A 115343-nucleotide genomic window follows, 5' to 3' on the forward strand; every position below is an offset into this window, starting at 1 on the left:
GATACGGCTCGTCGCAAGCTCCTCGCCTACTCAACCAGCGTGGTGGATCACGCAGCCGAGGTGACGCGGTAGACGTCGTAGACGCCCTCCACGTTGCGGACCACGTTCAGCACGTGGCCGAGGTGCTTGGGGTCGCCCATCTCGAAGGTGAACTTGGAGATGGCAACTCGGTCGCGGCTGGTGGTGACCGACGCCGACAGGATGTTCACGCGTTCGTCGGCGAGAACCTTGGTGACGTCGGACAGCAGGCGGTGACGGTCGAGCGCCTCGACCTGGATCGCCACCAGGAACACCGATTCCGGCGACGGCGCCCACGACACGTCGAGGATGCGTTCGGACTGCTGCTGCAGCGAGGTCGCGTTGGTGCAGTCGGTGCGGTGCACGCTGATGCCGCCGCCGCGGGTGACGAAGCCCATGATGTCGTCACCCGGTACGGGCGTACAGCATTTGGCGAGTTTGATCACCACGTTGTCGACGCCGTCGACGACCACGCCGGCGTCGCCGCCCTGACGTGTGCGGGTCGGCATCGTCGACGGGGTGGACCGCTCGGCGAGCGCCTCCTCGGCGTCCTCGATGCCGCCGAGGGATGCGACGAGGCGGTTGACGACATGCCGTGCGGAAACGTGGTTCTCGCCCACCGCGGTGTACAGCGCGGTGACGTCGTTGTACCGCAGCTCTTTGGCGATCGCCGCCATCGACTCCGCGGACAGCAAGCGCTGCAACGGGAGTCCGCCGCGACGGACCTCCTTGGCGATCGCGTCCTTGCCGGCCTCGAGGGCCTCCTCGCGCCGCTCCTTGGCGAACCATTGCCGGATCTTGGCCTTGGCCCGCGGCGACACCACGAACGTCTGCCAGTCCTTCGACGGCCCGGCGGTCGGCGCCTTGGAGGTGAACACCTCCACCACCTCGCCGTTCTCGAGCTTGCGTTCGAGCGCGACCAGCCGGCCGTTGACGCGGGCACCGATGCAGCGGTGACCGACCTCGGTGTGGACGGCGTAGGCGAAGTCGACCGGCGTCGACCCGGCGGGAAGCGTGACCACGTCGCCCTTCGGCGTGAAGACGAAGATCTCGCGGACGGCGAGGTCGTAGCGCAGCGACTCCAGGAACTCGCCGGGGTCGGCGGCCTCACGCTGCCAGTCGAGCAGCTGCCGCATCCACGCCATGTCGTCGATCTCGGCGGTGTCGGACTTCTTGCCCGACTTGCGGTAGCCACTCTCCTTGTATCGCCAGTGCGCGGCGATGCCGAACTCGGCGGTGCGGTGCATCTCGTGCGTGCGGATCTGGACCTCGAGCGGCTTGCCCTCGGGCCCGATCACGGTGGTGTGCAACGACTGGTAGACACCGAACCGCGGCTGCGCGATGTAGTCCTTGAAGCGTCCGGCCATCGGCTGCCACAGCGAGTGGACGACGCCGACGGCCGCGTAGCAGTCGCGGTCCTCCTCGCAGAGGATGCGCATGCCCACGAGGTCGTGGATGTCGTCGAAGTCGCGTCCCTTGACGATCATCTTCTGATAGATCGACCAGTAGTGCTTGGGCCGGCCCTCGACGGTTGCCGAGATCCGCGCCGCGGACAGCGCGTTGTTGATGTCGGCCCGGACCCGCGCCAGGTAGGTGTCGCGCGACGGGGCGCGGTCGGCGACCAGGCGCACGATCTCCTCGTACCGCTTGGGGTGCAGGATCGCGAAGGAGAGGTCCTCGAGTTCCCACTTGACCGTCGCCATACCGAGTCGATGAGCAAGCGGCGCAATGACTTCCAGCGTCTCGCGGGCCTTGCGCGCCTGCTTCTCCGGCGGGAGGAAACGCATCGTCCGCATGTTGTGCAGCCGGTCGGCGACCTTGATCACGAGCACCCGCGGGTCACGGGCCATCGCGATGATCATCTTGCGGATCGTCTCGGCCTCGGCGGCGCTGCCCAGCGCGACCTTGTCGAGTTTGGTGACGCCGTCGACGAGGTGCGCCACCTCCTGACCGAAGTCGCGTTCCAGCGCCTGCAGTGAGTAACCGGTGTCCTCGACCGTGTCGTGCAGCAGCGCGGCGATCAGGGTCGTGGTGTCCATGCCGAGGTCGGCGAGGATCGTCGCGACCGCCAGCGGATGGGTGATGTAGGGGTCACCGGACTTGCGCTTCTGCCCGCTGTGACGCTCCTCGGCGACGTCGTAGGCCCGCTGCAGCAGGGCGACGTCGGCCTTCGGGTAGATCTCGCGGTGCAGGGTGACCAGCGGCTCGAGGACGGGGCGGACCTGGCTGCGCGTGGCGGTCATCCGCCGGGCGAGGCGGGCCCGCACGCGCCGTGAGGCGGACGGGGACGTCGACGTCGCGGCGGGTGCACCCTGGACGACGCCGTCGCCGGAGGCGTCGGCAGGGGTCACGGAGTGCTGAGCCGTGCCGGATTCATCGGGCATTGCCGGTCCTCCTCCGCGTGTCGTGGTCTTTTCGAGTCTAGATCCCCGACGGTCAGTCGAGCGCCACCGAGTGGACGGGTACGTCCGGACCGAGTCCACGGGCGATCGTGTCCCGGCCGCCGAGGCCGACGAGCTCCATGATGACCGCGACCCCGGCCACGCGCGCACCGGTCCGGTTGAGCAGATCCGCCGCGGCGACCGCGGTACCGCCGGTGGCCAGGACGTCGTCGACGAGCAGCACACGCTGCCCCGTCAGGTCGAGGCCGTCGGCGGGGATCTCCAGCGTCGCCGAACCGTACTCGAGGCTGTAGGTGACCGCGTGCACCGGCGGCGGCAGCTTGCCGCCCTTGCGCACCGCGAGGACCCCGACCTCGAGCTCACGGGCGACCGCACCGCCGAGGAGAAAGCCGCGGGCGTCGATGCCGGCGACGAGGTCGATCTCGGTACAGCCGTGCGTCAGCGCGGTGACGATCGCCGACAACCCCTCGGCATCGGCGAGCACCGGGGTCAGGTCCTTGAAGGCGATCCCGGGGCTCGGGAAGTCGTCGACGAGTCGGGTGTGCCGGGCGATCGCCGCCTGGGCACGTGTTACCGCCTCCGCGGTCCGTTCCGGTACCACGCCGCCCATCAGAACTCCCCTGCCACTCGTCTGCACCGTCACTTGCTGGTCGTCCATCGATCCATGTTCCATCCGGTGCCTGCGCGACTGAGTCCCGCGACGACACCACCCACCTGATCCTTCCACTGCCGGATGCGCGGCGAGGCGAACAGGGGTATCGACGGCATCGACGACCAGCTCGCGTTCTCGATCGACCGGGCCAGCCGCAGCCGGTCGGATTCGGACACGGTGATCGCGAACTGGTCGATGCCGCGACTCACCTGCGGGTCCCGCGTCCCGGAGAGGTTCAGCGGGTCGCCGCCGCGCAACGAGTAGGCGTCCCGGCTGGGGTCGGCGGCGCCGGCTGCGGCGAAGGAGTCGCCGCTGGCCATGATCACCGCGTCGACGTCCTTGCCCAGCGAGCCGGGCTGGACGTCAGGTGTGGCGACATCCTCGACGACGAAGCCCGCCTCCCGGCACGACTCCGCGATCGCCGCGACCATCTGCTGCCAGCGCAGGGTCGGCGCCACGTAACCGATGCGGACGCGCCGCGGCTGCAGACCCGCGGTGGTCGTGGTCCCGTCCCCTGCACCCTGACCGGTCGCGGCGCGCAGCAGGTTCCGCGCCCGCTCGAGGTCGGGAGTCTGGTAGGCGCGGCCGAACTCGGGGTTCATCGGGCCGGCGAGGTTGTCGGCGGGTGCGAGGACGCGCAGATTCCAGACGGCGGCGCCACCGGAGAAGTCGCGGGCGAGGTCGGCGCGCGGCACGCACGAGGCGAACGCCTGGCGCATCCGAACGTCCCCGAAGACGCCCTTGCCGGCGAGCACGATCTGTTCCACACCGATCGCCCGGGCCGGTGACGGCGGCCCGTCGGGTCCGGACGTCCCGGCGAGGTCGCCCTCGACGATGCCCGCGGTGACGTCGACGATGTCGAACTTGCCGTCGGGCAGGCGGCGCGTCGAATCGGTTCCCCGACCCCAGATCACGATGCGTGAGGTCTCGGGCTTGTCCCCCCACCACGATTCGTTGGCGACCAGGACCAGTCCGCCCGACCGCGAATAACGGTCGATGCGGTACGGCCCGGACGCCGGGAACCGGGCGTGATCGACCGGTCCGAACGTCAGGTCGAAACCCGTGTTCCAGGCCGTCGCGATACGGGCAAGCGCGCCGCGGTCCTTCGCACGGATGGGGTCGACGACGTTGGCGAGCCCGGCTTCGCGGGCCACGATGTGCGCCGGGAGCAGGGTGCCCGCGCCGAACAACGACAGCCAGTTGCGGTACTCACGTCCCGGCGCGAACGTGACCGTCGCCGACTTCTCGCCGGGCGAGCACTCCACGTTCTCGATGTCGCGGTACCCGGCGGTCGTCGCCGGCGTGAACCCCGGGAAACGTCCACTCATCGCCGCCCACGCCAGCATCAGGTCGTCGCAGTCGAGCGCGACCTCGTCGGTGAAGGCCGCCTCGGGCGTGAACTCGTACCGCAACGCCGGTGCGCGTCCCGGGATCCGGGTCACGGTCCCGACGTCGCGGTCCGGGATGACCTGCCCCTGAGGTCCGAGCAGGCTGAAACCCGGCAGCAGACGGCTGGTGGCCATCAGCACGCCGTCGGCGTTCCCGTCGACGGTGTTCGCGTTGTAGCTGGTCACGTGGGCGTCGACCACGTAGTCGATGGTCGGTGGCCCGTCGTCGCCGCAGGCCGTCAGGACGCCGGCGCCCGTGACGATCCCGACGAGCAGGCTCAGGACCCTGATGAACTCCCGGTGCCTGACGATCACGTGGGTGAGACTAACGGTTGCGACGGCGTTTGCCGGTCGGTACCCGTTCGGCGTCGTCCGTGTCGGTCGCGCCACGACGGCGGCGCACCGGCCGGGCGTCGGCGCTCGGCGCCACGCCCGACTCGATCCCGGCGCGACGGTTCAGCACCTTGGCGGTGTGCCGGGCGACGTCCTCGCGGCGTTCCTTCAGCGTCACCAGCAGCGGCGCGGCCAAGAAGATGGAGGAGTACGTGCCGACCACGACGCCGACGAGCTGGATCAGACCCAGGTCCTTCAGCGTGCCGACGCCGAGCAGCCAGACGGCCACGACCATCAGCGCGATGATCGGCAGGACCGAGATGATGGTCGTGTTGATCGACCGCATCAGCGTCTGGTTGACCGCGAGGTTGGCCTGCTCGCCATAGGTCCGGCGCGAGGTCTGCAGCACCGAGCGGGTGTTCTCCTGCACCTTGTCGAACACGACGACCGTGTCGTAGAGCGAGAAGCCGAGGATGGTCAGCAGACCGATGACGGTGGCCGGGGTGACCTCCCAGCCGACCAGCGAGTAGACGCCCGCGGTGGCGACGATGTCGAAGAACAGCGACGCCATGGCTGCGATCGACATCTCCCGGTCGAATCGGACCGCGATGTAGACGAACACGATGACGAGGAACACTGCGAGCGCGATGACCATCTTCTCGGTGATCTCGCGCCCCCAGGTGGAGCTCACGTCGGAGATGCTGACCTCGGAGGCCGTCAATTCCGGACCGAATTCCTCGGTGAGCGCACGGGTCACGGCCTCGGCCTGGGCCAGGTCGAGGGTCTCGGTGCGCACCTGCACGGTGGCGCTGTTGCCCGCGCCGGCGGTCTGGACCGATTCGGGCTCCTCGCCGAGCGCCTCGGTGACGACCTTCTCGACGGAGTCGGCGGTGATCTCCGATGAGGCGACCGGCACCGACATCTGGGTGCCGCCTTCGAAGTCGATGCCGAAGGTGAAGCCCCGGATCGCGATCGACGCCAGGCAGATCAGCATGATGGCGGCGGTGACGATGTACCAGGTCTTCCGCTTGCCGACGATCTCGAAGGCACCGGTACCGGTGTAGAGACGGGCGAAGAAGCCGCGTTTGGTGTCGGAGACGAAGTCTGCGTCGGTGCCGGTCGACGGTGACGGCGGCTCGATGACCGCGGTGTCGCCGGGCTCCCGCGAGTCCTTGTTCGGGTTGTCCGGACGGGTCATCGCACAGTCCCCTTCTCGCTGGTGGACGCGTCGGCACGGGCTGCTTCGGCGGCCTCGGCCTGGCGGCGGGCCGCGACCTTGCGCTCGCGGGCCACCTCGCTGACCGCGCCGAGGCCGTTGACGCTCGGCTTGGACAGGAACGACGACCGGCTCGCGTAGACCACCAGCGGGTGGGTCACCAGGAACACGACCATGACGTCGAGGATGGTGGTGAGTCCGAGGGTGAACGCGAAGCCGCGCACCTCACCGATCGCCAGGATATAGATGACCGCAGCGGCGATGAAACTCACCGCGTTACCCGACCAGATGGTGCGACGGGCACTCGCCCAACCGCGTGGCACGGCCGAGCGGAAGCTCCGACCCTCACGCATCTCGTCCTTTATGCGTTCGAAGTAGACGACGAACGAGTCCGCGGTCATGCCGATACCGATGATCAGACCGGCGATGCCCGCGAGGTCGAGGGTGAACCCGATCCAGCGGCCGAGCAGGACGATGATGCCGTAGACCATCGCGCCGGCGAGGACCAGCGACAGCGTCGTCAGGATGCCGAGCATCCGGTAGTAGGCCAGTGCGTAGATCAGCACCGCGACGAGGCCGATCGCGCCGGCGAGGAGACCCGCCTTGAGCGACGAGAGACCCAGTGTGGCCGAGACGGTTTCGGCGTCGGAGGCGTTGAACGACAGCGGCAGCGAGCCGTACTTCAGCACGTTGGCGAGCTCGTTGGACGACTTCTCGGTGAACGGGTCGGCGCTGCTGCCGCTGATGCGGGTCTGGCCGCCCGGGATCGGCTCGTTGATGGCCGGCGCGGAGACGACGGCCGAGTCGAGGGTGAACGCGGTCTGCGTGCGGTTGGGCGCTTCCTGGGCGGTGTACTTGGGCCAGAAGTCCGCGGCCTTGCCCTTGAACTCGAGGGTGACGACCCATTCGCCGGTCTGCGGATCCGTGCCGGCCGACGCGTCCTTGATGTCGCGGCCGTCGATGATCTGCGGACCGAGGAGGTAGACCTCCTTGCCGTCGGTGGAACACGCCACCAGGTACTGATCGGGCAGATCGTTGCCGCGCAGTGGGTCGTTGGCGGTCGGCGAGCAGTCCATCTTCGCCATCTGCTCCTGCAGCGGGACCAGCTGCTCCTGTTTGGCGTCGCCCGGAGCCTGACGGATCTTGCGCTGTTCGGCGATCGCCGCCGCGGCCACCTCGGTGGGCATCCCGTCGGCCTGGTCCTCGTCCTGGTCCTCCGGCTTCGGCGGCTGCGGGGTCGCTGCCGTGGCGCCGACGACCGGCCGCACGTACAGACGCGCGGTCTGGCTCAGCGACTTGGCCTGTGCGCCGTCCTCACCGGGCACCGTGATCACGAGGTTGTTGCCGGTGACGACGACCTCGGATCCGGAGACACCGAGACCGTTCACACGCTGCTCGATGATCTGCTTGGCCTGATCGAGCTGTTGGCGGGTCGGTTCCTTGCCGTCCTCGGTGCGCGCGGTCAGCGTCACCCGGGTTCCGCCCTGCAGGTCGATGCCCAGTTTGGGCTCGAGCGTCTTGGGACCGGTGAAGTAGATCAACCCGTACACGACGGCGAGCAGAGCGAGGAAGGCCACGAGCGGACGCCACGGCGGGATCTCTCGACTCGGTCGCGACCGCTTGCCGGCGGACTTGGCCGCCTTCGCGGTCGAACGAGGACTTGTCACAGCTGTTCAGGTCTCCTTTGGGAACGTCAACCGGCCGAGGGCGCTCGGACCGCATGACCCACCGACTCCGAAAGGTCTGCGCGCACGCGCTGTTCAGCACAGCGGGGGCACGCAGACCTCGGCAAGACAGGATGCGCGGGAGGTGGGCAGGAGGCGCCACGCCGGTCGACGGCGCGGCGCTGCTCCGGGATTACTTGTCGGTGTCGCGCGCGTCGTCGGACGACGGCTTGTCGAGGCTGACCGAGTCCGAGTCATCGGCGTAGTCGGTGTAGTCGGCCTCCGGCGCGGTGTGGCCCGGGTAGGTCGCGGCGGCCTCGTCGGTGGGGATGACGCGCATGATCGCGAGACGGTTCCAGCGGGTGACCACACCGGTGGCGATCTCCACGTCGACGTAGTCGGACGACGCCGCGTCGATGACGGTGCCGAACAGGCCCGAAGTCAGCTGGATGCGGGTACCCGTCGACACCGAGGCCTGCATGTCCTGCATCTCGGCCGCGCGCTTCTTCTGCTTCCGCATCGACAAGAACATGAAGCCGGCGAGGAGAGCCAGCAAGAGGGGGAAGAGCAGAGCGTCCATGGGTGAGAGTCAGTCCTTTTGTTTCGGGTTGTACCGCGTGCACCACCACCCCGCGCCGATCGGCGAGAGGCGTCATGTGGCCACGCTGTGCTCCACACAGTGTGCCACGTCCACCTGTGTAGGCATCCCCGCAGGTGGTGCGCCGCGTCACACGGGGGTTCGCGGCACGGATCGGGTCAGAGTTCGTCGAACAGGGACTCGCCCCCGATGTCGCGGGGGCGGGCGCCGAAGGACGCGTTCATCGCGCCGGCGGGCGGTGTCAGCCCGAGGTGATGCCACGCGGCCGCGGTGGCGACGCGTCCACGTGGGGTGCGGGCGATCATCCCGGCCCGGACCAGGAACGGCTCGCAGACCTCTTCGACGGTTGCGGGCTCCTCGCCCACCGCCACCGCGAGCGTCGACACCCCGACCGGTCCCCCGCCGAACGCGCGGATCAGGGCGTCGAGGACGGCGCGGTCGAGTCGGTCGAAGCCGAGTTCGTCCACGTCGTAGACCTTGAGGGCGGCACGTGCGACGTCGACGGTGATCGAGCCGTCACCGCGGACCTCGGCGTAATCGCGGACCCGGCGGAGCAGACGGTTGGCGATTCGGGGCGTCCCACGCGACCGCCGTGCGATCTCCTCGGAGGCGTCGAGCCGCAGTTCCATGCCGAGGATGCCCGCGGAACGGTTGAGCACCCGGACGAGTTCGGCCGGATCGTAGAACTCCATGTGCGCGGTGAACCCGAAGCGGTCGCGCAGCGGGCCGGTCAGCGATCCCGAACGGGTGGTGGCGCCGACCAGGGTGAACGGGGCGACGTCGAGTGGGATGGACGTGGCGCCCGGGCCTTTGCCGACCACGACATCGACACGGAAATCCTCCATCGCGAGGTACAGCATCTCCTCGGCGGGCCGGGCGATGCGGTGGATCTCGTCGATGAACAGGACGTCGCCCTCGACGAGATTCGACAGCATGGCGGCGAGGTCCCCGGCGCGTTCGAGTGCCGGACCCGATGTCACCCTGATCGCCGCGCCCATCTCCGAGGCGATGATCATGGCCAGCGAGGTCTTGCCGAGTCCCGGCGGGCCGGACAGCAGTATGTGATCAGGGGTTCCGCCGCGGCCCTTGGCCCCGTGGAGGACGAGTTCGAGCTGTTCGCAGACACGCGGCTGGCCGATGAAGTCGGCCAACGAGCGCGGGCGCAGGCCGGCGTCGAGATCGCCGTCGGACCGGACCGGCGTGGCGCTGACCTCGCGATCCTCGAGGTCATCGGGATCGCCGGTCATCACGAGGCCTTGCCCAGCATCGCCAGTGACCGGCGGAGCACGGTCGAGGCGTCGGCGTCGGGGTTCTCGGCGAGGACCGCGGTGACCGCCTTCTCGGCGGGGGCGGCGGTGAAGCCGAGTCCGACGAGTGCCTCGGCGACCTGCTCGCGGATTCCGCCGGCGGGGACGCTGCCGGTGGCCGTGTCGGCCGTAGGGCGGTCCACCTTGTCGCGGAGTTCCACGCAGAGCCGTTCGGCGACGCGTTTGCCGATGCCGGGCACCGACGTCAGCGCCTTGGTGTCGGAGTCGGCCAGTGCACGACGCAGCGCGTCGGGTTCGAGGACCGCGAGGGTCGCCATCGCCAGCCGCGGGCCGACGCCGGTGACCGTCTGCAGCAGCGCGAACAGCGCGCGGGCGTCGGGTTCGGTGAACCCGTACAGCGTCATCGAATCCTCGCGGACGATCATCGACGTCAACAGCGTCGCCTCGTCGCCGCGACGCAGCCGGGACAGCGTGACCGGGGTCGCCAGAACCCGGTAACCGACTCCCGCACAGTCGATCACGGCGTGATCGAGGGCGATCTCGAGAACCGGACCGCGGACTGACGCGATCATGCGCGACTCCCCTCTCGTGCCTGGGCCAGCCGCTTACGATGCTTCGCGGCGGCCGCGTCGGCCTGTTTCTGCGCGGCCGCCATGCGCTCCATCATGGGCCCGCGCCAGCAGTGACAGATGGCGATCGCCAGCGCGTCGGCGGCGTCGGCGGGCTTGGGCTTGGTCTGCATGCCGAGGATGCGGGTGACCATCGCGGTGACCTGTGCCTTGTCGGCCCGGCCGCTGCCGGTGACGGCGGCTTTGACCTCCGAGGGCGTGTGAAAACGCACCGGGACGTCGCGCTGGCTGGCGGCGAGCGCGATCACGCCACCGGCCTGCGCGGTGCCCATCGCGGTCGACACCTGGTTCTGCGCGAAGACCCGCTCGATCGCGACCGCATCGGGCTGGTGGACGTCGAGCCAGTGACACGCCGAGGTGTAGACGGCCAGCAGACGCTCGGCCAGGTCCATGTCGCTCGGCGTGCGCACGACGTCCACGTCGAGTGCGGTCACCGACCTGCCGCGGCCCGACTCCACCAGCGCGATACCGCACCGGGTGAGACCCGGATCGACGCCCATGACGCGCACTCGTACCCTCCCAGGCATCCGAACAATCTTACGAACAGTTGTTCGAGATCCTATCCGGGTGGGCGGACAACTCCGATGATCAACACGCCCTCGCGAGGGCGGTGACGTCAGTCGTTCTCGAGCTCGGCGAGGACCTCGTCGCTGATGTCGACGTTGCTGTAGACGTTCTGCACGTCGTCGGAGTCCTCGAGTGCGTCGATCAGCTTGAACACCTTGCGCGCACCCTCGGCGTCGACGGCGACCTCCACCGATGCGCGGAAGCTGGCCTCGGCGGAGTCGTAGTCGATACCGGCCTCCTGCAGGGCGGTGCGCACTGCGACCAGGTCCGTCGGCTCGCTGATGATCTCGAAGGTGTCGCCGAGGTCGGTGACCTCTTCGGCACCGGCGTCGAGCACGGCCATCAGGATGTCGTCCTCGGACTGGCCGTTCTTCTCGAGGGTGACGACGCCCTTGCGGGTGAACAGGTACGAGACCGAGCCCGGATCGGCCATGTTGCCGCCGTTACGGGTCATCGCGGTGCGGACCTCGCCGGCCGCACGGTTGCGGTTGTCGGTGAGGCACTCGATCAGGATCGCCACGCCGTTGGGGCCGTAGCCCTCGTACATGATGGTCTGCCAGTCGGCGCCGCCCGCCTCTTCACCACCGCCGCGCTTGCGGGCGCGTTCGATGTTGTCGTTGGGCACCGACGACTTCTTCGCCTTCTGGATGGCGTCGAAGAGGGTCGGGTTGCCGGCCGGGTCACCACCGCCGGTTCGTGCGGCCACCTCGATGTTCTTGATCAGCTTGGCGAACATCTTGCCGCGCTTGGCGTCGATGACCGCCTTCTTGTGCTTGGTGGTGGCCCATTTGGAATGGCCGCTCATGTCGTCGCATCCTTTCCCGGTGCCGGTGCGCGGCGGGTGGATGCCCGCGGCACGCATGCCGGGCCCGTGGCCCCGCATCCGGCGATCCTCAAGCCTGCCGACTGCTGCCGCAGGCGCTTGCACTGTCGCTGGTTCGGCACGATCTTACCGACGCACCATCTCCACGAAGTATTCATGTACGCGTCGGTCGCCGGTGACCTCCGGATGGAACGACGTCGCGAGCACATTTCCCTGGCGGACCGCGACGATCCGCCCCTCGGCCGGCCCCTCCGGGACCCGGGCGAGAACCTCGACATCCGGTGAGATCGATTCCACCCAGGGTGCCCGGATGAAGACCGCCCGCATCGGCTGTGAACCGGCCCGATCGGTGATGCCGGCGAAGTCGAGATCGGTCTCGAAACTCTCCACCTGACGGCCGAAGGCGTTGCGCCGCACCGTGATGTCGAGTGCGTCGAGGTGGCGGGCGTCGGGGCGGGTGTCGAGGATCGTGGAGGCGAGCATGATCATGCCCGCGCAGGACCCGTAGGCGGGCAGCCCGTCGGAGAGCCGCTCGACGAGCGGGTCGAACAGGTCGAAGATGCCGAGCAGCTTGCTCATCGTCGTCGACTCCCCGCCGGGGATGACGATGCCGTCGATCTCGTCGAGCTCGGACTGCCTGCGGATGGGCAGCGCGTCGGCACCACTGGCCTCGAGGGCGTGGATGTGTTCGCGCACGTCACCCTGAAGTGCGAGAACCCCGATCCGCGGTCGCGATCCGGCGCTCACCGATCGGTCCGGGCGTGCTGGTCCTCGGGCATCTGGCGTCCGGTGCGGGCGAGTCCCTCCTGCGTGACCGCCGCTACCATGCGTCCCTGCCGGTCGAAGATGCGGCCTTGAGTCAGGGCACGACCCCCGTCCGCGGACGGCGACGTCTGGTCGTAGAGCAGCCAGTCGTCGGCGCGGAACGGGCGCATGAACCACATCGCATGGTCGAGCGAGGCGACCTGGGGATTGGACTCGGGGTGCGGCACGCGCGACGACCCGAGCAGCGTCATGTCGCTCATGTAGGCGAGCGTCCCCACGTGGAACACCGTGTCGTCGGGCAACGGGTGCCGGTACCGGAACCAGACCCGTTGCTGCGCAGCGAGATACGGGGAGGTGACCATCTTCTCCGGCGGCACGATGCGGAGGTCGAAGTTACGCCATTCCTTGAACACCGCGCGCTCTTCCTCGCCGAGCTCGTCGAGGCGATCGGTGAGTTCCTCGGGTTCGGGCACCGGCGGCATGCGGTCCTGGTGCTCATAGCCCTGGTCGGTCCGGACGTGGAACGACGCCGACATCGTGAAGATCGCCTCGCCGTGCTGGATGCCGGTGACCCGCCGGGTGACGAACGACCGCCCGTCGCGGATCCGGTCGACGAGGAACACCGCCGGGATGTCGGGATCGCCGGGTCGCAGGAAGTATCCGTGCAGCGAGTGGACGTAATGGTCCGCGTCGACCGTCCGCGTCGCCGACATCAGCGCCTGGCCGGCGACCTGTCCGCCGAAGGTGCGCTGGAGGTGGCTGGGGAAAGCACCACCCCGGTAGATGTCGGTCTCGATCTGCTCGACCTGGAGTATGTCCTCGATGGCTGCCACGCGGTCCAGTATCCCGCACGTGGCAACCGTTCCGAACGTCAGCCTCTACAGCTCGTCGAGCGTCATGATCCCGTCCTGGATGGCGCGGGCCACCAGCGAGGCCTTGGTGGGAGCCGGGCGACCGATCTCGGCGTACTTGGCGCGGATGCGGGTCAGGTGCGTGTTGACCGTACCGAGGGAGATGTAGAGCTCCTGGGCGACGGCGGGCTTGGAGTCGACGAGCATCCAGGTACGCAGCACCTCGACCTCGCGGGAGGTGAGATTCGGCTTCGCGCGACCCGTGGACACCTCGGCGGTCACCGTGGTCTCCGGCGCCGGCATGGGCGAATTGGCGCGGTGCAGGTGCGGGTGCCCGGCGCGGTGGCCGAGGCCGGGCTGGTTCTGCCGGGAGACCTGTCCGGGGAGCGGCATCCGGCGGGCCGCGAGACGGGCCAGTGCCTCCTGGCGGCGGGCCTGCGCCTCGGCATCGCGTCGAGCGTTGATCTGGCGCAGGTGCTGGGGGGCCTGGTGGGCGATCGCAGTCATGTGTGCTTCCTCTTCACTCATCGAACCGGGTGGTCGGTGCCGGGTCTCTCCGGCGATGAGTTGAAGATTATGGGCGTTCCCCGCCCCGGTCGATGGGGAGAACTCCCCACCGTATGGGGAGAACTACCCATGCCGTAACCGCAGGTCAGAGGATCGGTCAGCTCGCCGCGTTCCGCGCGGCCTCCGCGTCGATCAGCGGCAGGTCCTCGCGGGTCACGATGCGTGAGGACACCGCGTACTCGACGAGCTTGGTCCGGCGGTTGCTGGCGAGCTTGCCGCCGCCGGCGCGCATCCCGCTGACCCCGAGCTGGTCGAGCTTGTCACAGACGTTGTCGAGCTTGCGGTTGAACTTGGTCAGCGGCCAGCCCAGACGCCGCGCAGCCTGGGCCGAGGACGGGATCGCCGACGCACCGGTCCCCTCGCGGCGCAGGATCTCCTCAGCCAGTACGACGATCAGCAGCTTCTGACTCTCGGTCAGGGTCGGCACGCCCTGGGTCGTGTGGCCGCCGCTGAACTCGGGGCGGGTCACCGACTTCACCTGCGGCGCACGGGCGAACACACTGAGCTCGTAGGTGGTGGGACCGGCGGTGAACACGATGGTGGTCTCACCGAACACCAGCGGCATGCGTGCGCCCGGGCCGAGGGTGGCCGAGAAGCCGACGTCGCCGGCCGACACGCTCGCGGACAGGTGGGTGCCGAGGTTGGTCAGCCACCACAGGCCGTTCTCGTTGTGCACCACCAGGAATCGGCGGTGGAGATAAGGGTTGTCGTCGATCGACAGATCGGCCTCGCGACCGATGAAGAAGCGCCGGCCGGCGTCGAGAGCGGTGCGTTCGCCGCAGTATTCGACATACGTTGCTGCGTCGTCGAGTCCGGTGTCGGCGGCGCCGGCGGGGTCGTGGACCGAGGGATCGTGACCTGTGTTCATCAGATCACCTCGATCAGTTGGGGTCGGAGACCGTCGCCTCGTCGGTGGACTCCCCCTCGGCGGCGCCGTCGAGAGCAGGCATCGTCAGGGTCGGAACCGACTCGTGCACGGTCACCACGATGACGGTGACGTTGTCGTGGGCGCCGAGTGCGAGCGCCGCGTCGACGAGACGTTCGGCCGCCTCTTCGGAGCTCGACGCGTTGGCGAGGATGTCGCCGATCTCCTCGTCAGGCAGCTCACCGGTGAGCCCGTCGGTACAGAGGAGCAGGACATCGCCCGGGAAGGCCGGGGTGTTGAAGAAGTCCGGGACGGGATCGACCATCCCGGCACCGAGTGCACGGGTGATGACGTTGCGCCGCGGGTCGGTTCGCGCCTGTTCGGGCGTCAGGAAGCCCGCGTCGATGAATTCCTGGACTTGCGAGTGATCGGTGGTCAGCTGCTGCAGCGAACCGTTCTGGTATCGGTAGGTGCGCGAGTCGCCGATGTTGAGGACCAGCCAGTGCGGGCTCTGCTCGTGGGTGACCAGCACGGCGCCGGTGGCGGTGGTTCCCGCCCGACGGTCGGTCTCGGTATCGATCTGGCCGATGCGGCGCTGCGCCGCGACCAGCAGGTCGTCGAGCTGCACCTTGGTGGCGTTCAGTTCGCCGGCGCTCGTCGCCTCGGAGAGGGTGAGCAGTGCGGCCTCGCTGGCGAGTTCGCCGCTGTCGTGCCCGCCCATGCCGTCGGCGATGAGGTACATGCCGGGCAGTGCAAGTGCGGCATCCTCGTTGGTCTCGCGGACCCGGCCGACGTTGCACGCCGCCGACCACTCGAGCCGCAATTCACCCACGATGTGTGTGCCCGAGACCGAGGCATCCCGAACGATGGTCGCCGCATCCATGATCAGCAGATCCTACCGCCGGAACACCCCCGGCTCGCTACGCATGTCGACTGTTCGGTCTCGGCGTGTTGAACGGAGGGCGTTCCGGCGGTCGGGGTCACCAGCCGCGCTCGGCCAGGCGGTGCGGCTGCGGGATGTCGTCGACGTTGATGCCGACCATCGCCTCGCCCAGTCCGCGCGAGACCTTGGCCAGCACGTCGGGGTCGTCGTGGAAGGTGGTGGCCTGCACGATGGCGGCCGCACGCTGAGCCGGGTTGCCGGACTTGAAGATCCCCGAACCCACGAACACACCCTCGGCGCCGAGCTGCATCATCATCGCGGCGTCGGCCGGGGTGGCGATGCCGCCGGCGGTGAACAGGGTGACCGGCAGCTTGCCGGCCTCGGCGACCTCGACCACCAGGTCGTAGGGAGCCTGCAGTTCTTTTGCCGCCACGTACAACTCGTCCTTGGGCAGCGAGGTGAGGCGACGGATCTCATCGCGGATCTTGCGCATGTGGGTGGTGGCGTTGGACACGTCACCGGTGCCGGCCTCGCCCTTGGAGCGGATCATCGCCGCACCCTCGGTGATCCGGCGCAGCGCCTCACCCAGGTTGGTCGCACCGCACACGAACGGCACGGTGAACGCCCACTTGTCGATGTGGTTGGAGTAGTCGGCCGGGGTCAGCACCTCGGACTCGTCGACGTAGTCCACGCCCAGGCTCTGCAGGATCTGCGCCTCGACGAAGTGACCGATACGCGCCTTGGCCATGACCGGGATCGAGACGGCGGAGATGATGCCGTCGATCATGTCCGGATCGCTCATCCGCGAGACGCCGCCCTGGGCGCGGATGTCGGCGGGCACGCGCTCGAGAGCCATCACGGCCACCGCGCCGGCGTCCTCGGCGATCTTCGCCTGCTCGGGGGTGACCACATCCATGATCACGCCGCCCTTGAGCATTTCGGCCATTCCCCGCTTGACCCGGGCAGTGCCCTGTCCGACCTCGGGAACGGTCGCGCCGTTGTGACTCACTGATTTCTCCTCATGTCGCTGTCTCGGCGTGCCGCAGCCGATCCCCCTTCGGCGGACCCCGCGGCAGCGTGGGACCAGTCTAGGTCAGCCCGTGAAACGCCCTGGTACCAGGATCACTCGCCCTGGCCCGGTGTGACACGCTCGATGATCTCGAAGTACGTCGGCGGCGACGCGTGGCCGCCCAGTCGCAACCACCGGACCAGTCGCCGCTCGGCGAGGGCGCGGGTATCGCGCACCGCGTCGTTGTAGAAGCGTCGGGCCATCATCACCCGCGTCTCGGCGTCGGCGAGCTCGATGACCAGCGCCGGAGACCGGCCGGAGGCGTCGGTGCGGGCCAATGCCGACGACAGTGCGTTCTCGGCGTCCTCGCGTGCCTCGGGCGCTGCTCGTTCGGCGCGGTCGGCCAGTGCGGTCAGCTCAGAACCCGGCAGTTCCGCGGCGATGGCCCGCACGACGACGGCGCGCCGGTCGAGACCTGCGTAGAGGGACTGCCGGGCGAGGTCGACGCGCACGTTGAGGCGGTCGAGGCGATTGGCGGTGTGGTAGGCCCAGCCGACGGCCAGCAGGACCGCGACGATCCCGAGGACGATCCAGGTCGCCATCAGTCCGACACCACCACCGGGCCGGCACCGACGGTCACGGTGTCGTAGACACGGAGGATCTGATCGGCCACGCGGGACCAGTCGTACTTGTCGGCGCGCACACGTCCCCGGGCGACGAGCTGCTCGCGCGCCTCGTCGTCGGAGAGCAGCGAGATGATGCCCGACGCGAGCTGATCCGGCGAACCGGTGTCGACGAGCTTGCCCGCCCGGCCGTCGTCGAGGACGCGCCGGAAGGCGTTCAGCGAGCTGGCGATCACCGCGGCCCCGGCGGCCATCGCCTCGACGAGGACGATGCCGAAGCTCTCGCCGCCGAGGTTGGGGGCGCAGTAGACGTCGGCGGAGGCCAGTGCGCGCGCCTTGGTGGCGTCGTCGACCTGCCCCAGGAAGACGAGGTGATCGGCGAGGGTTCCCGCGCGCCGGCGCAGGGCGGCCTGGTTGCCGCCGCCGACGACGAGGACGCGCACATCCGGGAACTTCTCCACCACGGACGGCAGCGCGCGCATCAGGATGTCGATGCCCTTGCGTGGTTCGTCGAAGCGGCCGAGGAACAGGATCGTGCCGCCAGGGTGCGGGTAGCCGTCGAGCGGCTTGGCGTTGGCGAAGCCGGCGACGTTGATGCCGTTGGGGATCTCCACGGCATCGGAGCCCAGCGACTCCATCTGCCAGCGCCGCGCGAGTTCGGAAACGGCGATCTTGCCGGCGATCCGTTCGTGGTACGGGCGCAGGATGCCTTGAAAAGCACTGAGCCACAGCGACTTCGACGTCGCGGTGTGGAAGGTCGTGACGATCGGGCCGGAGGCCACCATCAGCGAGAGCATCGAGATCGACGGCGAGTTGGGTTCGTGGACGTGCAGCACGTCGAAACCGTTCTCGGCGATCCAACGACGCAGTCGCAGATAGCCTTTCGGGCTGAAGTTCACCCGCGACACCGAACCGTTGTACGGGATGGCCAGCGAGGGCCCGGCACGCACGACGTACTCGGGCAGTTCGGTGCGGCGCGACGCCGGGGCGAGGACGCTGACCTCGTGGCCGCGGTCGATGAAGACGTGCGCGAGTTCGGTGACGTGCGCCTGCACACCGCCGGGGACGTCGAACGAATATGGGCAGATCATCCCGATTCTCATGCAGCTCCCCCGGTCCCGTTCATCCGTGCCTTCTGCCGATCGGTCCAGTCGGCTTCCCAGAGTGGTTGCAGCATGTGCCAGTCGGCGGGGTGTGCGGCGATGTTCGCGGCGAACGCGTCGGCGAGCGCCTGGGTGGCCGCCTGCACACCGCCGGACACATCGATCTCCTCGCCGACGCTCATCGACGAGTACGGCGCCTCCTCGAACCAGTGGTGGGCCGGGAACAGGGCTGCCCCGGTCTCGATCGCCAGCCGCGCCGATCCGGCCGGCATCCGGGTCCGTTCACCGAAGAAGGTGACCGGGACGCCATGGCGGGCGAGATCCCGCTCCCCCAGCAGGCAGACGATGCCGCCGGCCCGCAGACGGTCGGCGAGCACTCCGAACGGCGGCTGTTCACCACCGCTGAGCGGGAAGATCTCGAAACCCAGCGACTCGCGGTACTCGACGAACCGGTTGAACAGCGACTCCGGCTTGAGCCGTTCGGCGACCGTCGCGAACTTCCCGTAGTGCTGGACCAGCCAAACGCCGGCCATGTCCCAGTTACCGGTGTGCGGCAGGGCCAGCACCACACCCTTGCCGCGCGACACCGCGGCGTCGAGTCGGGCGTGGTCGGCCTCGGGCAGGTTCCCGGTCGACGCCACCGTCGCACGGTCCTGGGCGGGCAGCCGGAAGGCCTCGCACCAGTACCGCGCATAGGAACGCACCGCATCCGCGACCAGTTCGTCGGGCACGTCGGCGGGGTCGGCGACCCCGATCACGCGGGCCAGGTTGCGGCGCAACTGTTCCGGACCGCCGTTGCGGCGTCCGGCGAGCCCCGCGGCGCGGTCGAACACGGTGCGGGCGGCACGCTCGGGCGCGTACCGCACCGCCGCCCAGCCGGCCTGGTACCCCAGGTCGGCGGCGAGTGCGGCGATGTCGGTCATCGCGACTCGGCGGGCGGGGTCGGGCCGTCGGGGTCGGCAGGATCGGAATCGGTGGACTCGGGTTCTGCCTTCAGCGGGATCAGGTCGCGCGCACCCGGCGAGTTCGAGATCGACCACATGCGCTGGCCGACGGTGATCACGCTGCCGACGGCGAGCAGCCACATGGCCACGTGGACCGCCCACGGCAGGCCGAGACCGGTCAGACCGGTACCGACGAGCACGATGATGAGCCGGTCGGGGCGTTCGATGAGTCCGCCGTCGCCGTAGAGGCCGCTGGCCTCGGCGCGGGCCTTCGCGTAGGAGATCACCTGCGAGGTGACCAGGCAGATCAGGGTCGCGATCAGGAGCAGGCGGTGGGGTTCGGTGACGGTGCACCACCACACGAGGCCGGCGAAGATCGCGCCGTCGGCGATGCGGTCACAGGTGGCGTCGAGCACCGCACCGAAGCGGGTCCCCCCGCCCCGGGCGCGGGCCATCGCACCGTCGAGCATGTCGAACATGACGAACAGCCAGATGACCAGGGTGCCCGCGAACAGGTAGCCCATCGGGAACAAGGTGAGCGCGGCCGCCACGCTCGCCACGGTCCCGATCACAGTCATGCTGTCCGGCGTGAGGCCGGTGCGCAGCAGCGCCCGCCCCATCGGCAACGTCACCTTGGAGACCGACGCCCGACCCAGAATGCTCAGCATCCGCGAGCTCCCCCCTCAGTCATCGAGACGCTGCCACGCTTCGGCGAGCAGTCCCCGGGTGTCGCGCAGCAGCTGCGGCATCACCTTGGTCTCGCCGACGATCGTGATGAAGTTCGCGTCGCCCATCCAGCGGGGCACGATGTGCTGGTGCAGGTGCTCGGACAGCGAGCCACCCGCGGCATAACCCAGGTTGAGTCCCACGTTGAAGGCGTTCGGGTTGGAGACCGCCTTGATCGTGCGGATCATCCGCTGCGTGAACGCCATCAGCTCGGACGACTCGGCAGGCGTCAGATCCTCGAGGTCGGCGACCTGGCGATACGGGACCACCATCGTGTGCCCGGGGTTGTACGGGTACAGGTTGAGCACCGCGTACACCGACTCCCCGCGCGCGACGATCAGTCCGTCCTCGTCCGACATCGTCGGGATGTCGAGGAAGGGGTGACCGGTCTTGGCCGCCGGTTGCGGGTCGGCTATGTAGGTCATCCGGTGAGGACTCCACAGCCGCTCCAGACGGTCACCGACCCCGACACCCTCGTCGCGGATCTCGCCGTGTGTCTCAGCCATCGACGGCCCCCACGGTGCCGAGCTTCGCCTCCAGGAGCTCCTTGGTCGGCGACTCGTTGCGCCGGGCGCCCACCCAGTCGGTGATCGCCGCGATCGCGGCACCCACCGGGACACCGTTGATCTGCGACCCGTCGCGGAACCGGAAGCTCACCGCGTGCGCCTCGACGTCGCGTTCGCCGGCGAGCAGCATGAACGGCACCTTGCCGGTGGTGTGGTTGCGGATCTTCTTCTGCATGCGGTCGTCGGAATGGTCGACCTCGGCGCGGACACCGGCGGCACGCAGCGCGTCGACGACACCCTGCAGGTGATCGGCGAATGCGTCGGCGACCGGGATGCCCATCACCTGGACCGGCGACAGCCAGGCCGGGAAGGCGCCCGCATAGTGCTCGGTGAGCACGCCGAAGAACCGCTCGATGGACCCGAACAGGGCGCGGTGGATCATCACCGGACGCTGCTTGGTGCCGTCGGGGCCGGTGTACTCGAGTTCGAAACGCTCGGGCAGGTTGAAGTCGAGCTGGATCGTCGACATCTGCCAGGTGCGGCCGAGCGCGTCCCTGGCCTGCACCGAGATCTTCGGGCCGTAGAACGCGGCGCCGCCCGGATCGGGCACGAGGTCGAGGCCCGAGGCCTCGGCGACCTCGGCGAGCGTGTTGGTCGCCTCTTCCCACACCTCGTCGGAGCCGACGAACTTCTTCGGGTCCTTGGTCGAGAGTTCGAGGTAGAAGTCGTCGAGGCCGTAGTCCTTGAGCAGGCCGAGGACGAAGTTGAGGATCGACGTCAGCTCGTCGCGCATCTGCTCGCGGGTGCAGTAGATGTGCGCGTCGTCCTGTGTCATGCCGCGCACCCGGGTGAGGCCGTGGATCACGCCGGACTTCTCGTAGCGGTAGACCGATCCGAACTCGAACATCCGCAGCGGCAGTTCACGATACGAACGCCCGCGGCCACGGAAGATCAGGTTGTGCATCGGGCAGTTCATCGGCTTCAGGTAGTAATCCTGGCCGGGCTTGCGCACCTCGCCGTTCTCGTCGATGTCGGCGTCGACGTGCATGGGCGGGAACATCCCGTCGCGGTACCAGTCGAGGTGACCGGAGACCTCGTAGAGGTGCCCCTTGGTGATGTGCGGCGTGTTGACGAACTCATACCCCGCGGCGACGTGGCGTGCCCGTGAGTAGTCCTCCATCTCCTTGCGGATGATGCCGCCCTTGGGATGGAAGACCGGCAGGCCCGAGCCGAGTTCGTCGGGGAAGCTGAACAGGTCGAGTTCTGCCCCCAGCTTGCGGTGGTCGCGCTTCTCCGCCTCGGCGAGCAGCTCGAGATGGGTGTCGAGCGCTTCGGCGGACTCCCACGCGGTGCCGTACACACGCTGGAGGTCGGCGTTGTCCTGGTCGCCGCGCCAGTAGGCGGCCGAGGAGCGGGTCAGCTTGAACGCGGCGATGTACTTGGTGGTCGGCACGTGCGGACCGCGGCACAGATCGCACCAGATGCGTTCGCCGGTACGCGGGTTGAGATTGTCGTAGACGGACAGCTCGCCGCCGCCGACCTCCATGACCTCGGCGTCGTCGGCGGCACCCTTGTCGTCGATCAGCTCGAGCTTGAACGGCTCGTTCGCCAGCTCGGCGCGCGCCTCGTCCTTCGACTCGTAGACGCGGCGAGAAAAGCGCTGACCAGACTTGATGATCTGCTTCATCTTCTTCTCGAGGGCCTTGAGGTCCTCGGGCGTGAAGGGTTCGGCGACATCGAAGTCGTAGTAGAAGCCGTCCTTGATGGGCGGGCCGATGCCCAGCTTGGCGTCGGGGAACAGGTCCTGGACCGCCTGCGCGAGCACATGCGCGCACGAGTGCCGGATGACGCTGCGTCCGGTCTCGGTGTTGGCCGCCACGGGTTCGACCTCGGCGTCCTCGGCGGGCGCCCAGGAGAGGTCGCGCAGGTCGCCGGCGGCGTCGCGGACCACGACGATCGCCTCGGGACCCTTGTTGGGCAGGTCGTGGTCACGGAGTGCGGTGCCCGCGGTAGTTCCAGCCGGCACACGGATCGTGGCTGGGCTGGTCACCTGGACGTCGTCGGGCACGGGACGCTCCTCGAATAGTTTCGGACACGCGAAGTACGCGTCCGGGCGGACGTTTGCGACTCCGATGGTATCCGCGTGTCATCCCGACCGGCCGTACCCCTCCTCTCCCGGCGCGCGGCGCGGCCCGGGAAAGACGATCAGGAGAAGATGGGGCTGGCGAGCCACTGATAGTCGAGGTTCACCCAGCCGGCCGCCGTGTGCAGTGCCCCGAGTAGCCACAGGGTTCCCACGACGATGACGAAGGTGCCGATCCAGAACACCGATTGCACCGACCAGTGCTGCCGGCCGATCCACTCCATCCAGGCGTCGTACTTCGCGCGCGCGAACTTCAGCAGTCGGTGCGCCCACTCGAATTCCGACGCCAGAATTCCCAGTCCGAGAAAGACGATGAGCCAGCCGGGGCCCGGGTACGGGATGGCGACGACGCCGCAGAGCAGCACAATCGTGCCGACGACGGCGACCCCGATGCGATAGATGCGGCGCCACCGCGGGTTGGAACGCACCACGTACCGGCGATGACGCGCTCGGATCCGCAGGCGCTTCCACCACGACTCCGCCATGTTCCCCCTACATCGGACCCGTCAATGTCAAAAGTCGGGTCCAGGCTACCGAAGTCAGGCGTGTACACCCGGGCACGCGTTCCTACGGGCGGTACCGCAGTCCGTCGAGCAGCAGCGCGACCAGCCGGGTCGCGGTGTCGTTGTCGCTGCCGGGAAACGGGACGCAGAGGTTCGCGATCGCCCCGAGCAGGTCCAGCGGGGCGACAGCGACGTCGGCACGGATCTCACCGCTGTTCGCGGCTTCCTCCAGCAGCGCACCGAGCGCGGGCGCCGCGTGGGAATGGAAGTACTCCGGGAGGGACGAGTACGCGGGATCGCCCGAGTGCAGCGCGCTCGCGAGACCGCGTTTGGTCTGCAGGAACTCGCGGTACCTCTGCACCCACCTCTCGAGGGCCTCCCCCGGCGCGTACTGCTCCGCGAGCGGACCCGCGGCGGCCACACACTCATCCAGTTCGTGACGGAAGACAGCGGCGACGAGGTCGGAGCGCAGCGGGAAGTGCCGGTACAGCGTCGCGGTTCCGACGCCGGCGCGTGCGGCGATCGACCGCACGCTGACATCCACTCCGTGAGCGGCGAACTCCTCTTTCGCCGCAGCCAGCAGGGCATCGACGTTGCGCTGGGCATCAGCACGGGGCATGGGCCTGTTTCCTCGCTGTCAGATCTCCGGGTTGATAAGTGGGACACTGTCCCATATCGTTAATCGGGACAACGTTCCACTTCTATCGTCGCACAGCATCCCACCGGGTGCGGACAAGGAGAGCGACATGCAGCACCGCACGTTGGGTCGAACCGGAATCCAGGTCAGCCCGTATGCATTGGGCGCGATGATGTTCGGCCAGGTCGGCAACCCCGACCACGACGACTCGATCCGCATCATCCACAAGGCGCTCGACGCCGGGATCAACGTCATCGACACGGCCGACATGTATTCCGGTGGCGAGTCGGAGGAAATCGTCGGCAAGGCCATCAAGGGACGCCGCGACGACGTGGTCATCGCCACCAAGTTCGGTCTGCCGATGGGCGACGACCCGAACCGGCGAGGCGGTTCCCGTCGATGGATCACGACCGCCGTCGAGGACTCCCTACGACGCCTGGGCACCGACCACATCGACCTCTATCAGATGCACCGCCCCGATCCGTCGACCGAGATCGGTGAGACCCTCTCCGTCCTGACCGATCTCGTCCGGGCCGGCAAGATCCGGGCTTTCGGCACCTCCGCCTTCCCCGCCTCCGACATGGTCGAAGCACAGTGGCAGTCGCGCGAACGCGGCCTGGAGTCGCCGAGTACCGAGCAGCCAAACTACTCGATCCTCGACCGCGGGATCGAACGCGAGATCCTGCCCGTTGCACAACGACACGGCATGGGTGTGCTGGTGTGGAGTCCCCTCGCACAGGGATTGCTCACCGGACGCGTCCGCAAGGGGCAGCCCATCGACCTGCGACGGGCAGAGCGGTTCACCCACCTCAGCGACGAACGCCGCATCGATGTCGTCGAACAGCTCATCTCGCTCGCCGAGGAGTCCGGCATCAAACTCACCCACCTGGCCATCGCCTTCACCATCGCCCATCCCGGCGTGACCGCGGCCATCCTCGGACCACGCACGATGGCCCACCTCGACGACTATCTCGCGGGGGCCGGCCTGGCGCTCGGCGACGACATCCTCGACGAGATCGACCGGATCGTCGAACCGGGCACCGATGTGGGACGACTCGACATGGCCTACGACCCGTCGGCACTCCACGATCCGGCACTTCGCCGACGCGCCGGCGGCAATCGCGCCGCGTCCCCCGCGACAGCGGCCTGACGGACCGCCGGCCCCTCAGGCGACCGCGACGACGTCCTCCGGGCCGAGCGACTCGTCAACGGGAGGTCGGCGATCCCGTCTCCGACGCCCCGCCAAGAGGGTCACCACGACGGTCACGGCAAGCAACAACGGGTAGCAGCCGGCGTAGAGAAGGACCAGTGCGTGGTCGACCGGGCCCGGGTCGACTGCTCTCGGCATCATGAACAACCCCAGCGACATCGCATGATCCGAGGTCAGATATGGCCCGCTGTCCCACCAGTGCCGCCACCAGGTGAAGGTCAGCGCGACGACGCCGGCAGGCGCGAGCCAGTACCACCAGGACCGCCGCGAGCCGCCATGGCGCAGGGCGAGATCGAAGGTCACCAGCAGCAACGGCACACACCACACCCAGTGGTGCCCCCACGCGAACGGCGACACCGCGCACATCGTCAATCCCACGATCGTCGCGGCCAGGAGCGGTTGCGACATCCGCCGGGCGACGACCGCGGCCCACAGTCCGAGTACTGCGACCACCAGCGCCGCGGGGACCCACAACCACGACGGCGCCTCGAAGACCGGTCCGCCCGGGCCGGGATGGGTGAACCGCCGGACATCGAGGTGCGCCAGGATTTGCGAACCGAAGCCGCGGACCGACTGGTTGGCGGGCGAATCGGCACGGCCGATGCGGTCGGAATCGAACAGGTGACCAGCCCAGTACGCCCGGGCATCCGAACCGATGACGAGAAACCCGATTGCAACCGTGCCACCGAAGGTGGCGATCGCGGTGGCCGCCGCGCGCCACTGCCGGGTGACGAGCAGGTAGATGACGGCGAACAGCGGCATCAGCTTGAGTCCGGCGGCGATCCCGATTGCGATCCCCCGCCACCGCGAGTCGGCGCGCAGGAACACCAGGTCGGTCAGGATCAGCGCCATGATCACGAGATTGACCTGACCGAGCCAGATGGTGGTCCGCACGGGCTCGAGTGCGGTCACCCCGACAGAGAAGAGGACGGCGAAGCCGACGAGGCGAGCATCGAGTCGGTAACCCAGACTGCGGGTCCCCAACGTCGCCACGGCGACGAGTGCCACGAAACAGACTGCCCACCAGACGATATGGGCGACCCCGGCACTCAGGACGGCCAGCGGGACGAAAGCGATCGCCGCGAACGGCGGGTACGTGAAATGCAGGCGCCACAACACCGGCGCCTCGTAGAGGGGACGTGAGTCGAGCACGGCATCGGCACCCGCACGGTAGACACGGACGTCGGTCGCGTTCTCGAACAGCCCGTAGAACGGATTGGTGTACGGAAAAGCGGTGATGTGCCAGACGATCACGCCGAGCGCCGCGATCCCGGCCAGCACGATCACCCACGTCGGGATGGGACGCGAGTGGACAGTCGGTGCCGGCACGCGGGCGAGATTACGCCCGAGCTGTGATCCAGGTCACGAGAAACGCCGACAGGTTCACGAGTCGTTGCCGATTCGCGTCGAACAACCCTAGATATGCGAAGAGCCCCGCCGAAGTTCTCGGCGGGGCTCTCCTCGGTGGTCCCGGCTGGGATCGAACCAGCGACCTTCCCGGTGTGAACGGGACGCTCTTCCACTGAGCCACGGGACCGTGTCGGGCGCCTGAAGTCTGTGACAGGGGCGCCTGCGCACGAGCCAGAAGATTACACGGCTTGCGCAGAGTTCCCAAATCGCCGACGTGCCCCACGTCACAGACGTTCGATTCGGCGGCCTCCGGTAATCACACGCTGGGAATTCGTCATTCCACAAGCCCCTGACCTGCCGATTTGTAAAGTTCGGAATCGATCGCGTAAGTTTCTCTTCGCACCGCGAGCAGCAAGATCCACAAGATCGCTCGTGGGCATGCGGATGTAGCGCAGCTGGTAGCGCATCACCTTGCCAAGGTGAGGGTCGCGGGTTCGAATCCCGTCATCCGCTCGGCGCGAGTCGACCTCGCATCTGGTGGTGTGGCCGAGTGGTGAGGCAACGGCCTGCAAAGCCGTGTACACGGGTTCGATTCCCGTCGCCACCTCCACGCATCACAACTCAACACAGTCCCGCGCGATTAGCTCAGTGGGAGAGCGCTTCCCTGACACGGAAGAGGTCACAAGTTCAATCCTTGTATCGCGCACCACGAGAGAAGTCAGCCCCGGTCCCCGACCGGGGCTTTCTCTTGGCCACGCGGGCAGCATCATCGCTCGCGGACATGCGGATGTAGCGCAGCTGGTAGCGCATCACCTTGCCAAGGTGAGGGTCGCGGGTTCGAATCCCGTCATCCGCTCGCAGAACGGAAAGCCCCGGTCCCCCAGACCGGGGCTTTTCTGTGCCTTCCCCGAGCCTGCCGACGGCAAATCCGTGCCATGTGACCCAGATCTCAAATTCGGACATTTGACCCGCCCCTAGCGTCCGGAACCGGGTCGGGCTGGAAGGAACAGGTGAGGTAATGATCAAACGGGCAATGGTGACCGGGCTGGCGTCAGTCGCCGCCGCGGGACTCGCATTCTCCATCGCACCCGGTGTCGCGCAGGCTGCCGACAACGGTCAGCGAACGGGTCCCGTCCAGTTCTGGGCGGAGAACCTCGGCAACTGCAAGGTGAAGTTCACCCTGACGAACGAAACCAACATCACGTCCTACACGCTCGACTGGCGCATCGACGACGAGCCTCTGCGCGACGTCGACTACGCCGACTTCCAGGTCGGCCGGACCGGCGGGATGCACACGACCGTCGAGGACTACCCGAGGTGGCCGGATGACGAAGGCTCCATGGGCGCGAACGCCCCGGGCAACATCTGGATGGTGAAAGACCGTCCCGTGTCGACCGTCAGTTACATCAAAGATCTGAAGAACCTCAACGACTCCCCCTACAACCCACCGCTCCCGAATCCGGAAGCCGCGACGCACGACGTCGCCTACCGAATGGTCCTCGGCCCGCCCGGAAATCTCGGTGACGGCGGCCCCGAGTGGCTCGGAGACCGCAACTGGCATCACGTGACCGTGACCGGTTGCGCCGGCGGTGGCGGCGGTGGCGGCGGCTCGCTCGACGGCCTGTTCGGTTCCAGCTGAGTCCATCGCAAGGTTCGCGGGGCCGAAATCAGGTGACTTTCGGCCCCGCGATCGGGGCTCTCGACGGTTCTAGTCTGGGAACGTGCCCGCGATCGAGATCCGTGAGCTGGTCAAGTCGTTCGGCCATGTCAGGGCCCTCGACGGGTTCGACCTGACCGTCGCCGAGGGCGAGGTCCACGGCTTCCTGGGACCCAACGGCGCGGGCAAGACAACCACCATCCGGGTTCTGCTCGGGTTGCTGCGAGGGGACTCCGGCGTCGTCCGAGTTCTGGGTCGAGATCCCTGGCGCGACAACGTGAATCTGCACGGGCGGATCGCGTATGTGCCCGGCGAGGTGAATCTCTGGCCGGGTGTCACCGGCGGCGAGGTCATCGATCTCCTGTGCAACCTCCGCGGAGACCGCGACCGACGTCGTCGTGACGAGTTGATCGATCGTTTCGAACTCGACCCACGCAAGAAGTCGCGCACGTACTCCAAGGGCAATCGGCAGAAGGTCGCGCTGATCGCGGCCCTGGCCTCCGATGCCGAACTCCTTCTTCTCGACGAGCCGACCTCCGGCCTCGATCCGCTGAAAGAGGCCGAGTTCCAGCGGTGCATCGAGGAGGAACGCCGCAGCGGGCGCACCGTTCTCCTGTCGAGTCACATCCTGGCCCAGGTCGAGGCGCTCTGCGACCGGGTGACCCTGATCCGGGCCGGCCGGACGGTGGACAGCGGGTCACTGTCCGAGCTGCGTCACCTCGGTCGTCTCGAGATCAGTGCCGAAACCGCCCACGATCCCGCCGCCCTCGACGGCGTCCCGGGCGTGCACGACCTGACCCGCGACGGACACCGCATCCGCTGCACCGTCGACGCCGCCGCTCTCGACACGGTGGTCCGTGAGCTCGCCACCCTCGGCGTCCGCGATCTGGCCAGCGCCCCACCGACTCTGGAGGACATCTTCCTCCGGCACTACGGCGACTGAGGTCTGCGGAGAGTTCCGATGGCGGACATCGAGACGGTGCAGATCGCGGAGCCGACCTCGGCGAGAAGTGCCGGCCGGAGTGCCGACGCCACGGGTCTGCGCACACTCCTGAGGTTCTACCTCCGGCGCGAACGGGTCGCCCTCATCGCGTGGATCGGCGGAACCGCCGCTCTGGTGGGATTCCAGGCCGTCGCCAGCCAGAACCTCTACGACACCCCGGCGAAACTCGCGGCGCTGCGCGAGACCATCGGCGGGAGTCCGGCGGTCATCGCACTCAGCGGACCCGAAGAACTGCTCGCCACCATCGGCGGCGAAGCGGTGTTCGAGATATTCGGCTATGCCGCAATCGTTCTCGGGCTCATGTCGATGTTCCTCGTGGGTCGTCACACCCGCACCGACGAGGAGAACGGACGCGCCGAGCTACTCCGGTCGACGCGTGTCGGCCGCGATGCCCCGGTCGCCACAGCCCTCGCCCTCGCGGCCGTCGCGAACCTCGCTGCCGGCGTCGCCGTCGCGGTCACCGCCACCGCCGCCGGTCTTCCGCTCGGCGGCTCGATCCTCTTCGGTGCGGCGCTGGCCGGGGTGGGTCTCACGTTCGCGACGCTCACCGCGCTCGCCGCCCAGATCTTCGAGAACCCGCGCAGCGTCTACGGATCCATCACCGCCATGCTCGGGTTGGCGTACGTCCTCCGCGCAGTGGGCGATGTGGGCAACGGGTTCGCGTCGTGGCTCTCCCCCATCGGCTGGGGCCAGCGCACATTCCCGTACGTCGATGACACCTGGTGGCCGCTTCTGATACCGCTCGTGGCGTCTCTGCTCACCGTCGCAGTGGCGGTGGCCGTCTCCGAACACCGCGACTTCGGGGCCGGGATCTTCGGAAACCGCGCCGGGCGCGCGGAGGCGTCATGGCTCCTGACCTCGACGACGGGACTCGCCTGGCGGCTGCACCGCGGGTCGACAGCCGCCTGGGCCACCGGGGTCTTCGTGCTGTCGGCGGCATACGGATCGTTCGGCGACGCGATCACCGACTTCATCGAAGACAATCCGCAGATCGCAGAGTTCCTGCCCGGCGGCGCCGAAGACGCCGTGGACGCGTACCTCGCGCTGACCCTCACGATCGCCGCTCTTCTGTCAGCCGGGTACGGCGTCAACAGCGCGCTGCGGGCCCGACGCGAGGAGACCGCCGAACTGGCGGAGTCGGTCGTGGCAGCGAACACCAACCGGCTGTCCTGGTTCGGCGGCCACGTCGCGATGGCACTCGGCGGGACCGCGATCGTCCTGGCCGCGGGTGCGCTCGGCGAGGGTCTCACCTACGGAGTGACCGTCGACGACCCCGGTCAGATCCCACGTCTGCTCGCCGCGGCGGCGGTGTACGTCCCCGCGGTGTGGTTGATCGTCTCGGTCGCAGTGGCCTGCGTAGGTTCACTACCCAGGGCCGCCGCGGCCATCGCCTGGACGTACTTCGCGTACTGCCTCGTCGCCGAGATCCTCGCCGAGTCGTTCGACCTGCCGAAGTGGACACGCGCGGCGTCACCGTTCCGGCATCTACCGCAGGCCCCGCTCGATGCTGTGACGGCGAGTGGCATCGTCGCCGTCACGGGTCTCGCCGCTGTCGCGCTGGCCGTCGGCTTCGTCGGACTGGCCCGTCGCGACCTGGGGTAGACGCCGATCCGGACTCCTACTTGCGCAGGTCCTTGCGCAGGATCTTGCCCGACGCCGACTTCGGGATCGCCTCGATGAACTCCACCGCACGAACCTTCTTGTGCGGGGCCACCTTCGACGCCACGAACTCCATCACCTCATCCTCGGTCAGCTCGGCCTCGGGCTGCTTGACGACGAACGCCTTGGGGATCTCCTCTCCCGACTCCGCATCGATCACACCGATGACGGCCGAGTCGGCGATCTTGTCGTGGGTCAGCAGCAGCGCCTCCAGCTCGGCCGGCGGCACCTGATAACCCTTGTACTTGATGAGCTCCTTGAGCCGATCGACGATGTAGACACACCCCGTCGGATCGACCTGCGCCATGTCGCCGGTGTGCAGGAAGCCGTCGGCGTCGATGGTGTCGGCGGTCGCCTGCTCGTTGTTGAGGTAGCCGAGCATCACGTTCGGCCCCTTCACCCACAGCTCACCCGGCTCGGACAGGCCCTCGGTAGGTATCGAGACCTCGTTCCCGGTGGCCGGGTCGACGATCTTGTTCTCCGAGTTCGGCACCGGCCAGCCCGTCGACGACAGCGGCGGGTCTTCGAGTCCGAGAAGGGCTTTCGCGTCGAACGGGATGATGTGGGACACCGGGGACAGCTCACTCATGCCGTAGCCCTGCAGCATGTGCAGATCCAGACGCTTGGCCACGGCCTGACCCAGCTCGTCGTCGAGCGGGGCCGCACCCGACATCATCGTGTGCAGCGAGGACAGGTCGTAGTTGTCCACGATCGGATGCTTCGCGAGCGCCACCGCGACCGGCGGCGCGATGTAGGCCATCGTCACCTTGTGGTTCTGGATGTTCTCCAGGAACTCCACCAGGTCGAACCGCGGCATCACGACCAGTGAGGACCGGTTGAACAGCGCTGCGTTCAACAACACGGTCATGCCGTAGATGTGGAAGAACGGCAACACCGCGATCACCACGTCGTCGGCCGTCATGCCCTGCAACGGCTTCAGTTGTGCGACGTTGGCGACCAGGTTCCGGTGCGAGAGTGCGACACCCTTCGGATTGCCGGTGGTCCCGGAACTGTAGGGCAACACCGCCACATGAGTGGCCGGATCGAAGGACACCTGGGGCGCCGACAGTCCGGCGCCGAGGACCTCGGCGGCATTCGGATGGCCCGATGCCTCCTGCCCCTCACCGTCGAGGACTACGAGGCTCGTGTCGTCCAGCCCGACCTCGGCGACGGCGGCCTTCGCCTGCGTTGCCATCGGCGAGATCGTCACCAGCATCGTGGCGCCCGAATCCCGCAGCTGCTTGGCGATCTCGGGTGCGGTGAACAATGCGTTGATCGTCGTCGCCGTCGCACCCGCGCGCAGGATGCCGTGGAACACCGATGCGAACGCCGGGATGTTGGGCGAGAGGATACCGACGACGTCACCCACTCCGATCCCCCGCGACGCCAGCCAGCCCGCGACCGCGTCGATCTGGGCGATCAGCTCCCGATACGACGTCACCGCACCGGATTTCGGGTCCACCAGAGCGGTACGCCCGAGCTCGTCGTCGGCGATCGAGCCGAACAGGAACTGGTGGACGCTGACCTCGGGGATCTCGACGTCGGGGAACGGGCTGGTGAAACTCACGACACCTCCACAGGTGAATCGGTCGACCATTGATCGAGGATCTGCATCAGGTCCGCGCTCGAGGAGCCTGACGGCGTGGGCAAGGCGGTCCGGGAGAACCGCGGGGCGGGAGCGGGCTGCACGGTGTCGTCGACGGTGACATAGCTGCCGCGTTGCTGCGCAACGGGATCGGCGGCCGCCTCGTCGAAGTCGAGCACCGGGGTGAGGCATGCGTCGACGCCGGCGAACGCCTCGGACCACTCGTCGCGGGTACGGGTGGCGAACCGCGCGGCGAGCGCAGCGGAGATCACCGGCCAGTGCGCACGGTCCCATCGGTTAGGTAGGTCGGCGAGGCCGAGCGTACCGATCAGGTTGCGCCAGAACTTCTCCTCGAGGGCACCGACGGCGACGAACCGGCCGTCCGCACACTCGTAGGTGGCGTAGAAGGGTGCGGAACCGTCGAGCAGGTTGCCCTCCGATCGAGACACCCAGCGTCCCGCCGCTTTCCACGACCACTGCAGCTGGGCGAGCAGACCGGCGCCGTCGACCATCGCGGCGTCGACGACCTGCCCGTGTCCGGTCCGCGACCGGTCGTGTAGGGCGGCCAGCACGCCGACCACGAGCAGCATCGATCCCCCGCCGAAATCGCCGGCCAGGGACAGCGGCGGAACCGGTGGCGCTCCGGCCGGGCCCATCGCCTCGAGCACACCGGTCACGGCCAGATAGTTGATGTCGTGGCCGGCGAGCATCGCACGGTCGCCGTCCTGACCCCACCCGGTCATCCGGGCATACACGAGTTGCGGTGCATCGGCACAGATCTCGGGTCCGAGTCCGAGACGTTCCATCACGCCCGGCCGGAAACCCTCGATGAGGGTGTCGGCACGCAGGATCATCTCGCGGATGCGGTTCAGGTCGGCGGGGTCCTTGAGGTCGGCCTCGACGCTGCGTCGGGACCGGTAGAGACCGGCGTCCGCCTCGGCGATGCCGTCGGGGCCCGGGGCCTCGGGGCCGGGGCGTCGGATCCGGACGACGTCGGCGCCGAGGTCGGCGAGCATCATCGCGGCGTGCGGTGTCGGACCCAGGCCCGGCATCTCGACCACGCGCACGCCGGCGAGCGGACCGGTCACGAATCCGCCTGGTGGTGCAGCACGCCGCGGATCGTGAAATCGACGTAGTCGCTGACCAACTGGTCGACATCGTGCTCGTCGCGCAGCCACCAGCTGATGCCGTTCATCAGGTCGAGCACGGCGATGGCGGACCGGTGGGCGTCGCGGGCCTCGAAGACACCCATCCGGGCGCCCGCCTCGATGACGTCACGGATGCGCCGCTGGTAGTACTTGCGGTAATCGGTGACCACCCGACGGTGTTCCGGCGTCAGCGCCGACAGTTCCCGCAGCGCGACGAGGTGTTCCACCCGGTACCGCGCGAGCCGGCGGATGTGCGCCTCGACCAGGCCGGTGAGGCGCTGGACGGGGCCGCCCTCGCCGTCGAGCACCAGCAGGTCCTGCTGCGGGTCCTCGGTCATCCGCAACGCGATGGCGTAGAGGATCTCCTCTTTGGAGTGGAAGTGGTTGTAGAGACTCGCGCCTCGCATGCCGACGGCCTCGGCGATGTCGCGCATTCCCGCGTTCGCGTAACCGTGTTCGGCGAAATACCGAGCGGCGGCCTCCACGATCTCGTCGCGACGGCTGCGCGGACGCTCCTCCGCCACCATCGGTTTCGCGGCGGTGTCGGCGGCGTCGTCAGCCCTGAGGGGTTCCATACGTCCTCCTCAACTCGCGCTTGAGCAGCTTGCCCTGGGCGTCGGTCGGCAGTTCGTCGACGACGTGCACCGACTTGGGGACCTTGTATGACGCCAGATCGGCGCGGCAGTACTCACGAATGTCCTCCGCGGACACCGAGCTACCCGCACGCAGCACGACGAAGCCGGTGACGGCCTCGGACCAGTACGGATCGGGCAGGCCGACGACCGCGGCCCGCTCGACGTCGGGATGCGCCTGCAGCACACGCTCGACCTCCTGGGAGGCGACGTTGTATCCGCCGGTCTTGATCATGTCCTTGCGCCGGTCGCGGAAGAACATGTTGCCCTCGTCGTCGATGCGCACGATGTCGCCGGTGTGCACCCAGCCCCCCTCGAGGACCTGGGCGGTCTTCTCCGGGTCCTTGAAGTAACCGAGCATGACCGACGGTGTGCGACAGAGGAGTTCGCCTTCCTCGGCCTCGTTGCCGTCGGCGTCGACGACCCGGACCTCGAGGTGGCCGACCGGCTTGCCGATCCACGTCGGGTCCTGGTTGGGCACGTCCTCGAGTCGCTTGAACCATCCGACCGAGCCGAGCTGGGTGAGCTCGGACTGGCCCCAGTAGGTGCCCCACACCGACTCCGGTGTGGCGGTGGCCCAGGCGTCGACTGCGTGCGGGGACACCTGGCCGCCGTAGGTGAGGCAGCGGCGTACGGTGCCGACGGTGTCGGGCCCGAAGTTGGGGTGATTGGCCAGGGCGATGAAGAAGGTCGGGGTCTGGGCGAGCACCGAGATCTTCTCGTCGCGGATCATCCGCAGCGAGGTCGCCGGGTCGACCGCGGCCGGCAGCACGAGCGTGGCGCCGAGCAGGGTCAGCGAGGTCAGTGATCCGATACCCGCGATCGTGTGGAACGGCATGACGTACAGCCAGACGTCGTCGTTCAGACAGCGCAGACCCCAGGTGTACGCGGGCGCGGTGGAGATCAGGTAGTTGCGGTGCGCGATCTCGACGCCCTTGGGGGTCGACTCGGTGCCGCTGGTGTAGACGATCATCGCCAGGTCGTGTTCGTCGACGTCGCAGTCGGGTTCGGCGTCGTCGGCCCGTCCGACCAGTTCGTCGAAGGAGTTCCACGAGTCCGATGCGGGCTCCCCGACGACGAGGACCGAGATGCCGAGACTGTCGGCGATCGGGCCGGCCACGGGGGCCAGGTCGCGTTCGACGACGAGGACGGCGGGCTCGAGGTGACCCAGCTGCTGGGCGATCTCCTTCTCTCGGAACAGCGGGCTGACACCGGAGTACGCCGCGCCGACCTTCAGCGCACCGTAGTACGACGCCACGGTCTCGACGCGATTGCGGCTCATCACCGCGACCCGGTCGCCGCGGCGGACGCCGAGGTCGACGAGGACGTGCGCGACCCGGTTGGCCATGCGATTGAGGTCGCCGTAGCTGGTCGACGTGCGGCCGCCGGCGGCGTCGTAGGCGATGATCGCGGGCTTGTTGCCCTGCGACCGTGAGAGCCTGCGCAGCTGGTCACCGATCGTCGCGCGACCCAGCGGCGAGGTCTGGTTCTCCGTGAGCCTGCGGTCGGTGAGCTGTCCTTCTGGGGTCATGGCGGGCGCGCTCACGCGAACATCCGGTTGTCGAAGCGGTCGAGGAAGGCGATCTCCTCGACGGGGCTGCGGGTGAGCTTGCGCGGGAAGCCGTTCTGCGGGTAGCCGACCGCGATGTGGGCCGCGGTGATGAATCCGTCCGGGATGCCGAGCAGGTCCTTGACCTCGTTCTCCGCTGCGCACAGCAGAGTCGTGAGTGCGGTGGCGACACCCTGCTGACGCAGGGCGAGGGTCAGGTTCTGCACGCTCGGGTAGATCGACGCGCCGCCGACGACACTGAGCCGGCCGAGTTCGTGATCGGTGGGATGCAGTCCTTCCGCCTCGGCGCACACCACCACGAGCGCGGGCACCTCGGCGAGGTGATGAGCGAAGTAGTTGGCGCTCTCGATGGTTTTCGGGACGGCACCCACCTTCTTGGAACCCTCGAGGATCGAGTTGTAGTAGGGCTCCCAGAAGGGCAGGTAGAGGTCGGCGAGCGCCTTCTTGGTGACGTCGTCACGGACGACCACCCAGCGGACCGGCTGCCGGTTCCCGCCCTGCGGACCGAAGCGCGCGTCGTCGAACGCCCGGTAGAACACCTCGTCCTCGACGGGCTTGTCGCTGAAGTAGCGGCACGTGCCAGTAGTGCGCATTGCCTCGCTGAGTTCCATGTCAACCTCCGTGATCACTAACCGTTGTTAGTATGACTGGGGACACAGTTCCACACGAGACCACGGCCGTCAAGCATCGATAATCGGCACTTTTCTCATGTTGACGAACTGGGACTAACAGTGGTTAGTTGCAACCATGACTTCAGTTTCCCTTCGCCCGGAGACGCGTCCGGCCCCCTCGGAGATCCGGACCGCGGTCGACGCGGGCAACATCCCGACGCTGCTCGCCGTGCTGGTGGAGATGACCGGGGATCGCCGCTGGCTGGCCGATCGCTACCGCCCGACCCGCAGCCGTGGCATGGACGACAATTCGACCGGCGGCCTGCCCGAGGACGTACAGGCCGAGATCCGCGACGCCGTCGTCGACGCCCTCGAGGACTGGTACGAGCAAGGCTCACCGGCCCGCGTCCCGGCCGACGAGGAACTCGTCGCCACACTGATGTCGTTCACCGCCGGCGAACCGGTGGCACCGGAGTTCGCGCCGATGATGAGCGAGATCGTGCGGGGCGACCTGCGCGGCTCCCATCTGCCGGAACTACCCGAAGACCTCGGTTCGACGATGAACGCCCTGGTCATCGGCGCCGGCGTGGCCGGGATGCTGATCTCCACGCAGCTCGCCGAGGCCGGCATCGAGCACACCGTTCTGGAGAAGAACGACGAGGTCGGCGGCTCCTGGTACGAGAACCAGTACCCGGGCGCCGGCGTCGACACCCCGAGCTACCTGTACTCGATCTCCTCCTTCGACCACGACTGGTCCACCCACTTCGGCAAACGCGACGAGGTCCAGGGCTACCTGCAGGCCTTCGCCGACCGTCACGCGGTGCGCGACCGCGTCCGGTTCGGCACCGAGGTCCTCTCCGCCGCCTACGATTCCGACACCCAGCAGTGGGTGGTGCGGGTCCGCGACCGGGACGGGAGCGAGAGCACCCTCACCTCGCGCATCCTCATCAGCGCGGTCGGCATCCTCAACCGGCCCAAGCTCCCCCGACTCGCCGGCATGGACACCTTCACCGGCCGGATGTTCCACTCCGCCCACTGGCCCACCGAACTCGACGAGCCCGGCGCCCTGTCCGGCAAGCGCGTCGCCATCGTCGGCTCCGGCGCGTCGGCGATGCAGATCGGTCCCGCCATCGTCGACAAGGTGGGGTCGCTGACGGTCTTCCAGCGGTCGCCGCAGTGGATCGCCCCCAACGACGACTACTTCGCCCCGGTCGGCGACAACGTGCACTGGCTGATGAACAACCTGCCCGGGTACCGGGAGTGGTACCGCGCACGGTTGTCCTGGATCTTCAACGACAAGGTCCACTCGACCCTGCACGTCGACCCCGAATGGCCCGAACCCACCGCGTCGATCAACGCAGTGAACCACGGCCATCGCGAGTTCTACCTGCGGTACATGCGCGCCGAGCTCGGCGACCGCGACGATCTCGTCGAGCTGTCGACGCCGGACTACCCGCCCTTCGGCAAGCGAATGCTGTTGGACAACGGCTGGTTTCGCATGCTGCGGCAGCCGAACGTGGAGCTGGTGGGCCACGGCGTGGACTCCGTCACCGAGACCGGGCTCGTCGACTCCACCGGCCGGGCACACGACTTCGACATCATCGTCTTCGCGACCGGCTTTCACAGCGACCGCTACCTGTACCCGATGGACGTCGTCGGGCGCAGCGGCAAGACCACCGTCGAGGCCTGGGGCGATCACGACGCGTACGCCTACCTCGGCATCACCGCGCCGGACTTCCCGAACCTGTTCATCCTCACCGGCCCCAACACCGCACTCGGACACGGGGGCAGCTTCATCAGCATCCTCGAATACCAGGTGCGCTACGTCTGCGACGCCATCCGCGCCATGATCGAGCGCCGCCTCGGTGCTCTCGAGGTGCGTCGCGACGTCACCGACGAGTACAACGACGCCGTCGACCGCGCGCACGCACGCATGGTGTGGACACATCCCGCGATGACCAACTGGTATCGGAACCCCGACGGCCGGGTCGTCGCGGTGCTGCCGTGGCGGATCGTCGACTACTGGGCGAAGACCCGTCACGTCGATCTCGCCGATTTCCACACCGAACCCATCACGGCCGAACCGCTCGATCCCTGAGGTCAGGCCCGGCGGCGACCGGACTACCGTGTCAGGCATGACCTCCGCACCGCTGATCACCCCGAACGAACTGCAGAAGCGCCTCGGCGAGGGGCGTCTGCGCATCGTCGACGCGACGGTTCACCTGAGCTTCGACGCCGACGGAGCGCACGTCGCCTCCGGTCGTGACACCTACCTCCAGGGTCACCTGCCGGGCGCGGTGTTCCTCGACCAGATCACCGAGTTGTCCGATCCGAACGGTGAGGCCCCGTTCGCGGCGGCGTCGTCGGAGAAGTTCGCGGCGGCGGTCGGCGCGGCCGGGATCGGCGACGACTCGACCGTCGTCGTCTACGACACGGTCAACGGCATCTGGGCAACGCGCCTGTGGTGGCAGTTCGGCCTGGAAGGTTTCGACGACGTCGTCGTCCTCGACGGTGGGTACGGCGCCTGGGTGGCGGCGGGACTCCCCACGGAGACCGGTGAATCCACCTACCCGGCAGCGACTTTCACCGCGCAGCGCCGCCCGGAACGGATCTTCTCGACCGACGAGGTGGTCGCGGCCACCGCGGATTCGTCGGTGCTGCTGGTCAACGCTCTCGACCGGGAGTCGTTCGCTGGCGGGCACATCCCGAGCAGCGTCAATGTCCCGTTCGGCGAACTCGTCGACGAGTCCGGGTCACTGAAGCCGCTCGAGGAACTGCGCGGACTGTTCGCCGACGCGGGTGCCCTCGACCCGTCGGTGCGACCGGTCACCTACTGCGGTGGCGGGATCGCCGCCACCGCAGCGGCATTCGCACTGAAGGCACTCGGCCGCGATGATGTCGCGGTGTACGACGGGTCGATGAACGCCTGGACCGCGGACCCGGACCGTCCGCTGGCGTCGGCCGAATCACGGTCGTGACGTCGACTCATCCCGGGGTGAGCGTCGAACTCGTCACCGATCCGGAGCGGGCGGCGTCGGTGGCCGAGGTCGCCGGCGCGACCTTTCCCCTGGCGTGCCCGCCGCATGCCGCCACCGAGGACATCGCGCAGTTCATCGCGACCAACCTCGGCGAGAGAAACTTCCGCGGGTACATCGCCGACCCGGACGCCGACGTGCTCGTCGTCCGGGACCGCGCCAGCGGTCCGGTCATCGGGTACGCACTCGTGCTGCACGGCGATCCGTCGAATCCCGTTGTCGCCGACCTCGTCCCGGAGCGACCGGCGAGCGAGGTGTCGAAGATGTACGTGCTCCCCGACCATCATTCGCGTCCCGGCCTCAGCCCGTCACGCGCCCTGATGGACGCGGCGCTCGATCGTGCCCGCGACCGTGGCAGTGTCGTCGTCTGGCTCGGCGTGAACCAGCTCAACGAACGAGCCCAGAAGTTCTATGCCAAAACCGGTTTCACCCGCGCCGGGGTCCGAACCTTCGACCTCGGCGGGAGTGTCGAACACGATTACGTGTTCACGCAGAAGCTGTGACGCCGCTCGCCGGCGTGTTTCCGTCCCGCCGGCGTGTCTCCGTCCCGCTTGTCGGACTCGACAAGCGCGAGGGAAATGGTCACGCGGGAAACGGACTGTCAGGCAGCCGATTCGGCGAACCGCGACAGGGCCAGCAGACGCGAGGTCGCGCGCAGGTACTTCTTGCGGTAGCCACCCGCGAGCATCTCGTCGGTGAAGATCTCGTCGAGCTTGGCGCCGGAGACCGTCACCGGGACGTGCGCGTCGTAAAGGCGGTCGGCGAGGACCACGAGGCGCAGCGCCACCGACTGGTCCTTGGCGGGGTGGACACCGGTGATGCACACCAGCGAGACGCCGTCGACGAGGTCCTTGTACTTCGACGGATGCAGCGTGCTCAGGTGATCGCACAGCGCGTCGAAGTCGTCGAGGGTCGCACCCTCGGTGGAGTCGGCGATGTCGACCAGTTCGGACTCGGTGCGCGGGTCCGGGGCCGGCGGCAGGTCGCGGTGGCGGTAGTCGGGCCCGTCGACGCGGATCGTCTCGAACACCGCCGAGAGCTTGCGGATCTCGCGCAGGAAGTCCTGGGCCGCGAACCGGCCCTCGCCGAGCTGGCCGGGCAGGGTGTTCGAGGTGGCGACGACCGACACACCCTTCGCCGTGAGCTCGGTGAGCAGGCGCGAAACGAGCATGGTGTCGCCGGGATCGTCGAGTTCGAACTCGTCGATGCAGAGGACGGTGTGCTTCGAGAGACGCTCGACGGCGTTCACGAAGCCCAGCGCGCCGACCACGTGGGTGACCTCGACGAAGGTCGCGAACGACTTCGGCTCGGGCATGGAGTGGTAGATCGAGGCCAGGAGGTGGGTCTTGCCGACGCCGAACCCGCCGTCGAGGTACAGGCCGATCCCCTGCGAGGGCGCCTTGCGGGAGAACAGGCCCTTCTTCCCGGAGCGGGCCTTGGAGGCCCGGGCGACGAAGTCGCGTGCCTTGGCGACCGCCTGGGCCTGCGACGGCTCCTTCGGATCGGGAATGTAGGAGTCGAAGCTCACGTCGTCGAAGGTCGACGGAGGCACCATCTCATCGATGAGTGCGTCCGGCGAGGTCGCAGGGTTGCGATCGCAAAGTCGGGCCGCCATGTGTGGAGAGTAGCGATCTCCGGAAGTATGGATGCATGTTCCACCTGCAGAAAGCGACCCAGGTCACATCCGCCGAGTCCGGCGAGAAGGGGAACGAGACACTGCTCGGCCTGGCCGAGCACTACCGCTATCCGCCGCGGCCGTCGGAGGGGCCCGGCGCCACGGCACCTTTCGTCCGGGCCAACATGGTCGCCTCGATCGACGGCGCGGCCACCCACGATGGGAAGTCGGGCGGACTCGGCGGTGACGGGGACAAGACCGTCTTCCGGGTCCTGCGCGGACTCGCCGACGTGATCCTCGTCGGCGCCGGGACCGCGACCACCGAGGGGTACCGCCAGCCGCAACCCGACTCCGCGTTCGCCGACCTCCGAGAAGCGAACGGACAGGCGCCCGCACCCGCGCTCGCCCTGGTGTCGCGGTCGCTCTCGATCCCGCCGGACTACCCGCCGCTGAGCCACCCCGACACCGTCGTACTCACCTGCGCGTCGGCCCCCGCGGAGCGCCGCGCCGCACTCGTCGACGCCGGCGCCACCCTGATCGACTGCGGTGAGGACGACGTCGACACCTCGGCGCTGATCGAGACCTGCGGCGAGCTGGGCCGGCCGCGGGTGCTCTGCGAGGGCGGCCCGAGCCTGCTCGGTTCGATCATCGCCGACGACCTGCTCGACGAGCTGTGCCTGACGACCAGTCCCCATCTGGCCGGCGGGAATGCCGGCCGCATCGCGGTGCGGACCGGCGACGGGAAGGACGAGTCCGCCGCGCTCAAGGGGATGTCACCGGCCGCGATCATCACCGACGACGACGGTTATGTCTTCACTCGGTGGCTGCGTCACGGCCGGTCGTCCATCCACTGACCGATCCGAACGGATCACTGCACGGCCGTCGCCCGGCGTCGTTGACTACGCTCGCGGACATGCGAAGAGCGCACGCCGTCACGGCAGTCCTGGGTGTGATCGTCGCGATCCTCGTGTCGTCGTGCGCCGTGGGCCCCGACCGCGGTCCCGACCTCATCCCCGGTGGCGGCGGCGGTCAGGGTCCGGCCCCCTCGTCCTCGGCACCGCCCCCGGCGCCTGCGCTCGCCGTGCCGAAGACCGACCTCGATTGGTCGGACTGCGCGGCAGGGACCGCCGGACGCTTCGGCATCGCCCGCCCGGCCGGGGTGACCGTCGAATGTGCTGAGTTCGACTCCCCTGTCGACCGGAACAAGCCCGACGGCGAGGTCGTTCGCATCGCCGCGACCCGGGCCCGCACCGCCGCGACACCCGCTGACGCCCCGCCGCTCGTCCTCACCTCGGGGTCGGATCTCCCGTCGTCGCGGACCCTGATGGTGATGTCGTCCGGTCCGGGCCGGGCCTTCCTCGACGCCCACCCGGTGGTGGCCGTCGACCACCGCGGCATCCCCCAGAGCGGGGACCTCGACTGCATGACCCGGCTCGAGCGGAGCACGATCGCCGACAACGGACTCACCGCACGCGGGACCGGCACGCAGGCGCGCATCTCCCGGCTCGCCTCGGCTGCGTCGTCGGCCTCGGACGGCTGCACCGAGACGCTGACGCCGTACCAGCTCAACTTCGGCGCACAGTTCGCCGCCGCCGACCTCGAGACCCTCCGGCAGCGCTGGGGCGTCGAGCACCTGGGTCTCATCGGTGTCGGTGAGGGCTCCGACGTCGTCCTGGCGTACTCCTCCCTCTACGGCGGCCGCGCGGGCCGCATCATCCTCGACACCCCGACGCCGTTCGGCGCGACCGCCCGCGATCGTGCGCAACTGCGCGCACAGGGAGTCCAGACCGCGCTGCAGGGATTCGCGCAGCGATGCTCGACGCTGGACGGCTGCACACTCGGCACCAACGGAGTGCGGGTGATGACCGGCCTGCTCGCCAAGGCCAGGGACGGACGCCTCGACGGACTGTCGGACACCACCGCACTCAACGCCATCACCACGACACTCGCGCTCGCCTCGGACCGCCCCGAGTCACTGCTCGACCTGTCCCGCGCCATCACCGCCGCCGACCGCGGCGACACCGGTGCGCTCGTCCGGCTCGCCGATCGGGCCGCGACCCTGCGGACGACCGACGGAGCTCTGGTGTCGCGGTGCAACGACGTCACCGGCCCGGTGGGCCAGAACGAGATCCCCGGACTCGTCGAGGCCTGGACCAAGCAGAATCCGCTGACCGGCTCCGACAGCGCCCTGTCGCTGGTGCGATGCAACGGCTGGGCGTCGGGCAGCGCGGTCCGTCCGCCGTCGTCGTTGCCCGCCGACCCACTGGTCCTCAACGGCACCCGGGATCCGGTGAACGGTGGCGACGGCGCGAACACGCTCGTCCCGCTGTTCATGAACGCCGGGGCCGAGCCGGTGACCGTCAGCTGGGACGGGCTGGGCTTCTCGGTCCTGGGTCGCAGCGCCTGCGCCGCCCAGGTGGCGGTCGAGTACGTGAAGAAGACGCCCCTCGGGGGACCCACCCAGCGCGGCTGCCCCACCTGAGTCGAGCGGATCGGTGCTGGCCCGGAGGGTTCTGCGGAGCGTGGGAGGCCACCCGTAGTACGGTGCGCGGGTGGCGAATCTCGACAGGTATCTCTATCCCCAGATGAGTGCGCAGCGGATCATCCCGATGATCCTGTGGCCGATCAGCCTGTTCATGGTCGTGCACCGCTCGTTGTTCCTGGGGGTCAACGGCGACCGCACCGACGACTTCAAGCCGGTGTACGCCGCCGCCTACAACTTCCTGAACAACCTGCCGGTCTACGGCGAGAACTACGCCACGGTCGACCCGCACTACCTGTACCCGCCGTCGGGCACCCTGCTGATGGCACCGGTCGCCGTCATCGACTACGAACGCGCGCGATGGGCGTTCATCGCGGTCAGCGTCGTGGTCCTGCTGGTCTGCGCCTACCTGCTGACCCGGATGTTCGGGTATGCCCTGAACTCATGGGTCATGCCGACGGTGCTGTTCGTCTTCTTCTTCACCGAGACCGTCTCGCACACACTGATCTTCACGAACTTCAACTCGTTCGTGCTGCTCGGCATGATCGCCTTCCTGATGCTGATGCGCTCGCGGCACGACTGGTGGGCCGGCGTCCCGATGGGCCTGACGCTGTCCGTGAAGCCCGTTCTGGCGCCGCTGATGCTGCTGCCACTGCTCAACCGGCAGTGGCGGGTGTTCGCCTTCGCGATCGTGGTCCCGCTCGTGCTGACCGCAATCGCCTGGCCGATGTCGGTGGACGCCGACGCCTTCATCAGCCGGACGGTCCCCTACCTCGGCGAGGCCCGCGACTACTACAACAGCTCGATCGCCGGCAACGGCGCCTACTTCGGCGTCGCGCCGTGGCTGGTCCTGCTGCTGCGCATCGCCTTCGTACTGATGGCCGTGTTCTCGCTGTGGTTCCTGTACCGCTACTACCGCAAGACCAACGAACTGCTGTGGCTTGCGACATCATCGGGCGTGCTCCTGGGCACCACCTTCCTCGTCGGCTCACTGGGCCAGGGCTACTACTCGATGCTGCTCTTCCCGCTGCTGATGACGGTGCTCCTACCCGGATCGGCGATGCGCAACTGGCCGGCCTGGCTCGGCGTATACGGCTGCATGACCTTCGACAGCTTCTACTCGCAACGCTGGACAGCCTTCGGCTGGATGGTCGAGTACAACAAGGTGACCTGGGGATGGTCGCTGCTGATGATCGCCGTGTTCTGCTCGCTGCTGTTCCGCTGGCTCGACATGCGGTCCGACGGCGTCGCCGGCGAGGACGTGGTGATGCGATCGGAGCACGACGCTCCCCCGGCGCCGGTGGCGAAGTCCGACGACGAGCTGTCGCTGTCGAAGTAGCGACACCGGCCAGATCTCCGACCGCGCTACCGTGGAACCCATGACCGACAGCAAGCCCGACACCGAGAACCTCGCGAACCTCACCGACGAGGAGTGGAAACAGCGCCTCACCCCGGCCGAGTACCGGGTACTGCGCCAGGCCGGCACCGAAGCACCCTTCACCGGTGAGTACACCGACACCAAGACGGTCGGTGTCTACCGCTGCCGGGCCTGCGACACGGAGCTCTTCCGCAGTGAGCAGAAATTCGAATCGCATTGCGGCTGGCCGTCGTTCTTCTCCCCGCTCGCCGGAGACAAGATCATCGAGGTCGAGGACAACTCGCTCGGCATGAAGCGAGTGGAGGTGCTCTGCGCGAACTGCAAGAGTCACCTGGGCCATGTGTTCGCCGGCGAGGGCTACGACACCCCCACCGACCTGCGCTACTGCATCAACTCGATCAGCCTGAAGCTCGAGCCGACCGAATGACGCAGTAGCACAGGGGATTCGAAGGGAGGGATCAGAACTAGCCGTTCTGCTCCTTCTCTTCCTTCTCCTTCTGTTCCTTCTCTTCCTTTTCCTTCTGCTCGCGCTCTTCCTTCTCCTTCTGCTCGCGCTCTTTCTGCTCCCGCTCTTCCTTCTCCTTCTGCGCCTTCTCTTCCTTCTCCTTGTCCGGGTCCTTCTCCTCCGGCTGCGGGACCTCGATCTGGTTCTCGTCGACCGGCCCGTCGGTCGGCTCCTCTTCCGGCGCCGCGACAGCCGGGGTCGTGTCGATCAGCGTGTGCTCGAACGAACCCGGATCGGAGGCCGCGTCGTTGCCGCCACCGCCGTACTCACCGGGCGCCGTGGAGATGACGTCGGGAGCGCACGGGGCGAGCTTCCCGTTGGGTAGAAGCATCTGGCACGGTTGGGCGTTCGCGGTCGCGACGCCGCCGGCGAGGGCGGCCGAGAAGACCAGCGCTGCAATGAGGCGGGCCGCGGGGACGATATGGGTCATCGGGGGGTTCCTTCACGTCGAGTAGAACGTCGTTGTATCCCATGTGAGACAAAGCTCACGTCCAACTCATAACAGAGCCGGCAGGCGATTTGTCCGGTTTTCATCTGTTGGAGTGACATGGGTCGAATGACCAAGTCGCTTGTGCCACAACGAATTAGACAAAAGAGGGCACCCGCGGTATCCGCGGGTGCCCTGCCGGGGACGGTCGATCAGACGGTCATTTCACGGCCGGCGGCTCACTCTCGACCGGCTCCTCTTCCGCGGGTTCCTCCTCGGCGGCCGGCGGAGTGGTATCCACCAGCGTGTGCTCGAATTGCGCCGGCTCGGATGCTGGATCATTGCCGCCACCCGGGTCGTCGGGAGAATGCGAGACCACCCCGGGGGCACATGGGGCGAACTGCCCGTTGCCGATGTCGATCAGGCAGCGGATCGGCCCGGTATTCATCCGATGGACCTAACAGAACAGGGGCACCCGCGATGGCCGCGGATGCCCCTGGAGGGTGTTCTGGGGTCAGGGAAGCGCGTCGATGAGCGCCGGGACCTCGACGCGCGGTCCGGTGAAGAACGGCGTCTCCTCGCGGACGTGCATGCGGGCCTCGGTGGCGCGCAGGTCGCGCATCAGGTCGACGATGCGATGCAGTTCCGGTGCCTCGAAGGCCAGCAGCCACTCGTAGTCACCGAGCGCGAACGACGACACCGTGTTGGCACGGACATCCTTGTACTCGCGGGCCGCCTTGCCGTGGTCGGCGAGCATCTTGCGACGCTCCTCGTCGGGCAGCAGGTACCACTCGTAGGACCGCACGAACGGGTAGACGCAGATGTAGTTGCCGGCTTCCTCACCCGCGAGGAAGGCCGGGATGTGGCTCTTGTTGAACTCCGCGGGCCGGTGCAACGCAACGTTGCTCCACACCGGGTTGCAGGCGCGACCGAGGACGGTCTCGCGACGGAACTTCGCGTAGGCGGCCTGGATGGACTCGACGTCGGCGGCATGCCACCAGATCATGAAATCGGCGTCGGCGCGGAGACCCGACACGTCGTACACGCCGCGGACCACGACGCCGCTGTCCTCGAGGGACTTGAAGAAGTCGGCGGCATCCGACTTGGCCTGGTCCCGGTCGGTGCCGAGTTCGCCGGGGCGAACGGCGAACACCGAGAACATCAGGTAACGGATCGTGGAGTTGAGTTCTGCGTAATCCAAGCGGGCCATGTCTGACATGGTGCCACCGTGTCCGGCGGGACGAACAGTCAGGTCAGGTCGGTCAGCAGCGCCGACACGGCGCGTCCGGCCTGGCCGATGCAGGCCGGGACCCCGACGCCCGCATACGACGACCCGGCGAGCGCCAGACGACGCGGCCGGGACGCAGCGACCTGCGCCATCGTGGCGAGATGTCCTGGTCCGTAGACGGGCAGGCCGTTCGTCCAGCGCTGCACATAGGTGTCGACGACGTTCGGCGACACGGGTGCCACGCCGGCGGCCCGGCACACCTCGTCCAGATCCTCGAGGGCCTCGGTCCGCAGCCGGTCGTCGACGCCCGGTTCGTCGTCGACGCTCGGTACCGGGGCGCCGTACCGGCCGAACGACGCCCGCACCGAGACCGGCGCGTCGTCGTGCGACAGATGTCCCCACTTCTGCGAACTGAGGGTGAATGCCTTGGCGCGCAGGCTCTCTCCGGTTCCGACGAGGACCCCGGAGTGATCGGGCACGGGCGTGCCGGGGGCGAGCGCGATCGACACCACCACTGACGACGCACCTCGGACCGCGCGCAGCGGGGCGGAGAAGTCGGGCAGAGCCCGCCGCAGGATGTGGCCCGCATTCCAGGCGGGGATCGCGAGGATGACCCCGTCGTAGTCCCGGGAGTCCTCGCGGGCTCTACCGCCGACATGCAGGGTCCAGCCGTCCGTCGTGGGCTCTAGGTCCCGGACATACGCGCTGAGCTCGGGTTCGACGGCCGCGGCGGACCTGAGTGCGTCGAGCAGCACCCGGTAGCCACCGACGAGGGTGCCGAAAACAGGCCCCGAACCCGTGGCGTCGGCGACGAGACCGGAGACGGCCGCAGTCAGGTTGGGCGCACCGGCATCGAGTCGTGCCGCGAGCGCGGGGAGCGCCTCACGCAGACCGATGTCTCCGGCGAGGCTCGAGTAGACACCGCCCAGCATCGGGTCGACGCTGCGGGCGACCACAGACGGGCCGAAACGGTCGGCGACGAGGTCCCCGACCGACGGGTCCGCGGAGGAGTCCCAACGCCAGGGACGCTGCGTCTCGGCGCGGAGGAGTTCGAGGTCGGCGGGGTCGGCGAGATCGGCGACCGCATCAGGGATCGCGGGGATACCCATGAGCGCGGGGGCCGGCAGTGGGTGCAGGCGGCCCCCGGACCACACGGACGGGCGTCGGCCGGTCGGTGACACGACCCGGTCCCCCAGGCCTAGTTCGTTGACCAGGCCCAGCGCTTCGGGTCGTCGGACGATGAACGCCTCGGCCCCGACATCGACGGACTGGCCGCCGACCGTCGTGGTGTGCAGCACACCCCCGAGCCGTTCCCCGGCTTCGAGCACGTCGATCTGCGCGTCGGCGCCGAGCGCGCCACGCAGCCGGTACGCGGCTGTCAGGCCGGAGACACCTCCGCCGACGACCGCGATCCGGAGCCGAGCACCCATCAGAGGCTGTGGATCAGTTCGACGGCGCGGGTGAGGACGTCCGGGTCGGTGCCCGGCAGGACCCCGTGACCGAGGTTGAAGATGTGGCCGATGGCGCCGGCCGCGATCGCCCGGTCGCCGTCGGCGACCACACGGCGGATCTCGCTGTCCACGACCTCCGGTCCCGCGAAGAGCAGGGTCGGGTCGAGGTTGCCCTGGACGGCCTTGCCCGGGCCGACGCGGCGGACGGCCTCGTCGAGCGGCACCCGCCAGTCGACCCCGATGACGTCGGCCCCGACATGGGCCATGGGAGCCAGCAGTTCGCCGGTGCCCACGCCGAAATGGATGCGCGGGACGCCGTAGCCGGCGACCTCGGCGAGGACGCGTGCGCTGTGCGGCGCCACGAAACGCTGGTAGTCGGCGGCCGCGAGCATGCCGGCCCAGGAATCGAACAGCTGGATTGCGTCGACACCGGCGTCGAGCTGGACCTTCAGGAAAGCGATGGTGATGTCGGCCAGGCGGGCCATCAGCTCGGCCCAGGTCTCCGGGTCGCCGTGCATCATCGCCTTGGTGCGCTCGTAGTTGCGGCTCGGCCCGCCCTCGATGAGATACGACGCGAGGGTGAACGGCGCGCCGGCGAAACCGATCAGCGCGGTGTCACCGAGTTCGGCGAGCAGCAGTTCGATGGCGCGGGAGATCGCGCCGACCGCGGCGGGTTCGAGGCGCGGGATGCGGGCGACGGCGTCGGCCGACCGCACGGGTTCGGCGATCACCGGACCGGTGCCCGCGACGATGTCGAGGTCGATCCCGGCGGCCTTCAGCGGGACGACGATGTCGGAGAACAGGATCGCGGCGTCGACGTCGTGGCGGCGCACCGGCTGCATGGTGATCTCACACACCAGCTCGGCGTCGAAGCAGGATTCGAGCATGCCGTGGTTCGCACGGATCGCGCGGTACTCGGGCAGCGACCGGCCCGCCTGCCGCATGAACCACACCGGACGGCGCGAAGGGGTCCCACCCGTGGCCGCGGCGACGAGCGGCAGGTGCGACCGATGGACCCGTGTACCAGTTACGTTCGACATCACCGCTTACTCTGCCATGTTCGGCGATCTGACCTGCCCCGGCCTGCCCGGTTCGACACTTCCGGGTCCGCGTCCCCATTTCTGGGGCCGGTGACTCGGCGCGCCTCCGCCGCTGCCAGGCACGACACACCTACGGTCGAACGGTGACTTCCTCGGGAGCTCCGGACGAGCCTGCTGATTTCCGCGCGGCGGTGGAGTCGCTGCACGCTGCCCGCGTCCGCCGTGAGATCGAGGTCGGACCCATCCGCCCGCCACAGCGGCTCGCGCCGTACAGCTATGCGGTCGGCGCCGAGGTGCGCCCGCCGGACGACCCCGACGTCATCCCCGCCGATTCTCAGGGCACCGCGTTCGGACGACTCATCCTGCTGTACGACCCGGCCGGCCAGGACGCCTGGAACGGCACGATCCGCCTCGTCGCCTACCTCCAGGCCGAGGTCGAGGCCGCGCTGGCGATGGATCCGTTGCTGCCCGAGGTCGCCTGGAGCTGGCTGTCCGACGCCCTCGGCGTGCCGGTCGGCGAGAGCAGCACCCCCTCCTCTTCCAACGGCACCGCACACCGCATCGAGGTGACCGCACTCGGCGGCACCGTCACGTCGACGACGTCGGTGCGCTACGGCGACATCGCCGGACCCCCGCGCGCCCACCAGCTCGAGGTCCGGGCGTCGTGGACCGCACTGACCGCCGAGGGGCTCAACGGCCATCTCGAGGCGTTCTGTGAGGTCCTGGCGTCGGCTGCCGGTCTTCCGCCGGCAGGCGTGACCCAACTCGGCCCGACGTGAGCGCCGTGGACACACCACCCGACAGCACAGCCGAGAACAAAGCACCCGAGGACGAGGTCCCCGAGGTCGAGCCGCTGCTCGCCCCCGCCGGGGGTGTCCCGCCGGTGCTGTCGACCGCGGCGGAGTTCGCCGACGCCGCAGAAGCACTCGCGGCCGGCGAGGGCCCCATCGCCGTCGACACCGAACGCGCCTCGGGCTATCGCTACTCCCAGCGTGCCTATCTGATCCAGATCAAACGACGCGGCTCCGGCAGCTTCCTGCTCGACCCGATCGCCGATCCCGAGGCGCTCGCTCCCGTGATCGATGCGCTGCGCGGGCCCGAATGGGTGCTGCACGCCGCCGACCAGGATCTTCCCTGCCTACGCGAACTCGGCTTCGAATGCGTCGAGCTGTACGACACCGAGCTCGCCGGACGTCTGCTCGGCCTGGCGAAGGTGAACCTCGCCGCGATGGTCGCCCAGTTCCTCGGTCTCGGCCTGCTCAAGGGTCATGGTGCGGCGGACTGGTCACGGCGGCCGCTCCCCGACGACTGGTTGAACTACGCCGCGCTCGACGTCGAGGTGCTCGTCGAACTCCGGGACGCGATGGACGCGGCACTGGCCGAGTCCGGCAAGGACGGCTGGGCCCGCGAGGAATTCGCCTACGTCCTGGCGCGCCCGCCGGCGCCGCCGCGCACCGACCGCTGGCGCAAGACCTCCAACATCCACACCGTGAAGTCGGCTCGTGCACTGGCCGCGGTCCGCGAATTGTGGACTGCACGTGAGGAATTGGCGGAGCGTCGGGATGTGGCCCCGGGCCGCGTACTACCCGACACCGCGATCGTCAACGCCGCAACCGTCGATCCGAAATCGAACAACGAACTCACCCGCCTGCCGATCTTCGGCGGCCCCCGCCAGCGTCGGCAGGCCGGGATCTGGCTGAGCGCCCTGCAGCGGGCCCGCGAGCTCCCCGACAGCGAACTGCCGGCCCGCAAGACCAATGGCCCCGGGTTACCCCCGGTGAGCCGCTGGGAGCAGCGCAACCCGGAGGCCGCGGCGCGGATGCAGAAGGTCCGCCCCGCGCTCAAAGAGGTCGCCGAGAGCCACACCCTCCCCGTGGAGAACCTCCTCGCCCCGGACGTCGTCCGCCAGCTGTGCTGGGACGGACTGAACGGGCCGGTCACCGCCGAGGCCGTGGACGCCCACCTCTCCGCCGCCGGGGCACGTCCGTGGCAGCGGCGGCTCAGCGTCGACGCGTTGACCGAGGCGCTGGGCGAGGTCGGCACCGAGACGACATCGTCGGAGTAGCCCCGCTCCGAGTTGGGTAAGAGACCTTCCGACAGGCACGACCACACGGAATGGAGCACTCAGTGGCCACAGTCTCCGTCGGCATCGACTCGGACCTCGACCCGGGCGCGGCCTGGGCACTCGCCAGCAACCTCTCGCGGTTCGACGAGTGGATGACGATCTTCGGTGGGTGGAAGTCCCCGGTCCCCGACACGATCACCGAGGGCACGAAGGTCTCGTCCCTGATCAAGGTGAAGGGGTTCCGCAACGTCATCCACTGGGCCGTCACCGATTACGACGAGCCGCGGATGATCGCGCTGTCCGGGACGGGCCGCGGCGGGATCAACATCGACCTCGCCATGAAGGTCGACGAGATCGTCGACGGCTCACACTTCGACCTGGCCGCCGAGATCTCCGGCGGCCTGCTCAACGGACCCGTCGGACGCCTTGTCGCCAAGGTGCTGGAATCCGATGTGCACAAGTCGATCTCGAACCTCGCCAACCTGCGCTGAGCGCGAAAGGGTCGGCGCCTGTCGTCGGGCGCCGACCCTCCGGCGTCAGTCCTCGGCGCGGCTCTGCGCGGGGTCCGCGGGATTCTCGATGTGGCGTTCCAGCGCCGGACCGGCCTGCATGCCCGACACCGTCGCGGTGATCGAGCGGGCGAGGTCCTGCGCGGTCAGACCGAGGTCGCCGAGAATCTCTCCGCGCGAGGCATGTTCGATGAACGCCTGCGGAATGCCCTTGATCTGCACCGGAACGGCCACCTCGGCCGCCGAGAGCGCCCCGGCGACAGCCGATCCCACGCCGCCGCTGACGCAGCCGTCCTCGAGGGTGACGACCAGGCGGTGACGACGCGCGACCTCGACCACCGAGGTCGGCACCGGCAGCACCCAGCGGGGGTCGACGACCGTGGCGCCGATGCCCTGTTGCGCAAGGCGTTCGGCGGTGTCGACGGCGAGGCTGCAGAAGGCGCCGACCGCGACGATGAGCACGTCACCGGACACCGGGCCGAGGTCGCGATCGCCGCGGTGCAGCACGTCGACCCCGTCGTCGAGTCGGTCGACCGCGCGGATGTCCTCGGGCACAGCCCCTTTGGAGAAGCGCAGGGCGGTCGGACCGTCGTCGATGCCGAGCGCCTCGTCGAACTCCTCGCGCAACCGGACCGCGTCCCGCGGTGCGGCGACCCGGAGACCGGGGACCATCGCCATGAGGGACAGGTCCCACATGCCGTGGTGACTGGGGCCGTCCGGCCCGGTGATGCCCGACCGGTCCAGGACGAGGGTCACCGGCTGCTTCAACAGCGCGACGTCCATCAGGAGCTGGTCGAAGGCGCGATTGAGGAAGGTCGAATAGATGGCGACGACCGGGTGCAGTCCGCCGAGTGCGAGGCCGGCCGCCGAGGTCATCGCATGCTGTTCGGCGATGCCGACGTCGAACATGCGGTCCGGGTAGCGCTCACCGAACGGCGTGAGTCCCGTGGGGCCGGGCATGGCCGCGGTGATCGCGACGACGTCGGGGCGGTTGGCGCCGGCGTCGAGCAGCGCGGCCGAGAAGACCTTCGTCCAGTCCTGCGGTGCGACGCTGGTGGGCCGCCCGGTCACGGGGTCGATGATGCCGGTGGCGTGCATCTGGTCGGCGACATGGTTCTCGGCGTGGGCATACCCCATGCCCTTGCGCGTGACGGTGTGCACGATGACCGGTCCGCCGAAGTCGCGGGCGTGCCGCAGGGCCGACTCGACGGCGTTGATGTCGTGACCGTCGACGGGGCCGACGTATTTCAGACCGAGGTCGGTGAACATCGCCTGGGGTGCCAGCAGGTCCTTGAGACCGCTCTTCATGCCGTGGAGGACCGCGTAGGCGGGTTCGCCGACCACGGGCACCTGCTTGACGACGCGGCGACTCTCGTCGAGGAACTTCTCGTAGCCGGGCTGCAGACGCAGACCGGACAGGTGGCTGGCGAGACCGCCGATGGTCGGGGCGTAGGACCGGCCGTTGTCGTTCACGACGATGACCACGGGCCGGTTGCAAGCGGCGATGTTGTTGATCGCCTCCCAGCACATGCCGCCGGTGAGGGCACCGTCGCCGACCACCGCGACCACGGTGCGGTCGTTCTGGCCGGTCAGCTCGAAGGATTTGGCCAGTCCGTCGGCGTAGGACAGGGCAGCCGAGGCGTGCGAGGACTCGACCCAGTCGTGTTCGGATTCGGCGCGCTCCTGGTAGCCGGTGAGGCCGCCGCGCTGGCGCAGGTGATCGAAGCCGTCTTTGCGGCCGGTCACGATCTTGTGGACGTAGCACTGGTGGCCGGTGTCGAAGAGGATCGGATCGTGCGGCGAGTCGAAGACACGGTGGATTCCGAGGGTCAGTTCGACCACACCGAGATTGGGTCCGAGATGACCGCCGGTCGCCGCCACCTTCTCGATCAGGAACGTCCGGATCTCGGAGGCGAGCGTCTCCATCTCGGCCTCCGACAGAGACCGCAGATCGGCCGGCGAGTTGATCCGGTCGAGCACAACCATCGTTTCCTCCATCACGTGACGCCCCGGGGAACCCGGTCCACATTTCCGGGAGAAAACCCCCGGCTCATAACCCGTCAGTCTACGGAAGCATTCGGTACGACCATGCCCCGCGGATGGTCGACGTCCTCACTCGCCGGGCGTGACTCCGGCCGGAACCAGGCACGCGATGGCCTCGACATGGTGCGTGAGCGGGAAAGCGTCGAAGCCACGCACCTGGGCCACGCGATATCCGGCGCGGGCGAAGAGACCGAGATCACGTGCGAAGCGGGCGGCATCACAGCCGACATGCACCACCACGGCCGGTTTCGCGGCGGCGATCGCGTCGATGACCCTCTCCCCGGCGCCGGTGCGCGGCGGATCGAGGACGACCACGTCGGGTGACTCCCCGAGGTCGTGCACACGGGCGGCCACCTCTCCCTGATGGGTGACCACGCGATCGCCGTCGGCGTCGAAGGTGCGCGTCGCGGCCGCCAGCGCGCCCGCGTCGGAGTCGACGATGTGGACCTCCTCGAGGCCCGTCCCGTAATGGTCGAGCAGTGCGCCGGCGAACACCCCGGCGCCGCCGTAGAGGTCCCATGCGACCCGCGGGCCGGCTCCGAGGTGGTCGCCAAGGAAGCCAACGACGGTGTCGGCATACGTCTGCGGTGCGGCCCGGTGCGCCTGCCAGAACCCGGTCACCGGGATGTCCCACGCCCGGTTCCCGACGCGGTGGACCGCGGACTCCGCCCCCTCGACGACCACCTGGGCGCGGGGTCGGGCGCGGCGTCGGCGGTTCTGTTGTGCGCGGCGGCGGGCGTCGCCGTGCCGGACCTCGGCGACGGGTGCGAGTTCGGTGACGTGCCGGGTACCGTCGGCGTCGAGCACCACGGCCAGTTCGGCGTGCGGGGTGAAGCTGCGGCGGGCGAGGTCGTCGATCATCCCTGGCGCAGGCTGCACGCAGACATCGTGGATCACCGCCGAACCGCGGAAGGCGTGCTGCCCGGCGCGCCCCCGTCCGTCGACGGCCAGCCGGGTCCGGATGCGCCAGCCGGTGTCGTCGCCGGGCAGGCGGTCGACCCCGCGCGTCGCGAGGTCGGTGCCGGCGATCGTCTCCTCGTCGAGGTGACCGACCCGGCTCAGGACGTCGAGCAGCACAGCCTTCTTCAGGTCGCGCGCGTGCCCGGGCTCGATGTGGCCGAGGTCGCAGCATCCCGCTCCCCCGGCCGCCGCCGGGCACACCACCGGAACCCGGTGCGGGGACTCCTCGAGGATCTCGACGGCCTCGGCACGCCAGTACGAGTCGTGGCGGTCGTCGGTGATCTCGGCGACCACGCGCTCGCCGGGAATCGCACCGCGCACGAACAGGACCCGGCCGTCGGCACGTCCGACAGCTTCCCCACCGTTCGCGGGACGATCGACGGTGACCTCGACGCGCCGCGTCGTTGCCGGGGGTGTCACAGTGTGCGCTCCGATTCGCCCAGGGCGCGGCGGGTCTCGCCCGGTGCCCAGTACCTCTTGGTCTCCTTGCGGCGATCCGACGACGTGAGCTGCCAGGGCACCGAGGTCACCATCACCCCGGGCTCGAACAGCAGACGTCCCTTGAGTCGCAGCGCGGACTGGTTGTGCAGGATCTGCTCCCACCAGTGTCCGACGACGTATTCGGGGATGAACACGGTCACCACGTCACGCGGGGACTCCCGGCGGACACGTCGCACGTAATCGATGACGGGCCGGGTGATCTCGCGGTACGGGGAGGCGATGACCTTCAGCGGGATCGTGATGTCGCTGGCCTCCCACTGGGACACCAGCTTCCGGGTGTCGCGGTCGTCGACGTTGACGGTGATCGCCTCGAGGACGTCCGGTCGCGTCGCCCGCGCATACCGCAGAGCGCGACGAGAGGCCATGTGCAGACTCGACACCAGCACGATCGAATGGGTCCGGCTCGGGAGCACCCCCTCGTCGTCGGCCTCGGCCTCGTCGAGTTCGCGCTGCACCGAGGCGTAGTGGTGATGGATCAGCTTCATCACCACGAAGAGCGCGACCATCGCCAGCACCGCTATCCACGCGCCCGCGGTGAACTTCGTGATCAGCACGACCACCAGGACCGTCGCGGTCATGACCAGTCCGACCGAGTTCACCACCCGCGACTGCATCATCCGGCGGCGTGCGCTCGGGTCGGACTCGGTGCGCAGCAGGCGGGTCCAGTGCCGCACCATGCCGGTCTGGCTCAGGGTGAACGAGACGAACACGCCGACGATGTAGAGCTGGATGAGCGAGGTGACCTGGGCGTCGAAGGCGACGACGAAGATGATGGCCGCGGCCGCCAGGAACAGGATGCCGTTGGAGAACGCGAGCCGGTCGCCGCGCGTGTGCAACTGCCGCGGCAGGTAGCGATCCTGGGCCAGCACCGATCCCAGCACCGGGAAACCGTTGAACGCGGTGTTGGCGGCCAGCAACAGGATCAGCGCGGTCACGAGCGCGACGAAGAAGAAGCCGGCCGGGAACGAGTCGAAGACCGCGTGGGCGAGCTGCGCGATCATCGCCTTCTGCTGGTAACCCTCGGGGGCCCCGACGAGGTCCGTCGACGGGTTCATCACGTACTTGGCCCCGATCTCCTGGGCGAGCAGAACGATGCCCAGCAGCAGGGTGATCGAGAACGCACCGAGCATCAGCAGGGTGGTCGCGGCGTTGCGTGACTTGGGTTTCCGGAACGCGGGGACACCGTTGCTGATGGCCTCGACCCCGGTCAGCGCCGCGCATCCGGAGGAGAACGACCGGGCGACGAGGAAGACCAGCGCCAGACCGGTGAGGTTGTCCTGCTCGGCGGCGATACCAAAGTCGGCGGTCTCCGAGCGGATCTCCTCGCCGAGCACGAAGATCTCGGTGAATCCCCACACGAGCATGCCCAGCACGCCGACGATGAAGGCGTACGTCGGGATGGCCAGCAGCGCACCGGATTCCTTGATGCCGCGCAGGTTGACCGCCGCGATGAGCACGATGGCGCCGACGCAGAACCAGACCTTGTGCTCGCTGACGAACGGGACGGCTGAACCGATGTTCTCCGCGGCCGAGGTCACCGACACCGCCACCGTCAGCACGTAGTCGACGAGAAGTGCGCTGCCGACCGTCAGGCCGGCGTTGGGCCCCAGGTTGACCGTGGCGACCTCGTAATCGCCGCCACCCGACGGGTATGCGTGCACGTTCTGCCGATAGCTGGCGACCACCACCGCGAGGACCACCGCGACGGCGACGGCGACCCACGGGGTGAAGGCGAGCGCGGTGATACCGGCCACCGACAGGACCAGGAAGATCTCCTGTGGCGCATACGCCACCGAGCTCATCGCGTCGGAGGCGAAGACCGGGAGGGCGATCCGTTTGGGGAGCAGAGTGTGGCCCAGCTTGTCGCTGCGGAAGGGCCTGCCGAGCAGGAGGCGCTTCGTCGCAACGGACACCTTGGAGACGGTGGACACCAGGCAACCCTAGAGCGTCCGCGTCGTGGCGGGTAGGTTCGACTCGCGGCACGCAGGTCGCGTCCGGAGAGGAATGTCGTGCAGGTAGTCATCATGGGTTGCGGGCGAGTCGGATCATCGCTCGCGATGGCGATGCAGAAACGCGGACACGACGTCGCGATCATCGACCGGGACCCGTCCGCGTTCGCCCGGTTGTCCGCCGACTTCGCGGGCCGCACCATCACGGGTGTGGGCTTCGACCGGGACATCCTCGTCAAGTCCGGGATCGAGCACGCCGACGCCTTCGCCGCGGTGTCGTCCGGCGACAACTCCAACATCATCGCCGCCCGTGTGGCCCGGGAGACCTTCGACGTCGAGCGGGTCGTCGCCCGCATCTACGACGCCAAGCGCGCCGAGGTGTACGAGCGGCTGGGCATCCCGACCGTCGCCACCGTGCCGTGGACGACGGAACGTTTCGTCTCCGCGCTCGGCGAGACCGCGACCACGGAGTGGCGCGACCCGTCGGGCACCCTCGCGGTCGCCGAGATCGACGTCGACGAGTCGTGGATCGGGGTGTCGGTCGGCAAGTTCCAGGAACAGACCGGAGCGCGGGTCGCATTCCTCAACCGGGTCGGGCGGCCGATCCTGCCGGAGGCCAAAACCGTTCTCCAGCAGGACGACGTGATCTACGGTGCGGTGCTGCTCGACAATCTGGTCGACGCCCGCCGCGTCGCCGCGGAACCGTTCACCCAGGCCGAGTCCTGAACACCCCGAGCCCGAACGCCCTGAGCCCCGAACACCGAGGAGTCATCCTGTGAAGGTCGCCATCGCCGGAGCCGGCGCGGTCGGGCGCTCGATCGCCCGCGAACTCCTGGTCAACTCGCACGACGTCACGCTCTTCGAGCGCAAGGCCGACCACATCGACCCGGACTCGGTACCGGGCGCGAAATGGATCCTCGCCGATGCTTGCGAACTGACGAAACTCGAAGACGCGCAGTTGCAGACCTTCGACGTGATGATCGCGGCGACCGGCGACGACAAGGCCAACCTGGTCGTCAGTCTGCTGGCCAAGACCGAGTTCGCGATCAACCGCGTCGTCGCGCGGGTCAACGACCCGCGCAACGAGTGGCTGTTCGGTGAGGACTGGGGCGTCGACGTCGCGGTGTCGACGCCGCGTCTACTCGCCTCGCTCGTCGAGGAGGCGGTGTCGGTGGGTGACCTCGTCCGCCTCATGACCTTTCGCCAGGGCCAGGCGAACCTCGTCGAGCTCACCCTGCCGTCGAACACGCCGATGGCGGGCAAGCCGGTACGCAAGCTCGAACTGCCCCGCGACGTGGCTCTGGTCACGATCCTGCGGGGCGGGCGCGTCATCGTGCCGCAAAACGACGACCCGATCGAGGGCGGCGACGAGCTGATCTTCATCGCCCCGTCGGAGGCCGAACCGGCCCTCTACGACGCCATGAAGATCACGCGCTGAAGATCAGGCTCCGACCGTCTCTTCCTCACGCACCGCGCGGCGGACGAGCAGGACCGTGGCGAGCACCGCCAAGGCGGTCAGCGGCCAACCCATCGCGATCCGTGTGAAGGCCAGCCAGCCGGTCGCACCGAGATCATAGAGTTCGGACTGGGCGAGATACCGCGCCGCGAAGACCAGGGCCCACAGGGCGGTGGCGATGTCGTAGGCGCGCAACGTCCGACGGTGTTTGCGCCAGGCGGTCCCCTGCCCGTTCACGAGGTGCCAGGCGACGCCGATCAGCGGCCAGCGCACGACGATGGAGATCACGAACGCGATCGCGTAGGCGAGGGTGGTCCAGATGCCGAAGAGGAAATATCCCTTGGCGTCCCCCACCCGGTTGGCGATGAAGACGCAGATGGCCACGCCGAGGAGGCCGGAGATCGCCGGGGTGAGTCCCTCGCGGCGGACGAGCCGCACCACGAAGACGAGGGCCGCGGCGGTGAGCGCGGCGATGATGGCGGCCGTGAGGCCGAAGAACGAGTTGACCGGCACGAACACGACCACCGGGACCGTTGAGTAGATCAGGCCGGACACGCCGCCGATCTGTTCCAGCACCGTGGGGGTCGGCTCGGGGGCCGGGTTCTGTTCGACGTCCTGGTCGGCCGACTCGTCGTCCGACCTCCCGGTGTCACTCGTGGGTGTCACTCGTCGTCGCTGCCCTGCAGCTCGTAGTAGGGGTTGTAGATCACCTTGTGACCGTCCTGCAGGGCGAGTCGGCCCCGCACGGTCACCTTCCGGCCGGGTTCGATGCCGGCGATGCGATTGCGGCCCAGCCACTTCAACATGACGATGTCGGAGCCGTCGAAGAACTCTGCCTTGACCCCGGCCTTGGCCGTGCGTGAACAGGTCTCCACCGCGCGCAGTTCGCCGTGCATGGTGACCTCCTCGCCGCGGGTGCAGTCCGACGCGCGTTGTGCGCCCGTCGCCTTCGACTCCTCGGCGATTCGCTCCGCGTCGACGTCACCGAGGTCTTCGGTGAGTCGGCGGGTCAGTCGCTTGAGATAACCAGCTGTGGGCATCCCAACCTCCCAATGGATTTCAGCCGGGCACCGGGGCTTCCGCCGCAGCGTCCGTGGCCACCGAACGAATGATCGGTGGCTGTCCGCCAGCGTAGACCCGGCACCCGCCGGTGACAACGTGGATGACCGGGGCGCACCGCGGTCCCGGGACACCCTAAGGGATGATCTCTGGGTGCCCCGCATCCGGATGAACAATTGATGCCCGTCGTGGACAGTCCGCAAACACGAACGGCCACCGCACTGGTGGTGATTCCCGGGACCGGCTCGGATGCCGACCACGTCACACGTGCCTTCGGTCACGCGGCCGCGACGCTCGGCGTGGAACTGGTGGCGCTCGAGCCGACGTCGGACCTGATCGACGGACACCGTCGGGGCATCGAGCGCGCGGCGGCCGAACACGACCGGGTTCTGGTCGGCGGGGTGTCGATCGGCGCCGCGATAGCCCTCGAGTGGGCTCTCGCCGACACCGGCGGACGCTGTGCCGGAGTGTTCGCGGCGCTGCCGGCCTGGAGTGGGGACGCCGACTCCGCGGTCGCCGCGGCCGGCGCGCGGGCCACCGCCGACGCGATGGAACGGGACGGACTGGAGACGACGGTCGCCGAGATGGCGGCGAGCAGCCCGGACTGGCTGGCCGAGGAGCTCTCCCGCTCCTGGCGGAGGCTGTATCCCGAGGTCATCTGCCAGCTGCGTGACGCGGCGCGCTACTGCGCCCCGACACCTGCTCAGATCGCCGACCTCGCGGTGCCACTGGCACTCGTCGCGGCACCCGACGACCCGATCCACCCCATCGCCGTCGCCCGCGTGTGGCACGAAGCGGCTCCGCGGTCGGCGCTGGTCGAGGTCACCCTCGAGAGATGGGGCCGTGACCCCGGTCTGCTCGGCGAGAGCTGCCTCGACGCGTACACACGACTGTCGAGGCGGTAGCCCCGCCGCTGCCGGGTCAGCGACGACGGAAGAAGCGCTGCATCGCCGAGCCCGACGACGGCGGCGGCGCGTCGTCCTCGGGGTCCGGGTCGGCGGCGACCGACGGGTCGTCGTACGTGGCGCCTTCGGCCGGAGCCTCGGTGTAGGAGTTCTCGCCGTAGACGGTGGCGTGTGCCACCTGGTCCAGCGCTCCCCCGGCGACCCCTTCCGGTTCGTCGGCGGCCGGAACCTCGGGGGTGGGCGCCTCGTCCTGTGCCCCTGCCTCCGATTCGGCGAAGATCTGTTGTTGGGCCGCGGCGACCTGGTCGGCGAGCACCGGCGGCAGCACGATCGGAAGGGGTTCGCGTGGCGGGTGCGGCTCGGACCCGCGACGTACGACGGTCTCGGCCAGCACGGCGCGGCTCAGGCGTGCAAGGTCCTCGGCGCTATCCGACGGCCCACTGCCGACACAGCGCACGAGCCAGCGGGGGCCGTCGACGCCGATGAAGCGGTGCGTCCCGCCCTCGACCTCGGCCACGACCTCGCGGCCCCAGTGACCGTCCTCGATGCTGGTGGCGGCGCCACCGTCGCGCAGTGACTCGGCCAGTTCGCGGACCACCTCGCGCCACATTCCCGGCGACTTGGGTGCCGCGAAGGCACTCACCGAGATCCGACCGATCGGGGTGACCAGGTAGACGTTCTGGGGCTGGTGGGTCTCCGACATCTCGACGGTCACCTGCCCGCCCTCGACCACCGGCACGAGCACCGAGCCGAGGTCGAGGTGGGAGTTCTCCAGCTCGCTGATCTCCGTCGCGAGGGCGTCGATGTCGTAGGGGCCCAGTGCTTGTCCGACCCGCAGTTCGTCCGAACCGTTATTCGTCATCGCCTACTCCTCGTTGATCCGCATTCGTGTTGAAGGTTAATCGACGCGGGGGCAGACGACGCCCGGCGTGTCGTGCTCAGCCCAGGACGGCGTGGCCGCCGCTCGACCCGTATCCGCCGTCGCCGCGGCTGGTGTCGTCGAGTTCGTCGACCTCGACGAACTCGGGCAGTTCGACGCGCTGCACGATCAGCTGAGCGATCCGGTCACCGCGCGAGATGGTGATGGGCTGCTCGGGGTCGAGATTGATCAGGCAGACCTTGATCTCGCCGCGGTATCCCGCGTCGATCGTGCCGGGCGTGTTGACGATGGAAAGTCCGGCGCGGGCGGCCAGGCCCGAACGCGGATGGATCAGGCCCACGGTGCCGAACGGCAGCGCGATGGCGATCCCGGTGCCGACCAGCTGACGGCGCCCCGCGGGCAGTTCCAGGTCGATCGTCGAGCACAGGTCCACGCCCGCATCCCCGGGATGAGCTCGGGTGGGCAACGGCAGATCGGGATCGAGGCGACGTACCGCGATGGGCGGCAGAGGGGGGAGATCTGGGGTCACGCACGCAGACTACGCTGGTCAACGTGACCGCACCTCAATCGCCTGACAACACCGGCGGCACGTCGGGGACTCCGGCGACGCGCCGCGACTCCGGATCCGCGGACCTCTTCGACGAGCGTCTGCACGTGCCGTGGTGGTGGTGGCCGGCCGCGGCCGTCCTGACCGGCGTGGTGGGCTACGAGATCCAGTTGTCCGCCCACGGCAGCCGGTGGAGCGTGATCGGTTACGTCGTCACCGCGATCCTCTGTGTCCTGGTGCTGTGGTCGATGAGCCGCACCCGCGTCCGGGTGACCGCCGAGCGCGAACTGCAGGCGCATCGCGCGCTGCTGCCGCGGTCCGTCGTCGCCCGCGGTGCGTCGATCCCGGCGACGGCCAAGAGCGCCGCGCTCGGCCGTCAGCTCGACCCCGCCGCGTACCTGGTGCACCGCTTCTGGGTGAAGACCATGGTCCTCATCGTCCTCGACGATCCCGACGACCCGACCCCCTACTGGCTGGTGTCCACCCGACGACCGGCCGAGCTGCTGGCGGCTCTCGACATCCCGGACGCCGCAGCGGACCGCCCGACGGCGACCGCCTGACGGCACCGGGGACACCACCGAGACAGACGAAGGGGCCGCGCCTGATGGCGCGGCCCCTTCTTCGTCAGGCCCTGCCCGTCGGTGATCCGAACGTCAGGGAATCGTCGTGCGCATCCGCGGGAGACCCGCGGGGATCATGCGCAGTCGACGCAGATCAGCGAGTTGCCGTTCTCCTCGGCCAGCCGGCTGCGGTGGTAGACGAGAAAGCAGCTGGTACAAGTGAATTCGTCGGCCTGCTTCGGGATGACCCGGACCGACAGTTCTTCACCGGAGAGGTCGGCACCGGGCAGTTCGAAGGACTCTGCGGTCTCGGTCTCGTCGACGTCGACGGCTGCGGACTGCGCCTCGCTCCGACGGGCCTTCAGCTCCTCGAGCGAGTCTTCGTTGAGGTCCTCGGCCTCGGTGCGTCGTGGCGCGTCGTAATCAGTAGCCATTGTGTGCCTTACTTGTTGAGAGTGTGAGGGGGCGCTCTCGGTTCCGGCTTGTGGCCGTCACCCAGGGGTGGTGCGCACGACTCCGCCGGGATTGTCTAGCCGGTGGGGTCACTACAACACCGGCTCGAGCTCAATTCGTTCCCGAGAATCCGTCGTATTGTGTGACTTCGGTCACGGTTCGATTTCGGCTGCACCCCGAGTCTGGAAGCGCGGGCGCCCGAAGAATAGACCACGTCCAGTCAACCGTCAATGTGGCAACGCGAACTTGTCCGAAATCTGGCGTTTGACGCAGGTCGGACCCGTGCGCAGGGTCACGACACGGCACCGGCGGCGAGGCTCGCGGCCGCGGCGCGGTCGACCCTCTAGAGTGTTGCGGAGATCGCGCGGGGCGTCGTTCCCGGTGAAGTACAACCGCTCGCGAAGTTCGCCCAGTGAGGAGTCGTTCCACGGTGGTCTCGAAGATTACGACCGGCTACCCGACCGACGAACAGGGCCGCCCGTACCCACGCCGCCGGTATGCGCCGGCGATCATCACGGTGGTGGTCCTTCTGGTCCTCGGCGTGATCGTCTGGGCGGTCGTGCTCGGCAGTGACGACAGCGAATCGGTCCCCACCGCCTGCAATCAGCCGTCCCCGGCAACCGCGACCGAAGCCGGTGCACCGGAGCCGGCGGAGCCGCCGGTCCTCTCCCCGGTCCCACGCGACGAGATGCTGGAGGTCGCGCCCGCCGCGCTGTCGACCTTCCAGGTCCGCGTCCTCAACGCGTCCGAGGAACGGGGCGCGGCCCGGTCGGTGTCCGAGGACCTCGCCGCCCAGGGCTTCACCCCGGCCGCCGACACCCCGTTCGCCGATGATCCCGTCTACGTCAACCGGGATCTCAACTGCGTCGCGCAGATCCGGTTCGGCCCCGCGGGCCGCGCCTCCGCCGCGGCGACCTGGCTGGCGTTCCCGTGCGCGCAACTCGTCGACGACGGACGACGGGGCACCGCGGTCGACGTGGCACTGGGCACCTACCACTCGGGTGGTGAGCTCTCCCAGGACGCGCAGGCGGCGCTCGAAGCGCTGCGGTCGGCCGACCCGACCAACCCCGAGACCGGCGCCGATCCCGCCCTGGTGAAGGCGGTCCACTCGGCTCCGTGCTGAGCGCCTTCTAGACCAACGGTTCCCGCGCCCCGAGTTCGTCGAGCAGTCCGAGGAACTCGTCGGCGATACCCGGTGCGACGGCCACGGTGATGTGCCCCTCGTCTGCCCGCGAGTCCGGCGGCGGGGTCACCACGACCGCACCCGCCTCGGCGGCGATGAGTCCGCCCGCCGCCCAGTCCCAGGGACTCAGGCCGTGTTCGTAATGGGCGTCGACCGCGCCGGAGGCCACCATGCACAGGTCGAGGGCCGCGGCACCGATCCGTCGGATGTCACGCACCTTCGGGAGCAACTCCGCGACGATCCGACCCTGAGCGCGCCGACGGTCGGCGGCGTAACCGAAACCCGTTGCCACGAGCGCGAGTTCCGCACGGTCGACAGGATTGCAGCGCAAGGGCACACGAGGGCCGTCACCGTCGGCGACCCAGGCACCGCCGCCCAGGGTGGCGCCGTAGACGACCCCACGCGCCACGTCGACGACGACCCCCGCGACCGAGCGGCCGTCGACCTGCGCCGCCAGCGACACCGCGTAGGCGGGGACGCCGTACATGAAGTTGACCGTGCCGTCGATGGGGTCGACCACCCAGCGCACACCGGACGGGACGGCGCGACTACCGCCATGCTCCTCCCCCAGGACCTCGTCGGCGGGCCGCGCCTCGTGCAGGAGCTGCCGGATCAGGCGTTCGGTCTCGGTGTCGGCGACGGTGACCGGATCGGTTTCCGTCGACTTGGTCGACACCGGGTTGACCGTCGAGGCGGTCGAGACGGGATTCGCCGATGCCCCGTCCACCGTCGACTGCGGTGTCCCACCGAACAATTCGGGTCGGCGGCGTCGCACGTGGGCGGCCGCCTCCTGCGCCACGTCCACCGCGATGGCGGCCAGTTCGTCCACCGGAATTGTCTGATCCACGTCTTCCATGTCAGCACATCGGCGACCGCGACCGCTCAGGCGGTGAGGTGAAGCAACACTTCTGGAGGGATGCCGCGCGGCCGACGGCGGGCGCCGATAGCCTGATGTCGATCACCGCCGGCCCGGAAGGAAAGTCCGCCATGACCGACACGCCCGCCACCGACAGCTCGCCGACCCCGACGAATCTGGGGTTCGGCGTCGACGTCGGCGGCTCCGGGATCAAGGGCGGCATCGTCGATCTCGACACCGGTGAACTCGTCGGCGATCGATTCAAGGTGCTCACCCCGCAGCCGGCCACCCCGGAGGCGGTGGCGGCGGCGGTCGCCGAGGTCGTCGCCCATTTCGACTGGGCCGGTCCGGTCGGCATCACCCTCCCCGGTGTGGTCACCGAGGGCATCATGCGGACCGCCGCGAACATCGACAAGGCGTGGATCGGCACCGACGTCTACGAGCTGTTCAGCCGCCACCTGGGGGGTCGCGCGGTCTCGGTGCTCAACGACGCCGACGCGGCCGGGATGGCCGAGGACGCCTACGGCGCGGGCAAGGGCGTGGACGGCGTGGTGATGTTGCTGACGTTCGGCACCGGCATCGGCTCGGCGATCCTCATCAACGGCAACCTCGTGCCCAACACCGAGCTGGGTCACATGCAGGTCGGCAAGAAGGAGGCCGAACATCAGGCGTCCTCACGGGTCAAGGAGGACAAGGACTGGTCCTACGAGAAATGGACCGAGAAGGTGTCCGACGTCCTCAAGGCCTATGAGGCACTGTTCTGGCCCAAGCTGTTCATCGCCGGCGGCGGCATCAGCCGCAAGGCCGACAAGTGGATTCCGCTGCTCACCAACAAGACCCCGGTCGTGCCCGCCACGCTGCAGAACACCGCCGGTATCGTCGGCGCGGCGATGGCGGTCTCACAGGGCATCAAAACCTAGACCGCGCCTGGATTGACCAGGGCTTTGTCACATCGGGTGAGCCGATGTCGTTACAATGGTCGTCACCGGTCATCTGAACCGAGAAACCAAGCCCTTGTCCACGGTGGCTCGTGCTGCCGTGTCACGTCTCACAAGACCCGACAAAGACTCCGCAGAAGAGAAGTTCGAAAGGTTGTACGTGGCAGCCATCAAGACCCGCCAGGGGGACGCCGAGGCCGACGAAACCCAGTCGACCAGCGCCTCGACCGAAACCCCGGCCAAGCGGACCGCCAAGAAGGCTGCGAAGAAGACCGCGGCCAAGAAGGCGCCCGCCAAGAAGGCAGCAGCGAAGAAGGCCACCAAGAAGGCAGCCCCCAAGAAGGCAGCCAAGAAGGCCAGCTCCGCCGAGGGTGTCGGCGACACCGACGCCGAGCCCGAGGACCCGAACTCGATCGACGACATCGACGTCGCCGACGGCGAACTCGAGGACGTGGAGATCGACGACATCGAGGTCGACGACGAGGACGACTCCGAGGACTCCGACGACGAGGACGACTCCGAGGAGGCCGAGGCGGCGCCTGCCGGCGCCAAGGGCGCGGCAAAGGAGTCGACCAAGACCGACGCCGCCGCCAAGTCCGGCGACTTCGTCTGGGACGAAGAAGAGTCCGAGGCCCTCCGCCAGGCCCGCAAGGACGCCGAGCTCACCGCTTCGGCCGACAGCGTCCGCGCCTACCTCAAGCAGATCGGCAAGGTCGCCCTCCTCAACGCCGAGGAAGAGGTCGAGCTCGCCAAGCGCATCGAGGCCGGCCTGTTCGCCACCGAGCGTCTTCGTCGCATGATGGCCTCGGGCGAGAAGATCAGCACCGCGCAGAAGCGCGACCTGAACTGGATCTCCCGCGACGGCAACCGTGCGAAGAACCATCTCCTCGAGGCCAACCTCCGTCTGGTCGTCTCCCTCGCCAAGCGCTACACCGGCCGCGGCATGGCGTTCCTGGATCTCATCCAGGAGGGCAACCTCGGTCTGATCCGCGCGGTCGAGAAGTTCGACTACACAAAGGGTTACAAGTTCTCGACCTACGCCACGTGGTGGATTCGCCAGGCGATCACCCGCGCGATGGCCGACCAGGCCCGCACCATCCGTATCCCGGTGCACATGGTCGAGGTCATCAACAAGCTGGGCCGTATCCAGCGTGAGCTCCTCCAGGACCTCGGCCGCGAGCCGACTCCCGAGGAACTCGCCAAGGAGATGGACATCACCCCGGAGAAGGTGCTGGAGATCCAGCAGTACGCCCGGGAGCCCATCTCGCTCGACCAGACCATCGGCGACGAGGGCGACAGCCAGCTCGGTGACTTCATCGAGGACTCCGAGGCGGTCGTCGCGGTCGACGCGGTGAGCTTCACCCTCCTGCAGGATCAGCTGCAGTCGGTTCTCGAGACGCTGTCCGAGCGCGAGGCGGGCGTCGTGCGTCTGCGCTTCGGTCTCACCGACGGCCAGCCCCGCACGCTCGACGAGATCGGTCAGGTCTACGGCGTCACGCGTGAGCGCATCCGCCAGATCGAGTCCAAGACGATGTCGAAGCTGCGCCACCCGTCGCGGTCGCAGGTTCTCCGCGACTACCTGGACTAGTCACACGCACGCCCCTTCGCCCCCGTTGCCGTCACCCGGCGACGGGGGCGAAGGCGTTGTCGGGGCCTGGTCGTAGCTCTCGGACGTCGACGACCGCGTCGACGGGCAGAGGCCCGTACAGGTGCGGGAAGAGGATCGATTCGGGGTCGGTCGGCACTCCCGGCTCCCAGCGCACCTCGGCACCGAGGCGGGCCGGGTCGAGGATGAGGAGCAGGATGTCATGACGCCCGACGAACAGCCGGTTGGCCGGCAGGTGGACCTGTTGCGGGGTCGACAGATGCACGAACCCGACCTCGTCGAGCGACGGCGGCCGCACGTGTGTCCCATGGCGCGCCTCGGCCCAGTCCGAGGCCGGGATGACATGGGTCAGAACGGGAGATCCGGGTGCTGCCATCCGCACATGAAGCCCGATGCACCCGAGTTCCGTCAAGTGTTGTCCACGCCACGGGTTCTCGGTCGGCCCGGTCGCGGTGTCGTCGGTACCGTGGAGTCAGACGCGTCCGCTGATCAGCCGCCGACCCCGGATGGCTGATTTCGGGAGACGTTGTCGGATTGTTGCCGAAGGTAAACGGTGAGTGACGACACACCGATAGCACCTGCCGGAACAATACGAAGCCGCCGAGCGTCTGACAGAGTGAGGTTGACGCATCGCCCGGATGTGTCGGCTCGAAGGGAAGGCGTCCGGACACCGGCGCCGGACCGGGACGGAGGAACCATGACTGACATCGCCACCACCACAGCCCCGATCTACCTACCGCTCACCGCCGCCGATCGCTGTGATCGTTGCGGCGCCGCAGCCAAGGTACGAGCCGTCCTGCCCAAGGGCGGCGAGCTTCTCTTCTGCCGTCATCACTTCAACGAGCACGAAGCCCGACTGGTGGAGCTCAGCGCCACCGTGGTCGAAGCCGAGGGCGAGCTGGTCTGACACTCGTCATGGCCTGACGGGCGAGCCACAGACGACGAAAGAACCCGGCCGGATCATCCGGCCGGGTTCTCTCGTGTCCGGGTTCGGCGCTCAGCGCCACGTCCGCAGTGCGGCGATGCGTTCCTTCAGCTGCTCGGCGGTGGCCATCGCCGTGGGCGGACCACCCAGGCGGGTCCGGAGCTCGTTGTGCACCATGCCGTGGGGCTTTCCGGTGCGGTGATGATGCATGGCGACCAGGGTGTTGAGTTCCTTGCGCAACGCGTGCAGGTTCTCCCCGGTGGTGCCGGGGGCACGCCCGGGATCCGGGGTTTCGGACTTGGGCTCGGCCGGGGTGGACCGGGCGACGACCTGCTCGGCCTGGCGCTTCTGCAGCAGGGCACGCACCTGATCGGCATCGAGCAGCCCCGGCAGGCCGAGGTAATCGGATTCCTCGTCGCTCCCGGCGAAGGTCGCAGTGCCGAACGACGCGCCGTCGAAGATGACCTGGTCGAGTTCGGCGTCGGCGTGCAACGACTGGAATGCCGGCTCGTCCTCCCCCGGTTCGTCCTTCTGCTTGTTCGCGTCGATGAGCAGCTGGTCGTCGAGGCCGTCGCTCTCGCGATGCGGCTTGCCGAGGACGTGGTCGCGCTGGGCCTCCATCTGGCTGGCGAGGTCGAGGAGCACGGGGACCGACGGCAGGAACACGCTGGCGGTCTCGCCGGGGCGCCGCGACCGCACGAAGCGACCGATCGCCTGCGCGAAGAACAGCGGGGTCGACGAGCTGGTGGCGTAGACACCGACCGCGAGCCGCGGCACGTCGACGCCCTCGGACACCATGCGCACCGCGATCATCCACTCGTCTTTCGACGCGGAGAACTCGGCGATCCGTGACGAGGACTTGGGGTCGTCGGAGAGGACCAGGGTCGGCTGCTTGCCGGTGATGGCGGTGAGCAGTTCGGCGTAGTCGCGGGCGGTCGACTGGTCGGTCGCGATGACCAGGCCGCCGGCATCGGGCATCCCGCTCGCACGCAGCTGGCCGAGGCGGGTGTGCGCCGCGGTGAGGACCGCGGGAATCCAGTCGCCGTGCGGGTCGAGGGCGGTCCGCCAGGCGCGGGCGGTGTGTTCGGCCGACAGCGGCTCACCGAGCCGCGCGGTGAACTCCTCGCCGGCGCTGGTCCGCCAGCTCGCCTCGCCGGAGTACGCCAGGAACACCACGGGTCGGACGACGCCGTCCTTCAGCGCGTCGGCGTAACCGTAGGTGTGATCGGCCTTGGAACGCTGGTGTCCGCCGGCCTCGGCCTCGTAGACGACGAACGGGATCGGCGAGTCGTCGGAGCGGAACGGCGTACCGGTGAGCAGCAGGCGGCGTTCGGCGTCGTCGAAGGCCTCGCGGATCGCGTCACCCCACGACTTCGCGTCACCGCCGTGATGGATCTCGTCGAGGATGACCAGGGTCCGGCGGTTCTCGGTGCGGACGCGGTGTTTGGTGGGGTGCGCGGCGACCTGCGCGTAGGTGAGGACGACTCCGTTGTAGTCGGAGCTGGTCTGACCGGTCGAGTTGGAGAAGTGCGAGTCCAGGGCGATGCCCACGCGCGCCGCGGCCTCCGCCCACTGGTGCTTGAGGTGTTCGGTGGGCGCCACGACGGTGATCTGCTCGACGGTGCGATCGTCGAGCAGTTCGCGGGCGACACGCAGGCCGAACGTCGTCTTGCCTGCGCCGGGCGTCGCGACCGCGAGGAAGTCCTTCGGCTTGCGCGTGAGGTACTTGGTCAGCGCGCGGCGCTGCCAGGCTCGGAGCGATCCGAGGTTGGGAGCGGCGGTTCCAGAGGTGTTGGTGGTGCTGGTGGAGGGTTCGGCGGACGTCACGTGTGTGTTGCTCCTGACGGCGTACGGATTCCCTACCGGGCATGAAATGACCCCTCGCGTTGGGAGGACCCGCGCCGAAGGGGACCCGGCAATCGTACCGCCGGGCCGCCCCCACGCCCGCATCGCGACACCCCCTCGTCGCGGCTCGGCGACACCGGCGTGGACATCGCCGTGTGGTCACTCCGAACGACGCGCCTGGTGACCCGGGTACCCTTTGCGGCCTTCGATCGGGGATATTGAACTCATCACAACGCGAAAGAGGAACCCGGTGCCACTGACCGACGACGCGACGTCGCCGGTTGTTGCCGTGCGCCCGAATCCGTCGAGCGCGGTGACCGCTCCGCTCGACACCTCGACCCGGACGCCGCGCCGGCCGGCCCCGCTCGCCGGCGACACCGACGTTCCCGGTGCCACCGCACCCGCCTCCCGTGATGTCGCGGTCGTGAAGAAGCCCGAGGGCGTCGACGAACCCGTCCCGGCGAACGGCACGAAGGAGGCTTCAGACTCGGACGACGCGGAAAACGAACCCGGCCCCCCGGTACTGCCCAACATGCACCGGGTGGTGTGGCGGACGATCGTGAAGTCCTGGGACGACGGGATCATCGGCTGGGCAGCGCAGGCCGCGTTCTGGCAGGCACTGTCCCTGCCCCCGTTGCTGCTCGGGCTGCTCGGTTCGGTCGGTTACGTCGCGGGCTGGTTCGGACCCGGCACCGTCGACATCGTCTACGACCGCATCATCGAGTTCGCGCAGCGCACCTTCACCGAGACGGTGGTCGACGATCTGATCACCCCGACCGTGGACAGCGTCCTGGGGCGGGGCCGCATCGGACTCATGTCGGTCGGCTTCATCCTGTCGCTGTGGGCAGGCTCGTCGGCGATGTCGTGCTTCATCGCCTCCATCGCCAAGGCCCATGACCAGCACGAGGTGCGGAATCCGGTATGGCAGCGGTTCTTCGCGCTGTTCCTCTACGTCGGGTTCTTGTTCGTCGCGGTGTTCCTGCTGCCGCTGGTGGCACTCGGACCGAACTACCTGCGGGCGATCGTCCCGGAGTCGTGGGGGTCGTTCGTGACGACACTCATCGACTACGGCTACTTCCCGTTCGTCGCCGTGCTGCTGCTGTTCGTGCTCACCACGCTCTACCACCTGGCGCTGCCCAATCCGCTGCCGTGGCACCGGCTCATCGGCGGCGCGATCGTCGCGGGCGTGTTCTTCTGGGTTGCGAGCTACGTGCTGCGGATCTACCTGACCAAGATCACCGAGGCGGGTGTGTCCTACGGGGCGCTGGCGACACCGATCGCCTTCCTGCTGTTCACCTTCTCGCTCGGCTTCGGCATCGTCATCGGAGCCGAGTTCAACGCCGCCGTGCAACAGTTCTGGCCGGCCAAGGCGTCCACGACGACCCAGGTCCGGCACTGGGTCAACTCGCAGACCTCCGACCTCACCGGTCAGCTCAAGACGATTCCCGACCGGTTGTCGTCGGGACCGATCCGACGCCCCACGCGCGACCGCGGGGGCGACTGACCGGCCCCGGCGACCCCTCGCTACTTGCGCAGCTTGGCGTAGATCTTCTTGCACTTGGGGCACACCGGCGAACCCGGCTTGGCCGCCCGGGTCACCGGGAAGGTCTCGCCGCAGAGCGCGACCACGTGGCTGCCCATCACGGCACTCTCCGCGATCTTGTCCTTTTTGACGTAGTGGAAGAACTTGGGCCGGTCGTCGTCACTGCCGTCGGTGGCGTCGGCGTCGGACCTCTCGTCGGTCTCGGTGTCGGTCCACTCGTCGAGATCGGGGCGTTCGATGGTTTCAGTTGCCATTGCTCTATTGTGCGTCACCGGGGAACCGCGAGCACAGGTGCCCGGAATCCGTCAGTGCAATGAGCAACCGAAAGTGGGACAGTGGAGAGGGTGTTCGAACAAAGGGATTCCATGGGCGCGACCGGCCGTGAGCCGCACGACCCCCACGAGGAGTCGAGACGATTCGGAAGGTCGGTGCATCCGGCCGTCTCCGCCGAGACCTTCCTGATCACCGACGCCCAGGACTCGCTCGAGGCCCAGCAGAAGGCCCGGGTCCGCAAGTACCTGATCATGATGGCGTTCCGCGTCCCCGCGCTGATCGTCGCCGGCATCGCCTACTCGATCACCGGCTCCGGACTCCTCGCCCTGGCCATCGTCGCCATCTCCATCCCGCTGCCGTGGATGGCCGTGCTGATCGCCAACGACCGCCCGCCCCGCAAGCGCGGCGAGGTCCCGCACTACAAGTACGGCGCCGACGATCACGTCGTCGGCCCGCCCGCCCTCTCGCGCACCGAACAGCAGCTCCCTCACCGCACCGTCGACGGGCATGTCGTAGACCCCGACGACTGAGCCACCGTCGACCCCGACGACCGCTGCCGCGGCCGCCGCGGGTTCCCCCGCGTTCGACATCTCAGCAACTTCTCAGCCGTCCCTGCGAATCGGCGAAAGTCTTCGCAGGTCACCAAGCCTCCTTCGGGTTTGCGCCGAATCACTTTCGGGAACTATCGCCATCACATGGACGTTGGACCCAGTGAACGCATTCAAGTCAGGAGGCCGCATGTCACGCTCGACAGTTGCACGTTCGACCCCGACCACAGGTTTCGCCGATCCCGCTGCCCCGGGCACCCGCCCGGCGATGACGGAGCAGGATCTCGACGCCCAGTCGCCGGCCGCGGACCTCGTCCGCGTCTACCTCAACGGGATCGGACGCACCGCTCTCCTCAACGCAGAGCAGGAGGTCGAACTCGCCAAGCAGATCGAGGCCGGCCTCTACGCCAAGCACGTCCTGGCTACCAAGAAGCGCCTCTCGGCCACCAAGAAGCGGGACCTGGCGACCATCGTCCGCGAGGGTGAGGCCGCACGCGCCCACCTGCTCGAGGCGAACCTCCGCCTCGTCGTCTCGCTGGCCAAGCGCTACACCGGCCGCGGCATGCCGCTCCTGGACCTCATCCAGGAAGGCAATCTGGGTCTGATCCGCGCCATGGAGAAGTTCGACTACGCCAAGGGCTTCAAGTTCTCGACGTACGCCACGTGGTGGATTCGTCAGGCCATCACCCGCGGCATGGCCGATCAGAGCCGCACGATCCGGCTCCCCGTCCACCTCGTCGAGCAGGTGAACAAGCTCGCCCGCATCAAGCGTGAGCTCCACCAGCAGCTCGGCCGCGAGGCCACCGACGAGGAACTGGCCAACGAGTCGGGCATCCCGGCCGAGAAGATCGCCGATCTGCTCGACCACAGCCGCGACCCGGTGAGCCTCGACATGCCGGTCGGCAGCGACGAGGAGGCACCGCTCGGCGACTTCATCGAGGACGCCGAGGCCACCTCCGCCGAGAACGCCGTCATCGCCGGTCTGCTGCACTCCGACATCCGCGCGGTTCTCGCGACTCTCGACGAGCGCGAGCAGCAGGTCATCCGGATGCGCTACGGCCTCGACGACGGCCAGCCGCGCACCCTCGACCAGATCGGCCGCATGTTCGGACTGTCGCGCGAACGCGTGCGTCAGATCGAGCGCGAGGTCATGGGCAAGCTGCGCGCCGGCGATCGTGCCGAGCGTCTGCGCGCCTACGCCAGCTGACGTACCCGGCCTCCTGGCTCCGTGGTCCCCTAGCTGAACGGTCCCCTAGCTCAATCGTCTCGGTCCGGTGTCCCGCCTGTCGGGCACCGGGCCGACTCGTATCTGGGCGTTGAGCACCGCGGCGCCGTCGACCGACACCAGGATCGGATCGCAGAGCACCTCGCGCACCTCGGGGATGTCGTCGACGAGTGTGGAGATCCGTAGCAACAGGTCGACGAGCGCCTCCTTGTCGGCCGGTTCCTCACCCCGATAGCCGGAGAGGAGCGGCGCCGAGCGCGGCTCGTCGATCAGCTCACGGGCGTCGAGTTCGGTGAGCGGGACCGCCCGGTAGCCATGGTCGCCGAGCAGGTCGAAGGTCCGCCCCGACAACCCGAACGAGATCACCGACCCGAACGACTGGTCGTCGCGGACACGGATGACCGTGCCCACGCCCTTCGGGGCCATCTTCTGCACGTGCAGAACGTGGTCGCCGGTGAGTTCGCTCAGCTCGGCGAACGCGTTGACGACCGCGGTCGCGTCGGGCAGGTCGAGCCGGGCGCCCTCGCGGTCGAGTCGACCCCGCCATTTGGGCGAGGTGGCCTTCACCGCCACCGGGAAGCCGAGTTCGCGCGCCGCCGCCGACGCCTCGTGCATCGTCCTGACCTCGCGGAACGGGACGACCGAGATTCCGTACCAGCGCAGCAGTTTCGCCGAGTCCACCTGGTCGAGGAGCCGGTCCGACGACCGGCCGTTCGTGTCCATCGCCTCGCGCACGTACATGCGGGCCGCCTCGGGGTCGGTGCCCTCGGCACGATGGACCACCGACTCCGGCCGCAACCTCCACTTCGCGTACTGCCAGGCACGGGCCAACGACGCCGCGGCGCGCTCCGGGCTGGCATACGACGGGATGGACCCGCGTTCGGGCATCCCGTTCGGCCCGGGCCTCGTGAGACCCGGGGGGATGCCGTCGACGGCGAGGAACGTCGTGACGATCGGCTTCTCGCCGTCCGCACCCGGCGTGTTGGCCGCCGCCATGAGCGCGCGGGCGTGCCAGTCGGCGTCCACGGCCACCGGCGGCACGAAGACGACGATGATCGCGTCCACGCCGGTGTCGGTCATGGCCGCGGAGACGGCGTCTTCGAACAGTTCCTCCGACGCTCCCGCACCGAGGTCGATGTTGTCGACCACCTCGAGGCCACCGGTCCGTGCCTGGTCGGCGGCGAGGCTGCCCAACACCGACGAGTTGCCGATGATCCGTACCCTCGGTCCGCGCGGTAGCGGCTGGTAGGCGAACAGTGCCGCGCAGTCGAACAGTTCGGGGATCGTCTCGACCTGGATGACACCGGCCTGTTCGAGCATCATGCGCGCGATCTGGTCGTCGAAGTTGGCCGTCGACCGGGCCGCCCGGACCGGGCTCATGGCCCCCGCGCCCGACTTCACCGCGACGATCGGTTTGGCCCGCGACACCCGCCGCGAGATGCGGGAGAACTTGCGCGGGTTACCGAAACTCTCGAGGTAGAGCAGGATCACGTCGGTCGAGGAGTCGCTGTCCCAGTACTGCAGCAGGTCGTTGCCCGAGACGTCGGCGCGGTTGCCCGCGGAGACGAAGGTCGACAACCCGATCTGTCGCCGCGCCGCGGTGTCGAGGATCGCGATGCCCAGCGCACCGGACTGGCAGAAGAAGCCCACCCGGCCGGCCGCCGGGATCCGCGGCGCAAGTGTCGCGTTGAGCGCTATCCCGGCATCGTTGTTGGCCACGCCCAGTGCGTTCGGGCCGACGAGCCGCATGCCGTGTTCCCGGACCTGTGCGACGAGGCGACGCTCGTTCTCCAGGCCCTCCTCCTCGCCGGAGTCACCGAAACCGGCCGACACGATGACCAGCGTCCGCACACCCTTCACCAGACAGTCGTCGAGGACGTCGTCGACCCGGGACGCCGGGACCGCGACCACCGCGAGGTCCACCGGGTCCGGGATGTCACGGACCGTCTCGTAGGCGCGGATACCGCGGACCGACGGCGGGCGTTCGCGGGTCCGCTTCCGGTTCGAGGTCGTCGTCGTGCGGCCGAGTCGCTGGGCGTCGCGACCGGGCTCCTCCTCGACGCGGGCCGGTCCGTTCACCGGGAAGACCGGGCCGGTGAATCCGCCGGCGATGATGTTGGCCAGCAGCGCATTGCCGACCTTGTTCGGGTCGGTCGAGGCGCCGATGACCGCGACCGAGGTGGGGCGCAGCAGGTTCGCGACGCTGCGGGCCTCCGATGCGTTCTCGCGGGCGTTGCGTACCGACAGGAGCGCCTCGGTCGGGTCGATGAGGAACTCCACATGCACCGTCGAGCCGTCGAAGCTGCGGGCGAGTTGGTAGCCGGCGTCGCGGAACACGGCGACCATGTTCGGGTTCTCGCTGAGCACCTCGGCCTCGAAGCGGGTGAAACCGTTCTCGGCCGCGGCGCCGGCGAGGTGTTCGAGGAGGATCGGTCCGAGACCGCGTCCCTGGTGTTCGTCGGCGACGACGAAGGCGACCTCGGCTGATTCCGGCTTGCCGTCGAAGGCGAGTCCCTCGTAGATGCCGACAGCGATGATCTCGCCGCCGAGCACCGCCACGATCGCCACGCGCTGTTGATGGTCGACGGTCGTCATCCGCGCGACCTCGCGGGGCGGCAGCGTCGGCGTCGGACCGAAGTACCGCATGTAGCGGGTGCGTTCGGAGAGCTTGGAATGGAAGGCGACGATCCGTTCGGCGTCGTCGGGGACGATCGGACGCAGGTGCACGACCCCGCCGTCGGAGGCCAGCACGTCGGCGATCCAATGCCGCGGATAATCCCAAGCGCCACGAGGTTCGGGCTGATCGGCCAGTGTTTCAGGGGCAGTCTGGGTTTGCTCTGGGGTGGACGACACGTCCTGATCAGTCACGGGGATCCTCCGGGTCGAGACCGTGCAGAGGGTACACCGCGCGGCGGGTCGCGAGGATTGCGCGATCGGTCTGTCGCTGTGCTGTTGCACTCACCCCCTCGAAGGGCTCCTGACCCGCATCGCCGTCCCACGGCTGATAGTCGACGTCGCCGCCGTCGCCCATCACCCCGACCGGCGGCCGCGCATAGTCGGAGTGCACCTGGGTGGAGATCTGTTCGGCTGTGGCACACCAGGATTCGTCGATCGTCGTGGCGGGGTCAATCTCCCGGCCGAGGGCGACGCCGAGCAGGTGGGTCCAGCTGCGGGGTACCACGTTGACGACGCCGTAGCCACCGCCGCCGACCGCGATCCACCGTCCCTCACAGTACTTGTCGGCAAGATCACGCATCGCGATCATCGCCGCACGTTGACCCTCGACGGTCAGCGAGAGGTCCGTGAGCGGATCGGCGCGATGACTGTCGGCGCCGCACTGGCTGACGATGATCTGTGGTTTGAACTCGGCGACGAGCGACGGCACGACGGCGTGGAAAGCCCGCAGCCACAGGCGATCCTCGGTGTTGGGCATGAGGGCGAGGTTGACCGCACTCCCCTGCGCATCGCCGTCGCCGACCTCGGTCGGCCAGCCCGTCCCCGGCCACAGCGTCGCAGGATGCTGGTGCAGCGAGACCGTCATGACGCGCGGGTCCGCCGCGAACTCCACCTGGACACCGTCGCCGTGGTGGGCGTCGACGTCGATGTAGGCGATCCGGTCGAAGCCCTTGTCCAAGAGATAGCGGATCGCGATCGCGCAGTCGTTGTAGATACAGAACCCCGCGGCCCGGGCCTTCATCGCGTGGTGCATGCCGCCGCCGATGTTGACCGCGCGGGTCGCGGCACCGGACGCGACGGTCTGGGCGGCGGCGAGGGTGCCGCCGACGAGGAGACGGGCGGCCTCGTGCATCCCGGCGAACACGGGGTTGTCGGCATCGCCCAGTCCGAAGAGTCGCTCGAGCAGCGGTCCCGACAGCGATGCGGTCCCGGAACCGACGGCACGGACGGCGTCGATGTAGTCGCGGGTGTGCACCACGGTGAGGGCGTCATCGTCGATGGCCTGGGGCGGCACGGTCTCGACGTCGTCGAGCACCCCGAGGCTCTGGGCGAGGGTCATCGTGAGCGCGAGCCTCACGGGATTCATCGGGTGGGTGTGGGCCCACCGGTAGGACAGGAAGTCCTCGCTCCAGATGACGGCCGTCGTGGAAGTGTCGGTCACAGGTTCAGGCTAGTGGTTCAGCTCGCGGGCGGGTGCACGATGTCGGTTCGGCCACATGTGGGTACGGTCGGGGTCGTCGTCAGGGTCCGCGAGCGCGTGAGAGGGCTGTCACCGTGGGCGAACAGGGTAATCTTGGCGGGGACGAAAGGGATTGGGCACAGTGAACGATCTGGTTGACACCACCGAGATGTATCTGCGGACGATCTACGACCTCGAAGAAGAGGGGATCGTGCCGCTGCGGGCACGTATCGCCGAGCGCCTGGACCAAAGCGGCCCGACCGTCTCCCAGACCGTCGCCCGGATGGAGCGCGACGGACTCCTGCGCGTCGCCGGTGACCGCCATCTCGAACTGACCGAGCGCGGCCGTTCGCTGGCTGTCGCGGTCATGCGCAAGCACCGCCTGGCCGAGCGACTCCTGGTCGACGTCATCGGCATGCCCTGGGATCAGGTCCACGAGGAGGCCTGCCGCTGGGAGCACGTGATGAGCGAGAACGTCGAGCGCCGTCTGCTCGCCGTGCTGGAGTACCCGACGACCTCGCCGTACGGCAACCCGATCCCGGGCCTGGATCTGCTCGGTGTCGAGGTGCCCTCGGCCGATGACGGGGCCACCCGGATCGCGGATCTGCCCGCGGGCGACACCGTGGCGGTCATCGTGCGGCGGCTGTCCGAGCACGCCCAGTCGGATGTGGGTCTCATCTCGCATCTGCGGGAGGCCGGTGTGGTTCCGAACGCCCGCGTGACGGTGACCAACGTCGCCGGCACCATCACGATCAACACGCCCGGACACGAGGGCCTCGAGCTCTCCGCCGACATGGCGCATTCGGTCTTCGTCGAGAAGGTCGTCGAAAAAGTCTGACGCAGTAATCGTCTGACGCAGTGGGTTTCCAGAGATCACCCGGCCGCGCGCCGGGTGATCTCTGGCATCTGGACCCCGAGTTCCCGGGCTGTCCCGTACGAGCCGTCGATCATCTCCCACAGCATCGTCGGCCGTACGCCGGCCCGGAGAGCGGTGTCGAGGAGGCCGGCCAACTTCGCGTCCGCGTCGGATTCGAGAGCGACGTCGAGGGCGACGCCGGCGTACGCCCCTTCCCCGCCGATGTAGTGCAGGTGCGCGAGCAGGGTCGCGGCGGCGGCCCGTCCCGGTCCGGAGAGGCGCCGCGTCAGTTCCCGCCAGACCGACTCGGCGTCGTCTCGTAGGTCGGTGACGGCGAGCGCGAGTGCGGCGTCGCGGACCGGAGGGCGCCGGATGGCCTGTTCCAGCACGGCGACCTCCGCGCAGTCCAGCGGTCCCCCGCCGTCGGCGACCACCCCTGTCAGCAGGTTCAGCAACACCGGGTCGGACATCGCCGGGACATCGACCCGGCACGCCTCGCAGTACGAGCAGCGTCGTGCGTCGCTGCACTCGCCGGGAAGGGGTTCGAGCATGGCCCGCATCTCCGACCGGCGCGGCAGGATGCGTCGACCCGACTTCACCGCCTCGGCTATGGCGGTCGGGCAGGTCTGCGGATCGTCGATGACGCCCTCGCGGTCGTCGAGGACGTCGACCGACCACGCCTGTCCGTCGGGACACCAGATCACCGACCATGCCGCGCCGGGATCGAAGGCGGACAGGGCGAATCCGGTGGCGACACCCCCGATCGCGTCGAAGTGGCGGTCGGCGATCGCGAGTACCCGTCGATATCGGGGATCGTCGGCCGGATAGCGGTCGTCGGCGATGATCGCCACGACCTCGTCGGCGCCGTAGGAGTGGGTGATCGCCCCGAGGCCCGCGAGCACGGTGGACAGCTCGGAGGTCGGTGCGCCGGTGTCGTCGAGGGCGAGATCGTGGCGCATGGTGGCCGAGATCCCCCGGTCGGATGCGAAGGCGACCACGATGATCGAACGCTCCGGGATGAAGCCGAGCAACGCCGGGATCGCTGTCAGCAGCGTCGTCGGATCGATGGGGTCACGGACGGGTCGGGAGGACGCGAAGGCGGGCATGGGAGAAGCATCGGCCGCGGAACGCCATCCCGACTGTGTGCGCGATGACCTGTGGACAACTGCCGCAGGCCGTCCACAGGTCGCGACCTCGTCAGCCGAAGGCGGCGGAGACCGCCTTTGCGAACAGCTCGTCGAGCGCCGCCGAATCCTCGACGGGCACCGGACCTGCTGCAGGCCAACGATATTCGGCGTACACGCGCACCCCGTCGCGCTCGCCGATCAGGGCGAGGGAGCTGGTGGTGACCGGTGCGGTGCCACCGCCGGTGACGATGGTGCGACGGATGGTCGCGGTGTCGACACCGTCGCGGGCGGGCGGGGCGGGCAGGACCTCGGTCGTGACCGTCGACGACGCCCCGAAGGTGGTCGTCGTCAGTTCCGGACACTTCTCGGCACGCTTCACGACGTCGGTGAGCGGGGTGTCGACATGCGCGACGACGGTGGTCAGGGTCGAGCGTTCCGCGGTGCCCGGGCCGAGGAAGGCGACGGCGCCGTCGGCGGAGACCGGGGCGGGTGCGCATTCGGGCGGCGAGACCTCGGTGTTCTCCTTCTGCCCCGGCGCCGGACCACCGGTCACGTCGGCCAGGGCGTTGCCCACCGCCTGGGGTGGGATCGGGCTCGCCGGACCGCCCGGGAAGTCCGACGCCGCCACCGACCTCGACGAGAGGTCGGGATCCGCCGGCTCGGCGTCTCCCACGATCGAACACGCCGAGAGCACACCACCCGCGAGAACGGCGCAGGCAGCGGCCAGTACGAGCACGGGCAGGCGGCGTCCGGAGGACGTAGGTGGTGCAGCGGTTGCCGGGGTCACAGCGATCTACTGTGCCACCGCAGGCGTCCGCTCACGCAGGTGACACACCCGAGGAGGGAATCCCTGACGCGACGATGTCGTTACATATTCGGTGTTCCGCCGGACGCCGGTGCCAACCGCGACCGAAGGTGCGAGACAATGAGACATATGACGAGAATCCGGCCGTGCTGTATCACGGCCGCCACGTACAAGGAGGGATGACGTGGACGAGCAACCCGCGCGGAACGACGCGCTGTACGAACTCGCCTTTCCCGCTCCGCAGGTCACCCGCGCCGATGGCACGGGCCCGGTTCTGATCCATGCCCTCGAAGGGTTCGCCGACGCCGGCCACGCCGTCGCGCTCGCAGCCGCCCATCTCCGGGACAGCCTGGAATCGGAACTGGTCGCGACGTTCTCGTCCGACGAGCTGATGGACTACCGCTCCCGCCGCCCGACGATCTCGTTCAGCGGTGAGACCTTCACCGAGGTCGAGATGCCGGCCCTGACCCTGCACGCGATCCGCGACAACTCGGGCAAGGGTTTCCTGCTGCTGGCCGGCGCCGAACCGGATCTGCGGTGGGAGCAGTTCGTCGACGCGGTGCGCCGCCTGTCCGATCGGCTGGGCGTCACCGACGTCATCGGGCTCAACGCGATCCCGATGGCCGTGCCGCACACGCGTCCACCATCGATCACCGCGCACGGCAGCGATCCCGACGCGCTCGGCGACCTCCCCCGCTGGGGTTCGGCGATGAAGCTGCCCGCGAGCGCCTCGATGTTGCTGGAGCTGCGGATGGGTGAACACGACTACCGGGCCTCCGGCCTGTCGGTCCACGTGCCCCACTACCTGGCGCAGACCAACTACCCGGCGGCCTCCGCGCGGCTGCTGTCCGCAGTCGCCGAGCTGGCCGGTCTCGACCTGCCGCTGGCCGCGCTCGAGAGCGCCGCGGAGAAGGTGCGCGCCCAGGTCGACACCGAGGTCGAGGGCAACTCCGAGATCGAGTCGGTCGTCGCCGCACTCGAGACCCAGTACGACACCTTCACCCAGGCCGCCGAGGAGCGCGCGTCGCTGCTCGCCGCCGAGGAGTCGCTGCCCAGCGGGGACGAACTTGGCGCCGAACTCGAGCGGTTCCTCGCCGAGCAGGCAGCCGAGCAGACCTCGAAGGACGACGAGCCCGGAGACGAGGGACCGCAATCGTCGATCTGACCGCGAGCCCGACGGCCCTGGTACCGGTCGACGACGAGGACCAGGCGCTCGACACGTACACACAGTGGTGGACCGATCGTGGCCTCGACCTGTACGAACACCAGGAAGAGGCCCTGCTCGAGCTGCTCGCCGGCAGCCACGTCATCCTGGCTACCCCGACCGGTTCGGGGAAGTCGCTCGTGGCCGCCGGCGCACTGTATTTCGCGCGCTGCCGCGGCGAACGGGCCTTCTACACCGCGCCGATCAAGGCGCTCGTGAGCGAGAAGTTCTTCGAACTGTGCGGCATGTTCGGCGCCGATCAGGTCGGCCTGCTGACCGGCGACGCGTCGGTCAACCCGGATGCGCCGATCGTCTGCGCCACCGCCGAGATCGTCGCGAACCTCGCCCTCGCGGCGGGTGGTGACAGCGACATCGGCACGCTGGTCGCCGACGAGTTCCACTACTACGGCGAACCCGACCGCGGCTGGGCCTGGCAGGTCCCGCTCATCGAGCTGCCGTCCACGCAGTTCCTGCTGATGTCGGCGACACTCGGCGACGTCTCGTTCTTCGTCGACGACCTCGCGCGCCGCACCGGGCGGGACACGGTCGAGGTCACCGGCGCCCAACGGCCCGTGCCGCTCGTCCACGACTATGCGATGACCCCGATCCACGAGACGATCGCCGACCTCGTCGACCGTGGACGCGCGCCGATCTACGTCGTGCACTTCACCCAGGCCGCCGCGGTCGAACGCGCCCAGGCACTGCTGAGCGTGAAGATCTGCGACAAGGACGAGAAGGCCGCGATCGCCGAGGCGATCGGCGACTTCCGGTTCTCCACCGGCTTCGGCAACACCCTGTCGAAGCTCCTGCGTTCAGGCATCGGCGTCCACCACGCCGGGATGCTCCCCCGCTACCGTCGCCTCGTCGAACGTCTTGCGCAGCAAGGACTTCTGAAGGTGATCGCCGGTACCGACACCCTCGGCGTGGGCATCAACGTGCCGATCCGCACGGTGCTGTTCGCCGGGTTGAGCAAGTACGACGGCCGCCGCGTCCGGCGCCTGCGGGCGCGTGAGTTCCATCAGATCGCGGGCCGCGCCGGCCGGGCCGGCTTCGACACCGTCGGCTATGTGGTCGCCCAGGCGCCCGAGCACGACGTGGAGAACGCCCGCGCCGTCGCCAAGGCCGGCGACGATCCGAAGAAGCTGCGGAAGCTGGTGCGCCGCAAGCCTCCCGAGGGTTTCGTTTCGTGGGGCGAGAAGACCTTCACCCAGCTGATCGACGCCCCCGACGAGCCGCTGCGGTCGCATTTCCAGATGACCACCGCGATGCTGCTCGAGGTACTCGGCCGGCCCGGTGACTGTTTCGCCGCCATCCGGCACCTCCTCGAGGACAACCACGAACCGCGCGATCGGCAGCTGCGCCACATCAAACACACCATCGAGCTCTATCGCGGCCTGCGCGACGCCGGGATCGTCGTACAGCTCGACGAACCCGACGAGACCGGTCGGCACATCGCCCTCAGCGTGGACATGCCGGAGAACTTCGCGCTGACCAACCCGCTGTCGGCGTTCGCGATGGCCACGTTCGAGATCCTCGACCCCAAATCCTCCACGTACGCCCTCGATGTCATCTCGATCCTCGAGTCCACGCTGGAGAACCCGCGGCCGTTGCTGCTCGCCCAGCGCAAGGTCGCCCGCGACGCGGCGATCGCCGAGATGAAGGCCGACGGCATCGAGTACGAGGAACGGATGACGCGGCTGGAGGACATCACCTGGCCGCAGCCGCTGTTCGAGGAGATCTTCGGAGCCTTCGAGATCTACCGGCGCGGCCACCCCTGGGTGGCGTCGTTCCCGCCCAACCCGAAGTCGGTGCTGCGCGAGATGCTGGAGAAGGCGATGACCTTCACCGAGCTGATCTCCGCCTATGGTCTCGCCCGCAGCGAGGGCGTGGTGCTGCGCTACCTGTCCGACTGCTATCGGGTTCTGCGCCAAGGCGTTCCGACCAGTGCGGTGACGCCGGAGATCGAGCAGATCGTGGCCGACCTCGGCACCATGGTCCGCGAGGTCGACTCGAGCCTCGTCGACGAGTGGGAGGCGCTCGCCGCCCAGGCCGCGGAGGCCTGATCACTCACACCGGCGTGACCGCGCCGGTGTCGGCGACGATCTCCGAGATGATCGTCGCGAGCTCTCGATACGCATCGTCGTGGCGCGCGGACCGGCGGAAGACGACCCCGATCTGACGCCCCGGCCGCGGCGAGGCGAAGGTGGCGATCGCCAGGTCTCCCGAAGCCGTCTCCGAGGCGACCGCGGTCTGCGGGATGAGGGTCACCCCGAGCCCGCCGACGACGCAGTGCACGGCCGTCGTCAGCGACGCCGCGCGCGTCTGTCCCAGGTCGGGCCGGACCCCGGCAAGCGCACACACCTCCAGCGCCTGGTCACGCAGACAGTGCCCCTCGTCGAGAAGCAGCAACGGCAGGTCGGCCAGTGCGCTCGGGTCCACCCGCCGCTTGCCGGCGAGGGCGTGCCCGGCCGGCAGGGCGAGGACGAAATCCTCACGGTAGAGCGGAACCTCGGCGATACCGGGGACGTCGAGCGGCAGCGCCAGGAGTGCCACGTCGAGGGTGCCGCCCCGCAGCTGTTCGACGAGCCGCCCGGTCTGCTCCTCGACGACACGGGGCCGGAGGTCCGGCAGCTTGTCGGCGAGTCCGCGGAGCACCGCGGGCAGCACGTAGGGCGCGACCGTCGGGATGACGCCCAGCCGGATGGCACCGTGCAGCGGCTGGCCGGCACCCGCGGCCGCGGCGGTGAACTCGTCGACGGCATCGACGGCTGCCATCGCTCGCGGCAGCAATTCCTCGCCGTCCTGGGTCAGCAGGACCCGGCGGGTCGTCCGCTCGACGAGTGTCACGCCGAGACCCGTCTCGAGCGCCGAGAGGGCCTGGGACAGCGACGGCTGACTCACTCCCAGGTCCGCCGCGGCAGACCCGAAGTGCCTGCGCTGGGCGAGGGCCACGAACGCGCGCAGGCCGGCGATGGTGGGCTGATAAGTTTTATCGGGCATGGTTATCAGTGTAGTGCTACTAATCACGTTTCGCTTTTGCCGATTTTCCGGCACGATAGTACTCGTACGTCGCGAAAGTCTTTCGCGCGCAATTTCGGTACACCCCCTCAGCTGAAGGAGCGATACATGGCCCTGCTCACCATCGGTGACCAGTTCCCCGCCTACAACCTCACCGCCGTGATCGGTGGCGACCTCAGCAAGGTCAACGCCCAGCAGCCCGACGACTACTTCACCACCGTCACCTCCGACGACCACCCCGGTCAGTGGCGCGTCGTCTTCTTCTGGCCGAAGGACTTCACCTTCGTGTGCCCGACGGAGATCGCCGCCTTCGGCAAGCTGAACGACGAGTTCGCCGATCGTGACACCCAGGTGCTCGGCGCCTCGGTCGACAACGAGTTCGTCCACTTCCAGTGGCGTGCACAGCACGAGGACCTGAAGACCCTGCCGTTCCCGATGATGAGTGACCTCAAGCGCGAGCTGGCCACCGCCGCAGGCGTTCTCAACACCGACGGTGTCGCCGACCGCGCCACCTTCATCATCGACCCGAACAACGAGATCCAGTTCGTGTCGGTCACCGCCGGCTCCGTGGGCCGCAACGTCGACGAGGTCCTGCGCGTCCTCGACGCCCTGCAGTCCGACGAGCTGTGTGCCTGCAACTGGAAGAAGGGTGACCCGACGATCAACGCCGGTGAGCTCATGTCCTCGGGCGTCTAGAGAAGGAGATCAAGATGAGCATCGACAATCTCAAGGAAGCACTTCCGGAGTACGCGAAGGACCTCAAGCTCAACCTCGGTTCGATCAGCCGCACCACCGCGCTGAACGAGGAGCAGCTGTGGGGCACCCTGCTGTCGACCGCAGCCGCCACCAAGAGTGCCAAGGTGCTCTCCGAGATCGCCGACGAGGCCGCTGACAACCTGTCGGCCGAGGCCTACAACGCCGCACTCGGTGCCGCGTCGATCATGGGTATGAACAACGTGTTCTACCGCGGTCGCGGTTTCCTCGACGGCAAGTACGACGACCTGCGTCCCGGTCTGCGGATGAACATCATCGGCAATCCCGGTGTCGACAAGGCCGCGTTCGAGCTGTGGTCGTTCGCCGTGTCCTCGATCAACGGCTGTGGCCACTGCGTCGCCGCCCACGAGAACACCCTGCGTGAGGCCGGCGTCGAGCGCGAGGCCATCCTCGAGGCCCTCAAGGTCGCCTCGATCGTGGCCGGCGTGGCCCAGGCCATCGCGACCACCGAGGTGCTCGCGAACGCCTGATCGGCAACACATACGACGAAGCCCGGCTGCCATTCGGCAGCCGGGCTTCGTCGTGTTCGGGGTGTTCGGCCCGTCAGCTGAGCGCGGCGCGGATGCGGTCGGCCATCTCGCCGACCTCGTCGGTCGTCATGACGAACGACGGTGAGATCTGCAGCGCACCCTGCCCGGCGGCACGGGTGCTGACGCCGTGCTCGCGCAGCTTAAGGACCGCGGCCGGCGCGGTGGCCGGGTCGGCGAGCTGAACCGCGGTGACGGCACCGAGGCCGGTGCGCACCTCGGCGACCGTGTCGAGGTCGGCCAGTGGGGCCAGCGCCGTCGCGAGGTCGCCCTCGAGGCGCGAGGCCTCGGCGAGCAGGTTCTCCCGGCGGATGATCTCCAGGTTGGCCAGCGCGGCGGCCGCGGCGGCGGCGTGACCGCCGTAGGTGTAACCGTGGCGCCACCAGACACCTCCGGCGAAGAACGGCTCGGCGACGCGCGGGGCGATGAACACCGCACCCATCGGCACGTAGCCGGAGGTGAGGCCCTTGGCGGTGGTGATCATGTCGGGCTGGAGGTCGAAGCGCGCCGAGGCGAACCACGAGTCGCCGCCGATACGGCCGAAGCCGGTGACGACCTCATCGACGACGAACAGGATGTCGTGATCGCGGCAGATGGCGCGGACCTCGTCGAGGTATCCGGCCGGCGGCAGGTAGATGCCACCGGCGCCGATGATCGGCTCGCAGAAGAACGCGGCGATGTTCTCCGCGCCGACCCGCTCGATCAGACCGAGCAGGCTCTTCGCGTCGTCCCAGTCGACGTTCTGCACGTCGTGCATGAGCTCGCCGTAGCCGTCGTGGTTGAGCGGGATGCCCGCCAGCGACGTACCCGCGGCATGCATGCCGTGGTAGGCCTTGGTCCGGCTGACGACGACGCGCTTGGCGGGTTTGCCCTGCTCCACCCAGTAGCGGCGGGCCAGCTTGACCGCGGTGTCGACCGAGTCGCTGCCGCCCGAGGTGAAGAAGATCTTCGACCCGGGCACCGGCGCGATCGCGGCCAGCTCGTCGGCGAGCTGCAGCGTGACGTCGCTCGCGATGTCACCGAAGTTCGAGTAGTGCGCGATCGTGCCGAGCTGACGCGACACCGCGTCGGCGATCTCGGTGCGGCCGTGGCCCACGTTGGTGAACCAGAGACCGGCGGTCGCGTCGATGTATTCCTTGCCGTCGCGGTCCCAGATACGGGTCCCCTCGCCCTTGGTCACGACGAAGGGTCCACTCGCGGTCACCGCACCCATGTCGGCGAAGCCGTGCCACAGAGCACCAGAAGTTTCAGACATGCCCACCATGATGCCGGGCGAGGTGACCGCTCCCCGCATCGACCCATATCCTGGAGTCATCATGTCGGTCGAGTCCCCAGATCCAGCCCCGCGAGATCCTCAGCCCGGCATCTCCCGTACCGAACTGCTGCGTTCGCTCGACGAGGTCGCGATCCTCGACGCCCACCGTCTGCGCCGCCGCATCGACAAACTGGGCCGCACCCCCGACCCGCGCAAATGGCAACAAGTCGTCGCCGACGTCGAGAAGGCCCGGAGCCGCCTCGACCGTCGCCGGGCCACCGTGCCGGTGCTGCGCTTCCCCGACGAACTCCCCGTCTCGGCCGCCCGCGAGGAGATCGCCGACGCGATCCGGGACCACCAGGTCGTGGTGGTCGCCGGTGAGACCGGTTCCGGCAAGACCACGCAGCTGCCGAAGATCTGCCTCGAACTCGGCCGCGGTATCCGCGGCACGATCGGCCACACCCAGCCGCGGCGCATCGCGGCCAGCTCGGTGGCCAAGCGCATCGCCGACGAGACCGAGACCGAACTCGGTGACGCGGTCGGTTATTCGGTCCGGTTCACCGACCGTTCGGGCGCGGACACGCTGATCCGCGTGATGACCGACGGCATCCTGCTCCGCGAGATCGCCACCGATCCGATGCTGCGCCGCTACGACACCCTCATCATCGACGAGGCCCATGAGCGCAGCCTCAACATCGATTTCATCCTCGGGTACCTGCGTCGACTGCTGCCGCAACGACCGGACCTGAAGGTGATCATCACCTCGGCGACGATCGAACCCGCCCGTTTCGCGCGGCATTTCAGCACGCCCGAGGCGTCGGTCCCGGTCATCGAGGTGTCCGGTCGTACCTACCCCGTCGAGATCCGTTACCGGCCGCTGAGTCTCCAGGAACGTCCGGACAGCGGCGACGACGCCGGTGGCGGCGAGCACGCCGACCTCGACCAGATCCAGGGCATCGACGCCGCGATCGACGAGCTGTGGGCGGGCGGCCGCGGCGACATCCTCGTCTTCCTCCCCACCGAACGCGACATCCGCGAGACGGCGGATGCGTTGAAGCGCCGGACCGGAACCGGCCGGAACGGCGGCGCGGAGATCGTCCCGCTGTTCGCACGGTTGTCGATCGCCGACCAGCAGAAGGTCTTCGCCCCGTCGAACGGTCGCCGGATCGTACTGGCCACCAACGTCGCCGAGACCTCGGTCACGGTGCCCGGCATCCGCTACGTCATCGACACCGGCACCGCCCGCATCAGCCGATACTCGACCCGCACCAAGGTCAATCGTCTGCCCATCGAACCCGTGTCGCAGGCCAGCGCCCGCCAGCGCGCCGGCCGATGCGGTCGCGTCGCCCCCGGTGTGTGCATCCGGCTCTACAGCGAGAACGACTTCGACGCCCGTCCCGCTTTCACCGACCCGGAGATCCTGCGCACCAACCTCGCCGCCGTCATCCTCCAGATGACCTCGCTGAAACTCGGTGAGATCGCGGACTTCCCGTTCGTGCAGCCGCCCGACGAACGCGCGATCCGCGACGGCATGGGCGTACTGACCGAGCTCGGTGCGATCACCGTGAGCCGTGAGGGCGGCCCGCCGCGCCTCACCCCCGTCGGTCGGTCCATGTCCCGCATCCCCGTCGATCCGCGGATCGCCCGGATGCTCATCGCCGGCCGCGAACTCGGCTGCCTCGACCACCTGCTCGTCATCGCCTCCGCGATGTCCCTGCCCGATCCCCGCGAACGTCCGGCCGAACACCGCGAGGCCGCAGACGCCTCGCATCGTCGCTTCGTCGTGCCGCAGTCGGACTTCCTGTCCTACGTCGAGCTGTGGCGCTACCTCGAAGAGCAGCGCAAGGAGTTGTCCAGCAGCAAGTTCCGACGGATGTGCGAACGGGAGTTCCTGCACTTCCTGCGCATCCGGGAATGGCGGGACCTGCATCGCCAACTCACCGAGATCGTCAAGGACCTGGACTGGCCGGTGAGTCCTGCCGGTTCCGACCTTCCCGAGGTCGACGCCGACGCCGTCCACCGCGCGATCCTCTCGGGTCTGCTGTCCAACATCGCGGCGCGCAACACCGAGGGCCGCGAGTTCACCGGGGCACGCAACACGACGCTGATGATCTTCCCGGCGTCACCGCTCGCCAAGAAGCCGCCGCCCTTCATCATGGCCGCGGAGGTCCTCGAGACCTCCCGCCTGTTCGCGCACACCGTCGCCGGCATCGATCCGTTGTGGGCGGAGAAACTGGCCGGCGATCTGGTGAAGCGCACGTACAGCGAGCCGCACTGGTCGTCCAAACGCGGTGCCGCGATGGCCTACGAACGGGTGACGCTGTACGGCGTCACCCTCGTCGCGAAACGCCGCGTCGACTACGGCCCCATCGATCCGGTCGTCTCCCGCGAACTGTTCATCCGCCATGCCCTGGTCGAGGGCGACTGGCGTACCCAACACCCGTTCTTCGAACGCAACCGCGCTCTGCTCGAAGCCGCCTCCGACGTCGAGAACCGCATGCGCACACGCGGACTGGTGATCACCGAGGATCAGCTGTTCGAGTTCTACGACAAGCGGGTGGGCGCCGAGGTCACCTCCGCACGGCACTTCGACACATGGTGGAAGAAGGCCCGACGCGCCGACGCGGCTCTGCTCGACCTCAAGCCCGAGGACGTCGCGGCGAGCACCGAGGCCGCGCCCACCGACTACCCGGGCGCCTGGCAACAGGGCGACACCCGACTCGAACTCCGCTACCGGTTCGAACCCGGCGCACCCGATGACGGTGTCACCGTGATCATCCCGCGCGCACTGCTCCCCCACGTGCGCCCGGCGGGATTCGACTGGTCGGTGCCCGGCATGCGGACGGAACTGGCCACCGCCCTGGTGAAGTCGCTGCCCAAGCGGCTGCGCAAGTCCATGTCCCCGGCGCAGCGTTTCGCCGAACTGGCCCTGGCGCGTCTGACACCGCGCAGCGAACCGCTCACGGTCGGGCTCGCGCGCGAGCTCACCACGATCACGCAGATGACGGTCACCGCAGCCGATTTCGACGTCGACCGGATTCCGGCCCATCTCACGATGCATTTCGCCGTGGTCGACGACACCGGGAACATCACCGCGCGAGCCGATTCCATCGCCGAACTCCAGCGTGTGGGCACACGCGCCGCGACGAAGACGGTGAAGCGCACCCTGTATCGCGCCTGGACCGACGAGGGCATCGGCACCCTCGCCGCCCAGCGGACCGTCGACATCGCCGGACAACGCCTCACCCGCTACCCCACGATCGACGCGATCACCGACGAGGCCGGGCGGACCCGCGGGGTGGTCGTGATCGACGCCGCGTCGGAGCAGACCCGTGATCGGTTGGCGGAGAGAGGGATCGTCGCGCTGCTCGACCTCGCGATCCCTCCCCTGCACCGACGTGTGGCGAGCTCTCTCGGCGCCGCCGGCCGACTCGCGTTGAGTCAGAGCCCCTACCCGGACCTCGATGCGCTGCTGGCCGACTGCACACGCCGCGCCATCCGCGATGTGGTGGCCGGCCTCGACGCCGGCACGCTGTCCGCGGTGCGCTCACCCGAGGCGTTCCGCGCACTCACGGAAAAGCTGCGGCCACGGATCTCCGAAGCGGCACCCGAATACTTCTCTCTCGCCGTCGAATCCCTCGGCTGGGTGGCGCCGGTGCGCGCCGCGATCGACCGTCATGCCGGTTCGCTCGCAGCCGACGACGTCGCCGAACAACTCGACAATCTCGTCTTCGACGGCTTCATCGCCGCCACCGCACGACGACATCTGGAGAACGTGCCGCGCTATCTCGCGGCGGCCGAAGCCCGGTTGACGGCACTCCCCGCCTCCGCGGCCCGGGACCAGGCCGGAGTGACCGTCGTCGATCGGGTGACCGAGCGGTGGGCCCAGCGACTGACCCAGGTACCCGAGCACCGTAAGGCCCACGTCAACGACGAGGCTCAGTGGCTCGTCGAGGAACTGCGGGTGGGATTGTTCGCCGAACGTCTCGGCACCGCGTACCCGGTGTCGGAGAAGCGGGTCCTACGAACTCTTGACCGACTCGGCTGAGGCCTTGCCGGACTCGGACGACGCCGAACGCAGATCGTCGATCTCGCGCTGGAAGTCCTCGACGGAGTCGAACGAGCGATACACCGACGCGAAGCGCAGGTAGGCGACCTCGTCGAGGTCGCGCAGCGGCTTGAGGATCGCGAGTCCGACCTCGTTGCTGGGGATCTCGGCCGATCCACTGGCACGCACCGTGTCCTCGACCTGCTGGGCCAGCTGGGCCAGCGCGTCCTCGGCGACGTGGCGTCCCTGGCATGCGCGCCGGACGCCCCTCATCACCTTCTCGCGACTGAACGGTTCGGTGACACCGTTGCGTTTGACCACCGAGAGCACTGCGCTCTCCACGGTCGAGAAGCGTCGCCCACACTCCACGCAGGAGCGGCGGCGCCGGATGGCCTGCCCCTCATCAGCGACACGCGAGTCGATGACCTTGGTGTCGTCGTTCTTGCAGAAGGGGCAGCGCATCGTATCCTCACGCAGGTCACGGGACACTCTGATGCAGCCGGGCCGCATGCCAGGCCGGTAGTCGGCCGGTCCCTGTGACATCGAGGATACCGCCCGCGTTCAGTGGTACCGGGGGGCGAGGAGCGGCTGGCCGACGCGCAGGCCGCTCGACGGGAGGTCGTTCAGCTGGACGATCTCGTCGACAACTGCCTCACGGGGCATCTCGGGGGCGACACGAGATGCGATGGTGCTCAGCGAGTCACCCGAGCGCACATGCACGACCTCGGTGCCGACCGAGGACGGCGTGACCGTGGCGGCATAGTTCTGGCCGACGACCGCGATGACCCAGACGGCCAGCGCGAGTCCGACACCGGCGAGGATGGCCGTCGCCGTGCGCCGGCGCCGGCGGATGACCGCCGAGGGGGCGGTCTGCGCGGGACGCGAGGCCGGCACGACCGGTCCACGACCGCGCAGACCGACCGGCGAGGCGCACTGCGTGGAGGCGATCCGGCGGACCCGGACCGCAGACTCCGACACCGGGCGACCGTCGACGGGACGGCGCCCGTCGCCACGGCGCATCGGGCGCGGACGCTGCAGGACGTCACCGCGGACGGGGACGGTGGAGCGGACGGGGACGGTGGAGCGGACGGGGTCGATGAGAGTGGCGGTGCGCATGGTGCCCTCCGTGTTTCCGGTCGAACTGTGTCCGGGCGTCCGACTGCGTCGTCGGCGTTCGAACTGTTCGAGTGTCGATCATCTGTTCGATGAACTGATGTTCGATTTGTAGCACGGCGCTCCGACAATTGTCTCGCGACACGTCGAACAAATGTTTGATGCGGTCGGCATTCTGGGCTAGGGTCGTCGGCAGACAAGCGATCTACCAGCACGTTCGGAAATCGAGAGGAAGCCCGATCATGAGCGATGACGGCGGTAAGCGCACCGGAGCGCGGGGCGCCGACGAGCCCGTCACCCCGGCAGACATGGCGGCGGCCGAGGCCTCGCTGACGCCGCGGCAGCGCGGAGTTCTCGAGGTGATCCGCAAATCCGTGCGCGAACGCGGTTACCCGCCGAGCATCCGCGAGATCGGTGACGAGGTGGGTCTCACCTCGACCTCATCCGTTGCCCACCAGCTGCGGACACTCGAACGCAAGGGTCTCCTCAAGCGCGACGCCAATCGTCCGCGCGCGGTGAACATCGCGCCGAGCGAGCCGCCGACGCCCACCTCACCGACCGGTGGTGCGCTACCCGAGCCCACCTTCGTGCCGGTGCTCGGCCGGATCGCCGCCGGCGGCCCGATCCTCGCCGAAGAAGCCGTCGAGGACGTGTTCCCGCTCCCCCGCGAGCTCGTCGGCGAGGGTTCGCTGTTCCTGTTGAAGGTCGTCGGCGAGTCGATGATCGACGCGGCGATCTGCGATGGCGACTGGGTGGTCGTCCGCCAGCAGAACGTGGCCGACAACGGTGACATCGTCGCCGCGATGATCGACGGCGAGGCCACGGTCAAGACCTTCAAGCGCCAGAAGGGTCATGTCTGGCTGATGCCGCACAACGAGCTCTTCGACCCGATCCCGGGCGACGAGGCCGTCATCCTCGGCAAGGTCGTCACCGTGATGCGGCGGATCTGACCTCTTCGTTCTCGAGAACCGCGGCGGCAGCCGCGCGGGCCGCAGCCGGATCGGCGGTGGCCAGCGCGGCTGCCGCTGCGTTTTCGCAGGTTGCGCGGGTGACGCCGGCGAGCCGGGCGCCGACCGCAGCGGCGGCAACCGGGGCACTCGACAACGAGGTCACCCCGAGTCCGACGAGCACACAGGCGAGGATCGGGTCCGCTGCGGCCTCGCCGCACACGCCGACCGGTTTCCGTTGATCCCGTCCGGCCCGCGCGACCGTCGCGATGAGGTGGAGGACGGCCGGCTGCCAGGGATCGGTCAGCGATGCGAGATCGGCCGACATCCGGTCGGCGGCCATCGTGTACTGCGTGAGGTCGTTGGTGCCGATGGAGACGAAGTCGACCTCGGCCAGGATCGCCGACGCGAGGATCGCGGCGGCGGGGACCTCGATCATCACCCCGGCGGTCAGCCCCCGTTCGCGCACCTGCGCGGCGAAGGCGGCCGCCTCGGCCGGTGAGGCGATCATCGGCGCCATGACCCAGGGGCTCGTCTCGGAGCCCTCGGCGGCGCGCGCGATGGCGTCGAGCTGGTGGGCACGGATCTCGGGGTGCGCCAGGGCGATCCGGTCGCCGCGCACGCCCAGCGCCGGATTGGCCTCCTCGGGCTGGTCGACGAAGCGCAGCGGCTTGTCCGACCCGGCATCGAGGGTGCGGATGACGACCTTGCGGCCGCCGAACGCGTCCAACACCTCGCGGTAGATGGCCGCCTGCTCCTCCACCGACGGTTCGTCGGCGCGTTCGAGGAAGGCCAGTTCGGTGCGGAACAGCCCGACGCCCTCCACCGGATGGTCGGTGGCCGCGCGGGCCGACGACCCGTCGGCGACGTTGGCCAGGATCGCGACCTCCGTACCGTCTGCGGTGCGTCCGGGACCCGACCAGCCGGCGACCAGTGCCGCCTGACGGGTGTGCTCGTCGACACGGGCGCGGGCGGTGGCGTCGTCGGGTTCGACGACGATCTCGCCGGTCGTTCCGTCCACGAGTATCACTGTGCCCGAACCGATCCCGGTGAGATCGGGGACGGCGACGACACACGGGATGCCGAGCTGCCGGGCGATGATCGCGGTGTGGCTGGTGGGACCGCCCAATCGGGTGACCAGCGCGATGGTGGTGGCCGGATCGAGCCCCGCGGTGTCGGCGGGCGCGAGGTCGTCGGCGAGGAGGACCGAGGGCACGTCCGGAGTGGGCACGCCGGGTTCGGGCAGGCCCAACAGTTCGGCGAGGACGCGGTCGCGGACGTCGTTGAGGTCGGTGACGCGCTCGGCCATGAGACCACCGAGCTTGGTGAACACCGCGGCGAACTGTTCGGTGGCGGCGACAGCGGCCGACGGCGCCGAGGCCCCCTTGGCGATCAGCCCCGAGGCGGCACCGATCCACCCGCGGTCCTCCGCGAGCCCGGCGGTGGCGGTGAGCACCTCGGCGGCGACCCCGGTGTTCTGCGACGCACGTTCCCGCAGGCGCGCGGCGACCGCAGCGGCGGCGGCGGTGAACCGTTGCGCCTCGTCGGCGCGTTGCTCTTCGGCGATCTCGACGCCCGCGCCCAGCGCCTCTGCGGAGTGGTCGGGTCGGTGGCCCGGCCAGAGTGCGGGCCCGAGAGCCACACCACCGACGACCGGCGTCCCCGTCAGAATCTGCGTCATGTGACCACGGTTACAAATTCTTCTTGACTTGTCAACACAAACAGGCGTAAACACAGTTACCACAACACGTAAAGCCACATGTTCCCACATTCAGAACGGAGCCGGTGTGTACGCCGAGGAGAGACAGCAGGCCATCACCGAGGAGGTACGCGTCGCAGGACGCGCCTCGGTCGCCGAGCTCGCCGCGAAGTTCGACGTCACCAGCGAGACCGTCCGCCGCGACCTCGCGGTCCTCGAACGCGCCGGGCACCTGCAGCGCGTCCACGGCGGCGCCGTCCGCCCCGAGGTCCTGCGCGTGATCGGCGAACTGGGCATCGCCGAGCGCGAGACGGAACAAACCGAGGAGAAGGCGGCCATCGGCCGTGCCGCCCTCAGCTTCCTCCCGCCCGACGGCGGATCTGTGCTCTTCGACGCCGGTACCACCACCTTCCGGGCCGCCGAGGCCATGCCGCGCGACCGGGATCTCACCGTGATTACCAACAGCCTCCCGATCGCCGGACTGCTCGCCGGACACCACGCCGACGGTCTCCACGCCCTCGGCGGTCGCGTCCGCGGGCTCACCCAGGCGACGGTCGGCGCCGAGACGGTCGCCGCGCTGGGACGACTCCGCGTGACGACCGCGTTCATCGGCACCAACGGACTGAGCGAGGCACACGGACTGTCCACCCCCGACCCCGACGAGGCGGCGGTGAAGGCGGCGATGGTCGCCGCGGCCCGACGCGTCGTCGTCCTCGCCGACAGTTCGAAGATGGAGCGCGAGGAGCTGTCCGGTTTCGCCGGCGTCGACGACATCGACGTCCTCATCACCGACTCCGGCATCGATCCGGAGTTCTCCGCCGCACTGTCGGCCCGCGGCGTCGAGGTCGTGATCGCGTGATCCTCACCGTCACCGCCAATCCGAGTGTCGACCGGACCCTCGAACTCGCCACCCCGCTGCGACGCGGCGAGGTCCAGCGGGCCGGCGTCGTCCGCGCCGAACCGGGTGGCAAGGGCGTCAACGTCACCCGCACCGTCGCCGCCGCCGGACTCCCGACCCGTGCCCTGCTGCCCGCTCGCGCCGGCGACCCCCTGCTCGCCGCGCTCGACGGCCTCGGGCTCCCCTACGACGCCGTCCCCGTCGACGGCGAGGTCCGTTCCAACGTCACCATCGCCGAATCCGACGGCACCACCACGAAGATCAACGCCCCGGGCGTGACCCTCACCGCAGCTCAGCTCGAGTCGCTGTCCGCTCTGATCCGAACCCACGCGAACGGCGCGGACTGGGTCACGCTGTGCGGATCGCTGCCGCCCGGAGTGCCGGACGACTGGTACCGGGCCGTCGCCGACGCGCTGGTCACCGCCGGATGCCGCGTGGCCGTGGACACCTCGGGAGCACCGTTGCGCGCCGCCGCGGCCGGGCGTGTCGACCTGATCAAACCCAATGAGGACGAACTGGCCGAACTCACCGGCGCCGACGCCGCCGAGCTTCGTGATTCCCTGTCCCGCAACGATCTCCGCCCGGTGGTGACCGCGTCACAGGCCCTCGTGGAGCAGATCGGCGGCAGCGTGCTGGCCACCCTCGGCGCACGGGGCGCCGTCCTTGTGAGCCCGACTGGCACCTGGTGCGCGACCCCACCACCGATCGTCCCGCGTAGCACCGTCGGCGCAGGGGACTCGTCCCTGGCCGGTTTCCTCATCGCCCGGACGCGTGGTGCGTCGGCGCCGGAATGTCTCCGGTCGGCCGTCGCCTACGGATCGGCGGCCGCCGCGCTGGCCGGCACTGCCTCCCCCACCCCCGATCACCTCGATCTGGCCGGGGTCACGGTCACGGAACTATCCGGGGCCGGCCGATGAGTTGACCCCGATCCCACCCCAGCAGAACCCGCACCACACCAACCCTCCATTGCCGAAGGACATCCCATGACCGAGCAGATCATCACCGCACAGACGGTGAGTCTCGACGTCGACGCCGGCGCCGACCCCGCCGCCGTCATCACCACCCTCGCCGATGCTCTGGCCGCGGCCGGACGGACCACCGATCCCGCCGACCTGGCCCGCGCGGCACTCGAGCGGGAGGCCAAGTCCGCCACCGGACTTCCCGGCGGCATCGCGATCCCGCACGCGCGCACCGCGTCGGTGACGTCGGCGAGCCTGGCCATGGCGCGCCTGTCCCGCAAGGTCGACTTCGGCGCACCCGACGGTCCGGCCGATCTCGTCTTCCTCATCGCCGCCCCCGAGGGCGGTGCCGCCGCGCACATGAAACTGCTGAGTTCACTGGCGCGTTCGCTGGTCCGCCCCGACTTCGTTGCGGCCCTCCGCGAGGCCGAGACCGACGACCGCGTCATCGAACTGGTCACCGAGGCGATCGACCCCGACGCCAAGCAGGAAGCCACTCCCCCGGCGGCTCCGGCGACGGCAACCCCGGCCGACGCCGAGACGCCCGCCGGAAAACCTGCCGAGGGCCGGCCGCGCGTCCTCGCGATCACCGCCTGCCCCACCGGGATCGCGCACACCTACATGGCTGCGGACGCGCTGAAGTACGCCGCCGAACGTGCCGGCGTCGACTTCGCGGTGGAGACGCAGGGCTCCTCGGCCACCACACCGTTCGATCCCGACGTCATCGCGTCCGCCGACGCGGTCATCTTCGCGACCGACATCGGGGTGAAGGGCAAGGGCCGCTTCCACGGCAAGCCGGTGATCGCCTCGGGCGTCAAACGGGCCATCAACGAACCCGACACGATGATCGCCGAAGCCGTTGCCGCCGCACAGAATCCGGAAGCGCCCCGGGTGACCGACGACGGTGGCACCGACGCCGCCGCGTCCGGATCGTCGTCGGGTCTCGGACTGGCCGGTCGGACCCGGCAGGCACTCATGACCGGTGTCAGCTACATGATCCCGTTCGTCGCGGCGGGCGGTCTGCTCATCGCGCTGGGCTTCCTGCTCGCGGGTTACGAGATCGCCAACAGCACCCTCGATGCCGGGGGTTCCCTCAACGACGCCGCCTTCATCGCCCTGAACAACAGCCTCTGGGATCTCCCCTCCGGGGGTCTGCTCCAGTACCTCGGCGCGGTGAGTTTCGCGATCGGGTCGGGGGTGATGGGACTCGCCGTCCCGGTCCTCGCCGGATACATCTCGTTCGCGATCGCCGACCGTCCCGGCATCGCACCCGGTTTTGTCGCGGGCATCGTGTCCCTTGCCGTCGGCGCGAGCTTCATCGGCGCACTCATCGGCGGCCTGATCGCCGGCGCCGCGTGCCTGTGGATCTCGCGGCTCCCGGTTCCGCAGTGGGCCCGTGGCCTGATGCCGGTCGTGGTCATCCCGTTGTTCGGCAGCCTGATCGTCGGCGGCCTGCTCTACCTGGTTCTCGGCAAGCCGCTCGCCTGGCTGACCGAGCAGATGAACTCCGGGCTCGAGAGCATGTCCGGCGGATCGGCCGTCGTCCTGGGCATCGTGCTCGGCCTGATGATGTGCTTCGACCTCGGCGGCCCGGTCAACAAGACCGCCTACCTGTTCGCCACCGCCGGTATCGCCGACGCCGCGACGGCGGGTCCCGCCCAGTTCCAGATCATGGCCGCGGTCATGTGCGCCGGCATGGTCCCGCCACTCGCGCTGGCGCTCGCGACAGTCCTGCGTCCCGGCCTGTTCACCGAACCCGAGCGCGAGAACGGCAAGGCCGCCTGGCTTCTCGGCGCGTCGTTCATCTCCGAGGGCGCCATCCCGTTCGCGGCGGCCGACCCCTTCCGCGTCATCCCGTCGATGATGGCCGGCGGCGCCCTGTCCGGCGCGCTGATCATGGCGTTCGGTGTCGAGCTCCGCGCCCCGCACGGCGGCATCTTCGTCTTCTTCGCGATGAACAACTGGGTGCTGTTCCTCGTGGCTTTGCTGGCCGGCACCGTCTTGAGCGCGGTCGTGGTGATCGCGGCGAAGCAGTTCGGCCGGACCCGCGAGATGGCCGCGGCCGATCTCGAGGTCGTGGCAGCCTGAAGTCCGGACCCCGCCGAACACCCACACACCGACGAACAACCATCAGACAAGCAATCAGCAATACAGGAGGCACCATGCCCAGCACCACCGCCACCGTCGGATCGGCCGTCGGCCTGCACGCCCGCCCGGCCACGATCATCGCCGAGGCCGTCGCCGACACCGGCAGCACCGTGACCCTCGGACTCGAGGGCGGTGACCCGGTCGACGCCGGTTCCGCGCTGATGATCATGACGCTCGGCGCCGAGAAGGGCACCAAGGTCGTCGTGACCGCCGAGGACCAGGCGGCCCTCGACAAGATCGTCACCCTCGTCGAGACCGACTTGGACGCCGACTGATCCAGACGCCGACTGACCGGATCTAGACCGTGAGGTCCGCGATCTCGCCCGCGAAAGCGGCCGGGACGCGGACCTTCATCGTCGTACCCGACTCGGTGTGCTCGGAGGTGAGGACCTCGCCCTCGCTGTGGATCCGGGAGACGATGTCGCCGCGGGAGAACGGCACCTCGATGGTGAGCTCGACGTCTTCGCGGCCCACGAATTCACGTACGCGGTCGAACAGCTCGGGCAGTCCCTCGCCGGTACGCGCCGAGACGAACACCGCGTCGGCACCTACCGCGCCGCGCAGTTCGGTGAGCCGGTTGCCGTCGATCGCGTCGATCTTGTTGATCACCAGCAGTTCCGGCGGCGCCTCCGCCTTCTCCTCGGCGACGATCTCGCTGATGACCTGACGCACCGCCGAGATCTGTTCCATCGGGAACGGATCCGATCCGTCGACCACGTGCAGGAGCAGATCGGCGTCGACCACCTCTTCCAGCGTCGACCGGAACGCCTCGACGAGCTGCGTGGGCAGGTGCCGCACGAAACCGACGGTGTCGGTGAAGACCACGGCCCGCCCGTCGTCGAGCGTGGCCCGTCGCGTCGTCGGGTCGAGGGTCGCGAACAGCGCGTCCTGCACCAGGACACCCGCGCCGGTCATGGCGTTGACCAGACTCGACTTGCCGGCGTTGGTGTAGCCGGCGACGGTGATCGACGGGATCGCCGAACGGTTGCGGGCGGCCCGCTTGGTGGTGCGCGCCTTCTTCATGTCGCGGATCTCGCGGCGCAGCTTGGCCATCCGCTCACGGATGCGCCGGCGGTCGGTCTCGATCTTGGTCTCACCGGGACCACGCAGACCCACACCGCCGTTGCTGCCGGCCCGGCCACCGGCCTGCCGGGACATCGATTCACCCCAACCGCGCAGACGCGGGAGCATGTACTCCATCTGCGCGAGCGAGACCTGTGCCTTGCCCTCACGGGACGTGGCGTGCTGGGCGAAGATGTCGAGGATGAGTGCGGTCCGGTCGATCACCTTGACCTTGACGACCTTCTCCAGCGCGGTCAGCTGGGCGGGCGTGAGCTCACCGTCGCAGATGACGGTGTCGGCCCCGGTTGCCAGGACGATCTCGCGGAGTTCCTCGGCCTTGCCGCTACCGATGTAGGTGGCCGAGTCCGGTTTGGAACGGCGCTGGATCAGCGCGTCGAGGACCTGCGAACCAGCGGTCTCGGCCAGCGCGGCGAGCTCGGCCATGTTGGCCTCGGCCGAGGCGGCGCTGCCCTCGGTCCAGACACCGACGAGAACCACCTTCTCGAGGCGGAGCTGCCGGTACTCGACCTCGGTGACGTCGGTGAGTTCGGTGGAGAGTCCGGCGACGCGCTGAAGTGACGCACGCTCGGAGAGTTGGAGTTCGCCGACGGTCGGATCGTCGTCACGGTGGAGGTCACCGGAGCGATCGTCGAGGTCCGCGTCGGACAGGATCTGTGCTGATGATTCGGTCATACGGGATCCATGGTCTCACGCCACGGCCGTGCTGAGCACGTGATTATCGGCTCAGCGGTCCCAGCCGGGTCGCAGGACGCCGTCGGCGACCAGCATCGACGGGCCGCGCAGGGTCGAGCCGTCGGTCCGGATGGTCACCGTGACCTCCCCGCCCGGGATGCCGATGCGCAGCTCACCGGCGTCCTGTCCGCGCGCGTCGAGAGCCGCGCGCGTGGCCGCGACCAGGCCTGTTCCGCAGCTGCGGGTCTCGCCGACGCCGCGTTCGAAGACCCGCATCCGCGCGTACAGACGACCGTCGACGTCCTCGACCGGCGGGGTCAACAGTTCGACGTTGGCCCCGTTCGGGAAGTCGTCGGTCTCGATGACCACACCGGCGGTGAAATCGACGGCCGCGAGGGCCTCGGCGGTGAGATCGGCCACCACACACGCCAGGTGCGGGTTGCCCACGTCGACCTTGGCACCCGGGTAGATGTCGTCGCCGATCCGCACGACAGAGGTGCCGTCGAGACGGGCGACGCCCATCTCCACGGTCACCTCGGCGTGCACATCGTCGAAGGAGTGGATGATCACCGGCCGGGCTCCGGCGCGCGAGCCCACCGTGAAGGTGTCCGTGTCGGCGAGTCCGGTCGCGCGGACGAAGTGGGCGAAGACCCGGACGCCGTTGCCGCACATCTCGGCGATCGAGCCGTCGCCGTTGCGGTAGTCCATGAACCAGTCGTCGGCCGCGACGCCGTCGGGCAGGGCGTCGATAACACCGCGTTCGACGAGCGCACCCGTGCGCGCCACGCGCAGCAGACCGTCGGCCCCGATGCCCCGCTGCCGGTCGCACAGTGCCGCGACCATCTCGGCGTCGAGTGACAGCTCGGCGGCCGGGTCGGCGAGCACGACGAAGTCGTTCTGGGTGCCGTGACCCTTGACGAAGCGCAGACCGGTTGGGTTGGAACTCACGCGCACCAGACTACTTCTCGGTGCGTGGATCACACGGCGGCGGCCTCGAGCGCTCGGTCGGCGAGGTCGGGGGCGGCGGCGTCGAGCCACACGGCACGGTGATCGCGGCGGAACCACGACCGCTGTCTGCGCACATACCGGCGGGTGCCGATGAAGGTGAGTTCCTCGGCCTGGGCCATGTCGTATTCGCCGTCGAGGGCGGCGAGCACCTGCTTGTAGCCGATCGCCTGCGAGGCCGTGCGGCCCTCCCGCAGTCCGACCGCGCACAGGCCCTCGACCTCGTCGACCAGACCGGTGGAGAACATCAGCCGGGTACGCCGCGCGATCCGGTCGTCGAGTTCGGCGGTCTCCCGGTCGAGCGCGAGGATCACGGTTCCCCACCGGGGTTCGCCGATCGTCGGCTGCGACGCCGCGAAGGGCTGCCCGGTCAGTTCGACGACCTCCAGCGCGCGGACGATCCGCCGGCCGTCGGTGTCGAGAATCGTTGCAGCAGCAGCGGGATCGACCGAGGCGAGCAGCCGGTGCATCTCGGCGACCCCGCGTTCGGCGAGCATCTCCTCGTACCGGCCGCGGACCTCGGGATCGGTCGCCGGGAACTGCCAGTTGTCGAGCAGCCCCTGGATGTACATCATCGAGCCGCCGACGATCACCGGGACACGACCGGCGTCGAGGAGTCGCTCCACGTCCGCGGTCGCGGCCTGCTGGTATCGGGCGACGGTGGCCACCTCGGTCACGTCGAGGACATCGATCTGGTGATGCGGTATGCCGCGGCGTTCGTCGAGCGGCACCTTGGCGGTCCCGATGTCCATGCCGCGGTACTGCTGCATGGCGTCGATGTTCACGATCTCCCCGCCCAGACGCTCGGCGAGGTCGAGGGCGAGGTCGGATTTCCCGCACGCGGTCGGGCCGACGACCATGATCGGCCGCAGTGCCGACTGGTCGCTCATGACCGGTCACCGGAAACGGTCCACGTGGCGACGACGTACCCGACCCCGAACGGGGCGTCGGCGTAGCTCCTCTTCGGCACGACGCCCGAACCACGGCTCTCCACCGCGGCGGCGGCGACCTGCCACGCGACCCGGCCGCCGATCCCCTCCGTATCGCAGGATTCGGGTCGCAGGGCTGCGAGCGCCCGCATGTCAGCGGCCCCGATGGCCGCGACGATCGACTCGTTGAGCGCGACCGCGGAGTCCCGTCGGCCACCGCCCGGTGCCTTGGGGGTCAACGCGGTCGAGCCGTCGCCGACGACGAGGAGTCCGATCCGCTCCGGGGACTCCTCCAGCCGTGCGCCGAGATCGGCGCCGAGAACCGCGCACTCGGCGGGCGAGGTCTCCCGGCCGACGATCCACGTGCTCGTCGGCCCCAGCGACGCCCACTCCCGCAACCAGGCCCCGATCAGGGCGGACAGACTCATCCGGGGGCCGGTCCGATCGCTCACGCTCACCCGGACATCCACCCCGAACCGGGCGAAACTACCCGAGCCCGACTCCTCCACCGGGCCGGTCACCGGGGCGTCGGAGGCGCCGAGAACGACCCAGCGATCGATCCCGCTCGACGCCGTTTCGGCGAGGGCATCCCGCACCGCCGACCGCACGGGTTCGGTGTCGAACGCCGACGGACCGGCCAGTTCGGGTACCAGCAACGGGGCACTCGGTACGAAGACGACGGCCGCAAGCACACCACGACGCTAGTCGAACCAGACATCGCGACCGACGCCCGAACCCCGACACGGATTCCGGTAAGTCGCCGCGCACGCCACACACACGCGCCTGAACTGCTTGAATGGATCCGTACTGTCGGCTGTCGCCGGGGCGTTACGATGCCCCGCGAGAACCGACCCAGCGACCGGCAGCCGTGACGCGCGGCACCACTGAGCGGCAGGACATGTGCAGATGACCCACCCGACCGACCCCTCCACGGCCACCGAGGCGCCGCAGACGAGCACTCCGGTCCCCACACCCGGCCCCAAACCCGGTCCGCGCCCCAAGCCCGGCCCACGACCGGGACCGCACGAACCCGTCATCACGCACATCAGTGCCGGCGACCCGCACCGATTCGGTCGCATCGACTCCTCGGGTGTGGTGTGGCTCAAGACCGCCGACGGCGAACGCGAGATCGGCCAGTGGCAGGCCGGCACCGTCGAAGAGGGGCTCGCCCACTTCGCCCGCCGCTTCGACGACCTCGCGACCGAGGTCGAGATCCTCGAGGAACGTCTCAGCGCACGCTCCGGCGACCCGCGCAAGGCCCAGGCCGCCGCCAAGCACCTGCTCGACGATCTGCCGAACGCCCACGTCATCGGGGATGTCGCCGCCCTGCAGCGTCGACTCGAGGCCATCGTCGGTTCCGCCGACGAGGTCGCCGAGTCGCTGCGCGCGGAGCGCGAGAAGACCCGCGCCACCGCCATCGCACGCAAGGAGACCCTCGCCGCCGAGGCCGAGCAGATCGGTGCCGAGGCCACCAACTGGAAGGGCGCCGGCGACCGGCTCCGCGAGATCCTCGACGAGTGGAAGACCATCAAGGGCATCGATCGCAAGACCGATGACGCCCTGTGGAAGCGCTACGCGAAGGCCCGCGATGCCTTCAACCGCCGCCGAGGTGCCCACTTCGCCGAACTCGACCGCGAGCGCGCCGGGGCGAAGGAACGCAAGGAAGCGCTGATCGCCCGCGCCGAAGAACTGTCGTCGTCGACCGACTGGGGCCCCACCTCGGCCAAGTTCCGCGAGTTGCTGGGTGAGTGGAAGGCGGCCGGTCGCGCGCCCCGCGACACCGACGAGGCCCTCTGGCAGCGGTTCAAGGCCGCCCAGGACGTCTTCTTCAACGCCCGCAACGCCGCCACGTCCGAACGCGACGCCGAGTTCGCGGCCAACGCGACCGCCAAGATCGCGCTGCTCGAGGCCGCCGAGAAGGCCATCGACCCGGCTGCCGATCTCGAGGCGGCGCGTCGTGAGTTCCGGTCGTTCCGTGACAAGTGGGACGAGATCGGCAAGGTTCCGCGCGACCAGATGCACTCCCTGGAAGGACGCGCACGGGCCATCGAGAAGCGCATCCGCGATGCCGAGGACGCGCAGTGGCAGCGCACCGACCCGGAGGCCCAGGCGCGTGCGGCACAGTTCGCCGACCGTGCCGCGCAATTCGAGGAGCAGGCCCGCAAGGCCGCCGAGAAGGGCAAGGACCGCGAGGCCGCGTCGCTGCGTGAACAGGCCGCGCAGTGGCGCGAATGGGCCGAGGCCGCGCACAGCGCCGTCACCGACCGCTGAGCGACCCCCCGTCACAACCGACCACCCAGGACCCCGGGCCGCCGACTACTTCGGCTGTTCGGGGTCCTTGTGGTAGAGCGCCGAGGCGTAGGCCTCCTGCTCGGCGGCCTGACGGCGACGCTCGGCCTCCATCGCCAGGTGGTACGACGAGCGCGCCCACACCACGCGTGACCAGTGGAAGGTCAGCACGAAGACCGAGATCCAGCCGAGCACAAGACCGATGCCCACTCCCGACGGGGGCTGGACGCCACCGACGCCGGGGGTGTTGCGTGACCACCAGGCGAGCATGCCGGCCACGCACGCAATGGCACAGCCGCACAACGCGATCCACGCCAGAATCCAGCGGCGGGTCAGCAGTGCGAGCATCGAGACGACGATGCCGAAGACCGCGACCAGGTAGACGAAGATCTTCGACACGATGGTGACCCGTTCGGCCGCGGCCTCCGGCGCGAAGGACAGCACCTCGAGGCCCGTCACCGAACCGGTGTGCGGCAGGACCAGCGACACCATGGCCAGCAGGACGGCGATCGCCACGACGACCGCGCGGGCGCCGGGGTCGATCTCACCGGCGACCTTGCGTTCGGCCTTCCTCAGGTCCTGTTCGTACTCCTTGAACGCGTCCTTGTCGGAAGCGCCGGGTGTGCGGTCCGGGTTCTCGGACATGTCATCGCCTCTTCTCACGGGTGGGTCTGGGGTGGCGCGCGCTCTAACCGCAGGAGCCGCAACCGGCGTCGGCGGTCGCGGGGACGAGGGTGGGCACGGGGGGACCAACAGTCGGGAGGCCGAGGCCCACGCCGACGGGGGCGGTGGTGGGCGTGCGGCTCTGCTCGTAGGCGTCGCCGGCACGCGTGCGGCGGTGCGAGAGCACCCCGGCGTCGGCGATCAGATGGTGCGGCGCGGCGGCGGTGACCACGGTGTGGACCACGTCGCCGGGGCGGATGCCGGCGGTGTCACCGGGCGCGAAGTGCACCAGGCGTCCGTCACGCGCGCGACCGGTCATGCGCCGGGTCTCGGCGGACTTGCGCCCCTCGTCGGCGACGACGAGCAGCTCCACCTCGGTGCCGGTCAGGGATTCGTTCTCCGACAAGCAGATTCGTTCCTGCAGCGCGATGAGTCGCTGGTAGCGCTCGCCGACGACGTCGGCGGGCACCTGGTCGGGCATCGTGGCCGCCGGGGTTCCGGGGCGCGGCGAGTACTGGAAGGTGAAGGCGCTGGAGAATCGGGCGCGTTCGACGACGTCGAGGGTCGCCTGGAAGTCCTCCTCGGTCTCCCCCGGGAACCCGACGATGATGTCGGTGGTGATCGCCGCATGCGGCATCGCGGCGCGGACCTTGTCGAGGATGCCGAGGAACCTGGTCTGGCGGTAGCTGCGTCGCATCGCCTTCAGGATGCGGTCGGAACCGGACTGCAGCGGCATGTGCAGCTGCGGGCACACGTTGGGGGTCTCGGCCATCGCCTCGATGACGTCGTCGGTGAACTCGGCGGGGTGCGGCGAGGTGAACCGGACCCGTTCGAGTCCTTCGATGTCGCCGCAGGCACGGAGCAGTTCGGCGAAAGCGCCACGGTTGCGCGGCTGGTCGGGATCGGCGAAGGACATGCCGTAGGCGTTGACGTTCTGCCCGAGAAGCGTCACCTCGACGACGCCCTGGTCGACAAGTGCCTTGACCTCGGCCAGCACGTCACCGGGACGGCGGTCGACCTCCTTGCCGCGCAGCGACGGCACGATGCAGAAGGTGCACGTGTTGTTACAGCCCACCGACACCGACACCCAGCCGGAGTAGGCAGAGTCACGCTTGGCGGGCAGCGTCGACGGGAAGCGCTCGAGGGAGTCGAGGATCTCGACCTGCGCCTCCTCGTTGTGGCGGGCACGGTCGATCAGCGCCGGCAGCGAACCGATGTTGTGGGTGCCGAACACGACGTCGACCCACGGCGCCTTGGAGATGACGGTGTCCTTGTCCTTCTGCGCCAGGCAGCCGCCGACGGCGATCTGCATGCCGGGACGCCGGGACTTCACCGGTGCGAGGTGCGACAGGTTGCCGTAGAGCTTGTTGTCGGCGTTCTCGCGGATGGCGCAGGTGTTGAATACGACCAGGTCGGCGTCTTCGTCCTCGCCGGCACGCACATATCCCGCGTCCTCGAGGAGCCCGGAGATGCGTTCGGAGTCGTGGACATTCATCTGGCAGCCGTAGGTTCGAACCTGGTAGCTGCGGGGTGACTGGGCTGATGCAGCCTCGTCAGGCCGATCCGACAACTCGATACTCACTCCTACCAGGGTACGGTGCCGACGCAAATCGCCGACTTGGCGTGACCGGTACCGCTGTTCGGCACGAATTTGGTTAGGGTTCGAGAATGACCGTTTCGCCGAGCAAGTCCGCGGACCCCGGGTCCCAGCCGATGATCGCGATGCGCGGGGTGCAGAAGCACTTCGGTTCGCTGCACGTCCTCAAGGACATCGACTTCGAGGTTCCCGCCGGACAGGTGGTCGTGGTCCTCGGTCCGTCCGGATCGGGCAAGTCCACCCTCTGCCGGACCATCAACCGCCTCGAGCCGATCGACGAGGGCGAAATCCGGGTCGAGGGTCAGCTCCTGCCCGCCGAGGGCAAGGACCTCGCACGCCTGCGCGCCGACGTGGGCATGGTGTTCCAGTCCTTCAATCTCTTCTCCCACAAGACGATCCTCGAGAACGTCACCCTCGCCCCGACGAAGGTGCGCAAGAAGTCGAAGGCCGAGGCCAACAAGCGCGCGTTGGAACTGCTCGAGCGGGTCGGCATCGCCAGCCAGAAGGACAAGTACCCCGCCCAGTTGTCCGGCGGCCAGCAGCAGCGCGTCGCCATCGCCCGCTCCCTCGCCATGGACCCGAAGGTCATGCTGTTCGACGAGCCGACCTCCGCGCTCGACCCCGAGATGGTCAACGAGGTCCTCGACGTCATGGTCTCCCTGGCCAAGGAGGGCATGACGATGCTCGTGGTCACCCACGAGATGGGCTTCGCCCGCAAGGCCGCCGACCGGGTGATCTTCATGGCCGACGGCGCGATCATCGAGGATGCCGAACCCGACACCTTCTTCACCGACCCCAAGACCGACCGAGCACGCGACTTCCTCGGCAAGATCCTGGGGCACTGAGATGCGGATGAGTCGAGAAACACACCACACGCGCCCGCAGGTGTCCCGATGGCGCAGCGCCGGACTGGTCGTCGCCGTCGTCGCCCTGCTCGCCGGACTCCTCGCGGGCTGCGGCAGCACCGAACCCCGCAACCTGCTCAACTCGATCCGTGAGGGATCGGTGATCCTCGGCGTCAAGTTCGACCAGCCCGGCCTCGGCCTGTACGAGCCGGACGGCAACGTCACCGGCTTCGACGCGTCGGTCGCCACCTACGTGGTCAACGCCATCGCCGACGACCTCGGCGTCGATCACCCGGAGATCACCTGGCGCGAGACGCCGTCCGCCCGCCGCGAGGCGATGATCGACAACGGCGAGGTCGACCTGATCGCCGCCACCTACTCGATCAACGCCAGCCGTTCCAAGAAGGTCTCGTTCGGCGGCCCCTACCTGCAGACCTATCAGGGCCTGATGGTTCGTGCCGACGACAACTCGATCTCCGAGCTGGCCGACCTCGACAACGGCAAAAAGCTGTGTTCGGTCACCGGCTCGACGTCGGCGCAGAACGTGAAGGCACAGCTGCCGACAGTGCAGCTGCAGGAGTACGACTCCTACTCGGCCTGCGTCGAGGCGCTCCGCCGCGGCAAGGTCGACGCGCTGACAACCGACGAGGCGATTCTCGCCGGCTACTCCAACTTCTGGAAGGACGAGTTCAAGCTCGTCGAGATGACCTACCTCAAGGACGCCTGCGTCAAGGACGCGCTGAAGACGGCGGGCAGCCCGTTCTCCACCGAACGCTACGGCGTCGGTGTCGCCCTGAACGACACGGCCGCAGTCGATGCGATCAACAAGGCCCTCGACACCATGCTGACCCCCGTCGAAGGCGTCGAGTCGCCCTGGAACGCCGATCTCCGCGAGGCACTCGGCAACGAGTACGTCGACGAGATCATCGCCCGCGCGGACCGTCCCGGTTCCAAGTTCCCCTATCTGCCGGACCCCGGTGACCTCGAGTTCCTCGATTCACCGTCCACACCGTGCCCGCCCGGACTCGAGTGAGAGGAGTAATCGATGAATGACGCCTCTCTGTGGGAGAGCATGGGCCCCCAGCTGTGGCCCGCCTTCTGGGTGACCATCCAATTGACCTTCTATTCGGCGATCGGCTCGCTGGTCTGGGGCACGATCCTCGCCGCGATGCGGGTCTCCCCCGTCCCGGTGATGCGCGGCTTCGCGAGCGTCTACGTGAACGTCGTCCGGAACACGCCGTTGACGCTCGTCGTGCTGTTCTGCGCGATCGGCCTGTACCAGAACCTGGGGCTGACCTTCGCGCCGACGATCAAGTCCAACAACTTCTGGCTCGCGGTGCTCGCGTTCGTCCTCTACACGTCGACGTTCGTCTGTGAGACGCTCCGGTCCGGCTTCAACACGGTGCCCCTCGGACAAGCCGAGGCGGCCCGGTCGTTGGGAATGCCGTTCACCCAGGTGTTCGGGATCATCGTGCTGCCCCAGGCCATCCGGTCGGTCATCGGTCCGATGGGCAGTGTGCTCATCGCGCTGACGAAGAACACCACGGTCGCGTCGGTCATCGGCGTCGCCGAGGCGGCGGCCCTGATGAAGACCGAGATCGAGACCTTCTCCGACCAGCTGTTCGTGATCTTCGGCGTGATCGCCGTGGGCTTCATGATCATCACCCTCACCGAGGGAGCCGTCTTCGGCTACCTCGCCAAGCGACTGGCGGTGAAACGATGAGCGCCGAATCGACTGTCCTGTACGACGCACCCGGCCCGCGCGCACGAACCCGGAACCGCCTGACGGCGATCCTGTTCATCGCGATCCTCGCCGCGGTCGCGATCTACGTGATCTCCGTACTCGCCGCGAACGAGCAGTTCACCGGCGAGAAGTGGAGCCCGTTCGTCACCTGGTCCACCTGGACCGGTTACATCCTGCCCGGCCTGTGGCGCACCCTCGCCGCGGCAGCCGCCTCGATCGTGCTGTCGCTCATCCTCGGCGCCGTCCTCGGCATCGGGCGGTTGTCGGATCACCTTTGGGTGCGTGCCGTGTCGGGCGTGTTCGTCGAGGTGTTCCGCGCGATCCCGGTGCTGATCCTGATGGTGTTCACCTGGTTCCTGTTCGCCATCTACGGCATCTTCCCGTCGTCGATGCTGGCGTTCGCCGCGGTGGTCACCGGCCTGACCCTCTACAACGGGTCGGTGATGGCCGAGATCCTGCGTTCGGGCATCAACTCGCTGCCGAAGGGCCAGACCGAGGCGTCGATGGCGCTGGGTCTGCGGAAGAGCCAGATGATGCGGATCGTGCTGCTCCCGCAGGCGATCACCGCGATGATGCCGGCACTGATCTCGCAGATGGTGGTGGCGTTGAAGGACAGCGCACTGGGCTACATCATCGGCTACTCGGAGGTCGTACGCAGCGGCCTGCTGTCGGCCTCGCGCTACGGCAACTACATCCCGGCGCTGATCGTGGTGGCGATCATCATGATCCTCATCAACTTCGGGCTGTCGAACCTGGCGACCTACGTCGAACGACGACTGCGTCAGGGAAGCCGGGCGACCGAACCCGCGAACCCGGAAAAGGCCGAGCAGGCCGCGTCGGAGAACTTGCTCTGATCCGGTCGATCCCGTGACGGGGAGGCGTCAGGCGTCGTGCAAGGCGCCGAGCGCCTCCCCCACCACGTCGAAGGCCAACGACTGCGAATAGCCGCGGCGTACAAGGAACCCGACGAGCCGGCGCAGGGTCTTCTCCCGTTCGGTACGGTCTGCGAGCACCCGTTCGACGACCGACGGTGTCAGCTTCCGCTCGACGAGTCCGGCGGCGATCTGACGTTCGTCGTCGGGATCGATGTCGGCGAGCGTCTCGGCGATGATCGATTCGGCAATGCCCTTGGTGCGGAGTTCGTGGCGCAGCGCCACGCGTCCCTTACCGGAGTTCAGCGAACGGGAACGCACCCATTCCGCGGCGAAGTCGGTGTCGTCGAGGAGCTGGTGCTTGTCGAGCCGCGCCATCACCTCGTCGATGGTGTCGGTGTCGAATCCCTTGCGAGTCAACCGCTCCCGCATTTCGTGCCGTGAACGCGCACGGACCCCGAGCAGCCGCAGTGCAGAGTCCCATGCGCTGGGTCCCTGTTTCTGCGTCCGTTCGGGGTCCGTTCGTTCGGGGCTTGATGCCTCGTTCATATCGGATCAGGTGGGACCGATCAGAATTCGACCGGTGCCGGTGCGATGTCGTCGGCATCGACGGTGGCGCCGATGCCGAGCTTCTCCTTGATCTTCTTCTCGATCTCGTCGCGGATGTCGACGTTCTCGAGCAGGAACTTGCGGGCGTTCTCCTTGCCCTGGCCGAGCTGATCACCCTCGTAGGTGAACCACGAGCCGGACTTGCGGATGAAGCCCTCCGCGACACCCATGTCGATCAGCGAGCCCTCCTTGCTGATGCCCTGGCCGTAGAGGATGTCGAACTCGGCCTGCTTGAACGGCGGCGCGACCTTGTTCTTGACGACCTTCACGCGGGTGCGGTTGCCGACCGCGTCGGTGCCGTCCTTGAGGGTCTCGATACGACGGACGTCCAGGCGCACCGACGAGTAGAACTTGAGAGCCTTACCGCCCGTGGTGGTCTCGGGGGAACCGAACATCACGCCGATCTTCTCGCGCAGCTGGTTGATGAAGATCGCGGTGGTCTTCGACTGGTTCAGCGCGGAGGTCATCTTGCGCAGCGCCTGGCTCATCAGGCGGGCCTGCAGACCGACGTGGCTGTCGCCCATCTCGCCCTCGATCTCGGCTTTGGGCACGAGCGCGGCCACCGAGTCGATGACGAGGATGTCGAGTGCGCCGGAGCGGATCAGCATGTCGGCGATCTCGAGCGCCTGTTCACCGGTGTCGGGCTGCGACACGAGCAGGGCGTCGGTGTCGACACCGAGCTTGGCGGCGTAGTCGGGGTCGAGCGCGTGCTCGGCGTCGATGAACGCGGCGATACCGCCCTGGGCCTGGGCGTTGGCGACGGCGTGCAGCGCCACCGTGGTCTTGCCCGAGGACTCCGGACCGTAGATCTCGACGACGCGGCCGCGGGGCAGACCACCGATACCGAGGGCGACGTCGAGTGCGATCGAACCGGTCGGGATGATCTCGATCGGCTGGCGGGTCTCCTCGCCCAGGCGCATCACCGAGCCCTTGCCGAAGTTCTTGTCGATCTGCGCGAGGGCCAGATCGAGGGCCTTCTCACGGTCTTGAGGCGCTGGTGCCATGGGAGTTCTCCTCGGTTGTGAGCCGGATTTCCGGCGGGTGGTCGGTGCGGTCCGGGCGTTCATGTCTGAAAGGTATCGCGTGGGTCCGACAAGTCGTGCCGGCGCTCCCGGCGCCGGTGATGTTGCTCGTCGATCCCGATATCTCAGACGCGGCGGCGGTCCGTTCGGTTCCGTCTGGTCACCAGAATGAACGAACAGGTGTTCGATGGCAAGTGTGACACGCGGGCCGCGTCACCACCGCTGACGCGGCACGTCGAAGTCGCGGCAGATGGCGACCCAGACGTCGCGCGGGTCGACGCCGTCGTCGATCGCCTGCGCACCGGTGCGTCCCGCGAACTCGGTGAGCACGTGGTCGACCAGGATCGAATCCGCCCGGGTCACACCGAATTCGGTGGTCATCAATTCGTTGAACTCGGTCAGGCGCACAGGCCCACCCTACGTTCGGCGACCGCCACGGGGTCCACGGTGTCGGCGCCACTCGCACCGATCCGCTCGGCGCACCGGGTGAGGCCGGGGTCGTCGAGGACCGCGCGGACGGCCTCGGCAACACCGGCGACCGTGAGCGGGCGTACCCACCGGCCGGCACCCGCACGCTGGAGGCGGTTGGCCAGTTCCCACTGGTCGCCGCCACCGGGTACCGCGACCACCGGCACCCCGGCGGTCATCGCCTTGGCGAGAATCCCGTGCCCGGAGCCGCAGATGAGCACTCGGGCATGGGCCAGCACCTCGTCCTGCCGTCCGAGTCCCGCGGTGATCGGGGCGGGTCCGTTCCCGCCGAAGCGGGCGAGGTCGTCGGCCGACGGCCGATGCAGGCCCGAGACCACCACCCGGACACGACGGCCCAGTACCCGTTCGGACAACGCCTCGAGTACCACGCCGACCATGTCGGCGGCGCCGGTCTCGGCCGTCGAAGGGGCGAGCACGACCAGTGGTTCGGCGCCATTGGGGCGGGTGAAGACGTCGTCGGTGGGCTCCCACAGCAATGGGCCGATCAGATGGGTGTCGGCGGGCCAGTCGGGGCGTGCCATCTCGAGGCCGGGCAGTGTGGCCACGAACCGCGCGGACGGGCCGTCGTCGACAGCGGGGAGACCGATCGACACCCGTGCGGCAGCACGCTGCCGCTCACCCTTGCGGATGGAGGTCGCGGTCGCGGCGCGCATCAGCGCGTCCCGGAGGCGACCACGCAGACCGGTTCCCGGGGCGAGGCCCGAACCGATCGGCGGTAGTCCGCGGGACGGCAGGTACAGCGGGTGGGGCGACAGCTCGATCCACGGCAGGCCGTTCAGCTGCGCCGCCCATCCCCCGCACACGGTGATGACGTCGGACACGACGAGGTCGGCGCCGGAATCGGACAGCACGGGCGCCAGCAACTGCGCCATCCGCGCCGCACGGGCGCTGAGCTTGTCCCCGGCGTCGGCGTCGTCGTCGACATCTGTGGCCGCGAGGCCCGGGAGTTCGGCGATGTCGATGCCACGACGGCGGGCGGCATCCGACCAGTTCAGTCCGGTGTAGACCGTTGCCCGGTGCCCCGCCGAGACGAACCGCTCGGCGAGGGCGAACGCCGGGAAGGCATGTCCTGCATCAGAACCCGCGACCAGTGCGACATGCACGCGCCGCGGATCAGTTCTGCGCGGGCGGCTCGGTGTTCGGCGGGGTGGCCTGCGTCGCCGGCTGGCCCTTCTGCAGCGGCGGTGCGGTGGCACCGGCGGACGGCAGGGCGTCACCGCGCATGCTGGCGCGGATCTGCTCGAGGCGCGAGTGGCCGGCCATCTGGATACCGGCCTGCTCGACCTCCTGCATCCGGCCCTGGACCGAGTTCTTCGCCAGCTCGGCCGAACCGAGGGCATTGGCGTAGCGGCGTTCGATCTTGTCGCGCACCTGGTCGAGACTCGGGGTGTTGCCGGGGACCGACAGTTCGCTCATCTGGTTGAGCGATGCGCTGACCTGCTCCTGCATCTTCGCCTGCTCGAGCTGGCTGAGCAGCTTGGAGCGCTCCGCAAGCTTCTGCTGGAGGACCATCGCGTTGCGCTCGACGGCCTTCTTCGCCTGATCCGCCGCCTGCAGCGACTGGTCGTGCAGCGACTTGAGGTCTTCGACGCTCTGTTCGGCGGTCACCAGCTGGGCCGCGAAGGCCTCGGCGGCGTTCGTGTACTCGGTGGCCTTCTGGGTGTCCCCGGCGGCTGCGGCCTGATCGGCGAGTGTCAGCGCCTGGCGGGTGTTGGCCTGCAGGCGTTCGATGTCCTCGAGCTGCCGGTTCAGCTTCATCTCGAGCTGTCGCTGGTTGCCGATGACCGAGGCGGCCTGCTGCGACAGCGCCTGATGCTGACGCTGAGCATCTTCGATCGCCTGCTGGATCTGGACCTTCGGGTCGGCGTGTTCGTCGATCTTCGCGTTACCGAGTGCCGTCAGGTAGCGCCACA

At 68.7% G+C, this 115343-nt stretch carries 109 protein-coding genes and 5 tRNA genes (1 of these 114 running past the window's edge); 45 read left to right on the top strand and 69 right to left on the bottom strand.

The window, feature by feature from the left end; all coding sequences use genetic code 11:
• Nucleotides 1-47: 47 nt before the first annotated feature.
• From GONAM_RS08560 to GONAM_RS08675, 24 genes are all read right to left on the bottom strand, one after another.
• Nucleotides 48-2402 (bottom strand): RelA/SpoT family protein, encoded by a 2355-nt coding sequence (locus tag GONAM_RS08560; protein ID WP_006866361.1) that lies wholly within the window; start codon nt 2400-2402, stop codon nt 48-50.
• A gap of 52 nt (nt 2403-2454) precedes the next feature.
• A complete protein-coding gene (locus GONAM_RS08565; protein WP_006866362.1) occupies nt 2455-3030 on the bottom strand; it encodes an adenine phosphoribosyltransferase in 576 nt (191 codons plus the stop codon).
• 29 nt (nt 3031-3059) lie between these two features.
• Entirely contained in the window at nt 3060-4775 is a 1716-nt protein-coding gene (locus GONAM_RS08570; protein ID WP_006866363.1) for an ABC transporter substrate-binding protein, read from the bottom strand.
• Nucleotides 4776-4785: 10 nt separating this feature from the next.
• Nucleotides 4786-5991, bottom strand: a complete 1206-nt coding sequence (secF, locus tag GONAM_RS08575) for a protein translocase subunit SecF (protein ID WP_006866364.1) — start codon at nt 5989-5991, stop codon at nt 4786-4788.
• Nucleotides 5988-7676: a protein translocase subunit SecD gene (secD, locus tag GONAM_RS08580; protein ID WP_006866365.1), complete on the bottom strand. Its 1689-nt coding sequence runs from the start codon at nt 7674-7676 to the stop codon at nt 5988-5990. The genes secF and secD overlap by 4 nt, the downstream gene beginning before the upstream one ends.
• A 190-nt stretch (nt 7677-7866) precedes the next feature.
• Nucleotides 7867-8253 carry a preprotein translocase subunit YajC gene (gene yajC, locus GONAM_RS08585; RefSeq protein ID WP_006866366.1) on the bottom strand — a complete coding sequence of 129 codons (387 nt, stop codon included), beginning with the start codon at nt 8251-8253 and terminating at the stop codon, nt 7867-7869.
• A gap of 176 nt (nt 8254-8429) precedes the next feature.
• Entirely contained in the window at nt 8430-9518 is a 1089-nt protein-coding gene (ruvB, locus tag GONAM_RS08590; protein WP_006866367.1) for a Holliday junction branch migration DNA helicase RuvB, read from the bottom strand.
• Nucleotides 9518-10111, bottom strand: coding sequence for a Holliday junction branch migration protein RuvA (ruvA, locus tag GONAM_RS08595; protein ID WP_006866368.1), 594 nt, complete (start codon nt 10109-10111; stop codon nt 9518-9520). Before ruvA ends, ruvB begins: the two co-directional genes overlap by 1 nt.
• Nucleotides 10108-10677: a crossover junction endodeoxyribonuclease RuvC gene (gene ruvC / locus GONAM_RS08600; protein ID WP_006866369.1), complete on the bottom strand. Its 570-nt coding sequence runs from the start codon at nt 10675-10677 to the stop codon at nt 10108-10110. The genes ruvA and ruvC overlap by 4 nt, the downstream gene beginning before the upstream one ends.
• A gap of 107 nt (nt 10678-10784) precedes the next feature.
• On the bottom strand, nt 10785-11540 hold the full coding sequence (locus GONAM_RS08605; RefSeq protein WP_040535889.1) for a YebC/PmpR family DNA-binding transcriptional regulator: 756 nt from the start codon (nt 11538-11540) through the stop codon (nt 10785-10787).
• Between the two features lie 144 nt (nt 11541-11684).
• Nucleotides 11685-12305: a pyridoxal 5'-phosphate synthase glutaminase subunit PdxT gene (gene pdxT, locus GONAM_RS08610; protein ID WP_006866371.1), complete on the bottom strand. Its 621-nt coding sequence runs from the start codon at nt 12303-12305 to the stop codon at nt 11685-11687.
• The gene (locus GONAM_RS08615) at nt 12302-13156 is read right to left on the bottom strand and encodes an acyl-CoA thioesterase (protein ID WP_006866372.1); all 855 of its coding nucleotides are present in this window, start codon (nt 13154-13156) and stop codon (nt 12302-12304) included. Before GONAM_RS08615 ends, pdxT begins: the two co-directional genes overlap by 4 nt.
• A gap of 45 nt (nt 13157-13201) precedes the next feature.
• Entirely contained in the window at nt 13202-13681 is a 480-nt protein-coding gene (locus GONAM_RS08620; protein ID WP_006866373.1) for a helix-turn-helix transcriptional regulator, read from the bottom strand.
• Nucleotides 13682-13838: 157 nt separating this feature from the next.
• Nucleotides 13839-14609, bottom strand: a complete 771-nt coding sequence (locus tag GONAM_RS08625; RefSeq protein WP_006866374.1) for a hypothetical protein — start codon at nt 14607-14609, stop codon at nt 13839-13841.
• Nucleotides 14610-14622: 13 nt separating this feature from the next.
• Nucleotides 14623-15489, bottom strand: coding sequence for a PP2C family protein-serine/threonine phosphatase (locus GONAM_RS08630; RefSeq protein WP_006866375.1), 867 nt, complete (start codon nt 15487-15489; stop codon nt 14623-14625).
• Between the two features lie 97 nt (nt 15490-15586).
• On the bottom strand, nt 15587-16498 hold the full coding sequence (gene pdxS / locus GONAM_RS08635; RefSeq protein WP_006436347.1) for a pyridoxal 5'-phosphate synthase lyase subunit PdxS: 912 nt from the start codon (nt 16496-16498) through the stop codon (nt 15587-15589).
• Between the two features lie 113 nt (nt 16499-16611).
• Entirely contained in the window at nt 16612-17100 is a 489-nt protein-coding gene (locus GONAM_RS08640; RefSeq protein ID WP_006866376.1) for a LemA family protein, read from the bottom strand.
• Nucleotides 17100-18224 carry a glycosyltransferase family 4 protein gene (locus GONAM_RS08645; protein WP_040535841.1) on the bottom strand — a complete coding sequence of 375 codons (1125 nt, stop codon included), beginning with the start codon at nt 18222-18224 and terminating at the stop codon, nt 17100-17102. The genes GONAM_RS08640 and GONAM_RS08645 overlap by 1 nt, the downstream gene beginning before the upstream one ends.
• Complete coding sequence (locus tag GONAM_RS08650) at nt 18221-19147, bottom strand: phosphatidylinositol mannoside acyltransferase (protein ID WP_006866378.1); 927 nt, start codon at nt 19145-19147, stop codon at nt 18221-18223. Before GONAM_RS08650 ends, GONAM_RS08645 begins: the two co-directional genes overlap by 4 nt.
• Nucleotides 19144-19836 (bottom strand): phosphatidylinositol phosphate synthase, encoded by a 693-nt coding sequence (pgsA, locus tag GONAM_RS08655; protein ID WP_006866379.1) that lies wholly within the window; start codon nt 19834-19836, stop codon nt 19144-19146. Before pgsA ends, GONAM_RS08650 begins: the two co-directional genes overlap by 4 nt.
• Before the next feature lie 15 nt (nt 19837-19851).
• A complete protein-coding gene (locus GONAM_RS08660; protein ID WP_006866380.1) occupies nt 19852-20400 on the bottom strand; it encodes an ATP adenylyltransferase in 549 nt (182 codons plus the stop codon).
• Entirely contained in the window at nt 20393-22468 is a 2076-nt protein-coding gene (gene thrS / locus GONAM_RS08665) for a threonine--tRNA ligase (RefSeq protein ID WP_006866381.1), read from the bottom strand. The genes GONAM_RS08660 and thrS overlap by 8 nt, the downstream gene beginning before the upstream one ends.
• A 137-nt stretch (nt 22469-22605) precedes the next feature.
• The gene (locus GONAM_RS08670; protein WP_006866382.1) at nt 22606-23028 is read right to left on the bottom strand and encodes a TIGR02611 family protein; all 423 of its coding nucleotides are present in this window, start codon (nt 23026-23028) and stop codon (nt 22606-22608) included.
• 82 nt (nt 23029-23110) lie between these two features.
• On the bottom strand, nt 23111-23665 hold the full coding sequence (locus tag GONAM_RS08675; protein ID WP_006866383.1) for a TetR/AcrR family transcriptional regulator: 555 nt from the start codon (nt 23663-23665) through the stop codon (nt 23111-23113).
• 127 nt (nt 23666-23792) lie between these two features.
• On the opposite strand from GONAM_RS08675, the gene GONAM_RS08680 reads away from it, so the two are divergent.
• Nucleotides 23793-24833 (top strand): aldo/keto reductase, encoded by a 1041-nt coding sequence (locus GONAM_RS08680; protein ID WP_006866384.1) that lies wholly within the window; start codon nt 23793-23795, stop codon nt 24831-24833.
• A gap of 15 nt (nt 24834-24848) precedes the next feature.
• Here the strand turns inward: GONAM_RS08680 and GONAM_RS08685 are convergent, their stop codons facing one another.
• Both GONAM_RS08685 and GONAM_RS08690 read right to left on the bottom strand, forming a co-directional pair.
• Nucleotides 24849-26222: a glycosyltransferase 87 family protein gene (locus GONAM_RS08685; RefSeq protein WP_040535844.1), complete on the bottom strand. Its 1374-nt coding sequence runs from the start codon at nt 26220-26222 to the stop codon at nt 24849-24851.
• 136 nt (nt 26223-26358) lie between these two features.
• Nucleotides 26359-26430, bottom strand: a tRNA-Val gene (locus tag GONAM_RS08690).
• 253 nt (nt 26431-26683) lie between these two features.
• Here GONAM_RS08690 and GONAM_RS08695 point away from each other — a divergent pair.
• From GONAM_RS08695 to GONAM_RS08725, 7 genes are all read left to right on the top strand, one after another.
• Nucleotides 26684-26756: transfer RNA gene (locus tag GONAM_RS08695), tRNA-Gly, on the top strand.
• A 23-nt stretch (nt 26757-26779) separates the two neighbouring features.
• A tRNA-Cys gene (locus GONAM_RS08700) sits at nt 26780-26853 on the top strand.
• 24 nt (nt 26854-26877) lie between these two features.
• Nucleotides 26878-26952: transfer RNA gene (locus GONAM_RS08705), tRNA-Val, on the top strand.
• 74 nt (nt 26953-27026) lie between these two features.
• Nucleotides 27027-27099: transfer RNA gene (locus GONAM_RS08710), tRNA-Gly, on the top strand.
• 162 nt (nt 27100-27261) lie between these two features.
• Nucleotides 27262-27882 carry a hypothetical protein gene (locus GONAM_RS08715; protein ID WP_006866386.1) on the top strand — a complete coding sequence of 207 codons (621 nt, stop codon included), beginning with the start codon at nt 27262-27264 and terminating at the stop codon, nt 27880-27882.
• Between the two features lie 82 nt (nt 27883-27964).
• Complete coding sequence (locus GONAM_RS08720) at nt 27965-28843, top strand: ABC transporter ATP-binding protein (protein ID WP_006866387.1); 879 nt, start codon at nt 27965-27967, stop codon at nt 28841-28843.
• An 18-nt stretch (nt 28844-28861) separates the two neighbouring features.
• A complete protein-coding gene (locus tag GONAM_RS08725; protein WP_006866388.1) occupies nt 28862-30505 on the top strand; it encodes an ABC transporter permease in 1644 nt (547 codons plus the stop codon).
• 16 nt (nt 30506-30521) lie between these two features.
• On the opposite strand, the gene GONAM_RS08730 is transcribed toward GONAM_RS08725, so the two are convergent.
• The 5 genes from GONAM_RS08730 to GONAM_RS08750 are packed head-to-tail and all read right to left on the bottom strand — an operon-like array spanning nt 30522 to nt 36108.
• A complete protein-coding gene (locus GONAM_RS08730) occupies nt 30522-32129 on the bottom strand; it encodes a 4-coumarate--CoA ligase family protein (RefSeq protein ID WP_006866389.1) in 1608 nt (535 codons plus the stop codon).
• Nucleotides 32126-33235 (bottom strand): CaiB/BaiF CoA transferase family protein, encoded by a 1110-nt coding sequence (locus GONAM_RS08735; protein ID WP_006866390.1) that lies wholly within the window; start codon nt 33233-33235, stop codon nt 32126-32128. The genes GONAM_RS08730 and GONAM_RS08735 overlap by 4 nt, the downstream gene beginning before the upstream one ends.
• Nucleotides 33232-33870: a TetR/AcrR family transcriptional regulator gene (locus tag GONAM_RS08740; RefSeq protein WP_006866391.1), complete on the bottom strand. Its 639-nt coding sequence runs from the start codon at nt 33868-33870 to the stop codon at nt 33232-33234. Before GONAM_RS08740 ends, GONAM_RS08735 begins: the two co-directional genes overlap by 4 nt.
• A complete protein-coding gene (locus tag GONAM_RS08745) occupies nt 33851-35458 on the bottom strand; it encodes a class I adenylate-forming enzyme family protein (RefSeq protein ID WP_439644542.1) in 1608 nt (535 codons plus the stop codon). The genes GONAM_RS08740 and GONAM_RS08745 overlap by 20 nt, the downstream gene beginning before the upstream one ends.
• Nucleotides 35459-35469: 11 nt before the next feature.
• The gene (locus GONAM_RS08750) at nt 35470-36108 is read right to left on the bottom strand and encodes a nitroreductase family protein (RefSeq protein WP_006866393.1); all 639 of its coding nucleotides are present in this window, start codon (nt 36106-36108) and stop codon (nt 35470-35472) included.
• Between the two features lie 136 nt (nt 36109-36244).
• On the opposite strand from GONAM_RS08750, the gene GONAM_RS08755 reads away from it, so the two are divergent.
• From GONAM_RS08755 to GONAM_RS08765, 3 genes are read left to right on the top strand one after another with little or no spacing between them, the layout of a single operon-like run.
• Nucleotides 36245-38206, top strand: coding sequence for a flavin-containing monooxygenase (locus GONAM_RS08755; RefSeq protein ID WP_006866394.1), 1962 nt, complete (start codon nt 36245-36247; stop codon nt 38204-38206).
• A 37-nt stretch (nt 38207-38243) separates the two neighbouring features.
• Nucleotides 38244-39086 carry a sulfurtransferase gene (locus GONAM_RS08760; protein WP_040535846.1) on the top strand — a complete coding sequence of 281 codons (843 nt, stop codon included), beginning with the start codon at nt 38244-38246 and terminating at the stop codon, nt 39084-39086.
• Complete coding sequence (locus tag GONAM_RS08765; RefSeq protein WP_040535848.1) at nt 39083-39646, top strand: GNAT family N-acetyltransferase; 564 nt, start codon at nt 39083-39085, stop codon at nt 39644-39646. Before GONAM_RS08760 ends, GONAM_RS08765 begins: the two co-directional genes overlap by 4 nt.
• Before the next feature lie 98 nt (nt 39647-39744).
• Here GONAM_RS08765 and zapE read toward each other — a convergent pair whose 3' ends face one another.
• Nucleotides 39745-40758, bottom strand: coding sequence for a cell division protein ZapE (gene zapE, locus GONAM_RS08770; protein ID WP_040535850.1), 1014 nt, complete (start codon nt 40756-40758; stop codon nt 39745-39747).
• A 35-nt stretch (nt 40759-40793) separates the two neighbouring features.
• On the opposite strand from zapE, the gene GONAM_RS08775 reads away from it, so the two are divergent.
• The 4 genes from GONAM_RS08775 to msrB all read left to right on the top strand — a co-directional run bounded on the left by GONAM_RS08775 (nt 40794) and on the right by msrB (nt 45045).
• The gene (locus tag GONAM_RS08775; protein ID WP_006866397.1) at nt 40794-41612 is read left to right on the top strand and encodes a pyrimidine reductase family protein; all 819 of its coding nucleotides are present in this window, start codon (nt 40794-40796) and stop codon (nt 41610-41612) included.
• Between the two features lie 59 nt (nt 41613-41671).
• Nucleotides 41672-43240: an alpha/beta hydrolase gene (locus GONAM_RS08780; RefSeq protein WP_245548593.1), complete on the top strand. Its 1569-nt coding sequence runs from the start codon at nt 41672-41674 to the stop codon at nt 43238-43240.
• Nucleotides 43241-43310: 70 nt separating this feature from the next.
• Entirely contained in the window at nt 43311-44579 is a 1269-nt protein-coding gene (locus tag GONAM_RS08785) for a glycosyltransferase family 87 protein (protein WP_006866399.1), read from the top strand.
• 40 nt (nt 44580-44619) lie between these two features.
• Nucleotides 44620-45045 carry a peptide-methionine (R)-S-oxide reductase MsrB gene (gene msrB / locus GONAM_RS08790; RefSeq protein ID WP_006866400.1) on the top strand — a complete coding sequence of 142 codons (426 nt, stop codon included), beginning with the start codon at nt 44620-44622 and terminating at the stop codon, nt 45043-45045.
• 37 nt (nt 45046-45082) lie between these two features.
• On the opposite strand, the gene GONAM_RS08795 is transcribed toward msrB, so the two are convergent.
• The 5 genes from GONAM_RS08795 to hemE all read right to left on the bottom strand — a co-directional run bounded on the left by GONAM_RS08795 (nt 45083) and on the right by hemE (nt 49269).
• Nucleotides 45083-45553, bottom strand: coding sequence for a hypothetical protein (locus tag GONAM_RS08795; protein ID WP_006866401.1), 471 nt, complete (start codon nt 45551-45553; stop codon nt 45083-45085).
• 217 nt (nt 45554-45770) lie between these two features.
• Nucleotides 45771-45998 (bottom strand): hypothetical protein, encoded by a 228-nt coding sequence (locus GONAM_RS22195; RefSeq protein ID WP_006866402.1) that lies wholly within the window; start codon nt 45996-45998, stop codon nt 45771-45773.
• A gap of 66 nt (nt 45999-46064) precedes the next feature.
• Nucleotides 46065-46760: a hydrogen peroxide-dependent heme synthase gene (hemQ, locus tag GONAM_RS08800; RefSeq protein WP_040535891.1), complete on the bottom strand. Its 696-nt coding sequence runs from the start codon at nt 46758-46760 to the stop codon at nt 46065-46067.
• A 38-nt stretch (nt 46761-46798) separates the two neighbouring features.
• On the bottom strand, nt 46799-48208 hold the full coding sequence (locus GONAM_RS08805) for an FAD-dependent oxidoreductase (protein ID WP_006866404.1): 1410 nt from the start codon (nt 48206-48208) through the stop codon (nt 46799-46801).
• Complete coding sequence (gene hemE / locus GONAM_RS08810) at nt 48208-49269, bottom strand: uroporphyrinogen decarboxylase (RefSeq protein ID WP_083876395.1); 1062 nt, start codon at nt 49267-49269, stop codon at nt 48208-48210. Before hemE ends, GONAM_RS08805 begins: the two co-directional genes overlap by 1 nt.
• 143 nt (nt 49270-49412) lie before the next feature.
• Here hemE and GONAM_RS08815 point away from each other — a divergent pair, with 143 nt between their 5' ends.
• From GONAM_RS08815 to GONAM_RS08825, 3 genes are all read left to right on the top strand, one after another.
• Nucleotides 49413-50048: a DUF3000 domain-containing protein gene (locus GONAM_RS08815; RefSeq protein WP_006866406.1), complete on the top strand. Its 636-nt coding sequence runs from the start codon at nt 49413-49415 to the stop codon at nt 50046-50048.
• Nucleotides 50049-50053: 5 nt separating this feature from the next.
• On the top strand, nt 50054-51334 hold the full coding sequence (locus tag GONAM_RS08820; protein ID WP_006866407.1) for an HRDC domain-containing protein: 1281 nt from the start codon (nt 50054-50056) through the stop codon (nt 51332-51334).
• Between the two features lie 62 nt (nt 51335-51396).
• Nucleotides 51397-51825: a type II toxin-antitoxin system Rv0910 family toxin gene (locus GONAM_RS08825; RefSeq protein WP_006866408.1), complete on the top strand. Its 429-nt coding sequence runs from the start codon at nt 51397-51399 to the stop codon at nt 51823-51825.
• Nucleotides 51826-51870: 45 nt separating this feature from the next.
• Here GONAM_RS08825 and dxs read toward each other — a convergent pair whose 3' ends face one another.
• The 3 genes from dxs to GONAM_RS08840 all read right to left on the bottom strand — a co-directional run bounded on the left by dxs (nt 51871) and on the right by GONAM_RS08840 (nt 57278).
• Complete coding sequence (dxs, locus tag GONAM_RS08830; RefSeq protein ID WP_006866409.1) at nt 51871-53829, bottom strand: 1-deoxy-D-xylulose-5-phosphate synthase; 1959 nt, start codon at nt 53827-53829, stop codon at nt 51871-51873.
• Nucleotides 53830-53955: 126 nt separating this feature from the next.
• Entirely contained in the window at nt 53956-55266 is a 1311-nt protein-coding gene (locus tag GONAM_RS08835; RefSeq protein ID WP_006866410.1) for a class I SAM-dependent RNA methyltransferase, read from the bottom strand.
• The gene (locus GONAM_RS08840; protein ID WP_006866411.1) at nt 55263-57278 is read right to left on the bottom strand and encodes an APC family permease; all 2016 of its coding nucleotides are present in this window, start codon (nt 57276-57278) and stop codon (nt 55263-55265) included. Before GONAM_RS08840 ends, GONAM_RS08835 begins: the two co-directional genes overlap by 4 nt.
• Before the next feature lie 78 nt (nt 57279-57356).
• On the opposite strand from GONAM_RS08840, the gene GONAM_RS08845 reads away from it, so the two are divergent.
• Entirely contained in the window at nt 57357-58022 is a 666-nt protein-coding gene (locus GONAM_RS08845; RefSeq protein ID WP_040535856.1) for a potassium channel family protein, read from the top strand.
• A gap of 49 nt (nt 58023-58071) precedes the next feature.
• A complete protein-coding gene (locus tag GONAM_RS08850) occupies nt 58072-58734 on the top strand; it encodes a potassium channel family protein (protein WP_006866413.1) in 663 nt (220 codons plus the stop codon).
• A gap of 3 nt (nt 58735-58737) precedes the next feature.
• On the opposite strand, the gene GONAM_RS08855 is transcribed toward GONAM_RS08850, so the two are convergent.
• A complete protein-coding gene (locus GONAM_RS08855) occupies nt 58738-59418 on the bottom strand; it encodes a DUF3159 domain-containing protein (protein ID WP_006866414.1) in 681 nt (226 codons plus the stop codon).
• Nucleotides 59415-59792, bottom strand: coding sequence for an OB-fold nucleic acid binding domain-containing protein (locus GONAM_RS08860; protein ID WP_006866415.1), 378 nt, complete (start codon nt 59790-59792; stop codon nt 59415-59417). Before GONAM_RS08860 ends, GONAM_RS08855 begins: the two co-directional genes overlap by 4 nt.
• A 198-nt stretch (nt 59793-59990) precedes the next feature.
• Here GONAM_RS08860 and GONAM_RS08865 point away from each other — a divergent pair, with 198 nt between their 5' ends.
• Nucleotides 59991-60716, top strand: a complete 726-nt coding sequence (locus tag GONAM_RS08865; protein WP_006866416.1) for an alpha/beta hydrolase — start codon at nt 59991-59993, stop codon at nt 60714-60716.
• 16 nt (nt 60717-60732) lie between these two features.
• On the opposite strand, the gene GONAM_RS08870 is transcribed toward GONAM_RS08865, so the two are convergent.
• A complete protein-coding gene (locus GONAM_RS08870) occupies nt 60733-61578 on the bottom strand; it encodes a DUF3710 domain-containing protein (RefSeq protein ID WP_006866417.1) in 846 nt (281 codons plus the stop codon).
• 76 nt (nt 61579-61654) lie between these two features.
• On the bottom strand, nt 61655-62125 hold the full coding sequence (dut, locus tag GONAM_RS08875) for a dUTP diphosphatase (RefSeq protein WP_040535858.1): 471 nt from the start codon (nt 62123-62125) through the stop codon (nt 61655-61657).
• Between the two features lie 23 nt (nt 62126-62148).
• Between dut and GONAM_RS08880 the strand changes: the two genes are divergently transcribed.
• Complete coding sequence (locus GONAM_RS08880) at nt 62149-62703, top strand: DUF3093 domain-containing protein (RefSeq protein WP_006866419.1); 555 nt, start codon at nt 62149-62151, stop codon at nt 62701-62703.
• A 134-nt stretch (nt 62704-62837) separates the two neighbouring features.
• Here GONAM_RS08880 and GONAM_RS08885 read toward each other — a convergent pair whose 3' ends face one another.
• A complete protein-coding gene (locus tag GONAM_RS08885; protein ID WP_006866420.1) occupies nt 62838-63137 on the bottom strand; it encodes a DUF4193 domain-containing protein in 300 nt (99 codons plus the stop codon).
• 449 nt (nt 63138-63586) lie between these two features.
• Here GONAM_RS08885 and cei point away from each other — a divergent pair, with 449 nt between their 5' ends.
• Nucleotides 63587-64279, top strand: a complete 693-nt coding sequence (gene cei, locus GONAM_RS08890; protein WP_006866421.1) for an envelope integrity protein Cei — start codon at nt 63587-63589, stop codon at nt 64277-64279.
• Between the two features lie 7 nt (nt 64280-64286).
• On the opposite strand, the gene GONAM_RS08895 is transcribed toward cei, so the two are convergent.
• Nucleotides 64287-65195, bottom strand: coding sequence for an inositol monophosphatase family protein (locus tag GONAM_RS08895; protein WP_006866422.1), 909 nt, complete (start codon nt 65193-65195; stop codon nt 64287-64289).
• Between the two features lie 131 nt (nt 65196-65326).
• On the opposite strand from GONAM_RS08895, the gene ppgK reads away from it, so the two are divergent.
• Together ppgK and GONAM_RS08905 are read left to right on the top strand one after the other, a co-directional pair.
• On the top strand, nt 65327-66115 hold the full coding sequence (gene ppgK / locus GONAM_RS08900; RefSeq protein WP_006866423.1) for a polyphosphate--glucose phosphotransferase: 789 nt from the start codon (nt 65327-65329) through the stop codon (nt 66113-66115).
• Nucleotides 66116-66293: 178 nt separating this feature from the next.
• Nucleotides 66294-67721, top strand: a complete 1428-nt coding sequence (locus GONAM_RS08905; RefSeq protein WP_006866424.1) for an RNA polymerase sigma factor — start codon at nt 66294-66296, stop codon at nt 67719-67721.
• 31 nt (nt 67722-67752) lie between these two features.
• On the opposite strand, the gene GONAM_RS08910 is transcribed toward GONAM_RS08905, so the two are convergent.
• Complete coding sequence (locus GONAM_RS08910) at nt 67753-68115, bottom strand: DUF952 domain-containing protein (RefSeq protein ID WP_040535860.1); 363 nt, start codon at nt 68113-68115, stop codon at nt 67753-67755.
• A gap of 321 nt (nt 68116-68436) precedes the next feature.
• Here GONAM_RS08910 and GONAM_RS08915 point away from each other — a divergent pair, with 321 nt between their 5' ends.
• Complete coding sequence (locus GONAM_RS08915; protein ID WP_005197291.1) at nt 68437-68646, top strand: DUF7455 domain-containing protein; 210 nt, start codon at nt 68437-68439, stop codon at nt 68644-68646.
• Between the two features lie 90 nt (nt 68647-68736).
• Here the strand turns inward: GONAM_RS08915 and GONAM_RS08920 are convergent, their stop codons facing one another.
• On the bottom strand, nt 68737-70491 hold the full coding sequence (locus tag GONAM_RS08920) for a DEAD/DEAH box helicase (RefSeq protein ID WP_006866426.1): 1755 nt from the start codon (nt 70489-70491) through the stop codon (nt 68737-68739).
• 268 nt (nt 70492-70759) lie between these two features.
• Here GONAM_RS08920 and GONAM_RS08925 point away from each other — a divergent pair, with 268 nt between their 5' ends.
• The gene (locus GONAM_RS08925) at nt 70760-72013 is read left to right on the top strand and encodes a YihY/virulence factor BrkB family protein (RefSeq protein ID WP_006866427.1); all 1254 of its coding nucleotides are present in this window, start codon (nt 70760-70762) and stop codon (nt 72011-72013) included.
• A 20-nt stretch (nt 72014-72033) separates the two neighbouring features.
• Here the strand turns inward: GONAM_RS08925 and GONAM_RS08930 are convergent, their stop codons facing one another.
• Entirely contained in the window at nt 72034-72306 is a 273-nt protein-coding gene (locus tag GONAM_RS08930) for a DUF3039 domain-containing protein (RefSeq protein WP_006866428.1), read from the bottom strand.
• Nucleotides 72307-72417: 111 nt separating this feature from the next.
• Here GONAM_RS08930 and GONAM_RS08935 point away from each other — a divergent pair, with 111 nt between their 5' ends.
• Both GONAM_RS08935 and GONAM_RS08940 read left to right on the top strand, forming a co-directional pair.
• Nucleotides 72418-72855: a DUF3099 domain-containing protein gene (locus GONAM_RS08935; protein WP_006866429.1), complete on the top strand. Its 438-nt coding sequence runs from the start codon at nt 72418-72420 to the stop codon at nt 72853-72855.
• A 286-nt stretch (nt 72856-73141) separates the two neighbouring features.
• A complete protein-coding gene (locus tag GONAM_RS08940; RefSeq protein ID WP_174310882.1) occupies nt 73142-74080 on the top strand; it encodes a sigma-70 family RNA polymerase sigma factor in 939 nt (312 codons plus the stop codon).
• Nucleotides 74081-74125: 45 nt separating this feature from the next.
• Here the strand turns inward: GONAM_RS08940 and GONAM_RS08945 are convergent, their stop codons facing one another.
• Nucleotides 74126-76951 (bottom strand): bifunctional acetate--CoA ligase family protein/GNAT family N-acetyltransferase, encoded by a 2826-nt coding sequence (locus tag GONAM_RS08945; protein WP_051992517.1) that lies wholly within the window; start codon nt 76949-76951, stop codon nt 74126-74128.
• A 7-nt stretch (nt 76952-76958) separates the two neighbouring features.
• The gene (locus GONAM_RS08950; RefSeq protein ID WP_006866431.1) at nt 76959-78215 is read right to left on the bottom strand and encodes an acetoin utilization protein AcuC; all 1257 of its coding nucleotides are present in this window, start codon (nt 78213-78215) and stop codon (nt 76959-76961) included.
• Between the two features lie 160 nt (nt 78216-78375).
• Between GONAM_RS08950 and GONAM_RS08955 the strand changes: the two genes are divergently transcribed.
• A complete protein-coding gene (locus GONAM_RS08955; protein ID WP_006866432.1) occupies nt 78376-79071 on the top strand; it encodes an iron-dependent transcriptional repressor DtxR in 696 nt (231 codons plus the stop codon).
• Nucleotides 79072-79106: 35 nt separating this feature from the next.
• On the opposite strand, the gene GONAM_RS08960 is transcribed toward GONAM_RS08955, so the two are convergent.
• Together GONAM_RS08960 and GONAM_RS08965 are read right to left on the bottom strand one after the other, a co-directional pair.
• Nucleotides 79107-80195, bottom strand: a complete 1089-nt coding sequence (locus GONAM_RS08960; RefSeq protein ID WP_006866433.1) for a DUF4192 domain-containing protein — start codon at nt 80193-80195, stop codon at nt 79107-79109.
• A gap of 91 nt (nt 80196-80286) precedes the next feature.
• On the bottom strand, nt 80287-80952 hold the full coding sequence (locus GONAM_RS08965) for a hypothetical protein (protein ID WP_040535864.1): 666 nt from the start codon (nt 80950-80952) through the stop codon (nt 80287-80289).
• 253 nt (nt 80953-81205) lie between these two features.
• Between GONAM_RS08965 and GONAM_RS08970 the strand changes: the two genes are divergently transcribed.
• Nucleotides 81206-82186: a proteasome assembly chaperone family protein gene (locus tag GONAM_RS08970; RefSeq protein WP_006866435.1), complete on the top strand. Its 981-nt coding sequence runs from the start codon at nt 81206-81208 to the stop codon at nt 82184-82186.
• Nucleotides 82183-84288, top strand: coding sequence for a DEAD/DEAH box helicase (locus GONAM_RS08975; RefSeq protein ID WP_083876396.1), 2106 nt, complete (start codon nt 82183-82185; stop codon nt 84286-84288). Before GONAM_RS08970 ends, GONAM_RS08975 begins: the two co-directional genes overlap by 4 nt.
• 4 nt (nt 84289-84292) lie before the next feature.
• Here GONAM_RS08975 and GONAM_RS08980 read toward each other — a convergent pair whose 3' ends face one another.
• Entirely contained in the window at nt 84293-85225 is a 933-nt protein-coding gene (locus tag GONAM_RS08980; RefSeq protein WP_006866437.1) for a hydrogen peroxide-inducible genes activator, read from the bottom strand.
• Between the two features lie 126 nt (nt 85226-85351).
• Here GONAM_RS08980 and GONAM_RS08985 point away from each other — a divergent pair, with 126 nt between their 5' ends.
• Nucleotides 85352-85939 carry a peroxiredoxin gene (locus GONAM_RS08985; RefSeq protein ID WP_006866438.1) on the top strand — a complete coding sequence of 196 codons (588 nt, stop codon included), beginning with the start codon at nt 85352-85354 and terminating at the stop codon, nt 85937-85939.
• A 14-nt stretch (nt 85940-85953) separates the two neighbouring features.
• Nucleotides 85954-86487 (top strand): alkyl hydroperoxide reductase, encoded by a 534-nt coding sequence (locus tag GONAM_RS08990; protein WP_006866439.1) that lies wholly within the window; start codon nt 85954-85956, stop codon nt 86485-86487.
• A gap of 73 nt (nt 86488-86560) precedes the next feature.
• Here the strand turns inward: GONAM_RS08990 and GONAM_RS08995 are convergent, their stop codons facing one another.
• Nucleotides 86561-87838 (bottom strand): aminotransferase family protein, encoded by a 1278-nt coding sequence (locus tag GONAM_RS08995; protein ID WP_040535867.1) that lies wholly within the window; start codon nt 87836-87838, stop codon nt 86561-86563.
• A gap of 22 nt (nt 87839-87860) precedes the next feature.
• On the opposite strand from GONAM_RS08995, the gene hrpA reads away from it, so the two are divergent.
• A complete protein-coding gene (gene hrpA, locus GONAM_RS09000; protein ID WP_040535899.1) occupies nt 87861-91847 on the top strand; it encodes an ATP-dependent RNA helicase HrpA in 3987 nt (1328 codons plus the stop codon).
• Here hrpA and nrdR read toward each other — a convergent pair.
• On the bottom strand, nt 91821-92309 hold the full coding sequence (gene nrdR, locus GONAM_RS09005; RefSeq protein ID WP_040535870.1) for a transcriptional regulator NrdR: 489 nt from the start codon (nt 92307-92309) through the stop codon (nt 91821-91823). The genes hrpA and nrdR overlap by 27 nt on opposite strands.
• Nucleotides 92310-92408: 99 nt before the next feature.
• Nucleotides 92409-92963 carry a LysM peptidoglycan-binding domain-containing protein gene (locus GONAM_RS09010; protein WP_006866443.1) on the bottom strand — a complete coding sequence of 185 codons (555 nt, stop codon included), beginning with the start codon at nt 92961-92963 and terminating at the stop codon, nt 92409-92411.
• A 239-nt stretch (nt 92964-93202) separates the two neighbouring features.
• Here GONAM_RS09010 and lexA point away from each other — a divergent pair, with 239 nt between their 5' ends.
• The gene (lexA, locus tag GONAM_RS09015; RefSeq protein WP_005197355.1) at nt 93203-93910 is read left to right on the top strand and encodes a transcriptional repressor LexA; all 708 of its coding nucleotides are present in this window, start codon (nt 93203-93205) and stop codon (nt 93908-93910) included.
• On the opposite strand, the gene GONAM_RS09020 is transcribed toward lexA, so the two are convergent.
• Entirely contained in the window at nt 93888-95588 is a 1701-nt protein-coding gene (locus GONAM_RS09020; protein WP_006866444.1) for a putative PEP-binding protein, read from the bottom strand. The two genes, lexA and GONAM_RS09020, sit on opposite strands and share 23 nt — an antisense overlap.
• A gap of 106 nt (nt 95589-95694) precedes the next feature.
• Between GONAM_RS09020 and GONAM_RS09025 the strand changes: the two genes are divergently transcribed.
• The 4 genes from GONAM_RS09025 to GONAM_RS09040 all read left to right on the top strand — a co-directional run bounded on the left by GONAM_RS09025 (nt 95695) and on the right by GONAM_RS09040 (nt 99886).
• On the top strand, nt 95695-96465 hold the full coding sequence (locus tag GONAM_RS09025) for a DeoR/GlpR family DNA-binding transcription regulator (protein WP_006866445.1): 771 nt from the start codon (nt 95695-95697) through the stop codon (nt 96463-96465).
• On the top strand, nt 96462-97421 hold the full coding sequence (gene pfkB, locus GONAM_RS09030; RefSeq protein ID WP_006866446.1) for a 1-phosphofructokinase: 960 nt from the start codon (nt 96462-96464) through the stop codon (nt 97419-97421). The genes GONAM_RS09025 and pfkB overlap by 4 nt, the downstream gene beginning before the upstream one ends.
• Nucleotides 97422-97487: 66 nt before the next feature.
• Entirely contained in the window at nt 97488-99551 is a 2064-nt protein-coding gene (locus GONAM_RS09035) for a PTS fructose transporter subunit IIABC (protein ID WP_006866448.1), read from the top strand.
• 74 nt (nt 99552-99625) lie between these two features.
• On the top strand, nt 99626-99886 hold the full coding sequence (locus GONAM_RS09040; protein WP_006866449.1) for an HPr family phosphocarrier protein: 261 nt from the start codon (nt 99626-99628) through the stop codon (nt 99884-99886).
• A 22-nt stretch (nt 99887-99908) separates the two neighbouring features.
• Here GONAM_RS09040 and hflX read toward each other — a convergent pair whose 3' ends face one another.
• From hflX to GONAM_RS09060, 4 genes are read right to left on the bottom strand one after another with little or no spacing between them, the layout of a single operon-like run.
• Complete coding sequence (hflX, locus tag GONAM_RS09045) at nt 99909-101366, bottom strand: GTPase HflX (protein WP_006866450.1); 1458 nt, start codon at nt 101364-101366, stop codon at nt 99909-99911.
• Nucleotides 101367-101417: 51 nt separating this feature from the next.
• Nucleotides 101418-102320 carry a diaminopimelate epimerase gene (gene dapF / locus GONAM_RS09050; protein WP_006866451.1) on the bottom strand — a complete coding sequence of 301 codons (903 nt, stop codon included), beginning with the start codon at nt 102318-102320 and terminating at the stop codon, nt 101418-101420.
• Between the two features lie 23 nt (nt 102321-102343).
• Complete coding sequence (gene miaA, locus GONAM_RS09055; protein WP_006866452.1) at nt 102344-103261, bottom strand: tRNA (adenosine(37)-N6)-dimethylallyltransferase MiaA; 918 nt, start codon at nt 103259-103261, stop codon at nt 102344-102346.
• On the bottom strand, nt 103258-103992 hold the full coding sequence (locus GONAM_RS09060; protein WP_040535873.1) for a class III extradiol ring-cleavage dioxygenase family protein: 735 nt from the start codon (nt 103990-103992) through the stop codon (nt 103258-103260). The genes miaA and GONAM_RS09060 overlap by 4 nt, the downstream gene beginning before the upstream one ends.
• A gap of 214 nt (nt 103993-104206) precedes the next feature.
• Between GONAM_RS09060 and GONAM_RS09065 the strand changes: the two genes are divergently transcribed.
• Nucleotides 104207-105571: a DUF349 domain-containing protein gene (locus GONAM_RS09065; protein WP_006866454.1), complete on the top strand. Its 1365-nt coding sequence runs from the start codon at nt 104207-104209 to the stop codon at nt 105569-105571.
• A gap of 45 nt (nt 105572-105616) precedes the next feature.
• Here the strand turns inward: GONAM_RS09065 and GONAM_RS09070 are convergent, their stop codons facing one another.
• Entirely contained in the window at nt 105617-106234 is a 618-nt protein-coding gene (locus GONAM_RS09070) for an Rv2732c family membrane protein (protein ID WP_006866455.1), read from the bottom strand.
• A 43-nt stretch (nt 106235-106277) separates the two neighbouring features.
• Nucleotides 106278-107822: a tRNA (N6-isopentenyl adenosine(37)-C2)-methylthiotransferase MiaB gene (gene miaB, locus GONAM_RS09075; protein WP_006866456.1), complete on the bottom strand. Its 1545-nt coding sequence runs from the start codon at nt 107820-107822 to the stop codon at nt 106278-106280.
• A gap of 143 nt (nt 107823-107965) precedes the next feature.
• Here miaB and GONAM_RS09080 point away from each other — a divergent pair, with 143 nt between their 5' ends.
• The 4 genes from GONAM_RS09080 to GONAM_RS09095 are packed head-to-tail and all read left to right on the top strand — an operon-like array spanning nt 107966 to nt 111292.
• Nucleotides 107966-108694: an amino acid ABC transporter ATP-binding protein gene (locus tag GONAM_RS09080; protein WP_174310884.1), complete on the top strand. Its 729-nt coding sequence runs from the start codon at nt 107966-107968 to the stop codon at nt 108692-108694.
• Between the two features lies 1 nt (nt 108695).
• Complete coding sequence (locus tag GONAM_RS09085; protein ID WP_083876397.1) at nt 108696-109727, top strand: glutamate ABC transporter substrate-binding protein; 1032 nt, start codon at nt 108696-108698, stop codon at nt 109725-109727.
• Between the two features lie 12 nt (nt 109728-109739).
• On the top strand, nt 109740-110417 hold the full coding sequence (locus GONAM_RS09090) for an amino acid ABC transporter permease (RefSeq protein ID WP_005197381.1): 678 nt from the start codon (nt 109740-109742) through the stop codon (nt 110415-110417).
• Entirely contained in the window at nt 110414-111292 is an 879-nt protein-coding gene (locus GONAM_RS09095; RefSeq protein ID WP_006866459.1) for an amino acid ABC transporter permease, read from the top strand. Before GONAM_RS09090 ends, GONAM_RS09095 begins: the two co-directional genes overlap by 4 nt.
• Nucleotides 111293-111319: 27 nt before the next feature.
• Here GONAM_RS09095 and GONAM_RS09100 read toward each other — a convergent pair whose 3' ends face one another.
• The 5 genes from GONAM_RS09100 to pspA all read right to left on the bottom strand — a co-directional run.
• Nucleotides 111320-111859: a regulatory protein RecX gene (locus tag GONAM_RS09100; protein ID WP_006866460.1), complete on the bottom strand. Its 540-nt coding sequence runs from the start codon at nt 111857-111859 to the stop codon at nt 111320-111322.
• 20 nt (nt 111860-111879) lie between these two features.
• Complete coding sequence (gene recA / locus GONAM_RS09105; protein WP_006866461.1) at nt 111880-112923, bottom strand: recombinase RecA; 1044 nt, start codon at nt 112921-112923, stop codon at nt 111880-111882.
• Between the two features lie 231 nt (nt 112924-113154).
• Nucleotides 113155-113349: a DUF3046 domain-containing protein gene (locus tag GONAM_RS09110; protein ID WP_006866462.1), complete on the bottom strand. Its 195-nt coding sequence runs from the start codon at nt 113347-113349 to the stop codon at nt 113155-113157.
• A complete protein-coding gene (locus GONAM_RS09115) occupies nt 113340-114533 on the bottom strand; it encodes a glycosyltransferase (protein WP_006866463.1) in 1194 nt (397 codons plus the stop codon). Before GONAM_RS09115 ends, GONAM_RS09110 begins: the two co-directional genes overlap by 10 nt.
• Before the next feature lie 10 nt (nt 114534-114543).
• Nucleotides 114544-115343, bottom strand: the 3' portion of a protein-coding gene (gene pspA / locus GONAM_RS09120; RefSeq protein ID WP_006866464.1) for a phage shock protein PspA. It continues 22 nt past the right edge of the window; 800 of the gene's 822 nt are visible here — the last part of the coding sequence; the start codon falls outside the window, past its right edge; its stop codon occupies nt 114544-114546.

Source organism: Gordonia namibiensis NBRC 108229, from assembly GCF_000298235.1.
In the GTDB taxonomy this organism is placed as follows: Bacteria; Actinomycetota; Actinomycetes; order Mycobacteriales; family Mycobacteriaceae; genus Gordonia; species Gordonia namibiensis.

Excerpts from the sequence above, each read along its gene's own strand:
- GONAM_RS08560 (WP_006866361.1), bottom strand. The coding sequence starts at position 2,402 with ATGCCCGATGAATCCGGCACGGCTCAGCACTCCGTGACCCCTGCCGAC.
- GONAM_RS08565 (WP_006866362.1), bottom strand. The coding sequence starts at position 3,030 with ATGGGCGGCGTGGTACCGGAACGGACCGCGGAGGCGGTAACACGTGCC.
- secF (WP_006866364.1), bottom strand. The coding sequence starts at position 5,991 with ATGACCCGTCCGGACAACCCGAACAAGGACTCGCGGGAGCCCGGCGAC.
- yajC (WP_006866366.1), bottom strand. The coding sequence starts at position 8,253 with ATGGACGCTCTGCTCTTCCCCCTCTTGCTGGCTCTCCTCGCCGGCTTC.
- ruvB (WP_006866367.1), bottom strand. The coding sequence starts at position 9,518 with ATGACCGGCGATCCCGATGACCTCGAGGATCGCGAGGTCAGCGCCACG.
- ruvA (WP_006866368.1), bottom strand. The coding sequence starts at position 10,111 with ATGATCGCGTCAGTCCGCGGTCCGGTTCTCGAGATCGCCCTCGATCAC.
- GONAM_RS08605 (WP_040535889.1), bottom strand. The coding sequence starts at position 11,540 with ATGAGCGGCCATTCCAAATGGGCCACCACCAAGCACAAGAAGGCGGTC.
- GONAM_RS08620 (WP_006866373.1), bottom strand. The coding sequence starts at position 13,681 with ATGACTGCGATCGCCCACCAGGCCCCCCAGCACCTGCGCCAGATCAAC.
- GONAM_RS08625 (WP_006866374.1), bottom strand. The coding sequence starts at position 14,609 with ATGAACACAGGTCACGATCCCTCGGTCCACGACCCCGCCGGCGCCGCC.
- GONAM_RS08630 (WP_006866375.1), bottom strand. The coding sequence starts at position 15,489 with ATGGATGCGGCGACCATCGTTCGGGATGCCTCGGTCTCGGGCACACAC.
- GONAM_RS08640 (WP_006866376.1), bottom strand. The coding sequence starts at position 17,100 with ATGGCGACCTGGATCGTCCTCGGGATCGTCGCGGTCCTGCTGGCCGTC.
- GONAM_RS08645 (WP_040535841.1), bottom strand. The coding sequence starts at position 18,224 with ATGAGAATCGGGATGATCTGCCCATATTCGTTCGACGTCCCCGGCGGT.
- GONAM_RS08650 (WP_006866378.1), bottom strand. The coding sequence starts at position 19,147 with ATGACCGACATCGCCGCACTCGCCGCCGACCTGGGGTACCAGGCCGGC.
- pgsA (WP_006866379.1), bottom strand. The coding sequence starts at position 19,836 with ATGCTGAGCATTCTGGGTCGGGCGTCGGTCTCCAAGGTGACGTTGCCG.
- GONAM_RS08660 (WP_006866380.1), bottom strand. The coding sequence starts at position 20,400 with ATGGCTGAGACACACGGCGAGATCCGCGACGAGGGTGTCGGGGTCGGT.
- GONAM_RS08670 (WP_006866382.1), bottom strand. The coding sequence starts at position 23,028 with ATGGCGGAGTCGTGGTGGAAGCGCCTGCGGATCCGAGCGCGTCATCGC.
- GONAM_RS08675 (WP_006866383.1), bottom strand. The coding sequence starts at position 23,665 with ATGCCCCGTGCTGATGCCCAGCGCAACGTCGATGCCCTGCTGGCTGCG.
- GONAM_RS08680 (WP_006866384.1), top strand. The coding sequence starts at position 23,793 with ATGCAGCACCGCACGTTGGGTCGAACCGGAATCCAGGTCAGCCCGTAT.
- GONAM_RS08715 (WP_006866386.1), top strand. The coding sequence starts at position 27,262 with ATGATCAAACGGGCAATGGTGACCGGGCTGGCGTCAGTCGCCGCCGCG.
- GONAM_RS08725 (WP_006866388.1), top strand. The coding sequence starts at position 28,862 with ATGGCGGACATCGAGACGGTGCAGATCGCGGAGCCGACCTCGGCGAGA.
- GONAM_RS08740 (WP_006866391.1), bottom strand. The coding sequence starts at position 33,870 with ATGGAACCCCTCAGGGCTGACGACGCCGCCGACACCGCCGCGAAACCG.
- GONAM_RS08745 (WP_439644542.1), bottom strand. The coding sequence starts at position 35,458 with ATGACCCCAGAAGGACAGCTCACCGACCGCAGGCTCACGGAGAACCAG.
- GONAM_RS08750 (WP_006866393.1), bottom strand. The coding sequence starts at position 36,108 with ATGGAACTCAGCGAGGCAATGCGCACTACTGGCACGTGCCGCTACTTC.
- GONAM_RS08755 (WP_006866394.1), top strand. The coding sequence starts at position 36,245 with ATGACTTCAGTTTCCCTTCGCCCGGAGACGCGTCCGGCCCCCTCGGAG.
- GONAM_RS08760 (WP_040535846.1), top strand. The coding sequence starts at position 38,244 with ATGACCTCCGCACCGCTGATCACCCCGAACGAACTGCAGAAGCGCCTC.
- zapE (WP_040535850.1), bottom strand. The coding sequence starts at position 40,758 with ATGGCGGCCCGACTTTGCGATCGCAACCCTGCGACCTCGCCGGACGCA.
- GONAM_RS08775 (WP_006866397.1), top strand. The coding sequence starts at position 40,794 with ATGTTCCACCTGCAGAAAGCGACCCAGGTCACATCCGCCGAGTCCGGC.
- GONAM_RS08780 (WP_245548593.1), top strand. The coding sequence starts at position 41,672 with ATGCGAAGAGCGCACGCCGTCACGGCAGTCCTGGGTGTGATCGTCGCG.
- msrB (WP_006866400.1), top strand. The coding sequence starts at position 44,620 with ATGACCGACAGCAAGCCCGACACCGAGAACCTCGCGAACCTCACCGAC.
- GONAM_RS08795 (WP_006866401.1), bottom strand. The coding sequence starts at position 45,553 with ATGACCCATATCGTCCCCGCGGCCCGCCTCATTGCAGCGCTGGTCTTC.
- GONAM_RS22195 (WP_006866402.1), bottom strand. The coding sequence starts at position 45,998 with ATGAATACCGGGCCGATCCGCTGCCTGATCGACATCGGCAACGGGCAG.
- hemQ (WP_040535891.1), bottom strand. The coding sequence starts at position 46,760 with ATGGCCCGCTTGGATTACGCAGAACTCAACTCCACGATCCGTTACCTG.
- GONAM_RS08805 (WP_006866404.1), bottom strand. The coding sequence starts at position 48,208 with ATGGGTGCTCGGCTCCGGATCGCGGTCGTCGGCGGAGGTGTCTCCGGC.
- hemE (WP_083876395.1), bottom strand. The coding sequence starts at position 49,269 with ATGTCGAACGTAACTGGTACACGGGTCCATCGGTCGCACCTGCCGCTC.
- dxs (WP_006866409.1), bottom strand. The coding sequence starts at position 53,829 with ATGGTTGTGCTCGACCGGATCAACTCGCCGGCCGATCTGCGGTCTCTG.
- GONAM_RS08860 (WP_006866415.1), bottom strand. The coding sequence starts at position 59,792 with ATGCCCACAGCTGGTTATCTCAAGCGACTGACCCGCCGACTCACCGAA.
- GONAM_RS08865 (WP_006866416.1), top strand. The coding sequence starts at position 59,991 with ATGCCCGTCGTGGACAGTCCGCAAACACGAACGGCCACCGCACTGGTG.
- GONAM_RS08870 (WP_006866417.1), bottom strand. The coding sequence starts at position 61,578 with ATGACGAATAACGGTTCGGACGAACTGCGGGTCGGACAAGCACTGGGC.
- GONAM_RS08885 (WP_006866420.1), bottom strand. The coding sequence starts at position 63,137 with ATGGCTACTGATTACGACGCGCCACGACGCACCGAGGCCGAGGACCTC.
- GONAM_RS08895 (WP_006866422.1), bottom strand. The coding sequence starts at position 65,195 with ATGGAAGACGTGGATCAGACAATTCCGGTGGACGAACTGGCCGCCATC.
- ppgK (WP_006866423.1), top strand. The coding sequence starts at position 65,327 with ATGACCGACACGCCCGCCACCGACAGCTCGCCGACCCCGACGAATCTG.
- GONAM_RS08910 (WP_040535860.1), bottom strand. The coding sequence starts at position 68,115 with ATGGCAGCACCCGGATCTCCCGTTCTGACCCATGTCATCCCGGCCTCG.
- GONAM_RS08915 (WP_005197291.1), top strand. The coding sequence starts at position 68,437 with ATGACTGACATCGCCACCACCACAGCCCCGATCTACCTACCGCTCACC.
- GONAM_RS08930 (WP_006866428.1), bottom strand. The coding sequence starts at position 72,306 with ATGGCAACTGAAACCATCGAACGCCCCGATCTCGACGAGTGGACCGAC.
- GONAM_RS08935 (WP_006866429.1), top strand. The coding sequence starts at position 72,418 with ATGGGCGCGACCGGCCGTGAGCCGCACGACCCCCACGAGGAGTCGAGA.
- GONAM_RS08940 (WP_174310882.1), top strand. The coding sequence starts at position 73,142 with ATGACGGAGCAGGATCTCGACGCCCAGTCGCCGGCCGCGGACCTCGTC.
- GONAM_RS08960 (WP_006866433.1), bottom strand. The coding sequence starts at position 80,195 with ATGCCCGCCTTCGCGTCCTCCCGACCCGTCCGTGACCCCATCGATCCG.
- GONAM_RS08980 (WP_006866437.1), bottom strand. The coding sequence starts at position 85,225 with ATGCCCGATAAAACTTATCAGCCCACCATCGCCGGCCTGCGCGCGTTC.
- GONAM_RS08985 (WP_006866438.1), top strand. The coding sequence starts at position 85,352 with ATGGCCCTGCTCACCATCGGTGACCAGTTCCCCGCCTACAACCTCACC.
- GONAM_RS08990 (WP_006866439.1), top strand. The coding sequence starts at position 85,954 with ATGAGCATCGACAATCTCAAGGAAGCACTTCCGGAGTACGCGAAGGAC.
- GONAM_RS08995 (WP_040535867.1), bottom strand. The coding sequence starts at position 87,838 with ATGCGGGGAGCGGTCACCTCGCCCGGCATCATGGTGGGCATGTCTGAA.
- hrpA (WP_040535899.1), top strand. The coding sequence starts at position 87,861 with ATGTCGGTCGAGTCCCCAGATCCAGCCCCGCGAGATCCTCAGCCCGGC.
- nrdR (WP_040535870.1), bottom strand. The coding sequence starts at position 92,309 with ATGCGCTGCCCCTTCTGCAAGAACGACGACACCAAGGTCATCGACTCG.
- GONAM_RS09010 (WP_006866443.1), bottom strand. The coding sequence starts at position 92,963 with ATGCGCACCGCCACTCTCATCGACCCCGTCCGCTCCACCGTCCCCGTC.
- lexA (WP_005197355.1), top strand. The coding sequence starts at position 93,203 with ATGAGCGATGACGGCGGTAAGCGCACCGGAGCGCGGGGCGCCGACGAG.
- GONAM_RS09020 (WP_006866444.1), bottom strand. The coding sequence starts at position 95,588 with ATGACGCAGATTCTGACGGGGACGCCGGTCGTCGGTGGTGTGGCTCTC.
- GONAM_RS09035 (WP_006866448.1), top strand. The coding sequence starts at position 97,488 with ATGACCGAGCAGATCATCACCGCACAGACGGTGAGTCTCGACGTCGAC.
- GONAM_RS09040 (WP_006866449.1), top strand. The coding sequence starts at position 99,626 with ATGCCCAGCACCACCGCCACCGTCGGATCGGCCGTCGGCCTGCACGCC.
- hflX (WP_006866450.1), bottom strand. The coding sequence starts at position 101,366 with ATGACCGAATCATCAGCACAGATCCTGTCCGACGCGGACCTCGACGAT.
- miaA (WP_006866452.1), bottom strand. The coding sequence starts at position 103,261 with ATGAGCGACCAGTCGGCACTGCGGCCGATCATGGTCGTCGGCCCGACC.
- GONAM_RS09065 (WP_006866454.1), top strand. The coding sequence starts at position 104,207 with ATGACCCACCCGACCGACCCCTCCACGGCCACCGAGGCGCCGCAGACG.
- GONAM_RS09070 (WP_006866455.1), bottom strand. The coding sequence starts at position 106,234 with ATGTCCGAGAACCCGGACCGCACACCCGGCGCTTCCGACAAGGACGCG.
- GONAM_RS09080 (WP_174310884.1), top strand. The coding sequence starts at position 107,966 with ATGATCGCGATGCGCGGGGTGCAGAAGCACTTCGGTTCGCTGCACGTC.
- GONAM_RS09085 (WP_083876397.1), top strand. The coding sequence starts at position 108,696 with ATGCGGATGAGTCGAGAAACACACCACACGCGCCCGCAGGTGTCCCGA.
- GONAM_RS09090 (WP_005197381.1), top strand. The coding sequence starts at position 109,740 with ATGAATGACGCCTCTCTGTGGGAGAGCATGGGCCCCCAGCTGTGGCCC.
- GONAM_RS09095 (WP_006866459.1), top strand. The coding sequence starts at position 110,414 with ATGAGCGCCGAATCGACTGTCCTGTACGACGCACCCGGCCCGCGCGCA.
- GONAM_RS09100 (WP_006866460.1), bottom strand. The coding sequence starts at position 111,859 with ATGAACGAGGCATCAAGCCCCGAACGAACGGACCCCGAACGGACGCAG.
- recA (WP_006866461.1), bottom strand. The coding sequence starts at position 112,923 with ATGGCACCAGCGCCTCAAGACCGTGAGAAGGCCCTCGATCTGGCCCTC.